The 113,295-nt window shown below is 67.2% G+C and carries 105 protein-coding genes, 2 tRNA genes and 1 pseudogene (1 of these 108 only partly in view); 60 read left to right on the top strand and 48 right to left on the bottom strand.

All coding sequences use genetic code 11. The features are described 5' to 3' along the window. Positions 1-652 carry the 3' portion of an NUDIX hydrolase gene (locus D3226_RS14965; RefSeq protein ID WP_337248854.1) on the top strand. It extends 47 nt beyond the left edge of the window, so the window shows 652 of its 699 coding nt (coding positions 48-699); the start codon falls outside the window, past its left edge; the stop codon is at positions 650-652. A 79-nt stretch (positions 653-731) separates the two neighbouring features. Here the strand turns inward: D3226_RS14965 and D3226_RS00530 are convergent, their stop codons facing one another. Next, positions 732-1,244: a DNA/RNA helicase gene (locus D3226_RS00530; protein ID WP_202380500.1), complete on the bottom strand. Its 513-nt coding sequence runs from the start codon at positions 1,242-1,244 to the stop codon at positions 732-734. Positions 1,245-1,421: 177 nt separating this feature from the next. On the opposite strand from D3226_RS00530, the gene D3226_RS00525 reads away from it, so the two are divergent. After that, positions 1,422-1,931, top strand: a complete 510-nt coding sequence (locus D3226_RS00525; protein WP_202380499.1) for a peptidylprolyl isomerase — start codon at positions 1,422-1,424, stop codon at positions 1,929-1,931. A gap of 8 nt (positions 1,932-1,939) precedes the next feature. After that, entirely contained in the window at positions 1,940-2,881 is a 942-nt protein-coding gene (locus tag D3226_RS00520; protein WP_202380498.1) for a rhomboid family intramembrane serine protease, read from the top strand. A 178-nt stretch (positions 2,882-3,059) separates the two neighbouring features. Here D3226_RS00520 and D3226_RS00515 read toward each other — a convergent pair whose 3' ends face one another. Next, positions 3,060-3,335: a cell division protein CrgA gene (locus D3226_RS00515; RefSeq protein WP_202380497.1), complete on the bottom strand. Its 276-nt coding sequence runs from the start codon at positions 3,333-3,335 to the stop codon at positions 3,060-3,062. A 59-nt stretch (positions 3,336-3,394) separates the two neighbouring features. Between D3226_RS00515 and D3226_RS00510 the strand changes: the two genes are divergently transcribed. The 3 genes from D3226_RS00510 to D3226_RS00500 are packed head-to-tail and all read left to right on the top strand — an operon-like array spanning position 3,395 to position 4,940. After that, complete coding sequence (locus D3226_RS00510; RefSeq protein ID WP_202380496.1) at positions 3,395-4,153, top strand: class E sortase; 759 nt, start codon at positions 3,395-3,397, stop codon at positions 4,151-4,153. Then, positions 4,153-4,311: a hypothetical protein gene (locus tag D3226_RS00505; protein WP_202380495.1), complete on the top strand. Its 159-nt coding sequence runs from the start codon at positions 4,153-4,155 to the stop codon at positions 4,309-4,311. The genes D3226_RS00510 and D3226_RS00505 overlap by 1 nt, the downstream gene beginning before the upstream one ends. Beyond that, the gene (locus D3226_RS00500) at positions 4,308-4,940 is read left to right on the top strand and encodes an anthranilate synthase component II (protein WP_202380494.1); all 633 of its coding nucleotides are present in this window, start codon (positions 4,308-4,310) and stop codon (positions 4,938-4,940) included. The genes D3226_RS00505 and D3226_RS00500 overlap by 4 nt, the downstream gene beginning before the upstream one ends. 113 nt (positions 4,941-5,053) lie before the next feature. On the opposite strand, the gene pknB is transcribed toward D3226_RS00500, so the two are convergent. From pknB to D3226_RS00465, 7 genes are read right to left on the bottom strand one after another with little or no spacing between them, the layout of a single operon-like run. Then, entirely contained in the window at positions 5,054-6,769 is a 1,716-nt protein-coding gene (gene pknB, locus D3226_RS00495; protein ID WP_202380493.1) for a Stk1 family PASTA domain-containing Ser/Thr kinase, read from the bottom strand. 57 nt (positions 6,770-6,826) lie between these two features. Beyond that, positions 6,827-8,626, bottom strand: coding sequence for a serine/threonine-protein kinase (locus tag D3226_RS00490; protein WP_202380492.1), 1,800 nt, complete (start codon positions 8,624-8,626; stop codon positions 6,827-6,829). Next, positions 8,623-10,110 carry a peptidoglycan D,D-transpeptidase FtsI family protein gene (locus tag D3226_RS00485; RefSeq protein ID WP_202380491.1) on the bottom strand — a complete coding sequence of 496 codons (1,488 nt, stop codon included), beginning with the start codon at positions 10,108-10,110 and terminating at the stop codon, positions 8,623-8,625. Before D3226_RS00485 ends, D3226_RS00490 begins: the two co-directional genes overlap by 4 nt. Further along, a complete protein-coding gene (locus tag D3226_RS00480) occupies positions 10,107-11,519 on the bottom strand; it encodes an FtsW/RodA/SpoVE family cell cycle protein (protein ID WP_202380490.1) in 1,413 nt (470 codons plus the stop codon). The genes D3226_RS00485 and D3226_RS00480 overlap by 4 nt, the downstream gene beginning before the upstream one ends. Beyond that, positions 11,512-12,780: a Stp1/IreP family PP2C-type Ser/Thr phosphatase gene (locus D3226_RS00475; RefSeq protein WP_202380489.1), complete on the bottom strand. Its 1,269-nt coding sequence runs from the start codon at positions 12,778-12,780 to the stop codon at positions 11,512-11,514. Before D3226_RS00475 ends, D3226_RS00480 begins: the two co-directional genes overlap by 8 nt. A gap of 2 nt (positions 12,781-12,782) precedes the next feature. Next, positions 12,783-13,397, bottom strand: coding sequence for an FHA domain-containing protein FhaB/FipA (locus tag D3226_RS00470; protein WP_202380488.1), 615 nt, complete (start codon positions 13,395-13,397; stop codon positions 12,783-12,785). Next, positions 13,394-14,314 (bottom strand): FhaA domain-containing protein, encoded by a 921-nt coding sequence (locus tag D3226_RS00465; RefSeq protein WP_202380487.1) that lies wholly within the window; start codon positions 14,312-14,314, stop codon positions 13,394-13,396. The genes D3226_RS00470 and D3226_RS00465 overlap by 4 nt, the downstream gene beginning before the upstream one ends. Before the next feature lie 138 nt (positions 14,315-14,452). Here D3226_RS00465 and D3226_RS00460 point away from each other — a divergent pair. Continuing rightward, positions 14,453-14,536: transfer RNA gene (locus tag D3226_RS00460), tRNA-Leu, on the top strand. A 61-nt stretch (positions 14,537-14,597) separates the two neighbouring features. Here D3226_RS00460 and D3226_RS00455 read toward each other — a convergent pair. Further along, a complete protein-coding gene (locus D3226_RS00455; protein WP_202380486.1) occupies positions 14,598-15,653 on the bottom strand; it encodes an NAD(P)-dependent alcohol dehydrogenase in 1,056 nt (351 codons plus the stop codon). Between the two features lie 167 nt (positions 15,654-15,820). Between D3226_RS00455 and D3226_RS00450 the strand changes: the two genes are divergently transcribed. Continuing rightward, a complete protein-coding gene (locus tag D3226_RS00450; RefSeq protein ID WP_202380485.1) occupies positions 15,821-16,105 on the top strand; it encodes a ribbon-helix-helix domain-containing protein in 285 nt (94 codons plus the stop codon). A gap of 73 nt (positions 16,106-16,178) precedes the next feature. On the opposite strand, the gene D3226_RS00445 is transcribed toward D3226_RS00450, so the two are convergent. Genes D3226_RS00445 through D3226_RS00435 form a run of 3 tightly spaced genes read right to left on the bottom strand, consistent with a single transcriptional unit; the run spans position 16,179 to position 18,044 of the window. Beyond that, positions 16,179-16,613: an ankyrin repeat domain-containing protein gene (locus D3226_RS00445; RefSeq protein WP_202380484.1), complete on the bottom strand. Its 435-nt coding sequence runs from the start codon at positions 16,611-16,613 to the stop codon at positions 16,179-16,181. 4 nt (positions 16,614-16,617) lie between these two features. Continuing rightward, positions 16,618-17,451, bottom strand: a complete 834-nt coding sequence (locus D3226_RS00440; protein WP_202380483.1) for an SDR family NAD(P)-dependent oxidoreductase — start codon at positions 17,449-17,451, stop codon at positions 16,618-16,620. After that, on the bottom strand, positions 17,448-18,044 hold the full coding sequence (locus D3226_RS00435; RefSeq protein WP_202380482.1) for a GNAT family N-acetyltransferase: 597 nt from the start codon (positions 18,042-18,044) through the stop codon (positions 17,448-17,450). Before D3226_RS00435 ends, D3226_RS00440 begins: the two co-directional genes overlap by 4 nt. Before the next feature lie 36 nt (positions 18,045-18,080). Here D3226_RS00435 and D3226_RS00430 point away from each other — a divergent pair, with 36 nt between their 5' ends. From D3226_RS00430 to D3226_RS00420, 3 genes are all read left to right on the top strand, one after another. Then, complete coding sequence (locus tag D3226_RS00430; protein ID WP_337248853.1) at positions 18,081-18,704, top strand: TetR/AcrR family transcriptional regulator; 624 nt, start codon at positions 18,081-18,083, stop codon at positions 18,702-18,704. 305 nt (positions 18,705-19,009) lie between these two features. Continuing rightward, on the top strand, positions 19,010-20,020 hold the full coding sequence (locus D3226_RS14960; RefSeq protein WP_202380481.1) for a GNAT family N-acetyltransferase: 1,011 nt from the start codon (positions 19,010-19,012) through the stop codon (positions 20,018-20,020). A gap of 81 nt (positions 20,021-20,101) precedes the next feature. Continuing rightward, positions 20,102-21,607 (top strand): aminotransferase class I/II-fold pyridoxal phosphate-dependent enzyme, encoded by a 1,506-nt coding sequence (locus tag D3226_RS00420; RefSeq protein ID WP_337248852.1) that lies wholly within the window; start codon positions 20,102-20,104, stop codon positions 21,605-21,607. Positions 21,608-21,613: 6 nt separating this feature from the next. Here D3226_RS00420 and D3226_RS00415 read toward each other — a convergent pair whose 3' ends face one another. From D3226_RS00415 to nrdI, 9 genes are all read right to left on the bottom strand, one after another. Beyond that, entirely contained in the window at positions 21,614-22,492 is an 879-nt protein-coding gene (locus D3226_RS00415; RefSeq protein WP_202380480.1) for a MurR/RpiR family transcriptional regulator, read from the bottom strand. Then, on the bottom strand, positions 22,489-23,358 hold the full coding sequence (phnE, locus tag D3226_RS00410; RefSeq protein WP_202380479.1) for a phosphonate ABC transporter, permease protein PhnE: 870 nt from the start codon (positions 23,356-23,358) through the stop codon (positions 22,489-22,491). The genes D3226_RS00415 and phnE (D3226_RS00410) overlap by 4 nt, the downstream gene beginning before the upstream one ends. Continuing rightward, positions 23,355-24,182, bottom strand: a complete 828-nt coding sequence (gene phnE / locus D3226_RS00405; protein ID WP_202380478.1) for a phosphonate ABC transporter, permease protein PhnE — start codon at positions 24,180-24,182, stop codon at positions 23,355-23,357. The genes phnE (D3226_RS00410) and phnE (D3226_RS00405) overlap by 4 nt, the downstream gene beginning before the upstream one ends. Further along, a complete protein-coding gene (phnC, locus tag D3226_RS00400) occupies positions 24,179-25,015 on the bottom strand; it encodes a phosphonate ABC transporter ATP-binding protein (RefSeq protein WP_202380477.1) in 837 nt (278 codons plus the stop codon). The genes phnE (D3226_RS00405) and phnC overlap by 4 nt, the downstream gene beginning before the upstream one ends. Positions 25,016-25,029: 14 nt before the next feature. Beyond that, positions 25,030-26,046 (bottom strand): phosphate/phosphite/phosphonate ABC transporter substrate-binding protein, encoded by a 1,017-nt coding sequence (gene phnD, locus D3226_RS00395; RefSeq protein ID WP_202380476.1) that lies wholly within the window; start codon positions 26,044-26,046, stop codon positions 25,030-25,032. An 8-nt stretch (positions 26,047-26,054) separates the two neighbouring features. Beyond that, positions 26,055-26,756 carry an HAD family hydrolase gene (locus tag D3226_RS00390; protein ID WP_202380475.1) on the bottom strand — a complete coding sequence of 234 codons (702 nt, stop codon included), beginning with the start codon at positions 26,754-26,756 and terminating at the stop codon, positions 26,055-26,057. An 83-nt stretch (positions 26,757-26,839) separates the two neighbouring features. Continuing rightward, positions 26,840-27,502: an amino acid deaminase gene (locus D3226_RS00385; protein ID WP_202380474.1), complete on the bottom strand. Its 663-nt coding sequence runs from the start codon at positions 27,500-27,502 to the stop codon at positions 26,840-26,842. A 38-nt stretch (positions 27,503-27,540) separates the two neighbouring features. Beyond that, entirely contained in the window at positions 27,541-28,557 is a 1,017-nt protein-coding gene (gene nrdF / locus D3226_RS00380; protein ID WP_237462160.1) for a class 1b ribonucleoside-diphosphate reductase subunit beta, read from the bottom strand. Next, complete coding sequence (gene nrdI / locus D3226_RS00375; protein WP_202380472.1) at positions 28,554-29,090, bottom strand: class Ib ribonucleoside-diphosphate reductase assembly flavoprotein NrdI; 537 nt, start codon at positions 29,088-29,090, stop codon at positions 28,554-28,556. The genes nrdF and nrdI overlap by 4 nt, the downstream gene beginning before the upstream one ends. 258 nt (positions 29,091-29,348) lie before the next feature. Here nrdI and D3226_RS00370 point away from each other — a divergent pair, with 258 nt between their 5' ends. Beyond that, entirely contained in the window at positions 29,349-31,208 is a 1,860-nt protein-coding gene (locus tag D3226_RS00370) for a phosphoenolpyruvate carboxykinase (GTP) (RefSeq protein ID WP_202380471.1), read from the top strand. A 103-nt stretch (positions 31,209-31,311) separates the two neighbouring features. Here D3226_RS00370 and D3226_RS00365 read toward each other — a convergent pair whose 3' ends face one another. After that, a complete protein-coding gene (locus D3226_RS00365) occupies positions 31,312-32,181 on the bottom strand; it encodes an SDR family oxidoreductase (RefSeq protein WP_202380470.1) in 870 nt (289 codons plus the stop codon). A 63-nt stretch (positions 32,182-32,244) separates the two neighbouring features. Between D3226_RS00365 and D3226_RS00360 the strand changes: the two genes are divergently transcribed. Both D3226_RS00360 and D3226_RS00355 read left to right on the top strand, forming a co-directional pair. Continuing rightward, positions 32,245-32,589: a winged helix-turn-helix transcriptional regulator gene (locus tag D3226_RS00360; RefSeq protein ID WP_202380469.1), complete on the top strand. Its 345-nt coding sequence runs from the start codon at positions 32,245-32,247 to the stop codon at positions 32,587-32,589. 188 nt (positions 32,590-32,777) lie between these two features. Continuing rightward, a complete protein-coding gene (locus tag D3226_RS00355; RefSeq protein WP_337248851.1) occupies positions 32,778-33,767 on the top strand; it encodes a cytochrome c oxidase assembly protein in 990 nt (329 codons plus the stop codon). Here D3226_RS00355 and D3226_RS00350 read toward each other — a convergent pair. Together D3226_RS00350 and D3226_RS15125 are read right to left on the bottom strand one after the other, a co-directional pair. Continuing rightward, positions 33,710-36,985, bottom strand: a complete 3,276-nt coding sequence (locus tag D3226_RS00350; RefSeq protein WP_237462159.1) for an FtsK/SpoIIIE domain-containing protein — start codon at positions 36,983-36,985, stop codon at positions 33,710-33,712. The genes D3226_RS00355 and D3226_RS00350 overlap by 58 nt on opposite strands. Before the next feature lie 699 nt (positions 36,986-37,684). Then, a pseudogene (locus tag D3226_RS15125) lies at positions 37,685-37,921 on the bottom strand (FHA domain-containing protein); the annotation flags it as partial. 680 nt (positions 37,922-38,601) lie between these two features. On the opposite strand from D3226_RS15125, the gene D3226_RS00345 reads away from it, so the two are divergent. From D3226_RS00345 to D3226_RS00275, 15 genes are all read left to right on the top strand, one after another. Next, positions 38,602-38,898, top strand: coding sequence for a WXG100 family type VII secretion target (locus D3226_RS00345; RefSeq protein ID WP_202380467.1), 297 nt, complete (start codon positions 38,602-38,604; stop codon positions 38,896-38,898). Positions 38,899-38,970: 72 nt separating this feature from the next. Next, positions 38,971-39,246 (top strand): hypothetical protein, encoded by a 276-nt coding sequence (locus tag D3226_RS00340; RefSeq protein ID WP_202380466.1) that lies wholly within the window; start codon positions 38,971-38,973, stop codon positions 39,244-39,246. After that, positions 39,246-41,015: an alpha/beta hydrolase gene (locus tag D3226_RS00335; protein ID WP_237462267.1), complete on the top strand. Its 1,770-nt coding sequence runs from the start codon at positions 39,246-39,248 to the stop codon at positions 41,013-41,015. Before D3226_RS00340 ends, D3226_RS00335 begins: the two co-directional genes overlap by 1 nt. 131 nt (positions 41,016-41,146) lie before the next feature. Next, on the top strand, positions 41,147-41,560 hold the full coding sequence (locus D3226_RS00330) for a hypothetical protein (protein ID WP_202380464.1): 414 nt from the start codon (positions 41,147-41,149) through the stop codon (positions 41,558-41,560). 288 nt (positions 41,561-41,848) lie between these two features. Beyond that, the gene (locus D3226_RS00325; RefSeq protein WP_202380463.1) at positions 41,849-46,159 is read left to right on the top strand and encodes an SdrD B-like domain-containing protein; all 4,311 of its coding nucleotides are present in this window, start codon (positions 41,849-41,851) and stop codon (positions 46,157-46,159) included. Positions 46,160-46,359: 200 nt separating this feature from the next. Further along, on the top strand, positions 46,360-46,542 hold the full coding sequence (locus tag D3226_RS00320; protein WP_202380462.1) for a hypothetical protein: 183 nt from the start codon (positions 46,360-46,362) through the stop codon (positions 46,540-46,542). Beyond that, on the top strand, positions 46,539-46,628 hold the full coding sequence (locus D3226_RS00315) for a potassium-transporting ATPase subunit F (protein WP_036058129.1): 90 nt from the start codon (positions 46,539-46,541) through the stop codon (positions 46,626-46,628). The genes D3226_RS00320 and D3226_RS00315 overlap by 4 nt, the downstream gene beginning before the upstream one ends. Next, positions 46,628-48,301, top strand: coding sequence for a potassium-transporting ATPase subunit KdpA (gene kdpA / locus D3226_RS00310; protein ID WP_202380461.1), 1,674 nt, complete (start codon positions 46,628-46,630; stop codon positions 48,299-48,301). The genes D3226_RS00315 and kdpA overlap by 1 nt, the downstream gene beginning before the upstream one ends. A 3-nt stretch (positions 48,302-48,304) precedes the next feature. Continuing rightward, on the top strand, positions 48,305-50,482 hold the full coding sequence (kdpB, locus tag D3226_RS00305; RefSeq protein WP_202380460.1) for a potassium-transporting ATPase subunit KdpB: 2,178 nt from the start codon (positions 48,305-48,307) through the stop codon (positions 50,480-50,482). Positions 50,483-50,509: 27 nt separating this feature from the next. After that, a complete protein-coding gene (kdpC, locus tag D3226_RS00300; protein ID WP_202380459.1) occupies positions 50,510-51,142 on the top strand; it encodes a potassium-transporting ATPase subunit KdpC in 633 nt (210 codons plus the stop codon). Next, positions 51,139-53,631, top strand: a complete 2,493-nt coding sequence (locus tag D3226_RS00295) for a sensor histidine kinase (RefSeq protein ID WP_202380458.1) — start codon at positions 51,139-51,141, stop codon at positions 53,629-53,631. Before kdpC ends, D3226_RS00295 begins: the two co-directional genes overlap by 4 nt. Beyond that, positions 53,628-54,332: a response regulator gene (locus D3226_RS00290; protein ID WP_202380457.1), complete on the top strand. Its 705-nt coding sequence runs from the start codon at positions 53,628-53,630 to the stop codon at positions 54,330-54,332. Before D3226_RS00295 ends, D3226_RS00290 begins: the two co-directional genes overlap by 4 nt. A gap of 227 nt (positions 54,333-54,559) precedes the next feature. Next, entirely contained in the window at positions 54,560-55,444 is an 885-nt protein-coding gene (locus D3226_RS00285; RefSeq protein WP_202380456.1) for an ABC transporter substrate-binding protein, read from the top strand. 51 nt (positions 55,445-55,495) lie between these two features. Next, positions 55,496-56,527 (top strand): amino acid ABC transporter permease, encoded by a 1,032-nt coding sequence (locus tag D3226_RS00280; RefSeq protein WP_202380455.1) that lies wholly within the window; start codon positions 55,496-55,498, stop codon positions 56,525-56,527. Beyond that, positions 56,524-57,303 carry an amino acid ABC transporter ATP-binding protein gene (locus D3226_RS00275; protein WP_272928849.1) on the top strand — a complete coding sequence of 260 codons (780 nt, stop codon included), beginning with the start codon at positions 56,524-56,526 and terminating at the stop codon, positions 57,301-57,303. Before D3226_RS00280 ends, D3226_RS00275 begins: the two co-directional genes overlap by 4 nt. Positions 57,304-57,386: 83 nt before the next feature. Here D3226_RS00275 and tagD read toward each other — a convergent pair whose 3' ends face one another. Next, complete coding sequence (gene tagD, locus D3226_RS00270; RefSeq protein ID WP_202380454.1) at positions 57,387-57,785, bottom strand: glycerol-3-phosphate cytidylyltransferase; 399 nt, start codon at positions 57,783-57,785, stop codon at positions 57,387-57,389. Between the two features lie 155 nt (positions 57,786-57,940). Here tagD and D3226_RS00265 point away from each other — a divergent pair, with 155 nt between their 5' ends. Further along, positions 57,941-58,123: a hypothetical protein gene (locus D3226_RS00265; protein WP_202380453.1), complete on the top strand. Its 183-nt coding sequence runs from the start codon at positions 57,941-57,943 to the stop codon at positions 58,121-58,123. A gap of 69 nt (positions 58,124-58,192) precedes the next feature. Here the strand turns inward: D3226_RS00265 and D3226_RS00260 are convergent, their stop codons facing one another. From D3226_RS00260 to D3226_RS14955, 3 genes are read right to left on the bottom strand one after another with little or no spacing between them, the layout of a single operon-like run. After that, entirely contained in the window at positions 58,193-58,411 is a 219-nt protein-coding gene (locus tag D3226_RS00260) for an SCO4848 family membrane protein (RefSeq protein WP_025134649.1), read from the bottom strand. A 9-nt stretch (positions 58,412-58,420) separates the two neighbouring features. Continuing rightward, positions 58,421-59,626, bottom strand: a complete 1,206-nt coding sequence (locus tag D3226_RS00255) for an MFS transporter (RefSeq protein ID WP_202380452.1) — start codon at positions 59,624-59,626, stop codon at positions 58,421-58,423. Further along, positions 59,613-60,296 (bottom strand): FCD domain-containing protein, encoded by a 684-nt coding sequence (locus D3226_RS14955; RefSeq protein WP_202380451.1) that lies wholly within the window; start codon positions 60,294-60,296, stop codon positions 59,613-59,615. The genes D3226_RS00255 and D3226_RS14955 overlap by 14 nt, the downstream gene beginning before the upstream one ends. Positions 60,297-60,409: 113 nt before the next feature. Here D3226_RS14955 and D3226_RS00245 point away from each other — a divergent pair, with 113 nt between their 5' ends. The 7 genes from D3226_RS00245 (at position 60,410) to D3226_RS00215 (ending at position 68,281) form a co-directional block, all read left to right on the top strand. Beyond that, the gene (locus D3226_RS00245; RefSeq protein ID WP_202380450.1) at positions 60,410-61,471 is read left to right on the top strand and encodes an amidohydrolase family protein; all 1,062 of its coding nucleotides are present in this window, start codon (positions 60,410-60,412) and stop codon (positions 61,469-61,471) included. A gap of 72 nt (positions 61,472-61,543) precedes the next feature. Further along, entirely contained in the window at positions 61,544-63,196 is a 1,653-nt protein-coding gene (locus D3226_RS00240; protein WP_202380449.1) for an ABC transporter substrate-binding protein, read from the top strand. Positions 63,197-63,200: 4 nt separating this feature from the next. Next, positions 63,201-64,151 carry an ABC transporter permease gene (locus tag D3226_RS00235; RefSeq protein WP_337248850.1) on the top strand — a complete coding sequence of 317 codons (951 nt, stop codon included), beginning with the start codon at positions 63,201-63,203 and terminating at the stop codon, positions 64,149-64,151. Beyond that, positions 64,148-65,032: an ABC transporter permease gene (locus D3226_RS00230; RefSeq protein WP_202380448.1), complete on the top strand. Its 885-nt coding sequence runs from the start codon at positions 64,148-64,150 to the stop codon at positions 65,030-65,032. Before D3226_RS00235 ends, D3226_RS00230 begins: the two co-directional genes overlap by 4 nt. Continuing rightward, the gene (locus tag D3226_RS00225; RefSeq protein WP_202380447.1) at positions 65,029-65,886 is read left to right on the top strand and encodes an ABC transporter ATP-binding protein; all 858 of its coding nucleotides are present in this window, start codon (positions 65,029-65,031) and stop codon (positions 65,884-65,886) included. Before D3226_RS00230 ends, D3226_RS00225 begins: the two co-directional genes overlap by 4 nt. After that, a complete protein-coding gene (locus D3226_RS00220; protein WP_202380446.1) occupies positions 65,883-66,740 on the top strand; it encodes an ATP-binding cassette domain-containing protein in 858 nt (285 codons plus the stop codon). The genes D3226_RS00225 and D3226_RS00220 overlap by 4 nt, the downstream gene beginning before the upstream one ends. Further along, complete coding sequence (locus D3226_RS00215; protein WP_202380445.1) at positions 66,737-68,281, top strand: chlorohydrolase family protein; 1,545 nt, start codon at positions 66,737-66,739, stop codon at positions 68,279-68,281. The genes D3226_RS00220 and D3226_RS00215 overlap by 4 nt, the downstream gene beginning before the upstream one ends. An 84-nt stretch (positions 68,282-68,365) precedes the next feature. On the opposite strand, the gene D3226_RS00210 is transcribed toward D3226_RS00215, so the two are convergent. Beyond that, positions 68,366-69,751 (bottom strand): APC family permease, encoded by a 1,386-nt coding sequence (locus D3226_RS00210; RefSeq protein ID WP_202380444.1) that lies wholly within the window; start codon positions 69,749-69,751, stop codon positions 68,366-68,368. A 254-nt stretch (positions 69,752-70,005) separates the two neighbouring features. Between D3226_RS00210 and D3226_RS00205 the strand changes: the two genes are divergently transcribed. Next, positions 70,006-70,668 carry a GntR family transcriptional regulator gene (locus tag D3226_RS00205; protein ID WP_202380443.1) on the top strand — a complete coding sequence of 221 codons (663 nt, stop codon included), beginning with the start codon at positions 70,006-70,008 and terminating at the stop codon, positions 70,666-70,668. A gap of 64 nt (positions 70,669-70,732) precedes the next feature. After that, positions 70,733-71,137: an acyl-CoA thioesterase gene (locus tag D3226_RS00200; protein WP_202380442.1), complete on the top strand. Its 405-nt coding sequence runs from the start codon at positions 70,733-70,735 to the stop codon at positions 71,135-71,137. A 42-nt stretch (positions 71,138-71,179) separates the two neighbouring features. On the opposite strand, the gene D3226_RS00195 is transcribed toward D3226_RS00200, so the two are convergent. The 3 genes from D3226_RS00195 to D3226_RS00185 form a co-directional block, all read right to left on the bottom strand. Continuing rightward, positions 71,180-71,632, bottom strand: coding sequence for a GNAT family N-acetyltransferase (locus D3226_RS00195; RefSeq protein ID WP_202380441.1), 453 nt, complete (start codon positions 71,630-71,632; stop codon positions 71,180-71,182). Further along, entirely contained in the window at positions 71,629-71,919 is a 291-nt protein-coding gene (locus tag D3226_RS00190; protein WP_202380440.1) for a cupin domain-containing protein, read from the bottom strand. The genes D3226_RS00195 and D3226_RS00190 overlap by 4 nt, the downstream gene beginning before the upstream one ends. Positions 71,920-71,980: 61 nt before the next feature. Next, positions 71,981-73,228, bottom strand: a complete 1,248-nt coding sequence (locus D3226_RS00185) for a PucR family transcriptional regulator (RefSeq protein WP_202380439.1) — start codon at positions 73,226-73,228, stop codon at positions 71,981-71,983. 175 nt (positions 73,229-73,403) lie between these two features. On the opposite strand from D3226_RS00185, the gene D3226_RS00180 reads away from it, so the two are divergent. The 4 genes from D3226_RS00180 (at position 73,404) to D3226_RS00165 (ending at position 79,923) form a co-directional block, all read left to right on the top strand. Further along, positions 73,404-75,446, top strand: coding sequence for a hydantoinase/oxoprolinase family protein (locus tag D3226_RS00180; RefSeq protein WP_202380438.1), 2,043 nt, complete (start codon positions 73,404-73,406; stop codon positions 75,444-75,446). Next, positions 75,443-77,446, top strand: a complete 2,004-nt coding sequence (locus D3226_RS00175) for a hydantoinase B/oxoprolinase family protein (protein WP_202380437.1) — start codon at positions 75,443-75,445, stop codon at positions 77,444-77,446. Before D3226_RS00180 ends, D3226_RS00175 begins: the two co-directional genes overlap by 4 nt. Before the next feature lie 332 nt (positions 77,447-77,778). Next, positions 77,779-79,194, top strand: coding sequence for a purine-cytosine permease family protein (locus D3226_RS00170; RefSeq protein WP_202380436.1), 1,416 nt, complete (start codon positions 77,779-77,781; stop codon positions 79,192-79,194). Between the two features lie 147 nt (positions 79,195-79,341). After that, entirely contained in the window at positions 79,342-79,923 is a 582-nt protein-coding gene (locus D3226_RS00165; protein WP_202380435.1) for an HdeD family acid-resistance protein, read from the top strand. Positions 79,924-80,010: 87 nt separating this feature from the next. Here the strand turns inward: D3226_RS00165 and D3226_RS00160 are convergent, their stop codons facing one another. The 4 genes from D3226_RS00160 to D3226_RS00145 are packed head-to-tail and all read right to left on the bottom strand — an operon-like array spanning position 80,011 to position 82,545. Next, positions 80,011-80,469 (bottom strand): SseB family protein, encoded by a 459-nt coding sequence (locus tag D3226_RS00160; protein WP_202380434.1) that lies wholly within the window; start codon positions 80,467-80,469, stop codon positions 80,011-80,013. 10 nt (positions 80,470-80,479) lie between these two features. Continuing rightward, complete coding sequence (locus D3226_RS00155; protein ID WP_202380433.1) at positions 80,480-81,115, bottom strand: CbiQ family ECF transporter T component; 636 nt, start codon at positions 81,113-81,115, stop codon at positions 80,480-80,482. Continuing rightward, a complete protein-coding gene (locus D3226_RS00150; RefSeq protein ID WP_202380432.1) occupies positions 81,112-81,837 on the bottom strand; it encodes an ATP-binding cassette domain-containing protein in 726 nt (241 codons plus the stop codon). Before D3226_RS00150 ends, D3226_RS00155 begins: the two co-directional genes overlap by 4 nt. Positions 81,838-81,846: 9 nt before the next feature. Then, positions 81,847-82,545, bottom strand: a complete 699-nt coding sequence (locus tag D3226_RS00145) for a biotin transporter BioY (protein WP_202380431.1) — start codon at positions 82,543-82,545, stop codon at positions 81,847-81,849. A gap of 89 nt (positions 82,546-82,634) precedes the next feature. Here D3226_RS00145 and D3226_RS00140 point away from each other — a divergent pair, with 89 nt between their 5' ends. Then, entirely contained in the window at positions 82,635-83,264 is a 630-nt protein-coding gene (locus D3226_RS00140; RefSeq protein ID WP_202380430.1) for a TetR/AcrR family transcriptional regulator, read from the top strand. Between the two features lie 32 nt (positions 83,265-83,296). On the opposite strand, the gene D3226_RS00135 is transcribed toward D3226_RS00140, so the two are convergent. Next, a complete protein-coding gene (locus tag D3226_RS00135; protein ID WP_202380429.1) occupies positions 83,297-84,826 on the bottom strand; it encodes an SDR family NAD(P)-dependent oxidoreductase in 1,530 nt (509 codons plus the stop codon). Positions 84,827-84,997: 171 nt separating this feature from the next. On the opposite strand from D3226_RS00135, the gene D3226_RS00130 reads away from it, so the two are divergent. Further along, the gene (locus D3226_RS00130; RefSeq protein WP_202380428.1) at positions 84,998-85,195 is read left to right on the top strand and encodes a hypothetical protein; all 198 of its coding nucleotides are present in this window, start codon (positions 84,998-85,000) and stop codon (positions 85,193-85,195) included. 151 nt (positions 85,196-85,346) lie between these two features. Here D3226_RS00130 and nucS read toward each other — a convergent pair whose 3' ends face one another. The 3 genes from nucS to D3226_RS00115 form a co-directional block, all read right to left on the bottom strand. Then, entirely contained in the window at positions 85,347-86,039 is a 693-nt protein-coding gene (nucS, locus tag D3226_RS00125; RefSeq protein WP_202380427.1) for an endonuclease NucS, read from the bottom strand. Positions 86,040-86,114: 75 nt separating this feature from the next. Then, positions 86,115-87,425 (bottom strand): MFS transporter, encoded by a 1,311-nt coding sequence (locus tag D3226_RS00120; RefSeq protein WP_202380426.1) that lies wholly within the window; start codon positions 87,423-87,425, stop codon positions 86,115-86,117. 77 nt (positions 87,426-87,502) lie between these two features. Then, positions 87,503-88,867 carry an MATE family efflux transporter gene (locus D3226_RS00115; RefSeq protein ID WP_202380425.1) on the bottom strand — a complete coding sequence of 455 codons (1,365 nt, stop codon included), beginning with the start codon at positions 88,865-88,867 and terminating at the stop codon, positions 87,503-87,505. Positions 88,868-88,971: 104 nt separating this feature from the next. Here D3226_RS00115 and D3226_RS00110 point away from each other — a divergent pair, with 104 nt between their 5' ends. Together D3226_RS00110 and D3226_RS00105 are read left to right on the top strand one after the other, a co-directional pair. After that, positions 88,972-90,948, top strand: a complete 1,977-nt coding sequence (locus D3226_RS00110; RefSeq protein WP_202380424.1) for a M13 family metallopeptidase — start codon at positions 88,972-88,974, stop codon at positions 90,946-90,948. 94 nt (positions 90,949-91,042) lie between these two features. After that, complete coding sequence (locus D3226_RS00105) at positions 91,043-92,431, top strand: CoA transferase (RefSeq protein ID WP_202380423.1); 1,389 nt, start codon at positions 91,043-91,045, stop codon at positions 92,429-92,431. A 24-nt stretch (positions 92,432-92,455) separates the two neighbouring features. On the opposite strand, the gene D3226_RS00100 is transcribed toward D3226_RS00105, so the two are convergent. Together D3226_RS00100 and D3226_RS00095 are read right to left on the bottom strand one after the other, a co-directional pair. After that, positions 92,456-93,451 carry a hypothetical protein gene (locus tag D3226_RS00100; RefSeq protein ID WP_202380422.1) on the bottom strand — a complete coding sequence of 332 codons (996 nt, stop codon included), beginning with the start codon at positions 93,449-93,451 and terminating at the stop codon, positions 92,456-92,458. Further along, complete coding sequence (locus D3226_RS00095; protein WP_202380421.1) at positions 93,448-94,101, bottom strand: NAD(P)H-dependent oxidoreductase; 654 nt, start codon at positions 94,099-94,101, stop codon at positions 93,448-93,450. Before D3226_RS00095 ends, D3226_RS00100 begins: the two co-directional genes overlap by 4 nt. A 65-nt stretch (positions 94,102-94,166) precedes the next feature. On the opposite strand from D3226_RS00095, the gene D3226_RS00090 reads away from it, so the two are divergent. Continuing rightward, on the top strand, positions 94,167-94,736 hold the full coding sequence (locus D3226_RS00090) for a TetR/AcrR family transcriptional regulator (RefSeq protein ID WP_202380420.1): 570 nt from the start codon (positions 94,167-94,169) through the stop codon (positions 94,734-94,736). A 208-nt stretch (positions 94,737-94,944) separates the two neighbouring features. Here D3226_RS00090 and D3226_RS00085 read toward each other — a convergent pair whose 3' ends face one another. Further along, positions 94,945-95,883 carry a tRNA uridine(34) hydroxylase gene (locus D3226_RS00085; RefSeq protein ID WP_337248849.1) on the bottom strand — a complete coding sequence of 313 codons (939 nt, stop codon included), beginning with the start codon at positions 95,881-95,883 and terminating at the stop codon, positions 94,945-94,947. Between the two features lie 134 nt (positions 95,884-96,017). Here D3226_RS00085 and D3226_RS00080 point away from each other — a divergent pair, with 134 nt between their 5' ends. Continuing rightward, complete coding sequence (locus D3226_RS00080; RefSeq protein WP_202380419.1) at positions 96,018-96,854, top strand: MerR family transcriptional regulator; 837 nt, start codon at positions 96,018-96,020, stop codon at positions 96,852-96,854. Positions 96,855-96,923: 69 nt separating this feature from the next. Here the strand turns inward: D3226_RS00080 and D3226_RS00075 are convergent, their stop codons facing one another. Then, a complete protein-coding gene (locus D3226_RS00075) occupies positions 96,924-97,706 on the bottom strand; it encodes a FadR/GntR family transcriptional regulator (RefSeq protein ID WP_202381455.1) in 783 nt (260 codons plus the stop codon). 172 nt (positions 97,707-97,878) lie between these two features. Between D3226_RS00075 and D3226_RS00070 the strand changes: the two genes are divergently transcribed. Further along, the gene (locus D3226_RS00070; protein WP_202380418.1) at positions 97,879-98,436 is read left to right on the top strand and encodes a YbhB/YbcL family Raf kinase inhibitor-like protein; all 558 of its coding nucleotides are present in this window, start codon (positions 97,879-97,881) and stop codon (positions 98,434-98,436) included. A gap of 45 nt (positions 98,437-98,481) precedes the next feature. Here the strand turns inward: D3226_RS00070 and D3226_RS00065 are convergent, their stop codons facing one another. Further along, positions 98,482-98,958, bottom strand: coding sequence for an Lrp/AsnC family transcriptional regulator (locus D3226_RS00065; RefSeq protein ID WP_202380417.1), 477 nt, complete (start codon positions 98,956-98,958; stop codon positions 98,482-98,484). 171 nt (positions 98,959-99,129) lie between these two features. Between D3226_RS00065 and hisC the strand changes: the two genes are divergently transcribed. The 8 genes from hisC to D3226_RS00025 all read left to right on the top strand — a co-directional run bounded on the left by hisC (position 99,130) and on the right by D3226_RS00025 (position 110,277). Next, a complete protein-coding gene (gene hisC / locus D3226_RS00060; protein ID WP_202380416.1) occupies positions 99,130-100,221 on the top strand; it encodes a histidinol-phosphate transaminase in 1,092 nt (363 codons plus the stop codon). 286 nt (positions 100,222-100,507) lie between these two features. Further along, positions 100,508-101,518: an ABC transporter substrate-binding protein gene (locus tag D3226_RS00055; RefSeq protein ID WP_202380415.1), complete on the top strand. Its 1,011-nt coding sequence runs from the start codon at positions 100,508-100,510 to the stop codon at positions 101,516-101,518. A 2-nt stretch (positions 101,519-101,520) separates the two neighbouring features. Then, positions 101,521-102,471 (top strand): ABC transporter permease, encoded by a 951-nt coding sequence (locus D3226_RS00050; protein WP_202380414.1) that lies wholly within the window; start codon positions 101,521-101,523, stop codon positions 102,469-102,471. 7 nt (positions 102,472-102,478) lie between these two features. Next, entirely contained in the window at positions 102,479-103,270 is a 792-nt protein-coding gene (locus D3226_RS00045) for an ABC transporter ATP-binding protein (protein WP_202380413.1), read from the top strand. A gap of 266 nt (positions 103,271-103,536) precedes the next feature. Next, complete coding sequence (locus D3226_RS00040; protein ID WP_202380412.1) at positions 103,537-104,562, top strand: ABC transporter substrate-binding protein; 1,026 nt, start codon at positions 103,537-103,539, stop codon at positions 104,560-104,562. 117 nt (positions 104,563-104,679) lie between these two features. Next, positions 104,680-105,654 (top strand): ABC transporter permease, encoded by a 975-nt coding sequence (locus tag D3226_RS00035; RefSeq protein WP_202380411.1) that lies wholly within the window; start codon positions 104,680-104,682, stop codon positions 105,652-105,654. A 4-nt stretch (positions 105,655-105,658) separates the two neighbouring features. Further along, positions 105,659-106,450, top strand: coding sequence for an ABC transporter ATP-binding protein (locus D3226_RS00030; RefSeq protein ID WP_202380410.1), 792 nt, complete (start codon positions 105,659-105,661; stop codon positions 106,448-106,450). Between the two features lie 107 nt (positions 106,451-106,557). Next, entirely contained in the window at positions 106,558-110,277 is a 3,720-nt protein-coding gene (locus D3226_RS00025; protein ID WP_237462155.1) for a proline dehydrogenase family protein, read from the top strand. On the opposite strand, the gene D3226_RS00020 is transcribed toward D3226_RS00025, so the two are convergent. Further along, positions 110,274-110,786 (bottom strand): GNAT family N-acetyltransferase, encoded by a 513-nt coding sequence (locus D3226_RS00020; RefSeq protein WP_202380409.1) that lies wholly within the window; start codon positions 110,784-110,786, stop codon positions 110,274-110,276. The genes D3226_RS00025 and D3226_RS00020 overlap by 4 nt on opposite strands. Positions 110,787-110,919: 133 nt before the next feature. On the opposite strand from D3226_RS00020, the gene D3226_RS00015 reads away from it, so the two are divergent. Both D3226_RS00015 and D3226_RS00010 read left to right on the top strand, forming a co-directional pair. After that, positions 110,920-111,001: transfer RNA gene (locus D3226_RS00015), tRNA-Tyr, on the top strand. Between the two features lie 339 nt (positions 111,002-111,340). Continuing rightward, positions 111,341-112,453 carry a fatty acid desaturase family protein gene (locus D3226_RS00010; protein ID WP_202380408.1) on the top strand — a complete coding sequence of 371 codons (1,113 nt, stop codon included), beginning with the start codon at positions 111,341-111,343 and terminating at the stop codon, positions 112,451-112,453. A gap of 177 nt (positions 112,454-112,630) precedes the next feature. Here the strand turns inward: D3226_RS00010 and D3226_RS00005 are convergent, their stop codons facing one another. Then, on the bottom strand, positions 112,631-112,837 hold the full coding sequence (locus tag D3226_RS00005) for a hypothetical protein (protein WP_202380407.1): 207 nt from the start codon (positions 112,835-112,837) through the stop codon (positions 112,631-112,633). Positions 112,838-113,295: the final 458 nt, after the last annotated feature.

The raw sequence follows: 113,295 nt of genomic DNA, 5'->3' as shown, positions 1-113,295 counted from the left end.
GATTCTGCTCACCCACTGGCGACGTGGCCATCTCCACGGGTGGACGCTGCCGGGCGGCGGGTTGGAAGCCGGCGAGGATCCGCGCGACGCGGTGGTGCGTGAGGTGCTCGAGGAGACCGGGCTTGAAGCGAAGGTCGGGAAGCTGCTCGGTGTGGACTCGCGCGTGATGGTGCGTGAAGAGGTGCCCGAGGGGACCGATCCCGAATTGCACACCATTCGCATCGTCTACCGAGCGACGGTGAAAGACGGGCCGCTGCAGCACGAGGTGGATGGATCCTCCGACGAGGCGCGGTGGGTGCCCATCCGTGAACTCGGGAAGCTGCGCACGCTCTCGCTCGTGCAGACAGCGCTGCGGATGGCCGGAATCGGGCGACGACCCACGAACGGGTCAGGGAAAGGCCAGGCGAAGTCCGGGGCCAAGCAGGCGAAGGCTGCGCCGGCGAAGACTGGGCAAGCCCGTTCCGGGCAGGGGAAGGCCGCTGCAGGGAAGACGAGTCCGAGCAAAGCGGGTCAGAGCCGCTCGGCCCCGAGCAAGTCTGGTCAGCGCAAGTCTGGCGGGAAGCCGCCGCAGAATCGCGGGGGCCGCGGTCGCGGAGGGCAGAGCGGTCAGCAGAGCCCGGCCGATACTGCCCCCAGCGCACCGGCTGAATAGCGACCGCAAACGCGAAAGGTGCCGGATCGGCGAACCGATCGCGACACCTCTCATCGTGCGCTCCGTGTGGAACGTGGGCTCAGCGAGCTGAATCGTGCTCGGGAGCCACCCACAGCTCATCGTCCGTGCGGAACGCCTGCCACAGTGCGTACCCCACGCCGGCCGCGGCGGCAACGCCCAGGCCGAGTGCGACGAAGCCGCCCACGCGGCGCTTCTTCTTCTGCGGCGCGAGGTAACCAGCGCGCTCGCCGAAGCCGCGCACCTGGGCAGCAGCCTCGCCGCTGTCGAGCTCGTCGAGCGTGCGAATGGTGCGCGCAAGAGCATTCGCCACGAGCGGGGTCGTGACGCGGCGCACGCTGTCGGCTGCGCGGCGGGCCGAAGCAACACCGCGGTCAACCGTCGGGCGGGCGGCGTCGATCGCGCCTTCGATCCGCGGTGCGAGGTGCTCGTCACTGAGCAGCTTGGCCTGCTGGCCGGCCTGGGAGAGTACATCTCCGGCGTGGCTCAGTACGACGCGCTGCTGATCGAGCAGCTCCTGCGCGTCACCCCGCAGGCTGCGCAGTTCGCGGCGGCGCTTGCGTGAGAGTTTCATTACGGTCCTCCTAGCTTGGCGAGGCGGGAAGCAAGGGTGCTCGCTGTCTCCACGCTACACCGATCTTCCCGTCAAACGCGGCCCCGGCGCAGGAGTGCCTGGGATTCTCAGCTGTGCCTCACAGGAACCCCGGTGCGCGCTCAGTTCCTGGCGGGAGGCCCGCCTACACTAGTGCTTATGACCATTCACACTGCGGTAGCGACCATTCACACGAACCACGGCGACATCGTCGTCAACCTCTTTGGCGATCACGCCCCGAAGACGGTGAAGAACTTCGTCGACCTGTCGGAGAAGGGCTTCTACGACGGCGTCATCTTCCACCGCATCATCCGCGACTTCATGATTCAGGGCGGCGACCCCACGGGCACCGGCACCGGCGGCCCCGGCTACAACTTCGACGACGAGATCCACCCCGAGCTCGTGTTCGACCGGAAGTACCAGCTTGCAATGGCGAACGCCGGCAAGCGCCCCGACATGACCGGCCGCCTCTCGGGCACCAACGGCTCGCAGTTCTTCATCACCACCACGGCACCCGAGTGGCTGACCGGAAAGCACACCATCTTCGGTGAGGTTGCGGACGAGGCGTCGCAGGCCGTGGTCGAGGCGATCTCGGGTGTACAGACCGGCGCAATGGATCGCCCCGTCGAGGACGTCGTGATCTCCGGCGTCGACATCGTCGCGGCCTAAGGCACGAAGTGGCGAGCAACGGATCGGGGCCCGCGTACGGCGAGCGCGTCCAATACGGGCCTGAAGACGTCTGCTATCGCCACCCGCGCGTGCACAGCTTCACGCTGTGCCAGCGCTGCGGCCGCACCATCTGCCCGGACTGTCAGGTGGTGTCGGCCGTGGGCGTGCTGTGCCCGGAATGCGTGAAGCAGACTCAGCCGAGCACCGCGAAGCGGGCGGCGCGCGCGTCACGCGTCACGGGACGGCGGATTTTGGGGTCTGACACCCCGGTGACCTACGGCATCATGATCGCGTGCGCCGTGGTGTTCGTGCTGCAGCTCATCAGCCACTACTTCGGTGCTGACGAGGTGACGCGTACCCTCTGGTACGCGCCCCTGTACTCGCTGCCCGACGCGGTGCTGCCGACGGGAATGGGCTTTGAGCCCTGGCGCATGTTCACGGCGATGTTTACGCACTCGACCGGGTTCCTGTTCCACATCCTGTTCAACATGTATGCGCTCTGGTTGTTCGGCCGAAACCTCGAGCAGACCATTGGGCGCGGGGCGTACCTGACGCTCTACCTGTTCGCGGGGGTCGGTGGCTCGCTGGGCGTGATGTTCTGGGCGTACCTGTCGCCCGAGACCATCAACATCCCTACGGTGGGAGCGTCCGGCGCGATTTTTGGCGTGCTCTCGGCGACGCTCGTCGCGTTCCGCGCGGCACGCGTCAACGTGACCTCGCTCGCCGTTCTGCTCGCGATCAACTTCGGCATCGGGCTCATCCCCGGCGCTGCGATCTCGTGGCAGGCCCATCTCGGCGGCATGATTGTCGGCGCGGCCACGATGGGTGTCCTGCTCGCAACGCGCGGCCCGCGCCGCCGTCAGGCTCGGATCTGGGGCCTGGTGGGCCTCGGCGTCGTGCTCGCGGCACTGTCGTGCGCCTACCTCGTGGTGATGCCCGCAATCTTCTAAAGCGTCGAACGCGGAGAAGAGACACTTCAGGCCCGGATCCCCAGCGAGGGATTCGGGCCTGAAGTGTTTCAGTCAGTGCATCGAAGGGAAGTTATCCACAGATTCCTCCCCAGTTGGGGACGAATTACACCGGTGTGATTAATGACAAGAAATGTGTCATTCGATCAGTGGGATCGGGTTACTTCCACCACGGCGTCATGAGGAAGCCGACGAGCACGAGCCCGAAGCCGACGAAGATGTTTCCCTGTCCGAGCGCGGGGATGGGCAGCTGCAGGCTGCCGCTCGTGATGTAGAACAGCACGATCCACACGAGCCCGAGCAGCATGAAGCCGAACATCACGGGCTTGAACCACACCGGGTTCGGAGCGTCCTTGCGTGCGGAAGCGCGCTCCGCACGTTCGCGGTCGAGCTCGCCCGACGCGCGCTTGCTTACATTTTTGCCAGCTGCTGCCATACGTCCGATTCTATCCCGATCCCGTGTGTGTCTCAGGTGTGCAATCTAGAATGTTCTTCATGACGGAGACCCGACGCGTGCGCGGCCGACGCCGCAGGGCACGGCTCAGCCCCCTCACGGTGATCGGCGAGTTGTTGCTGGTTGCCGGCCTGGGCGTGCTCGGGTACATCGTGTGGCAGCCGTGGCACACGGGCGTGACGGTCACCGCGAAGCAAGAGCAGCTCTCCGCCGCCGACTCTGAGAAGTGGCGCACCGAGGCGAGGCCGCTGCAAACGGAGGGCGTGCCCGTCCCGGCAAAACCCGAGGCGGCGGAAGTGTTCGCCGTGCTGCACGCACCGGCATTCGGTACCAGCTACGCGAACCGAATTGGTGAGACCACCGATTGGTGGACCGTGCTGAACCTCGATGAAAAGGGAATCGGGCACTACGAGACCACGCAGCTGCCAGGCGAACCGGGCAACTTTGCGCTCGCCGGCCATCGCTCGGGGCCGCTCATCAACTCCTTCCGCGAGGTGATGAACCTGCGCGTGGGTGATCCGCTCTTCATCGAGACCGCCGACGGCTGGTACACCTACCGCTTCCGCGACATCGAGTACGTGCTGCCGAACGAGACTGACGTGCTGCGTCCTTTCCCGCGTCTCGAGGGTGTGCCCGGAACCGACCAGATCATGACACTGACGACCTGCCACCCGAAGTGGGCGGGCAGCGACGAGCGCGCGATCGCCTACTCCGTGTTTGAGGGCTTCCAGGCGCACGCTGACGGCCCACCGGCCGAGCTCCTCGAACTCAACCCCGCACTGAAGGGAGCCGCGAGCTGATGTTCTCCATTCTGTGGCGATTCTTCCCGGGCCCCGCGTGGCTGCGCGTCATCGTGCTGCTGCTCGCGCTTGCGGCCCTGGTCTACGCGCTCATCACCTATGTGTACCCCTGGGTAGCTTTGCAGCTCCCCGAACAGGAAGTGACGGTTGGCACATGACGAACATCCTGGTGATCGACAACTACGACAGCTTCGTATACACGCTGAACGGCTACCTGCAACAACTGGGTGCCACCACTCGCGTGGTGCGGAACGACGATCTGACGCCGGGCGAGCTCGAGCAGCTCGTTACCGAGTACGACGGCGTGCTGATCTCCCCGGGGCCAGGGACACCGGCTGAGGCGGGTGTCTCGATCGCGATGGTGGGCATCGCGCTGCGGACGGGCATTCCCCTCCTCGGCGTCTGCCTCGGCCACCAGGCGATCGCTGAGGCGCTGGGCGCCACCGTCACACACGCTGAGGAGCTCATGCACGGCAAGGTGTCGCGCGTGCGACACAGCGATGATCACTTCTTCGCAGGGGTGCCGGAAGAGTTCGACGCGACGCGGTACCACTCGCTCGCTGTGGTGCGCGACACGATGCCCGAGGCGTTGACCATCACCGCGGAGACGGCCGGCGGCGTGATCATGGCGCTCCGCCACCGCGAGCTGCCGATCTACGGGGTCCAGTACCACCCGGAGTCGGTGCTCACCGAGGGGGGCTACCAGCAGCTCGGCAACTGGCTCGCGGTAGCCGGACTGAGCAACGCCGCGGAGATCGCGCGCTCGCTGTCCCCGCTCATGCGCTGACGACAGCCTTCACGCGCAGCGCCCCGGGCCTGCTGCGCGAGAACGCCCGAGAATACAGCTGAGGCCGGACACCACTGGAGTGGTGTCCGGCCTCAGCTGTATTTGGTGCGTGGCTAGCCCGTGCAGTACTTCAGCTCAAGCGCCGAGCCCTGCGGCTGCTGCCCCGCGAGCGACTGCTCGAAGATCGGATAGCCGGGCTGCGTGGGGCAGCTGTTGATGGGCGTCTGCGTGACGCTCAGGCCCAAGCCGTCGATCTGCGAATTCGCAACATCGAGCGGCTGGCCCTGGACCTCGGGTACGAGGACTTTTCCGCTTGCCACCTTGAGATCGACGCTCTTGCCTGACTCGATCTTCGAGCCGGGCTCAGGTGAGACGCCGAGCACACGATTCTCAGCCTCGACCGGATCATCGACCGAGGTGACGACGCCCACCGTGAGACCGAGGTCCGTGATGGCCTTCTTATACTCGTCCAGGGACATGCGCGAGAACTCGGGCACCTCCGCGTCCTCGGGGCCGGTCGAGATGTGCAGCGTGACGGTCTCGCCCTTGGCGACCATAGTGCCGGGCTCGGGATCGCTTGAGATGACGTTGCCCGCAGCGATCTCATCGTCCGTCTGCTCGACGGTCGAGGCGATGAGATCCTCGCTCTCGAGCAGCTTGATCGCCTCGCCGCGCTCCATGTCGACGAGCGCCGGAATCTCACGTGACGCATCGGGCAGGAACTGCTTCGGAGCGAGCGTGACAAGCCAGAACACCACCGCGACAATGACGGCGCCCACCGTGAGGATCGCGGCCCACGTCCACATGACGGGAGGCCGGCTCTGGGTGCGGGCGGAACCCCCGCCCTCGGCGAGCTGGCGGAGCGCAAGATCGGACTCCGAGACTTCCTCGCCGCCAGAGAAGAGCACCGCATCCTGCTGCTGGAGATCGAGCTTCGGCATCGTCCCGTCGGCCGCGAGGCGGAGCGCCTCGCGGAACTCGGACGCCGACTGGAAGCGCTTGGCGCGATCCTTCGCGAGCCCAAAGAGCACCACGCGGTCGAGCGCGGGCGTGATCTCGGGGTCCTGCTCACTCGGGGGCTTCGGCCGCTCGCTGACGTGCTGGTACGCGACCGCCACGGCGCTGTCGCCGCGGAACGGTACGTCGCCCGTGAGAAGTTCGTAGAGCAGCACCGCGGTGGAGTACAGGTCGGTGCGGGCATCAATGGCCTCGCCCTTCGCCTGCTCTGGTGAGAAGTATGCCGCCGTGCCGAGGATCGCGGTCGTCTGCTGCAGCGTCGACGAGGTCTCCGACACCGCGCGCGCGATACCGAAGTCCATCACCTTCACCTGACCACTCTTCGTGATCATGATGTTGGCGGGCTTGATGTCGCGGTGCACAATGCCGGCGCGGTGCGAGTACTCAAGTGCGGTGAGCACGGAGTCGACGATGCGGCACGCCTCTGCCTGCGAGAGCTTGTGCTCGGCCGCGAGCTGGCGTAGGTTCGTGCCCTCGACGTACTCCATCACGATGAAGGGCAGGCGCTTCGCGCCGTCAGCTGTTTGAATCAGGTCGTCGCCCGCATCAAACACACGCACCACGGTGGGGTGTGCCATGCGTGAGGCGGACTGGGCCTCCTGGCGGAAACGGGCGCGAAACTGGTCGTCGCTCGACAGCTCGGCCTTCATCACTTTGATGGCAACCTGGCGGCCCAGCTTCGTGTCGGTCCCTCGGTACACCGTGGCCATGCCACCCTGTCCGACGAACTCCCCGATTGCGTAGCGCCCGGCGAGGATGCGCTGCTCGCCGTTCTCTGCCGTATCGGGCATGGTCACCTCTTCCGTGCTCATGGGAATGCCTCCAAGTTTATCGGGAAGCGGGCCCCGTTCCCGGAGCCCGCGCGCGGGTTACTCGCCCGAATCCCCGCCATCGGGATCAGGGCTCGTGGTCGGCGGCGTGGTTGGCGGCGTCGTCGGCTTCGGCGGGGCCTTCACCGTGATGGTCACCGGGTCCGACTTCGCCGACTCGCGCGTCACCGACGAACCGTCGCCGCAGGTCACTGAGTACGTCACCGAGATCTGGCCATCGTTCGCGCCCGCTTCGGGCGTGTTCGCCGTGATCGTGACGTTCGTCGACTGTGTCGAGCCCGGACCCGAGCCGTCACCGGAGATTTGCACGTTGTACGCCTGGAGGGTAAGGCCGGTGGGGCAGCTTGCTACCCCCCAGCTCACGTTGCTCACTGCGCCGGCGTCGACGGTCGCGGGGCTCGCGGTGGGAGCGCTCGGGGCGTTCACCTCACCGAAGGCGACGTTGAACGTCAGCGTGATCGCCTGATCGAACGGCACCTTGTCACCAACGGGGTTCACGTCGGTCACATTGTTCACCTGATTGTCGGGTGCCTGGTTGCCGGGTGCCGTGCGCACGTTCGTGAAGCCCTGGCCCTCGAGGAAGGCCTTCGCCTCGTCCACCTTCATACCGAGGAGCTGGCCCTCATCGACCACACCGGTGGTCTCGGGCGCCGGCGTCGTGGGCTTTTTCGAGGTAGTGGTCTTCGACGTGCTGGGCGACGTCGGCTTCTTCTCGGCACTGTTGCCGCTGATCAGCGCGTAAACGGTACCGCCACCGATCAGGAGCAGCAGCGCGAGCAGGGTGATGAGTGGCCACGTCCAGGGGCTCTTCTTCTTTTTCTTCAGGTCGCCTTCCGCGGCCTCCAGCTCTTCGCCGTCGGCGCCGAGGGCGGCGGTCGTGGCAGTCTGGCCGGGCAGCGCGGTGGTGCGCGGCAGCGCCGTGGTCGCCGCATCCATCACCGTGGTCTGTCCTTCGAGCACGGTCGTTGCGGGCGCGGTCTCGCCGAGCACCTGCGGCACGTAGCTCGCCGCCAGGCGCACATCACCGCGGTGCAGCGCGGTCGCGGCCTGAGCGAGCTTCGCAGCGGTCTCCGGGCGTCCGGCTGCATCCTTTGCGAGGCACGCATACACAAGGTTGCGCACGGGCTCCGGCACATCCGCGGGAAGATCCGGCGGGGTGTCGTTGATCTGCGCCATCGCGATGGCCACCTGCGACTCGCCCGTGAAGGGGCGCTTGCCCGCCAAGCACTCGTAGGCAACAACGCCCAGCGAGTAGATGTCGGTCGCTGGGGTCGCGGTGTGGCCACTGGCCTGTTCGGGCGCGAGGTACTGCACCGTGCCCATCACCTGACCGGTCGCCGTGAGCGGCACCTGGTCGGCAATGCGCGCGATCCCGAAGTCGGTGATCTTGACGCGTCCCTCGGGCGTGATCAGCAGGTTGCCGGGCTTGATGTCGCGGTGCACGAGGCCGGCGTCGTGTGCGGCCTGCAGCGACGTCGCGGTCTGCGCGACAATGCCGAGCACGCGGTTGGCCGGCAGGCGACCCTCGCGGTCGATGATCGCGGAGAGCGGTTCGCCGGGCACGAGCTCCATGACAATGTACGCGGAGCCCTGCTCCTCGCCATAGTCAAAGACGTTCGCGATGCCCTCATGGTTCACGAGGGCAGCGTGACGCGCCTCGGCGCGGAACCGCTCGAGGAACCCGGGGTCCCCCATGTACTCGTCCTTGAGGATCTTGATCGCCACGGTGCGCCCGATGATGCTGTCGGTGGCGTTCCAGACCTCGCCCATGCCGCCGACGGCGATCCGCGAGCTCAGCTCGTAGCGTCCGCCGAATGTGATCCCTGCAGCTGGTCTCATTCGCTCAACACCGCTTCCATTACTCGTTTTCCGACGGCTGTCGGGAGGTCGTACGAGCCCCCCTCGTAACCGTATGCTTCTCCGCCGCCGTCCTCCACCACGACTGCGACGGCAACCTTTGGATCGTCCACCGGAGCGAATCCCGTGTACCACAGCGTAAAGGGAAGTGCATTCCCCTCGGCGGTGGTGCCGTTCTCCGCGGTGCCCGTCTTGCCGGCCACGCGCACTCCAGGGATTCCTGACTGGCGCGCAAGCCCCTCCTGTGCGGAGACGCCCTTCTCCATCATCCCAGCAACCGCGCTCGCCGTCTTCTCCGAAATCGGCTTGGCGAATTCTTCGGGCGTAACCTGGGTCGACACACGCAGATCAGGGGTGATGACCTGATCAACGAGGGTCGGCTTCATGACCGTGCCGCCGTTGGCGATGCCGGCCGACACCATGGCCATCTGCAGCGGCGTGGCGCGCACGTCGAGCTGCCCGATCGAGGAGAGCGCGGTCTGCGCCTTGTCCTCGGGCGTCGGCGAAACGCTCGGCGTAACTGTGAGCGGCACACTGAGTTCCTGCTCGAAGCCAAAGGCGCGCGCCATCTCGGGCACAGTGTCCGGGTCCATCTTCATCGCGAGCTCGGCGATGGGAATGTTGCACGACATCACGATCGCCTGCTCGAGCGTGGCCTTGTCGCCTGTGCCGCACGTGGTGCGCGACGCATTCTGCATCACGTTGCTTGTCTGCGGCAGCGGCAGCTCGGCCGGGTTCGCAAACTGCGAGCTCGGCGTCGCCTCACCATTCTCAATCGCGGCGGCCGCGACGAGCAGCTTGTACACGGACCCGGGATGGTAGAGATCGCCCGCAATGGCGCGGTTCTGCAGCGGCTGGCCCGGATCCTTATCGAGCTGCGAATAGTTCGCAATAATCTCGGCATCGCTGTTTGACGACAGCAGATTGGGATCGAAACTCGGCGTCGAGACGAGCGCCAGAATTCGGCCGGTCTTCGGTTCGATGGCCACGACGGCGCCCTCGAAGCCCTGCTCGGTCATGGCAGCGGCAGCCGAGGCCTGCACCTTCGGGTCAATCGTGGTCTGCACGGAGCTGCCCTGCGGCGCGACGCCGTTGATCGTGTTCATGATGCGCGTGAAGAAGAGCGAGTCGCCGCTGCCCGAGAGCTCCTGATTCATCGCCGACTCGAGGCCGGTGATGCCTTGCGAGTGCGAGAAGTAGCCCGTGATCGGCGAGTAGAGCGCGCCGTCGGAGTACTGCCGCAGGAAGCGGTAGGTGTCGCTCGTCGGCGTCGAGTACGCGATCGGATCGCCATCGACCAGGATCGAGCCGCGCTCGATCTTGTACCCGTTCTTCACGGTGCGCATGTTCAGCTCGTTGGCGCGCAGCTCATCGGCGTTCACGAACTGAATCATCGTGACCGAGAAGAACAGCGCCAGGAACATGATGAACACGGTGCGCGTGAGGAACTTCAGCTGTTTGTTCATGCGCGGATCACCAACTTCGGGCGGTTTCGGACAGAGTTCGAGAGCAGGATCAGCAACGCGATGATGATCCAGTTCGACACCAGGGAGGAGCCGCCCGCCGCGAGGAACGGGGCGGTGAGGCCGGTGAGCGGGATCAGGCGGGTCACGCCGCCGACCACGATGAAGACCTGCAGCGCGAGCGTGAACGCAAGCCCGGAGGCGAGCAGCTTGCCGAAGTCATCCTGGCCGGCGAAGCCGATCCGCAGGCCACGGCCCACAAGCAACAGGTACGCGGCGAGAATGACAAACAGCCCGATGAGGCCGAGTTCTTCGCCGAGGCTCGGGATGATGTAGTCGCTCTGCGCGAGCGGGGTGTCGGTGGGGTAACCCTGGCCGAGGCCCGTGCCCGTCATGCCGCCGTTGGCCATGCCGAAGAGGCCCTGCACCATCTGGTGGCTCGCGTTGAACGGGTCGGCGAAGGGGTCGAGCCAGTTCACGAAGCGACGGTTGACGTACTCGAGCGTTTGGCTCGCGGTGATGCCACCCACGAGGAAGAGCCCCACCCCGAGAATGATCCACCCGATTCTGCCGGTCGCGATGTAGAGCATCGAGAGGAACAGGCCGAAGTAGAGCAGCGAGGTGCCGAGGTCGCGCTGGAACACGAGCACGCTCATCGCGGCGAGCCAGAACACGAGCAGCGGGCCGAGGTCGCGCCCGCGGGGGAAGCGAATGCCCAGCACCTTCTTGCCCACCATCGCGAGCGAATCGCGATTGCGCACGAGGTACCCCGCGAAGAAGATCGCGAGCAAGATCTTGGCGATCTCACCGGGCTGGAAGGAGAAGTTCTCGCCGATGCGAATCCAGACACGCGCGCCGTTGATGGTTGCGCCGATGCCCGGGAGCATGGGGAGCAGCAGCAGAATCACCGCGCCGAGGCCCATGAGATACGTGTAGCGGAACAGCACCATGTGGTTGCGAATCACCGCGAGCACGACGATGGCGGCAACAACTGCCACGGTCGACCACACGAGCTGGCGCATGGCGTCGGAGCTCCAGCCGGAGAGATCCTTCGCGAGGTCTAGGCGGTAGATCATCGCGACACCCACGAAGTTCAGCATGGCCGCGATGGGCATGATGAGCGGGTCGGCGTCTGGCGCGATCTTGCGGATCGTGAAGTGCAGCGCGAAGAGTGACGCCACGAAGAGCGCGCCAGCGGGCAGCAGCGTCGTGGTGACCTCGCCCTGCACCGTGAGATCGATGATGATCACGGCGGCGACGCCGATCGCGATCGCGAAGATCAGCAGCGAGAGCTCCAGCCCGAGCAGCAGGCGGGGGGCGCGTAGCGCGGTGATGCGCTGCAGCACGGTCTCGCTGGTGCGGGTCTTCTCGAACGTGCGAGGCTCGCCGGCAGGCGATGCGGAATCACTCATCGTGCACCCCCAAACGAAGCACGATCTCACGTGCCTCCTCGATGGAGCCCGCGGGAAGTGTGCGTTCCACCTGGCGCTGCTCCAGCCCATCCAGCTTTGACACCGGGATCTCGGTGTCCTCGGCGACGGAGTGGAGCGAGATCGAACCGATGTTCTGCTGCACACCCTGGTAGATGATTACGGTCTGGCCGTCGGTGCCCACGAAGTAGCGCGTTTGCGTCCACTGGTAGCCGACGGTCAGCACGCCAGCGATCCCGAGCAGAATGCAGAGCCCGCCGAGCGCCCACAGCAGGCGGCGGCGGCGATTGCGCCGCTTCGTCTCGGCGATGAGCTCAGCAAGGTACTCGTCGACGCGGGGCTCGAAGTGGCTCTCGGCGATGACGGGTGGGCGGCGAACGGGGCGCCGGCTGAGGATGCGGGTGCGCGCGGTCGAGGTCGTGCCGTCGCGCGGTGCGGGCGCCGTCGCGGCGGATCCCGCAAAGCGGCGGTTCGACTTCGGGAACTCGAGCGTGTCCGAGGGGTCGCGATCCGGCTCCTCGACGGTCTCCACGAGCACCACGGTCACGTTGTCGGGTGCGCCGTGCGAGAGGCTCTTGTCAATGAGTCCGTCGACCGCGCCCTGCAGTGAACTGCGGCGGCGGAGGATCTTCTCGATGTCGACGTCCTCGACGTAGCCGCAGAGACCGTCGGAGCAGAGCAGCCAGACATCACCCGGCAGCGTGTCGAGCACCTGGGTATCCACCTGCGGTGACGAGTCAACGTCACCGAGCACGCGCATCAGCACTGAGCGCCGCGGGTGGGTCTTCGCCTCCTCCTCGGTGATCTTGCCGCTGTCGACGAGTCGCTGCACGAAGGTGTGATCCTTCGTGATCTGACGAAGCTCGTTGTTTCGCAGGAGGTAGAGGCGCGAGTCGCCGATGTGGGCGAGTGCGAGCTGCGAGCCGACGGTGAGGAACCCCGTAAAGGTGGTACCCATGCCCGCGAGCTCGGGGCGATCCTGCACCGTTGCGCGGAGCTTCGCGTTGGTCTCGAGCACCGCGGTGCGCAGGGTGTTCGTCGACGCTTCGGGGCTGCCGAGCGGCGGCTGATCGAACTCCGACATCTCTTTCGCGGCAATTGCCGAGGCAACGTCGCCGCCCGCGTGGCCGCCCATGCCATCGGCTACCAGGAACAGGTGGTCGCCCGCGAACGCGGAGTCCTGGTTGTTTGACCGCACCATCCCCACATGGGAGCCGATGGCGCTTTCGTAAGCGATCGTCACGCTCAGGGCCTCAACTCGAACGTGGTGGTGCCGATCGTGACGGGCGTGTACGGGGGCACCTGCACGGGCTTCGTGACGCGCACGCCGTCGAGCTTCGTGCCGTTCGTTGAGTCGAGGTCAGTGAGAATCCACTGTTCGCCCGAGCGGACGAGACGTGCGTGGTATGTGGACGTGTACTCGTCGACGATGACCAGCGTGGAGTCGCCGCTGCGACCGATCGTCACGGTGTCTTCGTCGAGCGTGATTGTCGTTCCAGTGGCGACACCGGACGTGATGGCGAGCGTGCCTGGCGCGCCCGCGGGGGTGAAGCTGGGTGCCGACTGCGCTCCGCCGGCGGTGGGCAGTGCGCCGCCCGAAGGAGTGATCGCGGGGCCGGAGTGCGGCGCGGGTGCAGGTGCCGCTGGTGCGGGCGCTGCCGGGGCTGCGGCTACTGGGGCCGCCGCGGCGATAACGGGAGAGCCGCCGGCGTTGTTCCCGCTCGCGGCCGCGTCACCGCGCATGCGGCGCACCGGGGCGCCGAACAAATCGCTGCGCAGCGCGTACACGATCGCGAAGATGAATAGCCACAGCAGCAGCAGGAAACCGATCCGCAGGATCAGGAGCGTGAGCTCACTCATAGGCCTCTCCAGAAGTCCTCATCGACACCGGGCGCCTCGCCGTCCACTGCGCGCTTGGCGCGTGGCGCTTGTGGCGGGCTGCCCTGCCGCGTTCGCGGCGGAAAATTCCCGGGATCGGCCGCGGGGGGCACCTGTGCCGCGGGCGGCGTCGCCGACGGGCGCGGTGCTGCCGGTGCGGGCTGGGCCGGATCCGGAGCTGAGAACGGCACGGTCGGGCTGGCGGCCGGGGGCGTCTGCCGCTGAGCGGCAGGATCGTGCGCGGGCACCAGTTGGAAGGTGAGCGCCGTCTGCCCGATCGTGAAGGTGATGCCGGGCTGCAGTGCCGCCTCGCGGAAGCGCTGGCCGTTAATCTTCGAGCCATTGGTCGAGCCAAGGTCGCGCGCGATGCCCGCGGAGCCATCCCAGATGATCTCAAGGTGTTTGCGTGAGGCTGCAGTGTCGGTAATGCGAATGCCGCAGTCCGAACCGCGACCCACTGTGGTGGTGCCGCGCGGCAATTCGTGGCGCTGCCCATCGACGTCGATGGCGGCGACCCAGTTCACGGAGCCCTCCACCTGCGTCGCGGTGATCTCAAGCACACCGGTGGTGAGTGACTCATCTGCCTGCAGCTCGATGTACGGATCGCTCATCAACTGGTAATTCTGGCGGCGCGCGTGCTTCAGCACGACGCCGACGAGCTCCTGTTGCAGGGACGAGCCCATGCCGATCAGTCGATCGGCGTCCTTCGGTGCGAGGCGCACAATAAAGCGGTTGGGGGCCAGAATGCGGTCGCGATCCACGACCACAGCTCCGATATCCAGCTCGCGTTTGAGCGCCGAAGCGATCTCAACCGGCTGCACACCTGAGCGGAAGGTGCGGGCGAATGCGCCGTTGACGGCACGTTCGAGCCCACGCTCTACGCTGTCGAGAATGCCCACGTGTTGGTATCGCCCTTTCGCTTGGCACCGCCGGTCGACGGTGTCGTCTTTCCCCAGTTTAGCCCGCTTTGGTGTGAAGGGGCTTGAGCTGCTAAGGTAGTGGAGTTGCCTGAGCAGAAACGCTCAGAACAACAACTCGCGCGAGTGGCGGAATTGGCAGACGCGCTGGCTTCAGGTGCCAGTGCCCGCAAGGGCGTGGGGGTTCAAGTCCCCCCTCGCGCACGAGTAACGGCGGGATCCTTTCGGATCCCGCCGTTTTTGTGTTTCCGGTGAGGCGCCCGAACTACAGCAGGATCACCGCGCGGCCGCGAAGGCGTCCGGCGTGGAGGTCCTCGTAAGCCTCCGCGACACGCTCGAACGGGTAGGTGTCGACGTCGTTGCGGATCGCACCGCTCTCGGCGAGGGAAATGACGTCGTGGGTGTCCGCAATTGTGCCGCCTTGGAACGCGAACACCTCGCCGTCGCGCGGGAGCGCACCAAACCACTGGGCGTCGAGCTTGCCGCCGCCGGCGCCAACGAGACCGTACGAGCCGCCGGGGCGTGTCGCGGCGAGCCCAGCGGCGATTGTTGCGTCAAAACCGGCGAAGTCGAGGATTGCGTTCGCGCCGATGCTGCCGGTGAGCGCCTGGATTTCGCTGACTGTGGTGTCGCTCACGCCAGTGAGGGTGTGGTGCGCGCCGAGCTCCAGCGCGATCTCGAGGCGCTGCGGATTGGTGTCGACCGCAATCACGGTGGCGCCCGAGAGCGCCCGAATGATTTGGATCGCGAAGGCGCCGAGGCCGCCCGCACCGATGACGACCGCGCTCGATCCCGCGCCGAGTTTTGGAAGCACGCGCTTCACTGCGTGCATCGCGGTGTTCCCCGCGTCAGTGAGCGGGCCAACCGTTGCCGGGTCGAGTGTGTCGAGGGGGATGAGCGCCCGCTCGGAATCAACGAGCACGTAGGGCGCGAGGCCACCGTCGCGCCCGTACCCGCGGCCGCTCGCGCCGAAGGGGCAGTTGTTGTCGTGCCCGGTGAGGCAGAACTCGCAGGCGCCGCACGAGGAAGGCGAGACGAGTGCAACGGCCTGGCCAACCTCGACCTTTGTGACGCCCGAACCGATCGCTGCGACGGTGCCACCGGTTTCGTGCCCGAGAGTAAAGGGCATCTGCCAGCCGAGGGCAGCGCCGTACTCGGCGGGCATCTGCTGCATGCCGAAGTCCGAGTGGCAGAGCCCGGCCCCCGCAACCTGCACAAGAACCTCCCCGGCTCCCGGCGTCGGCACCTCCACCTCCATGAAACGGGCGGGTTCTCCCCAGGCCGGAATTCGGTACGCCTGCATCGTCGACGGAATGGTCATGCGGTGCCTCCTTGCTCAGCAGCAGCCCGGTCGGGATCCCGCCGGGCATCTTGGTTTCCCGCCGACCCACTCGTGAGGAGGCGGGTTCCCTCACCCTATGCGGAGCTCCTGGGCAAGGTGAGAGAAGCCAAGTAGGATTAAGTCCTACTTCGTAGACAGGAATCGCGATGCGCACGACCAAACAGCTCAGCATTACCCTTCCCACAGCCATGGCTGAAGCGTTGAAAGAGCGTGTCTCGTCCGGCGCTTACGCGAGTGAGAGCGAAGTTGTACGCGATGGTCTGCGGGCATTGTTCGCCCGTGATGAGGCCGTCGAGTCCTGGCTGCAGACCGAGGTCGCGACGGCCTACGATGAGTTGCTCGCTGAGCCGTCGCAGGTGATCAGTGCGGAGGACATGCGTGCGCAGCTCGCGGGCGCCCATGCAAGACGGACCGCCGCGAACAGCGCATGACTCGCCGGGTCGGCTACTCACCCCACGTGCGGGAGCAGCTGACCGGGCCCCGTTGCTGGGGTTGCGCTGCGGGCTAGCGCGTCGAAGTGGGGCCGGCGGGTGTGTCTGGTGCAGCAGCGCCATCGAAGGGGAGCTCGACCTCAAACATGGCGGCAGTGGCGCGCGCCGTCGGGGTGCCCGCATCTGGGTCAGCGCCGCGCGACATGAGCGCCTCGATCACCGCGGTGTCGCGCTTGAACACGGCGCCCGCAAGCGGGGTCTGCCCGCGATCGTTGGCGCGGTCGAGGTCGGCGCCGCGTTCTGCCAGCGCGACGACGAGCGCCGCGTGCCCGTGATAGGCGGCAAGCATGAGGAGCGTGTTGCCCTTCGGGTCGGTGAGATCGACTGGCACACCCTGCTCGATCGCGGCGATCAGTTGCGCCGTATCGCCCGCGCGTGCGAGGTCGAAGAGCGCGTGCGCGAACTGCAGCACGTCATCGGGGAGCGCGTCGGCCGTCGAATCAGTCATGCGTCTATTCTCCGTGATCGTCGTGTGCGGGGCGGCCCGATGCCTGCGCGCTGGTCGTGGTCATGCGCTCGAGCAGCCGGTCGGGGAGCAGGCGCGTGAGCGGTGCTGTGAGCCGGTAGCGCCAGTCGGAAACTCGCACGGAGCGCCCGGCGTGCAGGGCGCGAAGACCCTCGCGGGCCACGCGCCGGGTGTCGGCCCACGCGATGCGGGGCAGCTGCGGCAGGTGTTCCTCGCCCATGCGCTCGTGGAACTCGGTAGCGAGGAGGCCGGGGCAGAGCGCGGTGACGCGCACTCCGCGGCGACGGTACCGCGCATTCAGCGAGCGGGAGAGCGACACCACGGCGGCCTTCGCGGCGCCGTAGGTGCCGGTGGGTGTGAACGCGGCCACGCTCGCAACGTTGAGAATCCACCCTTCGCCACGGGCCAGCATGCCCGGTAGCGCGGCGTGCGCGAGACGCAGCGGGGCCCACGATAGGAGCTCGTGCATGCGGCGCTCGTCGGCGATGTCACTCGTCTCGAAGCTCGCATAGACGCCGAAGCCGGCGTTGTTGATGAGGATGTTGACTGGCCGCGAAGCATCTGCGAGCCGTGCGGCGACGCGCTCGAGCCCCACCTCGGTGGTGAGATCGGCGGCAAGGACCTCGGCTGTGGGTGCCTGAGGAGTGTCTCGATTGGGATCGCCAGTTGTGCGCTTCGCATCGAGCTCGTGGGCGAGCTGCGTGAGACGCTGCTCGTCGCGCGCCACAAGAATCACGTGGACGCCGAGCGCGGTGAGCTGCCTGGCGAACTCGGCGCCAAGCCCTGCGGAGGCGCCGGTGATGAGCGCAGAGTAGGTCATGCCTTCAGTGTGGCAGTCGGGTGTTGCTCGCGAAAGGCATCAGCCTCTGGTGTTTCGTCAGGGCACAGTTCGAGGCCGTACTGTACGAGTTCGATTTCTGCGCCGGCGGGAGTGCGGCCTGTTGTTGTGGCGGCGCGCACAAACCCCGCGTTTTCGAGTGTGCGCTGCGATGCGGCATTGTCGCGCGCGGTCTGTGCGGTGAGGGTGTGGAGACCGCTCGCTGTGGCGAACTGTCGCGCGGCAGTGAGCGCGCGCTGGGCGTGACCTTGGCCACGGTGACGAGGGTGCAACCAGAACCCCACTTCTGCGGACTCTGCAGACACATCGAACAGTACGAGACTCCCTGCGAAAGCGTCACTCGTTGCGTCAGCGATCGTGAGGACGGCAAGATCTCCGCGGATAAGTGCTGGCATGACGGTCGCGGCGATCATGGCGCGGACTGACGCGGAGGTGTACTCGGGTTCTGGGAGGTGAGCGAACTGCCGCACGGTTGGGTCGGCAGTCCCTTCGGCGTAGGTGGCAGCATCTGAAGCGTCGAGTGGGCGGAGCCGGGTGGTACCGGCCTCAACGGGAAGGAATCGAGAATTCAGCATTCGCTTAAACTAACAGTGTTTAGATAAGCTCGTGCTGTGAGTTACTGGACACAACCCAAGCCCGTGCAGCGTGAGCGTGCCGTGGCAATCGAGCAGATCTCGGAGGCAGCTCTTGCCTTGCTCAACGAGGGAGGCAATGCGGCACTCACCATGCGTGCGGTGGCAGCCAGCGTCGGCGTGACCGCGCCAAGCCTGTATTCACGTGTTCGGTCGGTCGATGACCTCGCTGATCTTGCGTTGGATCGCGCGCTGGGTGCAGATCCAACGCTGCATGCGCTGTGCGAATCGACAGATAGTGCCCCGGAACAGGTGCTGCACGCACTCTTTCAGCACTTACGACATCACCCCTGGGCGTGCCGAATCATTGCAGAGCGTACGCCGCGCGGCCCTCACTACCTCCGCCTCTCTGAACGGCTCATCGTTGGGCTCAAGCGCGCAGGGGTTGAAGAGCCGCTCGCAGCGTCGTACGCGCTCTCCAATTTTGTGATTGGGAGCGCCCTCACCGCGGGCGTCGCGGAGCACGAAGCCTCGACGTCAGTCGACCCGGAAGCTGCGCCAAGCTACGCGCTCGCCCACGCCGCGGGAGGGGATCCCATTCGGGGGCCGGAGACCGTATTCGCGCGAGGGCTTGCGGTGCTGCTGGACGGATTCCGGGCCTGAAGCCGTGAGATCTATGTGAATGCCCAGCGCAGACCTCGTTACTCTAAGAATCCGACGCGCCCGGGAAGTTCCGGCGCCGCACAGGCTGGAGGCCACCCATGACGAATACTCCCGATCGCGACACGGTTCGCGACGCATCGCAGAGTACGGATGCGGCGCACGCCACTGGCGATGTGCGGCGTGAGATGTTCGCTGGACCGCACGGGTCGGAATCTCGCACCCAGGGGGTAGACACCGCGCAGGTCACCGCCATTGCGGGTCAACCCGAACGAAACGGGTAAGAGCTCCCGCCGCTCTCGCAGCGGGTGACCGCGCCCACGGAGGTCGTGATTCCTGCGGTGGGAGCGGGGCTCGAGTGGCGCCCGCTGCGCCGCACCGACTTGCCCGCACTGCTTGAGCTGCAGCGCGCGGCAAACGCGGTCGACAACCCGCGTTTCGTGCCACGGCTTGACGGGCTGGAGGAAGACTTCGACAGCGCTGGGTTCGATCCCGATCGAGATAGTGTCATCGCGTTCGACGCGCAGGGGAGAGCGGTCGCGTACGGCGAGGCCTACCAAGACGAGGAAGCCGAGACCGTGGTGACCGTGCACGTGAACGGCGTCGTGCACCCAGAGCGGCGGCGCGAGGGCATCGGCAGCGCCATCCTTGCGTGGCAGGAGGCGCGCGGACTGCAGCAGCTCGCGGCCTCCGAACTGCGGCTGCCCGGGTGGTTGAGCGCGGGTGCTGAGGAGGACGCCGCCGCACCGCGCGCGCTGCTCGAGGGGGCCGGATACGCTCGCGTGCGCTGGTGGATGACCATGGATCGGGATCTTGCCGCGCCGATTGCCGAGGTGCCGCTCGGGCCGGAGCTGCGGTTCGAGCCGTACGGCCCGGCCTGGTCGGAGCCTTCGCGGTTGGTGATCAACGCGGCGTTCCGTGATCACTGGGGCAGTCAGCCCACGTCGCGCGAGGACTGGCAGGCGTCCGAGCGACTTGCCGCGTTCCGGCCAGACCTGGGTACGGTCGTGGTGGCCACGCTGCCCGACGGGAGCGAGGAGGTTGCCGGCGTGCTCACCGTTGAGGTGAATGAGGAGGAGTGGGAGCCGAACGGCTTCACCTTCGGATACATCGAGGTGCTGGGAGTCGCGCGTACCTGGCGGGGTCGTGGAATCGCGCAGGCGCTCCTGGCCCGCACCTTCGCAGCGCTCCGCGCGGAGGGCTTCGAGCGCGCCGTGCTCGACGTCGACAGCGAGAGCCCCACGGGAGCGGACGGGCTGTACGCGCGCGCCGGTTTCCGCGAGCTTGCGCGCTCGGTGAGCCTGGTGAAGGTGTTTTGAAACGACGGGGTCAACTAGCGTGGGGTGGGTGAGCCGACCGGGCGCAGAAGACCGGCGGGCACCCACCCGGAAGGATGCGCAGTGACACAGCCCGCAGAGTACCCCTTCGCTGGGGATCGCACCCCGTACGCGTCAGCGCTTGAGCGGCACATGCAGCGGCAGCCGACCATGCTGATGGTGCCCGGGCACGGTGCGACGGCGGCGGGGCCGAGTCGGCGACTTGCCGAGTTCGCGGGGGAGCGCGCGGTCGCGATGGACATTCCGCGACTCATCGAGGGCATTGACGTGGGCCCGCGATCGCCGCTCGCGCGGGCGCAGGAGCTCGCGGCCGAAGCATGGAGTGCGCGAAGCACCTGGTTCCTCACGAACGGCGCGTCACAGGCGAACCGGATGGCCGCGATTGCGGTCGGTAGCCGCGGGCGAGGATCCGCGGTGCTCATGCAGCGCTCCGCCCACTCCAGCTTCACCGATGGTGTGCTCGTGGCAGACCTGTTCCCCTTCTTCATGATGCCGAGCGTGGACACTGCGCGCGGTATCCACCACGGCGTCACCGCTGCGCAGGTTGAGGAGCACCTCGCCGAGGCGCGGGCCGCAGGCGAGGACGTGGGAGCCGTGTACATCGTGAGCCCCAGCTACTTTGGCGCGGTGGCCGATGTGGCCGCGATCTCGCGCGTCACCCGTGCCGCAGGGGTGCCACTGATCGTCGATGGCGCGTGGGGCGCGCACTTCGGATTCCACGAGTCCTTCCCCGAGTCACCCACTCGACTGGGCGCCGACATCGTGATTTCGAGTACGCACAAGCTGGGCGGTAGCTTCACGCAGTCGGCCATGATCCACCTGGGCGAAGGGCCGTTCGCGGATGAGTTCGCGCCGCTGCTCGAGCGCGCTTTCATGCTGACGCAGAGCACGAGCGAGAGCGCGCTGTTGCTCGGCTCGCTCGACATTGCACGCGCCACGCTCGAGGACGGCGAGGGGTTCGCCGAGTCGGTCGCGGCGGTCGCGGCGTTCCGCGAGCGGCTGCGACAGGACGGCCGCTTCCCGATCGTGTCCGACAGCTTCGGCGAGTTCAGCGACATTGTTGCCGACGACCCGATGCGCGTCTCCATCGACGTGACGAGCACCGGGCTCACGGGGCACGCGGTGCGCAGCCTGCTCGGGGAGCGCTTCGCCGTGTACCTCGAGATCGCTACAGTGAGCGCGGTGGTCGCGTTTGTGGGCCCCGGGAAGCTCCCCGATTTGGATCGCCTGTTCGCTGCGCTCGACACCCTGCACGCGGAGCACGGCGGTGGAGGGCTCATGGGGCTTGACGCGATCCCGCCGCTGCCCCGCCCCGGCGCGCTCCGAGTGCGGCCCCGCGAGGCGTACTTCGGTACGCACCGTACCGTTGACGCGCAGGATGCGATCGGACGGGTCAGCGTTGACGCGCTTTCCGCGTACCCGCCCGGGATCCCGAACGTGCTGCCGGGCGAGGAGATCACACGTGAGACGGTCGAGTTTCTGCGCGCGGTCGCGGCTGCGCCCATCGGGTACGTGCGTGGTGCGCTCGATCCGGCGGTGGCCCAGCTGCGCGTGCTCGCCGCCGAGTAGGGCGAGCTACTCGGCGATTGCTCCGGCGAGAACGGTGAGGGCGGCGGCGCGTGCGGCACGTCCGCGCTCGCCGCTGCGCTCCACGAACAGGTCGACCAGCTCTTCCGTGAGGAGCATGAGGGCCGCGCGCGAGGTGTGGATCAACTCGTCGTGGAAGCTGTCGTTGATGGGCGGCACGACGAGCGCCGTGTCGGCCTGCGCGACGATTGCGGAGCGTGCGAACGAGGTGATCGCGATGACCTGCGCACCGCCCTCGCGGGCCGCGGCCATTGCCTCGAGGGTGGGGCGGTTCGCGCCGGAGCCGGAAAACACGATGCACGCGGACCCGGCGCCGAGCTGCCGCGCCGCGATCTGCTGCGCAATCGGGTCCGCGAAGTGCTCCACCGAGCGGCCGGCCGCGTTGAGACGCATCACGAGCGCGAGCCCGAGCGGCCCGGACAGCCCGTTGGCAACCACCAGCACGCGGTCAGAGTGCTCGAGCGCGTCGAGAAACCCATCGACGGCTTCGGGGGTGAGCGCGGCGAGCGTGTCTCCGAGCCGGGCGCCCACTTGCGCGATGCGGCTGCGCAGCGCCCCGAGCGCGCTCCCGTCGGCGGCGGGCACGGTGGCGTCGCTGCGCTGCGCGGCAGACTCCAACGCCAGCTCCTGCACGAGCGCGACGCGCAGCTGCGGGTAGCCCTCGTAGCCGAGGGACTGCGCCGCACGAATGACGGTGGTGCGCCCCACGCCCACCCACTCGGCGAGCTCCTGCGCGGTGAGTTCGACCGCGCGCCCGCGATCCTGCGCGATTGCCTCTGCGACTTTGCGTTCGGTTTTCTGCAGGCCCGTCGCGAGGGCGGCAATCCGCACGCTCGGTCGCGCCTCGGGGGATCCGGTCCAGGTCATGCCCGTCCTCCGCTCATGAGCCGGCGGCGGATCGCCCCGGAGATGGTGTCCATAATCATGGTGGCCACGATCACGACGATCAGCAGCATGCCGACGGTGTCCCACTGTCGGTAGTTCGTGTAGTTCGAGAGCATACTGCCGATGCCGCCGGCCCCCACGAGGCCGAGCACGGCCGAGGTGCGGATGTTGATCTCGAATCGATAGAGCGCAAACGAGAGGAGCGCGGGGGCCACGGCGGGCCAGAGCGCCCACCGGGTGACCTCGGCCGTCGTGCCGCCCGCCGCGCGCACCGCCTCCGGGGCGCCATCGCGCACCGACTCGACGGTCTCGTACACCCACTTGCCCTGCGTGCCGATGCCCGCGATCCCGAGCGCGAGCGCGCCGGTGAGCGGGGTGAGCCCAGTGACGGTCAGCAGTACGAGCGCAATGATGACCTCGGGCACGGCCCGGATCACGGCGAAGAGGCCGCGCAGGATCCCGCGCAGCCAGAGCGGGCCCACTCCGGTCGCGGCGAGCATGCCGAGTGGGATCGAGATGACGACGCACAGGAGCGCGCCGAGCCACGCCATCGAGATAGAGCGCCACGTCTCAAAGAGCGCGCGGGGGAGCTTCTCCCAGTTCGGCGACTCAAACATGAGCCACAGGTAGTTCGCGATGCGGCCCGGCAGTTCGGGAAGGTCAGCCCAGGAGATCTGTAGCCCGCCAGCGGCGATGAGGATGACGAGCGCGGCGAGAATCGACCACAGCGTCGCGGCGAGACGCGAGGGTCGCTCGGGCAGCTGGAGTTCAGCGCCGCGGTGCCGGGAACTGCTTGGCGCGGAGGTGCCTCGGGTGGCGGGCGGTGGGGTGAGGGCGGTCTGGGTCATACAAGCCTCCTGCGCAGCAGGTTCGAGAGGATCTCGATCGCGATGACGACGACCAGGATCTCGAGGATGATCACGGAGACATCGGAGTAGGCGTAAAAGCCGCGTCGCTCGTCGAGCAGGCGCCCGATGCCGCCGGCGCCCACGATGCCGAGGATGGCGGAGATGCGCACATTCAGTTCGAGCGCGTAGAGCCACTGGTTCGTGAAGAGCGGCCACACCTGCGGCAGCGCCGTGGCTCGGTTGATCTGGAACTGTGTGCCGCCGGCCGCCCGGCCCGCCTCCATGTAGCTGTGGTCGGATGCGTCGATGGCCTCGGAGACGAGTTTCACCACCACGCCGAGGTTGAAGAGCACGAGGGTGACCACGCCGGGGAGCGCGCCCACCCCGAGCATCGCGACAAGTACGGTGGCGTACACCAGGTCGGGCACCGCGCGGATGATGTTGACCGCGGTGCGCACGATGCCGCGCGTGATCCCGTTCGGGTTCGTGGGGGACGCGGCCCACAGCGTGAGCGGCACGGAGAGGATCGCGGCGAGCACGGCGCCCACGAGCGCCATCTGCAGCGTCTCGAGCATGGGCGCCCAGGTGCGGGGGAGGAACGCGAGGTTCGGCTGCAGGAGCTGCGCGATCTTCTCCGCGCCGTTGCGCCAGTTCTTCGCGATGGCGGCGAGATCGAGTTCGATCCCACCGATCGCGGGGAGGCAGGTTGCCGCGGTGAACGCGGCCACCGCGGCGACGATCAGGACGATGCGCAGCCAATTGCGCGGCCGCGGGGGCAGCGCGAGGGCTTCGGGGGAGGCTGCGTTCGGCGCGAACACGGTCATGCGCGCGTCCCGAGCCGGTCGCGAGGTTGGATCGGGCGGCCGTAGATCTCCTCGAAGTCGGCATCGCGCGCCTCGGCCGCGGGGCCGTCGTAGACCACCGCTCCATCGCGCAGCCCGATCATGCGGGTGGTGTACTGGCGTGCGAGGTCCATGAGGTGGATGTTGATCAGCACGGTGAGGCCGCGCTCCGCGTTGATGCGAGCGAGATCCGCCATCACGGAGTGCGCGGTGGGCGGGTCGAGGCTCGCCACGGGCTCGTCGGCGAGCATGACGCTCGGCTCCTGGGACAGGGCGCGGGCGATCGCCACGCGCTGCTTCTGTCCGCCCGAGAGCGAACCGGCGCGAGTCCACACTTTGTCGAGGATGCCCACGGAGTCGAGGGCGCGCAGCGCGATCTCGCGGTCCTGCGCGCTCGGGATCCCAAGCAGGGTGCGGTACGCGGGCGAGTGCGCGAAGCGGCCCACGAGCGTATTGCGGTAGACGCTCGCGCGCTCGGCAAGGTTGAAGGCCTGGAAGATCATGCCGATGTGGCCGCGCGCCTCCCGCAGGGGGCGACCGCGCAGCTCGGAGATCCGGTGCGGGCCGACGGTGACGGCGCCCGAAGTGACGGGCACGAGTCCGTTGATCGTGCGGATGAGCGTGGACTTGCCAGATCCGGAGAGCCCCACGATCGATACCATCTCGCCGGGCTCAATGGTGAGGGAGACATCGCGCAGTGCGCGAGTGCCGTTGGGGTAGGTGACGGAGGCGTGGTCGAGGGCGATGCGCCACGAGGCGGCGTCCGGCGTGTGCCGGACCTCCGCCTCGCGGCGCGCATCGGGTGTGTGTGACATGGAGCGAGCAGAACCTAGTTCGTGAACTGGCTGAGGATCTCGCCGTAGCGCGTGATCTCGTCCTCAGCAGTCTCGTTCGTCCAGTCGGAGAGCCCCACGAGGTCGAACATCACGGTCTTCGCGTCCTCGGAGGAGTCGGCGTAGTCGTCCATGAGCTTCGTGAGCTTGGTCACCAAGTCAGCGGGGAGGGCCGAGGAGACCGCAACGCCGCCGTTCGGGATCATCTCAGAGTACGAGAACGCGACGACCTTGTCGGCCACCTCGGGTGCCTCCGCGGTGACGGTGGTGCGCGCGTCCCAGTAGCCAAAGCTCACCTCAGCATCGCCGTTGGCGACGGCCAGCACCGCGTTGTTGTTGCCCTCGACCGGCACCTGTGTGATGTCCGCGTCGGTGTCGATGCCCGCATCACGCATGGCGACCACGGGGTACTGGTAGCCGGCGGGCGACGTGGCCGCCTGAAGCGCAACCTTCGTGCCCTTCGAGATCTTCTTCAGTGCGTCGATCCCCGCGGGGCCCTGGCCGGTCGCGTCGGCGCCCGCCTGCTCGATTCCGTTGCAGTAGAGCAGCTCGATGTCGCTCGCCGCGTAGCGCGCCTTCACCGGCGCCTCGGCGCAGTACTTGTCGGGGTTGTTCGTGAAGCCGACGGCCGCGTACGACGTTGCGCCGAAGCGCACGTCGCGCAGCACCAGTTCGGCGTCGTACTGCTTCGTCGCGTTGTAGAGCGAGCCGGCGTCGGCGATGATCACCTGAGCCTGGTCTGCGCCGAGCGCTTCGACGGTCGCGGCGTAGTCGCTTGCCACGACCCCTTCCACCTCGATGCCGAGCCCCTCGGAGAGGTAGGTGGTGAGCGGGTCGAGCGCCTCGGCGAGGTCTTCGCCTTCAACCGAGGGGACGAGGGAGAGAGTGATCGACTCGGGCCAGGCCTGCGCCTCTTCGGTCGGCGCGGAATCGCCCGCCCCGCCGGTGCTGCAGCCTGCGAGACCGAGTGCTGCGACCGTGAGGGCGCCAGCTGCAATGAGTGACTTGCGCATGAGGGGAGTTACCTTTCAATGCCGGTTGCCGAGCCGAGCGGCTCGTGTGTGCTGGACGCCGCGGTCGCGGCCCAGGTTTCGATGTCGGTGCGCAGCGCGGCGAGCGAGGGCCCGCGCAGCGTCACCGAAGCAGGGGAAAGCGCCGCCGTGGCACCCACGAGCGCCGTGTCGGCGCCGAGGGCGCGCGCCGGCGCAAGATCAAATTCGGCGATGTCGCCGATGCTGAGCACGGGGCCGCGCGCGCGGAGCGCGGTGATGAGGCGGGTGAGGCCCGCGGGCTTGCCGATCGCGAAGTGGAGCTCGGCGAAGCGATCCCGCACCCCCCAGGCTGCGAGCACGCGATCGATGCCCTGCTCAGGGGCGTTCGTGGCGAGCACGAGGCGGGCCGAGCGCCCGAGCGTCTCGAGGAACGCGTCGAGCTCGGGAATGGTGTCGACGGGAGCGAGGTCGGTGCCGAGCTGTGCGCGGCTTGCCATGTAGGCGGCCTGCAGGGTCTCGTCGTCGACGCCCGCTGAGCGGGCGAGCGATCCCACCACGTCGTAGCCATCGCGGAACACTGCCTCACCCGCGTCGAAGCGGGCGAGCTCGGCCTCGACGCGCTCTGCGAACCCTGGCCCGGCTGCCGGCGCGATCTGCTGCGCGTAGGCACGGACGGGCCCGTGGCCGATGGCTAGCGTGCCATCAAAGTCGAAGACGATACTCGGCGCCATGCGCACTCCCTTTCGGTTTGGACGATGAATCCAAACTTAGGGACGCAAATGGACGAAATGTCTATGGGGCGGTGAACGCTCGGTTACCAGTCGGCAACAGCATTCCAACGCGATCCCGGATCGCGCTCAAAATCGGCAAGAAGCAGCTCGGGATCGCCCGAAACGGGAAACGCAGTGATGAGCCGCAGAGGCGACCCCGCGTGCGTGCCAGCGTCGCTGATGCCGTAGACGAGAGCGGTTGGCCCGCCCGATTCGGCCGCGTGCAGCACTACGCGTGCGCGGTGCAGCCCCACCGGGGAGGAGAACTCAGCGTCGGCCACCCGCGCGCCGGCCGGCGGGGTGAGCAGGACAGGCAGCGCTGCGCTCGTCACTCGCGCGAGCGTGGTGGCCGTCGCGTCCGTGCGGAGCAGAAATTCGTCTGTCGGTCGTCCGAGTGCGCGGGCCAGCTCGCCCGTGACCCAGCGATCGCGCTTGTACCCAAAGGGGGTGGGCACCTGCGAGAACCAGTAGCCGTAGACGTGCAGGAGGCCCGCGTTGCCCACCGGGAAGTCGGCGTGAAGGTCTGCGGCCACGTGAAGCTCGTCGAAAAGCTCACGAGAGATCGATGGGACCCCGGTGAACTCGTCGATGAGTGTTGACCCGCCCCAGGCTAAGAACTGGCCCGCCGTCGCGTCCGTGCGGATCTGTGCGAGCACGGCTTCGAGGTCGGGCAGCGCGGGTGGGGCCGAGAGTGGTGAGCTGTTCACCCCGCCACTATTGCACGGCGGGGTGAACAGCTCGCGGACTAAAAGTCCCAGTCGGCGTCGCTTGTCTCCTCGGCGCGGCCGATCACGTACGACGACCCCGATCCCGAGAAGAAATCGTGGTTTTCGTCAGCCCCGGGAGCGAGCGCAGCAAGGATTTCCGGGCTCACCGCGGTCTCCGCTGCCGCGAAGCGGGCGGGGTATCCCAGGTTCATCAGCGACTTGTTGGCGTTGTAGCGCACGAATGCCGCCACATCCGGCATGAGGCCGAGCGGTTCATAGAGTTCGCCCGAGTACGCGAGCTCAAGCTCGTAGAGCTCCTCGAGCAGCGAGAAGGTGAACTTGCGCATCTCTTCCTGCCGCTCGGGGCTCTTCGTCTCCAGGCCGCGCTGGTACTTGTAGCCGGAGTAGTAGCCGTGCACGGCCTTGTCACGCAGGATGAGCCGAATCATGTCTGCGGTGTTGGTGAGCGTCGCGCGCACAGAGAAGTGGAGGGGGAGGTAGAACCCCGCGTAGAGCAGGAGTGACGAGAGCAGGGTGGACGACACCTTTCTTTTGAGCGGATCGTCGCCGTAGTAGTGCACGAGAACCTTCTTGCATCGCTCCTGCAGGAGGTCGTTTGCGACGGCCCATTGGTACGCGTCGTCGATCTCGGGCGTGCTTGTCAGGGTGGAGAACACCGAGGAGTAGGAGCGCGCGTGCACCGCCTGCATGAACGCGATGTTCGTGTACACCGCCTCTTCGTGCTCCGTGCGCGCATCTTGGATCTGCGCGATCTCGCCGACTGTCGCCTGCACGGTGTCGAGCATGGTGAGCCCGGTGAACACGCGCATGGTGAGCGTGCGCGCCTCCGCGGTGAGCTGGCCCTGCCAGGCGGGCAAATCATTTGAGAGGGGCACCTTCTCGGGAAGCCAGAAGTTTGCGGTGAGGCGATTCCACACTTCGAGATCCTTCTCGTCGCTCACCCGGTTCCAATTGATCGGCCGGATGCGGGCAGTGGGGTCGTGGCGGAACCCGGGCGGCGTGACCGATGGGAGAGGGGGGAAATCGGGCATCATGCGGACCTTTCAGGTGACGGATGGGTGGATGCTGTGGTGGCTTGATTGGGATCGCGCTCTGCCCGTCGCCAGAACTCGGCGAGGCCCGCGGTGACGCGTTCGACATCGAGCGGTGTGCCGAGCAACTCGAAGCGATACAGCTCGGGCACTCCGCACTTCGTTGCGATGATCGGACCTGCAAGGCAGTAGTGCTCACCGAAGTTCGTGTTGCCCGCGGTGATCACGCCGCGGAGCATGCCGCGATTTGCGGGGTCGTTGAGGAAGGCGATGACTTGCTTGGGCACTGCGCCATTGAGTGCGCCGCCGCCGTAGGTAGGGAGCACCAGCGTGAATGGCCGGCTCACTCGGATCCCGCCCTCGATCCGCGGCCGGAGTGGGATGCGCGCGGCGGGGCGGTCGAGCTGTTCCACGAAGCGACGAGTGTTCTCCGAGACGCTTGAGAAGTACACGAGATCGGGCGACTCTGCGGGTGCGAATTCCTGCAGCGGCGGTGGTGCTGTGCCGCCAAAACGGGGTGGGCTCGGAGGGCGCATCGAGTTTCCTCTCGCTTGAATTTGGACTATATCTAGTGCTTGCTCGCGTCAATTGCCACTAGATCTAGTCCTAACACGACTTCGCGGCGAATTTCTACGACACGCCCAATTTGAAAGTTAGACGCGTCGAACAATAGGGTGGACGCAGGGCCGAGGCACAGTGGGCGGACGCCGTGACGCGCACGGAAGCCACTCGTGCAAATGCCGCGGCCCTGCGAGACTGGGGTCATCGAGTCGATCCCGAGAAAGGCGTCTGCCATGAGCGATTCCGAGCTGCCCGTCATCCCGGCAGGGGTGCAGAACGAACACGTCCGCGCCTTCATTGCCGAGTGGGCCGCAATCACTGAGCCGGAACGGATCGAGGTTGTGGGCACGGAGGACGACGAGAGGCTCATCGCCGAGTCGCTCGCCGCCGGCACGCTCTTCCCTGCGGGCCGCGGACGCTACTTCTCTCGGTCGCACGAGAAGGACACCGCTCGTTCCGAAGAGCGCACCGTCGTGGCCACGTCGGACCCCGAAGACAAGGGTGCATACAACAACTGGCGTCACTCCGGCGAGGTGAAGCCGGTGCTCATCGAGCGCATGCGCGGCGCCTCCCGCGGGAAGACGATGTACGTCGTCCCGTACTTGATGGCGCCCCCGGGCACACCGCTCGAGGCGTTCGCCGCTGGCGTCGAGCTCACCGACGATCGGAACGTCGTGCTGCAGATGATCCGCATGGCGCGGGTCGGCATGGCCCACATTGACGGCCTCGCCGATCCCGCATTCTTCGTTCGCGGTGTGCACGTGACCGGTGATCTTGACGCGCTCGGGCAGGGTACCGCGGAGGATCAGCGACTGTTCGCGACGATCGCCGACGAGCGCACCATTCTCCACTTCGGCTCTGCGTACGGCGGCAATGCGCTGTTGGGCAAGATTGCGCACGGCCTACGGCTCGCCTCCTACGATGGCAAGGTGTCCGGGAAGTTCCTCGCGGAACAGTTCCTGCTGCTCGGAATCGTGGACCTGGAGACCGGCGCCAAGCGGCACATCTGCGGTGGCTTCCCGAGCGCGTCAGGCAAGACCAACCTGGCGATGACGCTGCCCCCCGAGGCGCTCACCGATCGCTACCGCGTTGAGTTCTACGGCGACGATATTGCGTGGCTGTGGGTCGACGACGAAGGGCGCGTGCGTGGCATCAACCCTGAGAACGGTGCGTTCGGCGTCGCGAAAGACACGAATGAGGAGACGAACCCGACCGCGATGGCGGCGATTGCAGAGGGTTCGGGCACGATCTTCACGAACGTGGCCTACAACGAGCGCACGCAGGAAGTGTGGTGGGAGGGGCGTACGCCCGAGCCTCCCACCGAGCTCGATGGGTGGCTCGACTGGCGCGGCGAGCCCATCGCGGCTCGCAGGCCGGACCAGGTGAATGAGCCGTGGGCGCACCCGAACAGCCGCTTCACGATTCCCCTCGACAGGATCCCCAACATTGCGGGTGACGTCAACGCGCCTGAGGGTGTCGTGATTGATGCCGTCATTTTCGGCGGGCGAACGCGCGACCGCGAGCCGCTCGTTCGCGCCATCGACGATTTGGCGGAGGGTGTGTACGACGGGCTCACCCTGGGCGCTGAGGCAACTTTTGCCGCGGAGGGCGTCGCCGGGCAGCTCCGCTACGACCCGATGTCGATGCGGCCATTCATGTCGTACGGCGAGGGCGACTATGCGCAGCACTGGCTCAACGTCTTGGGCGGAGCGTCGCACGCGCCCGCCTTCGCGCACGTGAACTGGTTCCAGCGCGATCCCGAGACGGGCGCCTACCTCTGGCCGGGATACCGAGAGAACCTGCGTGCGCTGCTCTGGTTGCTGCAGCACCACGATGGGACTGCGGTCGGCACCCCGACGCCCGTCGGCACGGTGCCACGACTCGAAGAGCTGGATCTCAGTGGACTCGACATCGACTCCGAGATCCTCGCGCAGCTGCTCGCGGTCGACGTGCCGCGCTGGCAGCAGGAGATGAGCTTCCGGGCCGAGCACCTTGCTCAGTTTGAACGAGTGCCCGAGGAGATTTGGATCGCTCATCGTCGCGTCGAGGTCGCTCTGAACGCAGCCGCAGGTGAGTCTTCGTCTGAAGTCTAGAAGCTCTTCCGCGCCGGCAAAGCGGCCCTGCGACCCGACATTGTCGAGTCGCAGGGCCGCTCCCGTCCCCAGGGGCGCGGGCGATGCGCCGGCAGGGCCTTTCTCAGGCGAGAATGCCGCGGAGCCAGTCTGCGACGGGGCGCGGTGTCAGTGAGAGCTCCTGCTGCGCACTGTTCTCGGGGGAGATTTCGTAACCGGTCTGCGCGTTCAGTGCTTCGTAGAGTCCCACTACGGCTGCGGCACCCGGGCCGAACAGCGGAGTGATGAGTTCACCGAACGCTGTGGGAGTGATCCCCTCAAAGCGCACGGTGTGTCCGAGTGCCGCGGAGAACTCTGCAGCGAGCTCATCTCCGGTCAGGCCGGGGAGATGTCCGATCGAGATCACACCTTCGGTGCGGGAGCCGGCATCCTCGGTGAGCAGTCGCACGACAACCTCCGCGACATCCAAGTGTGAGCTCCAGGACACCGAATAGTCAGCGGGCAGCGGGTACCGGAGCACACCGTCTTCCTGCGCGGGCCCCGCGATAACGGGCAGCAGGAGGTTCTCAAGGTAGAGGCGAGGGGAGACGACGGCGGTCGACACCCCGCTCTCGACAACGCGCCGGATGAGCGTGCGAAGGGGGCCGCTCTCGGTGGCCTGGAGCGGCGACTCGGGCTGGTCGACGATCAGTCCGCTCGTTGAGATCACGACGCGTGCGGGGCGTGCGGCTGCAATCGCCGTGGCGACAGCGTCAGCCTGCGCCGAGTCAACGCCGGGCGCACCCATGGGCAGGTGCACGAAAACGCCATCGGCGCCCGTGTAGAGCGCGGTCAGCGCGGCGGCGTCGGTGAGGTCGACCGCGGCGGGAGTGGCCCCTGCGGGAATGCTGTCCGGGTTGCGAACGGCGGCGGTTGCCGCATGGCCAGCAGCGAGAAGGGACGCGAGAACTGGGGATCCTTGGGCGCCGGTTGCGCCGTGCACGATGTATGTCATGCTTCTATTAGTGCACACACTGCACGGGTTACATCAAGTGCACTAATGGAAGGCTGTGAAGATATGCAGGAGAACGATCTCCCGGAGTGCGGAGTAGCCCGGTTTCTGCTGCTGTTCGACGGCCCGTGGGCCACGCTCATCATTCGAGAGCTGATGCGCGGACCGCAGCGTTTCGGTGAGCTGCGCGATGCGCTCCCCGGAATCAGCGCGCACACGCTGACCAACCGACTTCGCCTGTTCGCGGCGCGCGGCATTGTGACGCGCACGGCCTACCCGGAGATCCCGCCGCGTGTGGTGTACGAGCTGACCCCGTTGGGGTGGCAGCTTCAACCCGTGCTCGATGCGATGAATGTGTGGGGGCAGGCAGCTCCGGTTGGAGCGTTTGTCGCCGAAGACACGCCAGCTTGACGGCAGTTCCAGTCCGGAGGTCCTGCGGCGCTGACGCCGTGACTCTCCGGTGGTGCGCAGCCCACGGCTGTTAGCGTAGGGAGAACGGAGCCCGGAGTATCGGCGCGTGTGCGAAGACCCGGGGGAGGGCTGCGTGTGCGCAGCTCACCCGGCGCTGCGTGACATCTCGACTGCTCTGGAGTGCCGCTGTGCTGACACCTCTTTCACTCGTTTCTGTTCTTCATGCCCAGTCCGGCGAGCTTGGTATCTCGGACCTTGTCGCGTTTTCGCCGGCGGAGGCGTCGCCGCTCGCCTGGTTGGCGGTGCCAACGCTGCTGGCGTATTGGGCTGGTGCGATCAGGCTGTGGCAGGTGGGACGCGGGTGGAGTCTGGGACGAACGCTGCTCTTCACCCTCGGATGTGTGCTCTGGTTTCTCGTGTGTGGCCTCTCGCTGAACGCGCACGCCAACGTGCTCGTGTCTGCGCTGCTGTTTCAGCAGATCACGCTCATGGTGGTGGTCCCACCCTTCCTGCTGATGGGCAGCCCGGGGCGCCTCCTGCTCAGCTCGGTTCCGCACGGTGGTCCTGGCCGCTGGATTTTACGCGCCGCATTGGGTGGCTACCGCTCGCGTGCGGCGCAGCTGCTCCTCCACCCGGCTGCGGCGATTGTCATCGCGCTGCTTGCGTTCCCTGGCTTCTACTTCAGCGATGGGGTGAGCGTGGTGATGGCTACTCCTGGGGGGCACACCCTCGCGCTCCTCGTGTTTCTGCTGGCCGGTGTCATCGCGGGTGCGCCCCTGTGGGCACTGGATCCGCTTCCGCGTACGCCGTCGTACGTGGTTCGGTTGGTTGATGTGGTCCTGGAGATTCAGATCCACGCGATTTTTGGGCTGATCTTGCTCCTCAGCACTCGGTCGCTCTTTGCCTGGTATGCGGAGGATCCGCCCGGTTGGGGCATGACTCGGGCGCTCGATCAGGCGATCGCGGGTGGGCTGATCTGGTCGTACGGAGAACTCCCGCTCTTGATTGTGTTGATCGTGACGCTGTCGAAGTGGCGCACTTCGGATGAGCGACGCGCTCGCCGCAGGCGGGCGGAGGAAGACGCGGAGCTCGACGAGTACAACGCTTATCTCGCGGCGCGCTACGGTACTCGGACGGAAAACGTTGAGACTGACGATTCGTCTGCTTCGCGGCTGTGAGCCGGAGCGGCGCGGGCAGGCGAAGCCAGGTCCGGCAATCCCACCTGTACGCCATGAGTGTCCGCGCCCCGCACGAGCACGCCGCGTCCTGGCGGAGTGTCCGCGCGGGTCATCCGGAGAAACGGGGCTGAAAATACGGAGGGCGTATCGTGTTCGTCCGGTCGAAGCGCGAGTGCCCAGCGCAGGCCGCGGAGTGGTGTGGCGAGTTCCCACACCGAACTCAGTGTTGCGTTCTCGCCCTCAACAATGGTGAGCAGTTCGCTGTGGCGGAGTCGCTGCAGCAGTGCACCGAGTTCGCGTTCAATCCCAGAGCCTGCGAACGCGCCGATGTCTTCGATCACGAGTACTCCTCGCTCCCCAGCGCCCGGCCACGACGCTGGGGAGGACAAATGCCGGTCTACTGGAAGGCCGTCGGGCCCCGGAGTGGAGAGCGCGGGTGCACGAGAGACCGGGACGCCCATCTCGGCATCCACCGCAGCGGTGAGCCGGGCGAGCAGGGTGCGTTGCGCTGCGGGCGTCAGCGCGGCGGTGTGCCAGGGGTGGGTTGTTGCGAGACCGCTGTTCCGATGCGGGGAGAGCAGCGCCGTGACGCCGTCGCTTCTGGCCTCCGACCTGGTCGCCGTCAATGCCTCGAGCAACGCGTGGATCGCTGTTGTGCGGCCGGACCCGGCCGGGCCACTCACGAGGGCAAGCCCCGCGTCCGGCGCGGAGATGCCACGGAACGTTGCGGTGTTCAGTGCGAAGGGAGCACCCTCGCCAGGGGCGGGCGGGAGTGCTGCCCGCTGCACTGTCCGGGGAATCTCCGGCACCAAGAACGCACTCGGGGCTTCTGTGGGCCGGACTCGGGCAGCGCGAGTGAAGCCTTCGACGGCGTTTTCGCTGCGCAGCCCAGGGAGCGCAAACTGGATCTCGGTGCCGTCCGTCACCCGAATGGCCCTGCCGGGTGGCGCGGAGTGCAGCGCGCCACGCGAGAGCCCCATCAGGTGCAGGTCGTCGGGGAGCGCGGGGCGCAGCGCAAGGCGCTCGGGGAAGCTGGCCTCTAGATCTGGGGGCAGGCCGCCAGCGCGTTCGGCGCTCAGGAGAAGATGCACTCCGGAGCTTCGTGCAGTTCGTGCGATGTTCATGAGGAGTGACAGCACGGTGCCCGGTGTGCGGGCGCGATCGTCGGCCTCGCGAAGGCGGGCGAAGCCATCGATGAGCAGGAGTACGGGGCCGGAGGTGGCGGCCTCTCGATGCCGTCGTTCGTCGCTCAGCGCGGCGAGCTTTTCGCAGAGTCTGGTGACTTGTTCGTGCGCGTCTGCCCGGGCAATGCTTCCCACCCCCGGGAGCCCGGCGATCGCGGTGAGTGTGCCATCCCCGCCATCAATGCCGTAGACAGTGGTGCCGGGGCGCGCCCGTATGGTCGCCGCGGCAATGGTGAGAAGCGCAGTCGTCTTCCCGCTCCCGGGCCCACCAAACACGGCCACGTTTCCAGACTCGGGAAGCCGGATCGAGAAAGCCGCGTGACGCTGCTGGTCCGGCTCATCGCGCACACCGACGACGAGCCGGGGCCAGGCAAGACTGGCGGTGAGCTGCGCTGCTTCATCGAGCGAGTAGCTCGGCGCGAGTGGTTCCACCCAGGGGCGCCGCGGGGCCGCGCACTGTTCAAGGTGGGCCGCGCGCGTGATCGTCGCGATGAGGCGGGTGGAGTCACGCGGCCCACTCTGGGGTGGGGCTGGGGCGTCTGCGCTCGGCGAGCTGGGCGACGACTCGGGCCACAGCGGCGCGATCACAACCCGCCCCCGCGTGCCGGCGGCCGGTGGAACGCCGGTGGTCGCGGACTGGAACGGGTGGACCGATCCCGCACCGAGCACCCACGCCGCTCGACCGGGAAGCCTGGGCGAAAACGTTGCGGCCGAACTATCACCCAGGAGGTCGCGGCTGTCCGCGTCGTCTGCGGTGCGGAGTGAGACGCGGAGGTTTGCGTTGGCTCGGAGGTCGTCCGAGATCGCGCCAGCCGGGCGTTGGGTTGCCAGGATGAGATGGATCCCGAGCGAGCGTCCTCGCTGAGCGAGGTCTGTAACACCGGCGAGAAACTCCGGGGCGTCCTGGCGGAGCGCTGCGAACTCGTCGATCACGACGAGCAGGCGGGGCGGTGCTTTGGGGTTGGAGTTACGTTCCATCGTGTCGAGGTCGGGCGCTCCGGCGTTCGCGAGTGCGCGTTCTCGTGAACGAATCTCTGCGCGGAGTGAAATAAGAACTCGCTCAGCGAGGTGTGGGTCGAGGTCCGTGGCAAGGCCAACGCTGTGCGGCAGCGACGCGCAATCGAGGAACGATGCTCCGCCTTTGTAATCAATAAAGAGGAACGTCAGTCGATCCGGTGCCACGTGTGCTGCAAGAGACAGGATCCAGCTCACGAGGAACTCGGACTTCCCTGACCCTGTGGTGCCGCCGATCAGCGCGTGGGGGCCGTCCCCGACCAGGTCGAGCGAGACCGGTCCTGCCACGTCGCGTCCGACAGGCACCGTGAGTGAGGTAGAGGAGCGTGTCGACCCACGTTGCCAGGTGCGGCTCACGCTGTCGCGGAGACGCCAGTTCGCAGCAACCGAGTGGGCGCTTTCCAAGAGATCCGGGGGGAGGAGACTCGCGAGAGACACCCGGCTCGGAAGAGCGTGCTCGGAGCCCATCGGGTGGGCGCCAGCGTCGACGACGGAAGCGAGTGACCGCGCAAACCGCTCGGCGTCGTGTGCGGCGAGTGATTCCACCGAATCGAGGTTGACGGAGTTCTCGTCCGAGATGCGGTGCAGTGAGCTCTTGACCGCGCCAAGCTCGAGCACGGTTGAGCAGTTCGCGGGAACCTCGGTGAGCGCAGCGGCGCACCACACCACGTGCACACCGACAGCCGAGCCCGAATCAGCAAGCGCGACCAGGCGGCGTCGGTCCACCAGACCCGTGTGGGCGACGATGACCAAGACTGCAGGGCGCTTGGCTGCGGTGGTGGTGCGTGAGTCTGCGGTGTGCCACAGCTGCGTGAGGTCTTCAAGCGCGGTGATCAGGGCCGCCGCGCTCGCCGCAGTGGCGCTGAGATGCGACACGGTGAGTGGACTCTGCGGTGAGTCGACGTGAGGGAGCCACGCGACCCAGCCAGAAGCGTCTTGGCGCTCGGGTGAGAAGAACCCTGCGACGATCAGATTGGCGGGGGAATACTGCGTGCAGAGCTGTGCGAGCGCAGAGTTCAATACTGCAGCCCTGAGTGGAAGCGACCCCACGATCGCGAATGCGCCGGCGCATTTCAGCTCGGCAGAGACTGGGGCATTGTGGAGCTCCTCCGCGCGGTGCTGGAGAGCGACAAGTGCGTTCTGCCCAGCCGCATCGGGCTGGTCAGCACTGCGGTGTGCCGTTGTGCGGACCGCGCTGGGAGAGGTCCCGCGGCCAATCCTGAAAGTCAGAGGATGGGCCGCCTCCGCGTTGCCGCCCCACAGACGTGGTCCTCGACGCATCGCGTCGTCGAGTAACTGCGCTGTCGCCGGGTGTTGCTCCTCCCGCGCACGTCGTTCTCGCTGGTGCGCCTCCGCCACCATCTGCTCCGCTTTTGCAACCTCGGCTTCGAATTCTCGGTGTGCGCGCCGGTGTGCGCGCTGCGCGACGAGGACGGCGCCGAGCCATGCCGCGAGTGCAACAGCGGGCGATGCTCCCAGCATCATCAGGCTGAGGGGCGAACGCGCAGAAAGGAACCACACCGTGGCCATGAGCAAGGGCGCAGCGACGGCGAGCGCGGGGAATCGCGTCGTGGCTCGCTGAGGCGGGAGTCGGGGGAGGCGAATTGTGGACGGGGTGAAATGCGGAACGACGCGGACAGGCGGGAGGTGCGCATACGTATTTGTGAGGCGGGGAGCTTGCTCGGGCGGAGCTGAGGCGACCACGCGGACCGGGAGCGCCCCGAGTCGCACCACGCCTGGCAAGGGAAGCCGCAGCGCATCGGCGCTGTCGGCCGTGCTCGTGTCTGTCACGCGGAGATCAGAAAGGAACATCTCGCCGCGCCGCACGCGCAGGAGGCCGTGTCGGCGGGACACGCTGGGATGCGTCAGCTGAATGTCACAGCTCGGATCGCGCCCTATGACATGCTCGCCCAGTCGGAGCGAGAAAACGTGACCCCGCTGTGGCCCAGCAAGCACGATGAGCTGCCCGGCAGGTGGAGGCAGAACGTTGCGCCGAGGGTGTGGGGTGACCACCTCGAGACATGCGCCTGACTGAATACCTGACTCGTCGAGCCGTGACTCGGGCGCGCAGACCCGGGGTGCGCGGCCGGGAAGTGTGACGCGAAGACTCAGCGGGTCTCGAGGGCTGCGAGCGTCGTCACGTGCGCTAGGGCTCAGCACGGACCGGTCATCGAGTCTGCCTGACAGCTGGCGAGTTGGTGACGGGCTGGAGACGTGATGGGCAAGCGCCAACGCGAGATCGCATACGGGGGTCGCCGGATCAGCGGTCACTCTGAGATCGCGGGTGGCTGTGCGCTCTCCTGCGTGAGGCACCCGCAGCCGGACGCGGAGTTCCAAGGAGCCCGCCTTTCGTTCGGTAGCTCTGTGGTCGGAGCGTGCGGATGCTCGACCATAGCTGCGCAGCGCACTGACGGCGCAAGAGCTCCGTCGCAACTGTGGGGGCCGACGGTCGCGCGGGCGATGTGAGCGACTCGTCACCTATTGCCAACGTCCAAGGGAGCGCTTGGACACCTGGGACGTGAGTTATCCACAGAAACCATGCGACGGTCCTGTGTCGCGTCGCGGCTGCGTACAGTTGCCGCACGGCTCGCCCTCGGCACCCGCCTCAGGGGCCCAACGCACGTGAGGAGACACGCATGGCAAACATCACGGTCAGCTATGAGGAGATGAACCAGGCCGCAGCTGAATTGCGTGCCGGGCATGCGGAAATTGCACGACTGCTGGCGCACATGAAAGCGCGGATTGATCAACTGCTCAGCGCTGGGTTTGTGACGGACCAGGCGTCAGGAAAGTTTCACGAAGCCTATCTGCGCTTCACTTCGGCGGCGAACGTCATCAACGACGAACTACAGGAGATGGGGTTCTTCCTATCTGCAACCGCGCAGGTTCTTCATGACGCCGACGCTCAAATTGCTGCTCGTATCCAGTATTGAAGTTCGTCGGCGGGAACTGACAGGGCTGTGTCCTGCATCCCGCAATCGTGAAGGAACAGACGGAGGACTCGTATGGAGGTCGACTACGGTGCACTGAACGGGCTGGCGCGCGGGCTGCGCGCCGCGGCAAGCATCATCGTTGCGGAGGGCGGGGTGGTCCCGGCGTTCGAATCGGGGAGCTTGCGGGTCGAGAGGGAGGCCCACGATGCGACTGCGGAACGTGCTCGTGTGGTCACTCACCTCGCACAGCTGGCTCGGGACCAGGCTCAGCTCTGCGAGGAGATGGTGCAGAGCTTTCAACTACTCGATGCGCAGGTCGCGTGGGTGACCAAGAGGTTCGAGCCGTGATGAGCAACGAGCTCGCCTTGAGCGGCCGCCCGGGCGCTACGCATGGCGTAGGCGCGAGACTGCAGGGGCGGGCAGTCGGAGGCGAGGTTGCGCGCTGCCTCAGCGGGGTAGCTCTCGGGCTGACACGGCGAGCCGGTGCGGCGGTGTCTGTCCGTCGTTTGCAGCAGGTGGTGCAAGCGACTGCGGGTATCGCGCTTGCCGTCCAGCAGGTTGATGGTGAGTGGGGCGCAGCGGTCCGTATTTATGGGTGCCGAATCGATGAAATACGCGAGGCAGCGGTACGGCAGCTCGAGGCGCGTCGCCCGTTCACCGCGGTGGGCCCGGCCTCTCCGGCGCGAATGGCGCTGGACCAGCTCAACCATGAGCGCTCGGCCATGGACGAAGGAGCGGTGGCAGATGCGGACGCTGCATGCAGTCAGTATGCGGCTGTGGGTGGGAAGCTCCCCCGGGTACAACTCAGCGGCCCGACCGCCACGACGTGGAGTAGGCCGGCGAGGCCTGCCTCCGGTTCACTCGCGCTCAAGACTCAGGCCGAGCAACTCGCGGCTGCCCGAGACCCCAAGGTGATTGCGCGCAGGTGGCGCGAGCTCTCAGGCCATCAACGCGGGCGGTTGATCGAACAACAGCCGTTGTTGATCGGCAACTTAGAAGGAATCCCCCTGCGCGACCGCGACCGGGCAAACCGTGTGCGCATGCGCGAACACCGAGCAGAACTCGCCCAGCATCTGGAAATGCTCCAGTGGCTGTCTCGAGGTGAGCCAGGTGCTGGGGTAGGCGAGCGTGAACAGAAGCAATTGATCGCTGAGATTCACGGCATGAACGTGATTCTCGGCGAGGTCGTCCCAAGCGCCGAGACCGCGAGAAATCGACGTATAACGCTGGTGGCATTTGATCCGGTGCGGGACAGCATCGTCACCTACCACGGCGCGCTTGATCCGGTGTCGGGCGACATCGCGTCGTCGGTGCGCCGGATCGGGGTAGTGATTCCGGGAACGAATGCCACGCTTGGGAACTACACCAACGAACTACGACGTGTGCGAGATCTTGCGGAGGGTTCGAGCCGAGGAGCGGCATACTTTGTCTGGCGGGGATCGCCGATGCCGGAATTCACTTCCCATGGATCTCTTGTCGAGCCAGCGTCGCGGGGTTTTGCGGAAGTTGGGAGCCCTCGACTTGCCACGTTTGTGAATGCCCTGCCGCTTCCCCCGGGCGCCGAGCTCACTCCAATCGCTCATAGCTATGGGGCTGTGGTGTTGGGCGGGGCAGAACAGCGGGGGCTTCGGGCAGACCGCGTGGTCTACGTTGCGCCAGCGGGTCTCGGCCGGGGCGTGCGTGGGCTCGGTGACTTCCCCGCGACGGGACAGCGGCCACACTTCGTGCTGCAGACGCGAAACGACGGCATCGTCGGCTGGAACCAGGGGAACCCAGTCGCGGCAGGCCTCGGCCTTGGCCACGGCCGCCTCCACCCCTTGCGTACAGCGGGGATCACTCGGTTGGAGACGGGCTACCTTGTGGACGGTGATCCCAGTTCAGGCCTGCTTGAAACTCAAGGACCAGTGGCCGCGCACTCGAATCCATTCACTGCCGGGAGCACCGCGATGCGTAATCTGGTCGCGGTAGTCGAGGGGCGGGAAGTGAACCGCTTCGAGGAAGTTGATCCCGGGTGGGAACGGGCGATGGATCGCGCTCCTGGGGGCCAGCGGTGGGCCCGAGTGCCGGTGTTGTCCGGGGAACTCGTGTCATCGCGTAGCGGGGGAGTAACACCGTGACGCTCGTCCGTGCCTGGCGGCGGGCAATGCTGTGCGGGCTATTAGTGGGGGCGTTCGTTGGGGCGCCAGCCTGTGCGGGAATAGAAGACCGTCGGGCCGAGCGCGCTCGTGAACAAGCTGAGGAGCTCAGCGTGCTTGCCCGGCAAGCCGAACAGTGGGGTGAGGACCTGTTGAGTCAGGTCCCGGGGGAACCAATCGCCGATGAATTGGATCCCGCGAGTGGGCCCCGTCTGAGCAACGACCTGGGTGGGCCGTCCACCGAGTACTACGTCTGGACGCGGCATCTCGATCTTGCCGCCGACAGCGAGCTGCTCGCGAGAGATTTGGCCGAGCAACTCGCGCCGTGGCTTGAACAGGAGGGCTGGGAACAAATTCGCCAGGGGGTGTACCCCGTGGAGCCGGACCGCGTGAGGCGAGACTACGCACGCGAGAAGTATCACCTCGTGGTTGAAGCGCGGAGCGAGCCGGGGCCCGTGCGCGAGATCCTCGCGCTGCTCATCGTGACACCCGCCACGGTGGGGCTGCGGGAAGATCCGCTCTGGTAGAACCAACGAGGCGAGAAGCCAGGGCAAGTTATATCCGACCGTATGAAATGGGGCGCATAGGTTGTCCGGGCGAGTTGCGTACGTTCCGCAGTGTGGAAGTCAGACAACTTTGGGGTCTCGCGTGCTAGGCTCGCGTGGGGCAATTGGGCCCGTGTGGCAGTAAATGGAAGTGCGATGGGGATCGCGCGGACACAGCTCGGGGGATCGAGCTGCACTTCACACACATCACAGGGGTATTCGGTGCGCCTGCCCATTTTGGTGCGCCGAAACACAATTTTTGGGGGATATATGCCGACGGCATATCCGGGCGCTATTGACGCGCCCAAACGAGGCTGGCGAGGGCTGTCAGCCCTGCTCGCAGGCCTCCTGACCGCGTTGCTCGTGGTCACAGGCGTGAATGCGGCGCCCGCGATGGCCGCACCATCTGGAACGGTGGACGTGCAGTTCCCGACCGGTTCCGGCAACTGGAACGGGACGCCCGTCTTCGAAGAAGGCCAGTCCTACCTGATGCGCGTAAAGTACGACAACTCGAAGGTGCCCGGTGGGCACGAGGCTGTCATCGTGGTGCCCAAGGGCTTCTCGATCGGCAGCATCCCCGCTGAGAACAAGGCGGTCGAGTCGTTCACGCTGGAGAACGGCGAACTGCGTATCAAGTTCAAGGACCCCATTACGATCACGCAGGGCGTGATCGACGTGAACTTCACCGTGGACACGCTCACCGAGTCCACCGAGAAGGAGATCAGCTGGGGTGTCAAAGGCCAGGAGCAGACGACGACGATCGTCGTCAAGCAAGGCGGCGACAACTTCACGAACGTAACCCCGGCCACTTCGAAGAGCGCAACCGGGTCCACGCTGCCGCAGGTGCAGATCGTCGACGGCCAGGTCGTGCTCGGTGACGAGTTCCTGGACGCGACCATCAGCTACCGGATCACTGTCGACAGCGGCGCCGCGCGCACCGTCTCGATCGCGGATCAGCTTGGCGAGAACCTCACCTTCGTTCCTGGATCCTTCGGGCTCCAGAAGACGGTATGGGATGCGAAGGGCATGAACGAGACCGGCCCTACCGCCGAGACCGTCGGGCAGTTCACGGGCACCGGCTTCTCCTTCGACCTCGACGCAGACGCGAACTCGAAGTACGTGCTCACCTACCAGGCGAAGATCGCGGATGCGCAGGCGCTCGCAAAGCTCCGCACGAAGCTGCAGGCCGAGTACGAGGCCGTGCAGGCCAAGGAGGGCGCCTTCTATGGCATTACCCTCGGCAACTCAGCGACTGTCGCAGGCGAGACCCACGCCACGACCACCTGGCTCGGCGGCTACACCCCGGTCGACCCGAAGCCGAACGTGGGCTCCGCCTTCACCAAGAAGAGCACGCTGGGCTCGACCCGTGTCGAACTCGAGACTGACGGCGTGACGCTCGTCGAGCCGAAGGATGTGACCTACACGCTGAAGGCCGACCTCCGCGAGTTCAACGCCTTCGCGGGTGGCAAGTACGCCCTCACCAGCAACGTCGTCATCACGGATATCCTCCCGGCGCAGCTGCGCTGGCTCGGGTCCGAGGCGGACTTCCTGAGCCCGGCGTTCGAGCAGGTCACCGGGGTGAGCGCAGCTGACTTCGGCGGCGACGCGTACGTCGGCAAGTACCAGCTCGATGGCCAGACCCTGCGGATCAACGTCGGCAAGGACACCACGCAGAAGTCCGAGATCAAGGTACGCGCGCAGCTCGTCTCCGTCGCGGGTCTCACGAAGGTCGCCAACTCGTCGAACCAGTACGCGGAGATCGAGTTCTCGAAGATCACGAACCGCGCCACCTTCGCCTACGGCGATGGCCTCACGAAGGACGCGGAGACGAGCCACACCCCCTTCACTCCGAAGGATCCGGGCAGCGTCATCGACGACGGCAACCGCTTCGACAAGCGGGCCGAGCGCAACGTGATCGAGCTTGAGAAGGGCAAGGACGTCGCGCAGGTGCCCTTCACGTTCACCGTGGGCAAGGGTCTCGGCGACGCGGCGAAGTCGCGAGTGGTCGACGTGATCGATCACACGGCGCTCAACGTCACCGAGGACACGCTCGCGGACATCGCGCAGACCCTCACCGGGCGGAGCGACAGCGGCGTGAAGCTCGACGGCACGATGTTCGATCTGTCGCTGAACGCCGACGAGCACCTCGTGTTCCAGCCGAATGCGGCCTTCCCGGCTGAGATCGGCAAGGACGGCTACCACTTTACGGTGACGATCCCGACGCACAAGATCACGGGCAACACCGCGCTCGTGGTGAAGAATTCGGCCTCCTACTCGGGCGACGACATCGAGTACGAGTACACCTCGACCACGCAGTCGAAGGCCGGCGTCGCGGGCAGCGAGATCCAGATCACGAAGACCGTCTACGACCCCAAGCGCGACGGCTATACGACGAACCTCCGCGCGGAGGTAGACGAGGACACCAAGGAGCTCATCCAGGACGAGTTCGTCTACCGGGTGCAGCTGCTCCCCACGATGAGCTTCACCGAGCTCCTCTACGACGTGCGCGATCAGCTTGACTCGAAGCTCGAGTTCCTCGGCTTCGTCGAGAAGTCCGACATCCAGAACGGTACGGCGACGCCGGCCGACAGCTACACGATTCCAGGCACGCAGATCGTCGTGACTTACAACGCCGCGGGGAACACGCTCAACATCGTCTCAGGCCAGCCGGTTCCCGGCGGCGAGAAGATCGAGCTCTTCTTCAAGGTGAAGGTCAAGGACTACACCTACGGCGAGGGCGTCGAGAACGTTATCGGCTCCTCCAAGGTGACGATCACGCCGACGAACGAGTTCCCGCTCGACATCTCAAAGCTCGACGCGATCGTTCCCGAGGGCCCCGCGATCACCGATCGCGACGCGCGCTTCGAGCTGCGCAACGCCGCGGGCGACGTGGTGCTCAGCGACCTCTACGTCGTGGGCGGCAAGCTCCGACTGGCGGGCCCGAACGGCGCGGACCTCGTGCCGACCGTGAAGGCTGCCGGGACCTACACGATCCACGAGCTGCGCGCCCCCGCCGGGTACGTGCGTAACAACGAGCCCGTGGAGCTTGTCGTCGACAGCGAGGGCAACTCGCCGGAGACGAAGTTCTTCAACACCCCGATGAGTGCGGTCAAGAAGGTGTCGGTGGGCGACTACGTCTGGCTCGACGTCGACCGCGACGGCATCCAGGGGTCCAGCTCGGACGAGCGGCCGATTGAGGGAGTGAAGCTCGTGCTCAATGGTCCCGACGGGAAGCCCGTCACGGACATTAACGGTGATCCTGTCGCTCCGGTGTGGACCGACGCGAAGGGCTTCTATGAGTTCACCCTGCTTCCTGCGCTCAGCGCCGGGCAGACGTACACCGTGAAGATTGATCGCGACGACGAGCGTACGAAGGAGGCTCTGAAGGGTCTCACACCGACGGAAGAGCACGCGGGCACCGACCGCGAGCAGGATTCTTCCTCGTGGACCGCCGTGTCGCGTGATGACCTCGTCAACGACGGCGACCGAGATCCCTCGCTTGACTTCGGCTTCTTTGCGAAGCAGGTGTCGGTAGGTGACTACGTGTGGCTCGACGTTGATCGCGATGGCATTCAGGGCACCAGCCCAGACGAGAAGCCGATTGAGGGCGTGAAGCTCGTGTTGGTTGGGCCCGACGGGAACCCCGTTGTGGACATCGACGGCAACGAGGTTGCTCCGGTGTGGACCGACGATAAGGGCTTCTACGAGTTCACGAACCTTCCCGCGCTTGAGGCTGGCGAGAAGTACACCGTGAAGATCGACCGCGAGGACGATCGCACCAAGGAAGCGCTGAAGGGCCTCACGCCCACGAAGCCCGGCCAGGGTGACGACCGTCTGAAGGATTCCTCTTCGTGGGAGGCCGAGTCCGGTGACCTCGTCAATGATGGTGACCACGATCCCTCGCTCGACTTCGGCTTCCAGGTGAAGTCGTACGCAGTCGGCGATGTGGTCTGGATCGACACGAACAAGGATGGCCTCCAGGACGACACCGAGTACACGCTCGCTGGCGTGAAGGTCCGCCTGTTCGAAGAGGTCGTCAACGAGAATGGCGAGATCGAGGCAGTGCTGGTCGGCGAGACCACCACGAACAAGCAGGGACTCTACGTCTTCGACGAGCTTCCCGCGGGCAAGTACCGCGTGCAGTTCGAGCTGACCCCGGCTCAGGCCAAGATCTACAAGTTCACGAAGTACGCAGCGGGCAAGACGGCGCTTGACTCGAACGCCGGTGAGAACGGTTTCAGCGAGTGGTTCATCCTGGATGACACCAATGCAGACCTGACCACTGACTACGAGTACAGCGACTACGTTGGCGGTATCAAGGCCACGCAGGGCATCGACCCGACGTGGGATGCTGGCGTCATCGTGCTGAACACGCCGACCCCGGGCCCCGGCCCGGAGCCCGTGGACCCGACGGAGCCCGGAACCCCTGAGCACCCGAAGGGCGGCACCACCATCGGTGGTCTGGCCAACACGGGTGGCATGGAACTCTGGGGCTACTTCGCCGGTGGTGCTGCGCTGCTGCTCCTCGGAGCTGGCGCACTGCTGCTGAGCGGCCGTCGCCGCGAGGCACGCCACAGCTAGTTCTGTGAGCATCGAACATACGCTGTTCGAGCTGTGCTGAACGAGGGGCTCGTACCGAAAGGTGCGGGCCCCTCGTTCGTATTACGAACGCTGCGGAGCATCCGCGCTCTGCGGGGAGTCTCAGGGCCTTGAGTGTGAGGAAAGCGTAAGGATTTGGGCCTGAATCGTGCCCCGCCGTACGGATCCCGTGAGGGTCCGATGTGCGCGCTGCCGCCCCGTGGTGCACTGGCTGCGGCGCCCCGTTCGGGGGCCCTGCAGGGCGCACTCGCCCCGCGGTAGTTCTTCGATCGGAGCTCCTCGTGCTCGACGTCGTCTACATTCTCGGCGCGCTCGTCCTCTTCGCGATCGTCGCGGTGGTCGGGAAGGCGGTGGCGAAGCTGTGATCGTGTTCGAAGCTCTTGCCGCGGCCCTCGGCCTTGCGGCAATCGTGTTCCTTGTCATCGCCCTCGTGAAGCCGGAGCGCTTCTGATGGCGTGGCTCGCATTCCTTGCCGCTCTCGCGGCCGTTGTCCTCGTGCTCGTCGTCACACACCGTCCACTGGGCGACTACATGGCGCACGTCTACACCACTCGGAAAGACTGGGCGGTAGAGCGCGGCATCTTCCGCGTGATCGGCGTTGACCCGCGCGCCGGACAGTCGTGGCAGGCCTACCTGCGCGCGGTGCTCGCCTTCTCGCTGCTGGGCGTGCTGTTCCTCTACCTCTTGCAGCGCACCCAGCAGGTGCTGCCCTACTCGCTCGGGCTTCCGCCCGTGCCCGAGGGAATCGCATTCAACACCGCAATCTCCTTCGTGGCAAACACCAACTGGCAAGCCTACTCGCCGGAAGTGACGGTGGGCTACACGGTGCAGCTTGCGGGCCTGGCGGTGCAGAACTTCGTTTCCGCCGCGACCGGCATGGCCGTGGCGATTGCCCTTGTGCGGGGATTCGCAGCCCGTCGCTCGGGCACGATCGGCAACTTCTGGGTGGACCTCATTCGCGGCACTCTCCGGATCCTGCTCCCCATCTCGCTGCTGGGAGCCGTGGTGCTCATGGCGGGCGGGGTGATCCAGAACTTCGCGGGTTTCACCGAGGTGACAACGCTCTCGGGTGCGACGCAGCAGATCCCGGGCGGCCCGGTCGCATCTCAGGAGGTGATCAAGCTGCTCGGCACGAACGGCGGCGGCTTCTTCAACGCGAACTCCTCGCACCCGTTTGAGAACCCGACGGCGTGGACGAACGTGGTGCAGGTGATCCTGATCCTGCTCATCCCGTTCGCGCTGCCACGCACCCTCGGCACGATGGTGGGGGATCGTCGCCAGGGTCGAGCGGTCGCCGCGGTCATGGCGCTGCTCGCGCTCATCTCCACGACCGCGCTCACGGCGCTCGAGCTCGCCGGCCGCGGCGCAGCACCTCTGCTCGCGGGCGGCGCACTCGAGGGCAAAGAACTGCGGTTCGGGATCGTGGGGTCGACGCTCTTCGGCTCGGCCTCAACGCTCACCTCGACTGGTGCGGTCAACTCGATGCACGACTCGTTCACGGCGCTCGGCGGCATGGTGCCGATGCTCAACATGATGCTCGGCGAGATCGCTCCGGGCGGCGTCGGGTCTGGCCTCTACGGCATGCTCGTGATCGCGATCATCGCGGTGTTCCTCGCCGGCCTGCTGGTGGGACGCACTCCCGAATACCTCGGCAAGAAGATCGGCCCGCGCGAGATGAAGCTTGCCAGCCTCACGATCCTGGTCATGCCGCTCCTCGTGCTCACGGGGGTGGCGCTCAGCTTCGCGCTTCCCGGGGTGCGCGAGAGCGTGATCGGCGAGTCGATCGCGAACCCCGGCGTGCACGGTCTGTCCGAGGTGATCTACGCCTTCACCTCCGGTGCGAACAACAACGGTTCGGCATTCGCGGGCCTCACCGCGAGCACGCCGTGGTTCACCGCCGCGATTGGCGTGGCGATGCTGCTCGGTCGCTTCCTGCCGATCGCGCTCGTGCTGGCGCTCGCCGGTGCGCTTGCGGCGCAGGATCCGGTTCCCGAGACCGCGGGCACGCTGCAGACTCACCGCCCGCTCTTCATCGGGCTCATGGCCGGCACTGCGGTGCTCGTCACGGCCCTCGTGTTCTTCCCAATTCTCACGCTGGGTCCCCTAGCGGAAGGGCTGATGTAAGCCATGTCCACCCTCACTCACACTCCCGCGGAGGCCGCCGCGCAGGCGGCCGAGCACGCGGCGGCGACGAAGGCTGCGCGCGCCACGAAGACGCTCACTTGGGCGCAGGTGCGCCATGCGCTCCCCGGGGCCGTGCGCAAGCTGCACCCGCGAGCGCAGTGGCGTAACCCTGTGATGCTCATCGTCTGGGTGGGCGCCGTGCTCACCACGGCGCTCGCGCTTGCTGAGCCGTTCCTCGGCGGGCCGCAGGACTCGGGCGGCGCGACCGTGCCCGTGTCGTTCACCGCGATCATCGCTGGCTGGCTGTGGCTCACGGTGCTCTTCGCGAACCTCGCCGAGTCGATCGCGGAGGGCCGCGGCAAAGCGCAGGCCGACTCGCTGCGGCAGACCCGCACGAGCACGCTCGCGCACCGCGTCGCGCACTACGACGCCGCGGGAGACCCCGCGGCCGAGCGCGCGGAGCTCGTCGACATCTCCTCGGCGGAGCTCACGCTCGGCGACGTCGTGGTGGTCTCGGCGGGCGAAGCGATCCCGGGCGATGGCGACATCGTGTGGGGCATCGCCTCGGTCGACGAATCGGCCATCACGGGCGAGTCCGCGCCGGTGGTGCGCGAGTCGGGCGGTGACCGCTCGGCGGTGACGGGCGGCACGCGCGTGCTCTCCGACCGCATCGTGGTGCGCATCACCTCCCGGCCCGGCGAGACCTTTGTTGATCGAATGATCGCGCTTGTGGAGGGCGCTGCCCGGCAGCGCACCCCCAACGAGGTTGCGCTGAACATCCTGCTCGCGGCACTGTCGATCGTGTTCGTGACGGTCGCACTGACCCTCGGCCCCATCGCCTCCTACGCGGCGGCTCCGGTCAGCATCACGGTGCTCGTGGCACTGCTCGTGTGCCTCATTCCCACGACGATTGGCGCGCTGCTCTCCGCGATCGGCATTGCGGGCATGGATCGCCTGGTGCAGCGCAACGTGCTCGCGATGTCGGGTCGTGCGGTCGAAGCGGCGGGCGACGTGACGACGCTGCTGCTCGACAAGACCGGTACGATCACCTATGGCAATCGGCGCGCGAGCGCGTTCGTGCGCATGGGTGGTGTCACCGAACAGGAGTTCGTGCGGGCGGCGGCGAGCTCCTCGCTCGCGGATCCCACTCCTGAGGGCACCTCGATCGTTGATCTCGCGCGGCTGCAGGGAGTCGAAGCAGTGCAGGATCCGGCCGCGCAGATCGTGCCGTTCACCGCGCAGACGCGCATGTCGGGGCTCGACCTGCCCGATGGTTCGCAGCTGCGCAAGGGCGCGGGCTCGGCGGTGATCGCCTGGCTCGAGGCCGACGGTGCGGCGCTCCACGCGGGAGTGGGTGCGGAGATGCGCGCGGTGGTCGAGCGCATCTCGGAGTCGGGCGGCACGCCGCTCGTCGTCGCGGAGAAGTCGGCAACGGGAGTGCCGCGCATCCTCGGCGTGATCCACCTGAAGGACGTGGTGAAGGAGGGGCTCACCGAGCGCTTCCGCGAGCTGCGGGCGATGGGCATTCGCACGGTCATGGTGACGGGCGACAACCCGCTCACCGCCGCCGCGATCGCGAAGGAGGCCGGGGTCGACGACTTCCTCGCCGAGGCAACCCCGGAGGACAAGCTCGAGTACATTCGCCGCGAGCAGGAGGGCGGCAGGCTCGTCGCGATGACGGGCGACGGCACGAACGATGCGCCCGCACTCGCGCAGGCCGATGTCGGCGTCGCGATGAACACGGGCACCTCCGCCGCGAAGGAGGCCGGCAACATGGTCGACCTCGACTCGGATCCCACGAAGCTCATCGACATTGTGGCGATCGGCAAGCAACTGCTCATCACGCGCGGCGCCCTCACCACGTTCTCGATCGCCAACGACATCGCGAAGTACTTCGCGATCATCCCTGCACTCTTCATGGGGGTGTTCCCCGGGCTGTCGGTGCTGAACATCATGGGCCTGCACTCACCGGCGTCTGCCGTGCTGTCCGCCGTGATCTTCAACGCCGTGGTGATCGTGTTCCTCGTGCCGCTTGCCCTGCGCGGCGTGCGCTACCGGCCGGCGAGCGCGGCGCAACTCCTCGCTCGCAACCTCGCCATCTACGGGCTGGGCGGCATCGTGACGCCGTTCATCGGCATCTGGCTCATCGACCTTGCCGTCCGGCTGATCCCGGGCTTCTAACCCTCACACAAGAGAAAGAACAGCATCATGACTGCAGGATCCCGCACCACGGGACAGACGCTCTGGGTCGCGGCGCGCACCCTCCTGGTGTGCACGCTCGCGCTCGGGGTGGGGTACACCGCCCTTGTCACGGGCATCGGGCAGCTCGCGCTCCCGGCGCAGGCGAACGGCTCGCTGCTCGCGGGCCCAGGCGGGGCGGGCGCCGAGGCGCCGGTCGGCTCGGCGTTGATCGGCCAGTCGTTCGTCGACGCGGAGGGGGAGCCGCTGCCGCAGTACTTCCAGCCGCGACCGTCTGCCGCGGGCGACGGCTACGACGGCGCGGCGTCGGGCGCAAGCAACCTCGGGCCGGAGAACCCGGATCTCGTGGCGGCGGTGGCCGAGCGGCGGGCCGCGATTGCCGCGCGCGACGGGGTGCCCGAGGACGCGATCCCGGTCGATGCGCTCACCGCATCGAGCTCAGGCCTCGACCCGCACATCAGCCCGGAGTATGCGGCGCTGCAAGCGGAGCGCGTCGCCGCGGCGCGTGCGATCCCGCTCGAAGAAGTACGCGCCCTCGTCGCGCAGTTCACGGAGGCGCCAGATCTTGGTGTCCTCGGTTCCCCGCGCGTCAATGTGTTGCGGATTAATCTGGAGCTCGACGAACGAGAGGCTGCGGCATGACGACACGGGGGCGACTGCGGGTGCTGCTCGGGGCCGCCCCCGGCGTGGGCAAGACCTACGCGATGCTCGAGGAGGGCCGGCACCTGCAGAGCGCGGGCACCGATGTGGTGATTGGGATCGTGGAGACCCACGGCCGTGCCGCGACCGCCGCGATGACGGCGGGCCTGCCCGCGGTGCCACGCCGCGCTGTGGCGCACCGGGGAGTGGCGCTCGAGGAAATGGACCTCGATGCAGTGCTGTCGCGCCGACCGCAGCTCGCGCTGGTTGACGAGCTCGCGCACACGAACGCGCCGGGGTCGCGCAACGAGAAGCGGTGGCAGGACGTTGCCGAGCTGCTCGAAGCCGGCATCGATGTGCTCTCCACCCTCAACATTCAGCACATCGCTTCACTGAACGATGTGGTGGAGCAGATCACCGGGGTGCCGCAGCGTGAGACGGTGCCGGATCGCTTCCTCCGCGACGCGGATCAGATCGAGGTAATCGATCTCGCCCCGCAGGCGCTGCGCGATCGGCTCGCCGGCGGGGTGGTGTACCCGGCTGAGCGCATCGACGCCGCGCTCTCCAACTACTTCCGGCTGGGCAATCTCACGGCGCTTCGCGAGCTTGCGCTGCTGTGGCTCGCCGACGAGGTGGACCAGGCGCTCACCAGCTATCGCAGCGCGCACGGCATCGACCGCACCTGGGAGGCGCGCGAGCGTGTGGTGGTCGCGCTCACGGGCGGACCCGAGGGCGAGACCCTGTTGCGCCGCGGCGCGCGCATCGCGGCGCGGGCCTCCGGCGGCGCGCTCGTCGCCGTGCACGCGACGAGCCCAGACGGTTTGCGCGCGGGTAACCCTGCCGCTCTCGCCCAGCAGCGCGCGCTGACCGAACAGCTCGGTGGCTCGTACCATCAGGTGCTCGGCTCGGACGTGCCAACCGCGCTCGTCGAGTTCGCCCGCTCGCAGAACGCGACGCAGCTCGTGCTCGGAGCGAGTCGGCGCGGCCGCCTCGCGACGGCGCTCACGGGGCCCGGGATCGGCGCGACGGTGATCCGCGAGTCTGGCGACATTGATGTGCACATCGTCAACCACGCAGGAGCCGGTGGCACGCGCGCGCTGCCCCGCCTGGGCGGTGGGCTCACGGTGCGGCGGCGGCTCGCCGGCTTCCTGCTCGCGCTCATCGCGGGTCCGCTGCTCACGTGGCTGCTCTTCACCATGCGCAGCCCCGAGTCGATCACGGGAGATGTGCTGAGCTATCAGCTGCTCGTGGTCATCGTTGCGCTCGTGGGTGGCCTGTGGCCGGCGCTCTTTGCGGCCGTGCTCTCGGGGATCACGCTCGACTTTCTCTTCATCGCGCCGCTGTACACGGTGACGATCACGGATCCGATGCACGTGATTGCCTTGCTGTTGTACACGACCATTGCGGCGCTCGTGAGCTTCGTGGTGGATCGCGCGGCCCGCGCCGCCCGGGTGGCGCGACGCGCTGCGGCTGAGTCCGAGCTGATCCAAACCGTGGCCGGGAGCGTGCTCCGCGGCGACAGCGCGGTCGAGGCACTCGTGGACCGTGCGCGCGAGGCGTTTGCGCTGCGCGGGGTGCGGCTCGTGGAGGACGGCGAGACGGTTGCCGAGTCGGGCGTGCACGACGGGGAGGTGACGAGCCGGCTGCCCGTGGGCGAGCGCGGCGAGCTGCTGCTCTTCGGCGGAGACCTGCCCGCGTCTGAGCAGCGGCTGCTCGCGGTGATCACCGCCCAGCTCGCCGCCGCGCTCGAGCATCAGCATCTCGCGGACACGGCGAGCGAGATCGCGCCCATCGCGGCGTCGGACCGGGTGCGCGGCGCACTGCTGTCCGCCCTCAGCCATGACCTGCGGCGCCCGCTCGCCGCAGCGACCGCGGCGGTTGGGGGCTTGCGTACCACCGGACCTTCCCTCGGCGCGGACGATCGCCGCGCACTCCTCGACACGGCGGACGAGAGCCTCACCGCACTGACCGCGCTCGTGACCGATCTGCTCGACGTGAGCCGCCTGCAAGCCGACGCGCTCACCATCGACACTGCGCCGCTCGACCCCGCGGATGTCGTGGGCCCCGCGCTCGACGAGCTGGGCCTCGGCCCCGCAGAGGTGGAGCTCGCGCTTGAACATGGCGAGCAGCAGGCGAGCGCGGATCCCGTGCTGCTGCAGCGAGTGCTCGCCAACCTCCTCGCGAACGCCACGCGCTTCGCGCCGCCCGGCAGCCCCGTCCGTATCGCGACGAGCACGTTCGCAGATCGCGTCGAGGTGCGCGTGATCGACCACGGGCCCGGGATCCCGGCCGCCCGCCGCGACGAGGTGTTCGTGCCCTTCCAGCGGCTGGGAGATACCGACAACGGCACCGGCCTCGGCCTGGGCCTCGCGCTCTCCAAGGGCTTCGTCGAGGCGATGGGTGGCACACTGGAGCCCGAGGATACCCCGGGCGGGGGCCTCACGATGGTCGTCTCGCTCGCGGCGGCCTCCGGGACGAAGGGACGGCCGTGAAGATTCTCATCGCCGACGATGATCCGCAGCTGCTCCGAGCGCTGCGCATCACGCTCACGGCGCAGGGCTACGAGATTCTCACCGCGGTCGACGGCGCGTCGGCGATCAGTACCGCGATCGCTGAGCGCCCCGAGCTGCTCATCCTCGATCTCGGGATGCCGAACCTCGATGGGGTCGAGGTGATCCACGCGGTGCGCGGTTGGTCACAGGCTCCGATCCTCGTGGTGTCCGGGCGCGCGGGCACCGCGGACAAGGTGGACGCCCTTGACGCGGGCGCCGACGACTACCTCACGAAGCCGTTTTCGGTGGAGGAGCTGCTGGCTCGCGTGCGCGCGCTCACGCGCCGCCTGCCGCAACAGGAGGAGACGGCGCCTCCCGCGCTCGTGGTGACGCTCGGCGAGATCACGGTGGACCTTGCCGCGCGCAGCGTCGTGGACGCGACGGGAGGCGGGCGACGGCAGATCCGTCTCACGCCCACCGAGTGGCAGGTGCTCGAACTGCTCCTGCGCAACCCGGGGAAGCTCGTCACGCGGCAGACGCTCCTCACCCACATCTGGGGGAGCGAACACGTGACCGACACCGGGTACCTGCGGCTCTACATTTCGCAGCTGCGGAAGAAGCTTGAGCGGGATGCGAGCGTCCCGCGTTTCCTCATCACGGAGCCCGGCATGGGGTACCGGCTGGAGCTCGACGCGCGCTAAGCCGAGGGCGTCATCAGAATGTTATCCGCCCGCGCGTACCCGAGCGGGCCGGAGATTCGCGCCATTCCGGTCAATCTTGCCCCGGATCAAGCCCCAGTATGGAGCCGGGTAGAGACTCTGTAGTTGAGTGGCGTCCCACGCGCAGTACACTCGGAGCGACATGACGCAACGAAGCGACGTCCACTCCCGGCACCGGGATTGCGCGATGCTTCACATTGGAGAGATCAATGAAGATTCGATACGCGCTCCCCGCGCTCGCCGCAGCCGCGCTGCTCACCCTCACCGGGTGCGTGACGAACGAGGAGGGCCCGAAGCACGAGTCCACCGACACCTCGAAGATCAGTGTCGATGAGAAGGCCGCGGCGCTCGTCCCCGCCGACATCAAGGACACCGGCAAGCTCGTACTCGGCACCGACGGATCGTACCCGCCCAACGAGTACAAGAACTCCTCCGGCGAGATCGTCGGCTGGGGCGTCGACCTTGCCAACGCAGTCTCCGCCCGCCTGGGCCTCGAGCCCGTGTGGGAGGAAGCAAGCTTCGACACGATCATCCCGAGCATTCAGGGCGGCAAGATGAACATGGGCTCGTCGTCCTTCACGGACAACGCCGAGCGCCAGAAGACCGTCGACTTCGTCAACTTCTACGAGGCCGGCGTGCTGTGGGCCGCACCCATCGGCTCCGACATCGACCCGAACAACGCATGCGGGCTGAAGGTCGCCGTGCAGTCGGGCACCTTCGAGCACACCGACGAGCTCCCGGCGAAGTCGGCCGAGTGCGAGGCCGCGGGCAAGCCCAAGATTGACATCATGCCCTTCGAAGGCCAGGCTGAGGCAACGAACGCCGTCGTGCTGGGCCAGGCTGAGGCGTTCAGCGCTGATTCGCCCGTGACCCTCGACGCGATCGCAGCGCAGAGCGACAAGATTGCGGCGGCCGGCGAGACGTTCGACGTCGCACCTTACGGCTACGCGCTTCCCAAGGACACCGACCTCACGAAGGCCGTCCAGCTTGCGCTCCAGTCGCTTATGGACGACGGCACGTACCTCGAGATCCTCACGAAGGCGGGCGTTGAAGACGGGGCAATCGAGAAGGCAACGATCAACGCCGGCTCCTGATCCCGATCAACAGTCGTATCCGAACCCACAGTGAAGTAGGAACACTCCGCTATGTCTGAGAACACGGGCGGGGCTTCGGGGACCACCCCGAAGCCCCAGCCCTTCTACGAATCCGAGCCCATCGAGGCGATCAAGCTCAAGCATCCCGGCCGCATCGCGCTTGCCGTCGTGCTGGCAGTGCTCGCCGTTCTGTTTGTGATTGATGCCGCGAACCGCGAGGCCTTTGACTGGCCTGAGGTGGGCAAGTATCTCTTCGATACGCGCATCGTCTCGGCCGTTGGCTACACCCTGCAGCTCACCGTCTACTCGATGATCATCGCCATCGTGCTCGGGATCCTGCTCGCGGTGATGCGTCTGTCGCCGAACCCGGTGGTGAAGTCCATCGCCTGGGTGTACCTCTGGATCTTCCGTGGTACCCCGGTCTACGTGCAGCTCACCTTCTGGGGACTCTTTGCGGTGATCTACCCGAAGATCGGCTTCGGAATCCCGTTCATGGAACCGTTCTTCGAGTTCGAGACGAACACGATCATGACGGCGTTCACGCTCGCGATCATCGGCCTCGCGCTGAACGAGGCCGCCTACATGGCCGAGATCGTGCGCGCGGGCCTGCTGTCGGTTGACAAGGGTCAGGACGAGGCCGCTGTGGCGCTCGGACTGGGCTGGTGGCACACGATGACCCGGGTCATCCTGCCGCAGGCGATGCGCGTCATCATCCCGCCGACGGGCAACGAGGTCATCTCGATGCTGAAGACCACCTCGCTCGTCAACGCGGTGCCATTCACGCTCGAGCTCTTCATGAAGACGAAGGACATCTCGGCAGTCACCTACAAGCCGGTGCCGATGCTCATCGTTGCCTCGATCTGGTACCTCGCCGTCACCTCGGTGCTCATGGTGGGCCAGTACTACCTGGAGCGGCACTTCGCGCGGGGCGTCGCACAGCGCCCCGACGTGATGACGCCCACGGTAGAGACCGCCGCCATCGGTGTGGTGGGAACCGACGGGACGTACCCGACGTATGAGGAAAAGGACGGCCGCACCGGGATTGTGCCGCCGCGCCAGCGCCCCGGGGGAGGCATGGTATGAGCCAGCAAGCAACCGACATTCCAATGGTGAAGGCCGAGGGTGTCTCGAAGGCCTACGGGTCCAACCTGGTGCTGAAGTCCATCTCGCTCGAGGTGCAGCGTGGTGAGGTGCTGTGCCTCGTTGGCCCCTCGGGCTCGGGCAAGTCGACCTTCCTGCGCTGCATCAATCACCTGGAGACGGTGAATGCGGGCCGACTGTCCGTCGACGGCGAGATCGTCGGCTACCGGCAGCAGGGCGACAAGCTCTACGAGATGCACCCGCACGAGGCGGCGAAGCAGCGGCGCGACATCGGCATGGTGTTCCAGCGCTTTAACCTCTTTCCGCACATGACCGCGCTCGAGAACGTGATGCTCGCGCCCACCCTGCTCAAGAAGGGCAATAAGGCCGCACTCAAGGCGCGGGCGATGGAACTGCTTGCTCGTGTGGGCCTCGCGGACCGGCACGACTACTACCCCGCGCACCTCTCGGGTGGGCAGCAGCAGCGCGTGGCCATTGCGCGTGCGCTCGCGATGGAGCCGAAGCTCATGCTGTTCGATGAGCCGACCTCCGCCCTCGATCCCGAGCTGGTGGGTGAAGTGCTCGACGTCATGAAGGGCCTCGCCGAGAGCGGCATGACCATGATCGTGGTGACGCACGAGATGGGCTTCGCCCGTGAGGTGGCAGACAAGCTGGTCTTCATGGACGGCGGCGTGGTAGTCGAGGAGGGTGACCCGGCCGAGGTGCTGTCGAACCCGCAGCGCGAACGCACGAAGGCCTTCCTCTCCAAGGTCCTCTAGCGCGAGCACTGCTCGGTACACGCACAGTGGCCCCGGTTTCCCGTGAGGGAACCGGGGCCACTGTGCATTGCGGCAGCTCGGCGCTAGGCGTTGACGCCGAGATCTCGCTTGATCTTGGTGGTGGAGACGCCCTCGGTGCGGTCGAGGTAGATGACCTCGCAGTAGTCGCGCAGCACCTCGAAGCGGGGATCGCCCTCCCAGTCGCCGCCCATCACCACGGCGTCGATCTCGTACTTCTGCACGTCGCGGATCTTCTGATCCCACGCCTCTTCGGGGATCACGAGGTCGACGTAGCGCACCGCCTCGAGCATGTTCTTGCGCGTCTCGAAGTCGTGGTAGGTCTTCTTCCCCTTGCCCGCATTGAACTCCTCCGTGGAGGCGGCGACCACGAGGTAGTCGCCGAGCGCACGTGCGCGACGCAGCAGGCGGATGTGACCCCAGTGCAGGAGGTCAAAGGTGCCGTAGGTGAGGATCCGCTTCATCCCTCCAGTCTAAGCGCTGAGCCGATTCCAGGCTGGGAAGCCAGCCCGCCCGCGTGCGCGACGAATTCCCTGGTGCCGTGGAGCTCGCGGCGGCGTAAGCTGGGAGGGAGGTATCCGCGCGGCGGGTCCGCGCATCGACGGAGATGGAGGGCACGATGTCAGAGCACCCAGATCAGAGAGTTCCGGATCACGACTCCGATCCTGCACGCACTCCCGGCGATGGCTGGGTGGGCGAGGGCGGAGCGTCACACCTGGGGCCCGCGACGCACGTGCGTGCCGGTCATCCCGACGACGCAGACGACGAGGATGATGTCGAGTCGGACGACGAAGAAGAGTAGTCGCGACACCGTAGGGAGGCCCGCCCACGCAGAAGCGTGGGCGGGCCTCCCTCGTTCCGTTTTCGGCGGCTACGCCTGCACGAGCGCGATCACGCCCGCAACGGCGGACGCCGCGGCGATGAGCAGCGCGATCCCGATCAGCACTGCGTGCACCGTGAGGAAGCGAGTGGGGCGACCCTGCTCGTCACGGGCGCGCGGATCCTTCGCGACGCGCGTCCAGAAGCGCGGCCACACCACGATGTTGTAGACAGCGTTTACGAGCAGCAGGATTCCGGCGAGCGTCAGCATGCCTCCAGCTTACGTGGACGGAGGTGGCTCAGTACCGCGGCGCAGAGACGCACGAGACCCTGCGATGCCGAAGCCGAGCTCGATGACGGCGACCGCGAAAAGCACCAGGAGGGCGGCGGACCATGGAATCCCTGCCTGGGAGAGGAAGCCCAGCAGGAGCGGCCCGGTTGCCGCGAACGCGTAGCCCACGCCCTGGCTCACGGCGGAGAAGCTCGCGGTCGCCGTGGCGCTTGGTGCGGTAAACACGATCAGCGCAATTGCGAGCCCAAACGCGCCGCTCTGTGCGATGCCGAGCGCCGCGACGACGAGCGGGGCGAGTGAGATGGGTCCGTAGGCGAGTCCCAGCAGGCTGACGGCAGAGAGCGCGGCGACACCAACGATGAGCGGGGTGCGCAGCCGCGGGCGTGAGGCGAGCGTGGGTGCGATGAGTGACGCGGGAAGGCCAGCGATGCTGAGCCAGGCGAGCAGCATGCCTGATTCGCTCGGGCTCATGCCGCGGTCGATGGCAATCGTCGGGAGCCATGCGGTCAACGCGAAGTAAATGAGCGCTTGGCATCCGAAGAATCCGGTGACCGCCCAGATTCCTGGCGTACGGAGCAGGCCTCGGAACGATTGGGCGGGGTGTTGCTGGCCGCTGCTCGCGCTCGAGCCGAGGGCGGAACCGAGCCCGAGTGAGAGCCCGAGTGCGATCAGCAGGGGAATCCCCCACGCGGCGAGCGCGGGCGCAACGCGGTCGTCGAGGAGGTGGAACAGGGGTACCGTGAGCCCGGCACCCGCTGCGGCGCTGACGCCGAACGACGTGGTGTAGACCCCTGTCCAGAATCCGCCGCGTCGAGAAAGCGCCTGCCGGATCACCTGGGGTGCCAAGACTCCGAGCAGGGCGATGGTCATCCCGCCGAGGATGACGCCGGTGAAGAGGAGGGGCGCCGACACCGGGCGGAGCAGGGTCGCGGTCGCGAGCAGTGCGAGCAGCACCGTGATCGCTCGGGCCAGGCCAAGCCGCCGTACCAGGAGGGGAGCGAACGGGGAGGCGACGCCGAACATGAGCACGGGGAGCGAACTCAAGATCGCGAGACCGCCGGCGCTCAGCCCATAGCGTGCGCCGATCTCTGGGAGAAGCGGTGAGACCGAAGTGATGGGAAATCGGACGCTCAAGCCAATTGCGAGGATGAGGATCCCTGCAGCTGCGGCCTGACGTCGTTCAGTTCGACTCATCGAGCAGACGCTCCTGCTGCTCGAGCACTCCCAGTGCTGCCGCTGCTGCTGCGTCCGCGGCTTGCGCGACGATGGCCTGGAACAGCGCGTCGTGCATGTCGGCGCGGTCAGGGTCGTGGCGCTGGGTGAGGCACGACGCGTCTGCAACAGACTCCCGGAGGGAGGTATCGAAGCTCGCGTACAGATCGGTGAGGAGCTGGTTTCCTGAGGCCTCGGCGATGCCGAGGTGGAACGCGACGTCGGCATCTGCGAATCCCTCCGCGTCACCCGCGGCGATTGCTGCAGCCCGGTCGCGCAAGTGCGTCTCGAGCTCAGCGAGGTTGGCCGCGGTGCGGAACTGCGCAGCCTCGCGCGCAGCAAGTGCATCGAGCGCGCGGCGCACGCGGATGACTTCGCGGCCATCCGCGGAGTGGATCGCCCGGCGCAAAGCTACTTGCGTGGCGTCAGTGGCGATGAGGTAGGTGCCGTCTCCCTGTCGCGTCTCGAGGAGACCGAGCTGGACAAGGGAACGAACCGCCTCGCGCACGGAGGGTCGGCTCACGCCGAGGGTGGTGGTGAGCTCCGCCTCGGAGGGGAGGCGGTCGCCGAGTGCCCAGCGGCCGGCACTGATTTCGCGCTTCAGCTCGTCGACAACGGTGTCGACGAGCGATCGTCGTTGAATAGGTCGCACGGTATCTATCCTTGCAGCTTCGGTTGGTTATATGGTTATCATATGTCTGACAAGTGGTTCGGCGCCAGGCTGGCGCCGGATTTCCCTGCAGAATCACCGAGAAAGGTCTTCCAATGACGGCGACCCCAGCTGCACCGCACCCCGCGATGCTTGCCACCCCGGGCCTCGTTGACGGTCACATTCACCCGGATAAGACCTCATGGGGAAGTGCGTGGATGTCGCGCCGCCCGGCGCGAGACCTCGCGGAGCTGATCGAAAACGATCGTGCGACCCAGTTCGACTTTGCCGAGAGCGTGGAGGAGCGGGCCTATGCGCTGCTCGCGAATGCCCGCCGCAACGGCACCCTTGCGATGCGCGCGCACGTGGATGTGGCAAGCGAACTCGGCATTCGCAACGTTGAGGGCGTGCGTGCCGCGGCAGAGCGGCTTCCCGGACTCACAGTGCAGATCGTCGCGTTCCCGCAGTTCGGCCTCCTGCGCAACCCCGGCACGCTCGAGGTGATGGCGGCCTCACTGGACGCGGGCGCCGATCTTGTGGGCGGCATCGACCCGGGCGGGATCGAGGGCGACTTGCATGGCCATCTCGACGCGGTGTTCGGCCTCGCGGAGCGGAAGAGCCGCGACATCGATATTCACCTCCACGACGGTGGCGAGGATGGACTCGCGCAGATCCGAGAGATCGCGCGGCGCACTGTTGCCACTGGCCGCCAGGGGCGCGTGACGATTGGCCACGCGTTCGCGCTCTGCGACGAGTCGCTGCCCAGCTTGCCGGAGACCCTTGACCGGGTGGCAGAGGCGGGTATTTGGATCGCGACCTGCGCGTTGGGGCCGGACCCCGTGCCCAACATCGATCGTTTCGAGCAGCACGGCGTGCGACTCGTCGCCGGATCAGACGGCGTACGCGACTCCTGGAGCCCATTCGGAACCGGCAGTATGGTCGACCGCGCTCACCTCCTCGCCTACCGCACGGGAGCGATCACGGACATGGAGCTTGAGCGTGCGTTCCGCATCGCTTCGGTCGCCGGCGGCGAGATGCTCGGAATCCCCGAGATCGCGGAGTGGAGCGGGGCAGCCGCAGCGACCCGCCTCGAGTTTGCCGCGCACAGCATCGCTCAGCTGGTGGTCGATCGCCCAGCACCCACGCGCGTGGTGCGCGATGGTGTCGTGCTCAGCTAACGCGTTCTCTCAGCCCCTCTTTCCCACCACCTGAACACCCGCAGTACCCATCACCGGAACAAAGGAGTCCCCGTGTCCATTCGACGTCTCACGCTGCTCGGAGCAGCCACTGTGGCAGCGCTCACGCTGACCGCATGCGCTGGTGGCGGTGGCGGCGCCCCCTCGGGCACCGCCGCTGGCCAAGCCAAGTTCGACCTTGACCCAGCGAAGCTCGCAACCACCACGCCCGCGGGCACAGCGGCGGTTCCCGAGGTCACCTGGAACCTTCCCTATGAGCCGATGTCAATTGACCCGATGCTCTCGTTCAACTACGCGGAGAACACGGTGGACTCGAACATGTGCGAGGGGCTCACGCGCATCACCCCCGATCTTGAGATTGAGAACGCGCTCGCCGAGCAGGTGGAGTCGCCGAACGATACGACGTACGTGTACACACTGCGCGATGGCGTGCAGTTCTGGGACGGCTCGCCGCTCACCGCCGCAGACGTTGTGTACTCGCTCGAACGACAGGTGGGGGCCGATGCGCCCACGTACTGGACGGACTACTTCACGAACGTGGAGTCCGTGACGCAGACAGGCGACGCCGAGGTGACCGTCACGCTCAGCACACCGGATGCGCTGTTTGCGCAGGGCATGTCGAGCGCTGCTGGCGCGATTGTGCAGAAGGCTGCGGCTGAAGCCGCTGGCGAGCAGTTCGGCACCCCGAAGGGCGGCATGATGTGCACTGGCCCGTTCCAGCTCGACTCATGGGAGCCGGGGAAAGCAATCACTCTCGTGAAGAACGAGAACTACTGGGATGACGCGCTGATCCCGAAGGTGGAGAAGCTGTCGTTCAGTTTCATTGCCGATGAATCGACCGCGATCAACGCGCTTCGCTCGGGTGACGTTGACGGACAGTTCTTTTACCTCCCGCCGGCCGGCCTGAGCCAGTTGGAGGGTAGCGACGCGAGCATCACCTTCGGCAAGTCCTACATTTTCTGGTCGCTGCGCGCGATTCAGGAGACGGGCACGTTCTCGAACCCGAAGGTGCGCGAGGCGCTGCTCGCCGCGATTGACAGCCAGGCTATTGCTGACGTCGTGTTCCAGGGCGCGGCGATCCCCTCACCGGTGCTGACCGGACCCGCGTACTACGGTGACGATGAGGCGGGGAAGCTCTTCCAGGCGGCCTACGACGGGTACGAACTGAAGCCAGACATTGAGCGCGCGAAGGCGCTGCTCGCTGAGGCTGGCGACGTTTCCGCTCCCATTGTGCTTGGTGTGCAGGGTTCGTCCGCAGTGCACGAGCAGACAGCCAACCTGATTCAGGCCGCCGGGCAGGCAATCGGACTCACGATCGAGACGAAGGTGATTCCGGTCGAGCAGTTCGGCAACCTCTACTTCGACCCGAAGGCGCGAGAAGGCCTCGACGGCTTCTTCACGACCTACTACGGAAACGTGACTGATCCGCTCGACGTGTACACGACGTTCATGCCGGACAGCACGAACAACTTCATCAAGTACGATGGCGCCGCCGCCGAGCTCACAGAAGCACGCGCCACGCTCGACCCCGTGAAGCGTGCCGAGCTGACCATTGCCGCCCAGGAGAAGATCACGCGCGATCTGCCCTGGTTCCCCATGGGAGACCTGCCGGTGATCCTCGTGCAGAACAACGAGATCTCGGGTGCGACGGCTTCCTCCGCGTACCTCGGCTACCCGTGGGCGGCCACCATCGGAGGCGTGGAGTAGTCCCGTGTCCATCCCCGCATTCCTGCTGCGCCGGACGGGCAGCCTCCTGCTCGTCCTGCTTGTCACGTCATTCGTGGTTTTCGGCATGCTCTATCTCGCCCCGGGGAGTCCGCTGAGCTTTGTGCTCGGCCCCCGGGGCGGGACGCCGGAGCAAATCGCACGGGTGACCGCCCAGTACCACCTCGATGATCCGTTCCTCGTCAGGTACTTCGCGTGGATCGGTGATCTGTTCACGGGAGACCTCGGCGACTCGGTCGTCTACCGTCAGCCCGTCGCCGACCTCATCGGCGGCCGGGTGGGCACCACCGTAGCCCTCATCGCGCTTGCGACGCTCATCATCGCCGTGCTCGGCGTGGGGCTTGGCCTGCTCGGCTCGCTGCGCGGTGGTTGGGCGGATCAGGTGGTCACCACGCTCGCGACGCTCGGCCTCGCCACTCCGGCATTCGTGATCGGCGTCGCGCTGATCAGTGTCTTTGCGGTGGGGCTCGGCTGGTTCCCCACGAATGGGAGCGGGAGCGGGGGACTCGACACCCTGTTCCACCTCATCCTTCCGGCAGCGGCGCTTGCCGTTGCGAGCACGGCGTATCAGGCACGCATCACGCGCGCCTCGGTGCTGGAGGAGGCCGGCAGGGAACACGTCCAGACCGCCGTGGCCCGTGGTCTGCGCACGAACCTCATTGTGCGGCGGCATATTCTTCGCAATGCCCTGATCCCGATCACCACTGTGCTCGGTCTGACGGTCGCGACACTCATTGCGGGGGCTGTGGTCATCGAGAATGTGTTCGCGCTCGACGGCCTCGGATCGCTGCTCGTCCGCGCGATCCTGCAGCGCGACTTCGCCGTCGTGCAGGCCGTAATTCTCGTTCTTGTCATCGCGTTCGTGGTGATCAACGCGATCGTGGATTTCCTGTACACGATCATTGATCCGCGCATCCAGCTGGGGAGTAAGCAATGACCGCACCGAGCACCACTCAGATCGCCCTCCGCAAGGTGGCTGCGAACGACCCCGGTCGCCTCACCCTGCTCGGCCGGAAGCTCGGCCCCACCGGCATCATCGCCGCGTGCGTGCTGACGGTGTTCGTGCTTGCGGCACTCCTTGCGCCATGGCTCGCACCGTATGATCCCGACTTCCCCGATCTGCTCGCGGCGCTCTCGGGCCCCAGCGCGCAGCACCTGCTGGGAGCGGATGCCCTCGGCCGCGACCTCCTCTCTCGGCTGATGTACGGTGCCCGCATTACGCTGCTCGGGCCGACGCTGGTCATTCTCATTGCGACCGTCGTCGGCACCACGCTCGCACTCATCGCCGCGTGGAACCGTGGGCGAGTTGACACGGTGATCTCTTGGATCCTTGACGTGCTGTTCTCGGTTCCGGGTATCGTGTTTGCGCTGATTGCGGTGGCGATCTTTGGGCCCAACCTGCCCACCGTGGTGGTTGGCCTGTCGATTGGTTACATCCCCTACGTTGCACGCGTCGTGCGCGGCGCTGCGCTGCGCGAGCGTGGCATGCCCTATGTGCAGGCGGCCTGGCTGCAGGGACAGTCGGGCATCGGCATCAGCCTCACGCAGATCCTGCCGAACGTGCAGCCCATTGTGGTTGCGCAGGCCGTCTCGTCACTCGGCTTCGCCGTGATCGATCTCGCGGCCGTCTCCTTCCTCGGGCTCGGTGTGCAGCCGCCAACGGCTGATCTCGGACTCATGGTGAAGAGCGGCTTCGACTCGCTGTTGCGCGGGCAGGCGCTCGAGGCGATCACCGCGGGCCTCGCGATTGTGCTCATCGTGTGGAGCATCACCGTGATCGGCGACCGGCTCGCCTCAAACACCAGGAGCATCCGATGAACGCACCACTCCTTGAAATCGAAAACCTGCACGCGAGTCTGGTCACGAAGTACCGACACCTCGACCTGCTGAACGGGGTCAGTCTGACCCTCGACCGGGGCGAAGCATTGGGGCTCGTCGGCGAATCCGGTTCCGGGAAGTCGCTCACCACGCGCGCAGTAATGCGGATGCTCGCCGAAGGGTTCCGCACCACCGGTGAGGTTCGCTTCGCGGGTGAGTCCGTGCAGGGCATGAACCGAGAGCGCCTGCGGAAGTATCGGGCGAGCGAGGTTGGCATGATCTTCCAAGATCCGCGAGCGCATGTGAACCCCGTGCACACGGTCGGCGACTTCCTGACGGAGGCACTTGTTCGCGATCGCGGCCTGCCCCGCGCGGACGTCGAGCGGCGCGCGATCCAAATCCTCGATGAAGTGGGGGTGAGGCACCCGGAGCGGCGGCTCCGGCAGTACCCGCACGAACTCTCCGGAGGCCTCCTACAGCGCGTCATGATCGCCAGCGTGTTGCTCGCCGAGCCACAGCTCATCCTTGCGGATGAGCCGACCACGGCGCTCGACGTCACGGCGCAGTCGGATGTGATGGCAATCATCGACGAGCAGCGCCGGGCGCGCGGGCTCGCGCTGCTCTTCATTACGCACGACCTCGAGCTCGCGAACGCCTGTTGTGACCGGCTCGCGGTGATGTACGCGGGGGAGATCGTCGAGCAGGGCGCACACGTCTACGACGCACCCACCCACCCCTACACGGTTGAGCTCATGGGCGCGCGCCCGAGTATCGAGGAACGACTCGACCGCCTTCCCGTGCTCGAGTATTCGCTCGAGCTGCACCAGGAGTTGAAAGCGAGGACCACGCAGTGAACAACGCAGCCCCTCAGGCCACACCGCAGGGCGAACCGCTTATCCGAGTGAACGACCTGCGCAAGGTGTTTCCCGCTCCTCGCGGAACCCGCGGCGAAGATGTCGTCGCCGTTGACGACGTTTCGTTCGAGCTCATGCCCGACGAGTGCCTCGCGATCGTCGGCGAATCCGGCTCGGGGAAGACGACGGTGGCACGAATGATCGTGGGACTTGAAACGGTCACCGCCGGCGCGATTGAGATCGGTGGCCGCGATCGCACGGGTGCGCCTCGCTCGTTGCGTGAGCGTCGAATCCGAGCCCGCGAGGTGCAGTACGTGTTTCAGGACCCCTACTCCTCGCTCAACGGGCGGCAGCGTATTGGTGAGGTCATCGCAGCAAACCTTCGCCTGCACGCGGCCCCCGGCGCCGCGCGAGGGGGCGTGCGCGCTCGCGCACAGGAGATCCTTGACGCCGTCGGCCTGCCGCAGCGCTTCTTCGATCGCTTTCCGCGGGAGCTCTCTGGAGGACAGCGGCAGCGGGTGGCGATTGCGCGCGCGCTCGCCGCAGACCCGGGCGTGATCGTGCTCGACGAGGCAGTAGCCGCGCTCGATGTTTCGATTCAGGCGCAGATTCTCAATCTGCTCGCCGACATCAAGGCGGAGCGGCAGATCAGCTATCTCTTCATCTCGCACGATCTTGCGGTGGTCAACCAGATCTCGGATCGAATGATTGTCATGGAGAACGGGCAGGTGGTGGATCGCGGGAATACGGCCGAACTACTCGCGCACCCCACCCACCCGTACACGCGCGCGCTTCGCGCCGCCGTGCCCGGTCCCGGCTGGAAGCCGACGCGGCGAGAGCAGCTGGCCTCATGAGCATCCGTGCGCTGCGCAGTTCGCACGCAATTGTGGGAGCGCCAGCGGGTGTCACGCCGGATCCGAGCGTTCCCACGACCGCGCCGAGCTTCGCGGAGTTGCGCGACGCGGTGGTGCTCGTCGAGGGGGATCGAGTGATCGCGGTCGCTGGTGGCGTGGCGGGCGACGCGCTCGTTGCGCAGGCAGACGAGGTGATTGAGCTCGGCGAGAGCGTGCTGCTCCCGGGCCTGATTGACCTCGAAGGCCTGGTGGACATTGACCACCTACTGCTCGATTCCTGGTGGGGCCCCGCGCATGAGGCGCGCCTGGAGTGGTCTGAGGAGTACGCGCGAGCGCCTCGCGAGGTGCTCACGCCGGCGGAGCGCTCAACGCTTCGCCGGTATGGGCTCGTCCAGTTGATTCTGCACGGCATCACTTCTGCGATGCCGATCTCCTCGGAGGTGCACGGCGCCTGGGCGGAGACTCACGACGACCTGCTTGATACGGCACGCACGGCGAGCGAGCTGGGCATTCGAGTGTTTCTCGGCCCCTCATACCGATCCGGGGTGCACGTCACGCGTGCTGATGGCACCCCAGACATTTACTGGGACGAGGCGAAGGGGCGGGCAGCGTTCGCCGACGCCGAGCGCTTCCTTGACACAGTTGAAGCCCTCGCTGATCCCCTGGTCACGGGGGTGCTTGTGCCGTGCCGGGTGGAGACGGTCACGGATGAGCTCCTGCAGCGCACTGCGCGCCTCTCCGCAGAGCGCGGGGTGCGGGTGCGGGTGCATGCGACGCAGGGGCTCGACTCTGAGATCGGATTCCTCGCGCGGGATCGGGGCACGACTCCCCTGGGTTTGCTCGAGCGGACGGGCCTCCTCTCAGACCGTTTGATCCTCGCGCACGGGGTCTACATTGATGTGCACCCCGAGGTGCACGGCGAGGACCGGGGCGACCTTGCCACGCTCGCCGAAGCTGGGGTGTCGATTGTGCACTGCCCCGTGACCAACGCGCGCTACGCGTTTCACCTCGAGCGGCTCTCGCAATACCTCACGGCGGGGATCAACGTCGCACTCGGCACTGACTCGTTTCCACCGGACCTCATCCGGGCGATCGACACGGGTGTGCAGATCTCAAAGGCGCAGCACAGGGACCTCGGAAAGGGGCTCCTCGCCGAGTATGTGGAGGCGGCCACCCTGGGCGGCGCGTCCGCGCTCGGCCGCAGCGACCTCGGTCGCATTGCCGTGGGTGCACAGGCCGACATCGTTGCATTTTCACTCGCGGATTTCCGCACTGGGGCGATTGATGACCCGCTTCGCACGCTCACCCTCGCGGGAACTGGCCGCGATGCGCACTTTAGTATGGTGGCCGGCCGCGTCGTGATGCGAGACGGAGAGATCCCTGGGCTGAACACCACGCAGCTCCGGGCCGAAGGGCAGCGGATCTTTGAGAAGCTGCGCGCGGCGTATGCGGAGCGGGATGCGCTTGCCCCGACACACGGCAGCGATCCCGATCAGCTGTTTCCGCCCGTGTTCCCGCGGGCCGAGTGTGGGGGCCTCTGAGGTTCCTCCACCGTGTCTGACACGCCGCTGCGGCGGGGATCCCCGAGAGGATCCCCGCCGCAGCGGCGTTCATGCGTGGCGCGTCTACTCGCGGTAGGGGAGCGTGGGCATCGCCTCGGTGGCGGCGCCGTCAATTTGCAAGGCGAGTGCGCCGCCGTGCTTCTTCCTGCGCAGGAGGAACACCACCACGCCGATGGCCAGCCAGGTGCCGCCGAGCACGAATGTGAATGGTGCGAGTGAGGTCCAGAGCCACGCAATCGAGACGAAGCCGATGAGCGGCATGATCAGGTGTCGAACGACGCCCCAGCCGCTGCGGAGCCCCAGGTCGAAGAACAGCACCTTAATCGTCGCAAGGTTGACCATGGCAAACGCGACGAGCGCGCCGAAGTTGATCATGTAGACCGCCTGATCAAGGGTGATGAACAGTGCGACGAGAGCGACCGCGGACACGAGCAGCGCGGCAACATAGGGCGTGCGGAAGCGGCGGTGGAGTCGGGCGAGGGGCGCGGGAAGGATCCCGTCGCGGCCCATGGCGAAGAGCACGCGGCTGACGCTCATCTGCGCTGCGGTGCCGCACAGCACGATGCCAATCACGTTGACGACCACGAAGATCACCATGAGGGTGTCGCCGCCGGCCTGCTGCATGAGCTCGGTGCCCGCGGCGTCGAGATTCTCGAGCGTGCGCCAGTCGGGAACGATGAGGCTGCCCGCAATCGAGAACGCGAGGTACCCGAGGCCAGCAAACAGTGTCGCGAGCACGATTCCCTTGGGGATCTTGCGGCGCGGGTCGCGCGTCTCCTCCGCGAGGGTTGAGACGCCGTCGAAGCCGAGGAACGCGAAGGCCACGATCGCTGCCGCGGCGAGGATGGGGGCGAGGCCGCCTGAACCGAGGGACAGCGGGGTCATGACCGCTTCCATGCTGAGGTTCGGGGCGTTCAGGATCGCGAGCGTGAGGAACGCGACGATGACGAGCACGGAGGCCACGATGACGACGCTGTTCATTCGTTTGATCCAGGTCACCCCGATCACACTGAGCACCGCAACAATTGCGATGCAGATGAGGGTGCCCACCCATGCGGGAACCGCCGTAAACAGGCTATTGAAGTACAGCCCGAAGAGGAGGAAGTTGACCATCGGGAGGAAGAGGTAGTCGAGGAGCATCACCCAGCCGGTGAGGAAGCCGGGGCCAATGCCGAACGCTCGCGTGACGTAGGCGTATGCGCCTCCGGTGATTGGCACGTGTGCCGCCATGCGACCGTAGCTGTGCGCGGTGAACAGCATGATGATGATCGCGGCGACATAGGCGGCAGGAAGATGGCCATCGCTCAGCGCGGTGGCAGGGCCGTACACCGAGACGACGGAGAGCACCCCCATTGAGGTGAGGCCGTAGGCGATCAGTGCCGGGAGGCCGAGCTCGCGCTTCAGGGTGCGCGGGCGCGTGGCCTCGGAGGGTGGGGCGGTGGTGGTCATGCACAGACTCCTTTGCTCTGGTGGACGACCCAGCGGGCCCGCTGCACGCGAACCACGGATGGATTGTATGCCAAATACTGAGAGATAGGGAAATCGCAGCATCTTTCGGGTTGGAATGCGTCGTTTGGAATGCCAAAATGGGAGAAGTTGGTGGTGCTCGAGTCGACGGGCATCATGGGAGACGCCGCTCGCATGCGAGGGTGGTGCGGACGGGAGCGGCGGAGATGCTCAGGAATGACACAGAGGACGCGGTGATGCTTGACGAGCCCCTATCGCGCGGAGAGGCCGTGTACGAGTGGGTGCGCGACCGCATCATTGACGGACGCCTCCCCACGGGAAGTCGGATCCGGGAGCGTGATCTCGCAGAAGAGATCAACGTCTCGCGCGTGCCGATTCGTGAGGCGTTTCCGCGCCTTGAGGCGGAGGGGTACATCCGAACGTTGCCCCGGCGGGGCGCTGTCGTTGCGCCCATGGCGCTCGCCGATGTCAGTGAGCTGTTTGACGTGCGCGCCTCGCTCGAGGTACTCGCCGCGCGGCTCGCTGCCGAGCGCTGTGCGTTGGGCGCCGATGGGTCGGCGCTCATCGCGGCGCTGCGTCACGCAGAGGAAGCCACCGGGCGAACGGATGCCCGTGCAATCGTGGGGGCCACCACCGACTTTCATGCCGCGGTTGTTGAGCTCGCAGGAAACCGCCTGCTGCAGGGCCTCATGGTGCCGATCCAGGGGCGTGTGAAACGGCTGTTCAACATCGCGAACGAGCGCGATGACGTCGACTTGCATCGCGAGCACGAAGATCTGTGTGATGCGATCGTGCATGGTCAGGTGGAGCGCGCGGCCGCGCTCGCGCTCGCGCACGTGGAGCATAGCCGCGCGGACACGATCCCGATCATCGAGCGCCTCATCGCCGAGACGGAGTAGGCTCCGCGGTTCAGCTCGAGTCGCGTATATCGGCGGGTGTGATCCCGCGCAGTAGGCTGGCGCCATGAGCGACTACCGGCACATTGTGCGCAAGTGGGTCAAGCCCGAGGATCTCAACCAGCACGGCGCACTGTTTGGGGGTCGGCTGCTGCAGTGGGTGGACGAGGAAGCGGCGATCATGGCGATCACGCAGCTCGGCACCATCGACGTGGTGACCCGCCACGTCTCCGCCATCGACTTCATCTCGCGCGCTGACCGTGGTGACCTGCTCGAGCTCGAGTACTCGGTGGTGAAGTTTGGTCGCACCTCGATCACGCTGAGTTGCCGGGTCACGAATGCCGTGACTGACGAGGAAATCCTCACGCTGAACGAGATTGTTTTTGTAGCGGTCGACGGCGACGGCAAGGCGATTGTGCACGGGCAGACGGAGGCGACTCCCGGCCTCGAGCGCGTGCGCGCGGTGTCGTAGCCCGCGGGCACGCGCTCGAAGTCCCCCTGTGGCGGCGGGCGTTTACTCGGCTGGCGCGAGGTCGTACGTGACCCAGGGGGTCTGCGTTGCGACGCGGTCGTACAGGCTGCGCGCGGTTTCGTTGCTCTCCGCGGTGATCCAGCGCACGAGGGTGGCGCCCTCATCGCGCGCGATTTCGGCGAGGCGCTGCAGGATCGCACTGCCGGCACCCGTGCCGCGCGCCTCCGCTGAGGTGAACAGGTCATCGAGGTACAGGCCATGACCGCCATCGATCGGGCGCGCGAAGCGACGGAAGTGGCCCATTCCCACCGCAACGCCATCGCGCTCAGCGATGAGACCGCGCGTCTCATGCGTGGGATCCTGGAGCCAGCCCCACACCGTGTCGAACACGGCGGGGTCGTGTGGCTTGGCGTAGAAGTCCCGGTAGCCGCGGTAGAGCGTCTCCCAGGCCGCGCGATCGGAGTCGGCAATGGGCCGCACGGTCACCGTGCTCATGCGAGCTTCTCCACCTCAACGAACACGACATCGCTTGCGGAGCTGCGGTTCTCGACCTGGTGCTCGGAGCCTGCGGGGCGCGTGTAGCTCTGGCCGGTGGTGAGCTCGGCAACGATCTCGCTGCCATCCGCGTTCGTGACGTGCATCGTGTCCGTGACGAGCGGAATCACCACGTACTCGTACTCGTGGCGGTGCATCGGGATGACGCCACCGGGCTCGATCGTCCACTTGGTGACGCGAAAGTGCTCGTTTTCCAGCTGAACTTCGCCGTGTGAACCGGTGCTCATGATCCTCCTTGATGCGTGAGGCCCGGGCTGCGCCGGGCATCGCCGTTGCGATTCCCTCAGCCTAGGGGATCGGTGTGGCGGTGCGCTGCCCCTCGGGATCCGAGCGCAGCTCCGACCACCGCCCGATGAGTTCCGGGTAGAGCGCGAGGATGAGGTTTGATGCGGCGAATGCCGAGGAGATGGGCTGACCCATCGCTTCCTCAATGCGGGCGAGGCGATACCGGATCGTGTTCGGGTGCACGAAGAGCGCCTCTGCGGTGCGGGTGATGTTCTGCTCGGCGGCGAAGAATGCGACGAGGGTCTCGTGCAGCTGCGGGGCCGCGAGCGGTGCAAGCGTGCGGGCGATGCGATCCTCGAGCTGGCGCTGATCGACGTGTGAGAGCAACCACGTGGCGAGGTCGATGCGGTCGATCAGCACCGCCCCGAGCCGCTCGGGAGCGGGCGCGGCGGCCGCCCACTGCCGGGCGATACCGAGCGCGGTCTCGGCCTCGCGCACGCATTCGGAGACGCGGGACAGGGTGGAGAACGGGGCAGAGGCGCCGAGCAAGAACTGCTCAGAGGCCGCCGCGATCCACGCGTCCGCCGCGGGGGAGTCGGGCACGATCGCGGCGATGGTGGCGGGCGAGTCCATGTCGGCGCGCCGCAGCATGACGAGAAGCGGCACGTCCTCGGAGCGCGCACGGCCGATGAGGAGAGTGAGCTGTGCCTCAGTGGCGGAGGCTCCATCGAGCGGGGCGAGTTCGAGCGCGCGCACGGGGGCGTAGGCGGGGAAACGAAACTGCGTCAGCCGACTCCAGAATCGATGTTCGCGCGCGGGCACCACGCCGTCGTGCAGTGCTGCGATGAGCTGTTCGTTGTCGCGTCGGTCGCGCTGTGTAGCGCCGTACTGGATCCCGTGCACGGCTCCGAGGAGCCGCTCCGAGGTGTCGAGGAGCTGATCGCCGATCTCGGTGATGGTCTCCGAGCCGCGGCTCGCGATCGCGATGACGTGCACGCCGTCGCGCAGTGACACCCGCCGCGTGCGCACGCGCCAGCGCCCGATTTGCAGATCGAGCTCGCGCTGGTGGGTGGCGGCAACCTCGTTCCAGATGAGTTGTGTGGGCGCCTCACCGGTGCTCGCCACCAGGGAGCCCTCAAAGTCGTAGATGACGGCGGTGCCGTGGCACAGGGTCGCAATGCGAGCGGTGAGAGCGTGCACTGGATCGGTCGACGCAACCGCTGAGAGCAGCGTGTTCGTGAGCTCGAGGGTCACTTGAACGCGCGCGAGTTCGGCCTGCGTTTCGGCAGGGTCCAGCATCGGATTTGCCATGCCACACCTTCGTGGATTGTATGAACGGGAGGTTTTTGACCCCGCATTTCGAGGATTTTTGGAGATTCTACAGTCCAGACTCGACAAAGCTTCGAATTCTCCAGTGACCGCGCTCCTGCGGAGCACAAAGGTTAGATGCATCCGGAACTCAACGACGAACTTCAGGAGGAGCCCCATGAGCAGTGTCCGTGTCGCGGTCGACGTCGGAGGGACGTTCACCGACGTCTGCATCTTCGACGATGACACCCAGCAGATGCGCGTGACGAAGGTGCCATCGACACCGAGCGACCCGATGGTGGCGGTGATGAATGGCGTCGAGCGCGGCGAGATCGATCTCAACGAGGTGTCGCTCTTCTCGCACGGCACGACGGTTGCCACCAACGCGCTCATTACCCGCAACTTCCCCGCGGCCGCGCTCGTTACCACCCGCGGCTTCCGCGACGTGCTCGAGATTCGCGACGGCACGAAGGATGACCTTTGGGACGCGTACAACGACGTTTCGGAGCCGTACATCCGGCGCCGCGACCGCTTCGAAGTGACCGAGCGCATCGACTACAACGGCAACACCGTCACGCAACTTGACGAGGCCGAGGCACGTCAGCTCGCCGAGCTGCTGCGCCGCCGCGGCGTGAAGACCATCGCGGTGTGCTTCCTCAACTCGTACGCGAACCCGGCACACGAGACCCGCATGCGCGAGATCCTCGAAGAGATCATCCCCGATGCGACGGTGTCGACCTCCGCGGAGGTGCTGCCCGAGATCTTCGAGTACCCGCGCTTCAACACCGCAGTGGCAAACGCGGTGCTCGCCCCGCTTGTCTCGGGGTACGTGAACCGGCTGGCCACCCGCCTTCGCGACGGCGGCTACCGTGGCGATCTCCTCCTGCTTCACTCGGGCGGCGGATCGATGACCCCGCGCCTGGTCGAGAAGTTCCCCGTGCGGCTCGCGGCCTCCGGCATCGCCGCAGGCGCGATCTCGGCGAAGCACATTGCGCAGCAGTGCGGCTACGACAACGCGGTGAGCCTTGACATGGGCGGCACATCGACCGACATCGCGCTTGTTGCCGACGGTGAACTACGCGTCTCGCAGGAGTGGCAGGTCGAGTACGGCCACCCCATCATTTTCCCCTCGATTGAGGTGCTGACGATCGGCGCGGGCGGCGGCTCGCTCGCGCACATCGACATCGCGGGGTCGCTGCGGAACGGCCCCCAGTCGGCCGGCGCAGACCCCGGGCCCGCGTGCTACAACACGGGCGGCGATCAGCCCACCAACACCGACGCCAACGTGGTGCTGGGGCGGCTCGGATCCTCGCTCGCCGGCGGCGTCAAAGAACTCGACCGCACGCTCTCTGAGGAAGCGATCGGCCGCGTCATCGCGGAGCCGCTCGGCATGGGGCTCGAGGAGGCCGCACAGGCGATCGTCTCGGTCGCCAACGCGAACATGGCCGACGCGGTGCGACTCGTTTCGATTCGACGCGGCTACGATCCCCGCGACTTTGCGCTCCTCGCCTTTGGCGGCGCGGGCGCGCTGCACGGCGCCGACGTGGCGCGCGAGCTCGGCATCCCTACGGTGGTGGTGCCACCGAGCCCCGGGGTGACCTCGGCGATGGGCTGCCTGCTCGTCGACATTCAGCACGATTTCGCGCAGATGTACACGGGGCTCGCCTCGGGCGCCGACGAGGAGGGGATCGAGCAGGCATTCGTTGAGCTCGAAACCGAAGCCTCCGCGCGGCTGCGCCACGAGGGCGTCTCCGAGGAGAACGCGATCCTGCAGCGCAAGATCTCGATGCGCTACCAGGGCCAGTGGCGCTCGCTCCAGGTGCCGATGGGTTCGGGCCCGGGCGCACTGGCGCAGGCCGTGCGCACGTTCCACGAGCAGTACGAGCGCGAGTTCGCGTTCCGCCAGGACGACGCCCCGGTCGAGGTGTACCAGCTGCACCTTGGCGCGGTGGGCAAGATCCCCAAGCCTTCCTTCCGCCCCGCTGAACCCATTCCGCAGGCGCCCGGCACCCCGGCTGATCGCCGCCCCGTGTACTTCGGCGGCGACGGCTGGCTCGACACCCCGGTGTACGACCGCGACGCCCTCCCCGCGGGCACGGCCTTCGCCGGCCCCGCCATCATCAACCAGCTGGATTCCACCACGGTCGTCCCACCGCACACGCGCGCCGAGATCGACGAGTGGCTGAACATCCGCATCCACCTCGAGGAGGTCACCCGATGAACACCCCTACCGGTACCCTCGCCGCCCCGGCCCCCGTGGCCCACCGCGACACCGCCCTCGACCCCGTCACCTTCGAAGTGCTGAAGAACGCCTTCGCGACGAGCGTCGACCTCATGAGCGAGCAGATTCTGCGCACCTGCTACTCCTTTGTGATCTACTCGCGCGACTTCTCCTCAGCGCTCTGCGACGCGAACGGCAACACCGTGATGCAGGGGTCTGGTGACATCGCCGTGCACGTCGGCACCCTGCACTTCCAGGCGAAGGCCGTAATCGAGCAGTTCGGCGAGGACATCAACCCCGGCGACGTGTTCGCGATCAACGACCCGTACCGTGGCGGAACGCACTTCAACGATGTGTCGTTCGTGCGCCCTATCTTTTCCGAGGGCCGCATCATCGCCTTCGCGCAGAACAAGGGCCACTGGGCTGACATTGGCGGCAAGGTACCCGGCTCTTTCGATGTCTCGGCCTCCGAGCACTTCGGCGAGGGCCTGCGCATCACCCCGATCCGAGTCTGGTCGAAGGGCACCTTCCTGCACGACGTTGCGCAGCTGCTCGTCGCCAACACCCGAGCTCCCGAACAGGCGCTCGGCGATCTGCACGCGCAGTCGGAGGCCACCGCGGTCTGCGAGCGCGAGGTGCTTCGCCTGGTGGAGCGCTACGGCACTGAGACCGTTGAGCTCGCGATGCAGGAGACACAGGACTACGTCGAGCGCACCGTGCGCCGGCGCCTCGCGGAGCTGCCGCAGGGCCGCTGGGAGACGGTTGACTATCTCGATTTGGATCCGGGCAAGCCCGAAGCACTCGTGCCCATCAAGATTGTGATGACGCTCGACGGTGAGGGCATTCACTACAACCTCGAGGGCAGCGCGGACGTCGTGGACACGTTCCTGAACTCGGGCTACGGCACGACCTTCTCCGCCATCTACGCGGGCACGAAGACGTTCTTCCCGGACGTGCCGCTGAATTCCGGGTTCTACGCGGCGGTGACTGCGGACATCGGCCCCGAGGGCACCGTGGTGAACGCCGGCTGGCCCTACGCCGTGACCGGCTTCTGCTCGGGGCCGTACGAAAAGCTCATGAATGGCATCTTCGAGATCTGGTCGCAGATCATGCCTGAGCGCGCCATGGCGTGCGCGTTCAACCTCGAGTACCTCCTCGTCGGTGGGCGCGATGCGCGCAGCGAAGAGAACCCGTACTTCATGTGGTACGACTGGATGGCTGGCGGCTGGGGCGGTCGCTCCTCGAAGGACGGCTCGAGCGCCACCGCCCCCGTGTTCGGCGTCGGCCTCGCGGTGCAGGCGTGCGAGGGGCAGGAGCGCCTGACGCCCGTACTCACCACGATGCACCAGATCGGCACCGACTCCGGCGGCCCCGGTCGCTTCCGCGGCGGGTGCGGGGTCGAAAAGGGTGGCACACTCACTGACGCGGATGCCTCGGTGATGAGCTACTGCTGTGACCGCGCCCGCTCGATCACCTGGGGCATTGAAGGCGGCCTGCCCTCGATTCCGCACGGGGTGTGGCTCAACCGCGACACGGATGGCGAGCGCTTCCTCGGCTCGATCTTCTCATCTGTTCCCGTGCAGCCGGGCGACACGTTCTACCGACCGTCAGCGGGCGGCGGTGGCTTCGGCGATCCGCTTGAGCGCACGCCGGAGGAGGTGCTCGAGGACGTGATCGACGAGTACGTGTCAGTCGGGCGCGCTGCGGCGGACTACGGCGTGGTGATCGAGGCCATCGATCCCGAGCTCGATCAGTACCGCATTGACCGCGAGGCCACCGCGGTGTTGCGCGCCGAAATCCGCGCGAACCGCGCCGGCTGGCTCGAGGAAGACCCGAAGAGCGTGGCCGAGCGCTACCGCTCCGGCGAGCTCGACCTGCTCGATGTGATCCGCCGCCACGGCGTGATTCTCGATTGGGGCACGGGCGAGCTCTTCGAGGAGACCACCCGTCAGCACCGCGCACAGATGCAGCGCCGCTCCGCCGCAGGCTGGGCACGCTAAGCTCCGCGGGCCTGAGGCGCACCCCGCCTCGGGCCCGCAGCGGGTCGACCCGATCCGCGCCTCCCGCACCACCCATGTGCACCGCACCACCGTAAGACGCAGTACCCGCTCCACCGGATTGACTCCTCGCAGGCTCGCCGCCTGCGATGCTCTACTCTCCGGCTCCCGCTTCTCCCGCGCAGCGTCGCGCGGGCCGCGCGGAGCCGCTCTCGCCGCGGTACACACCCGGCGTTCCTGAGCCGTGCCCGCGCGCAGCAGCGCCGCTGCGTGGCTGACGCGCCAAGGCAGCTGCCCTGCGCCCGCGGCCGGCACCCCACCTGGAGGACACCCTCATGCTCAATCTCACCGGATCCAACACCGACGTGGAGGCGACCGATGCGCTCGCCCGCGAAGGTGACGACGCTGACCAGATGTCGCGCGGCTCGCTCGCCATGGCCTGGTACGGCGTCGCGAGCGCCTTCTTCTTCGTCTACATCGGCGCCGCGATGGCAATGGCGTACGGCGTTGTCGACGCGCTCATCGGCGTCGCGCTCTCCATAGTCGTCTACGGACTCATCAACGCGGTGCTCTCGCGCTATGCGCTGAACAACCGCACCACGGTCGCCGCGTTCTCGCGCACCATTCTCGGCAACGCGGGATCCGCGATCGCGATGGTCATCTTCGCGTTGATCGCGATCTACTACGCCGTCTTCGAGGGCTCGCTCGTCGCGTACGCGCTCATGACGGCCTTCGGCGGTGAGATGTGGCTGTGGAGCCTCATTGTGGTTGCCGCGACCACGCCGCTCATCATTGGCGGCGTGCGCCGCTTCCTCGACAAGATCAATGGCATCCTGCTGCCGATCTATTTCTTCGGCCTCATCGCCGCGGTGATCTGGGCCGGGGTGCAGTACGGCTTCGGCGGTGGGGCCGAGGCCCCCATGTCGGTCGACCTGCCGCTCGCCGCGGGCGGCCCGGGATGGCTTGCGACCTTCTCCGGGTACATGGGCGTGTGGATCCTCATGATGTACACGATGGATTACGCAGCGCTCGGCAAGCGCCGCGACACCAAGTTCCACCAGGCCTTCACCTTTGGCATGCCGTTCTACCTCGTGGCATTCGGCTTCTCCGCTGTGGTCGGGATTACGCTCGCGGTCACGATCCCGGGCGTCGAGGCGTCTGAAACCGGAATCGTGGGCGGCGTCGTGAGCATGATGGGTGGCTTCGGGCTGCTCGTGGTGATCGCCACGCAGACGCGCATCAACACGGCGAACTACTACCTCGGCGCCGCGAACCTCCGCGCCTTCGGCGAGAAGGTGTTCCGCATCTCGGTGCCCAACATCGTGTGGGTGCTCATCTCCTCGACGATCATCTACCTGCTCATGCTGCTCCCCGTGGTGCAGTACATCCTCGTTGCGCTTGCGTGGCAGGGCGTGCTCGTCACCGCGTGGGTGGCGATCGCGCTCACGCATGTGCTGCTCGCCCGCGGAAAGCACCAGGAGCACTCGGCAATCGCAGACCAGCACTACCGCGCGTTCAACACGAACGGGCTCGTGTCTTGGACGATCGCGACGCTGATCGGCCTCGGGATGCTGCAACTGGGTGGCCTGGATCCCGCGCTCGCCGGTGTGGGGGCCACCTGGGGGCCGATCCTCACCGCCGTTGCGGCGGCCGTGAGCTACGCGATCCTGTGGCGGGCGCACCCCACGAGCCGCACCGGCCTGATCCCGGTGCTCGGGGTCGCCGCGGAGCGCGAGACCCACGCCGCGTAGCCCGGCTGCACGGAGAGTTTCCGGCCCCGCACCGTGTCACAGCCTCTGGCTTTCGCGGCGCGGGGCCTGGCGCTCGGTACTCAGATGCGGTACAGATGAATCACAGCCACTTCCTGGAATGGGTGGCCCCAGCGTGAGGAGCGTCCAATGACTGACACCACCACTCCGACCGAGCCAACGCTCGAGGCCCGCTTCACCGACGGTGTGCGCACCGCCTTCGGTGTGGGCGGTCTCATCGCACTGGTGCTCGGCCTGCTCATCATCTTCAACCCGGCGAAGTCGGGCGCGGTCGCCATGCAGGTGCTCGCGGTCATCATGGCCGCCTACGCCCTCGTGGTCGGCGTCGTCTACCTCGGCTCGTCGATCTTCAGCCGCACGCTCGGCGGCTGGGCACGCGTGGGGCACATCCTGCTCGGCCTGCTGTACATCGCCGGCGGCATCATCATGATGCTGAACATCGGTAGCGCCGCAGTGGTGCTCGCGCTGTTCCTCTCGATCACGGTCGGCATTCTCTGGCTCTTTGAAGGCGTCATGGCGTTCACCGTCGCGAGCAAGAGCGACAGCAAGATCTGGACCATCATCTACGGCGTCATCAGCGTGATCGCCGGCATCACCCTCATGGTCTCGCCCATGCTCGGCGCGGTCACCCTGTGGCTGCTGCTCGGCATCTCGATGATCGTCATGGGCATCGTCCAGGTGATCCGCGCGTTCACGGTCAAGTCGGTCTAAGCTCCGCAGCACGACACACGGCGGCCCGCTCCCTCTCGGAGCGGGCCGCCGTGTGTGTTCGTACGGGGCGCGGGATCCGCGCGGAGACTACCGCATCGCCTCCAGCGACTCCGCGGTGATGGGCTCCTCGCCCGCGGCGAGCGACACATACTTGCGCAGCATCACGAGCGCGGCCGAAGCCTTATCGAACTCGGCCGCAGCGAAGCGGTCCGACGAGATCAGGGCGAGTGCCTCGCGGGCCGGAATCACCGCGCCCTGCAGCTCCTCCCGCCGGCTCGCCGGCACAACCGCGCGCAGCTCCTCCATCGACGTGAAGAGCGGCAGCACGAGCTGGCCCGTGGTTGAGCGGATGGTGCGCAGGCGCGGCCCGCGCTTCTTCGTCTGCGTGCCCGAGACATCCACCACGAGGTAGCCCTCGCGGAGCGCGTTCAAGAAGGCGGCGAGGTGTACATAGTCGGGTGTCGCCTGCAGCGACTGCAGGGCAGCCCGCGCCTCCTCGTTCACGTAGTCCGCGTGCACGTCCTCAGGGATTTCCGCCTCAGCCATGCGAACTAGCCTACGCGCTGCGGGGGTCCGAATCGTCGTCGCCGATCCCACGCGCGATGAGCGCATCGCCCGTGAGCTGCGCGTGCGCGACCGAGCGCAGCACGAACGGCACGAGCCGCGCTCGGGGGCTCCGCTCGAGGCCGCGCGCGCGGGCGGCGGCCCGGGTCTCGCCCGCAAGCTCGATGATGCTCGGAATTGCGCGGATCACGAGCGAGAAGGCGAAGGCCACGCGTTCCGGGTGCACGCCGAGGGGGCGCAGGGGCTGCAGCGCCCAGGTCAGGGTGTCGAGCATGTCGTCGATTGCCGTGCTCGCAGTCACCGCGCTCGCCGCAAGAATCATCGCGAAGAGATCGCCGACCACTTCGATGCCGCGCTCCCAACCCTGCTGCCAGGCCTGGAATGCAAAGAGTGGGATCGCGATGAGTGCGAAGCCACGCGCCACCCGCCAGAAGTCGCGACCGCGCAGCCCGGCGAGCACAGCAAGGAGCACCGCGGCGCCCAGCAGGATCGCGGTGCTCGGCGCGCCCTGAAGCACGACGACGAGCGTGGCGAAGACGAACAGGCCGAGCAGCTTCGCGCCCGGGCGGAGCCGATGAAGCGGGCCCGTGCCGGGCTTGTATGCGCCGAGCGGGTTGACGGTGCTCACGCGGTGGGCTCCGCGGGCGAGGTTGCCGCCAGCGCGCGGTAGTGCGCGATGGCGCTCGCGGGGGCGCCGTCGAAGACCACACGTCCGTCCGCCACGACGAGGGTGCGATCGGCACGCGCCGCGAGCTCAAGATCGTGGGTCACCACGACGAGCTGCTGCGGCAGGCCCACGAGGAGGTCACCGATCCGAGTCGCGTTGCGCAGGTCGAGCAGCGTGGTGGGCTCATCGGCGACAACGATTGCGGGCTCGGTGGCAAGTACCGCGGCGATGGCGAGCAATTGCTTCTGCCCGCCCGAAAGCGTGTGCACGCTGCGGTCGGCGAGGGCGGTCAGGCCGAAGCGGTCGAGCACAGCCAGGGCGGCCTCGCGCCGCTCTGCCTTGGCGCGAATCCTGCGCCGCAGCGACAGCGCAACGTCTTCAATCACGGTGGGCATGATGAGCTGCGCGGCCGGGTCCGTGAAGACGAAGCCGACGGCGCGGCGCACCGCTGCGCCGTTCGCGCGGGTGTCGAGTGGTTCGCTGTCTGCGACGGTGAGGCGCACCGCGCCCGCGCTCGGCTCCACGAGGCCGTTGATGAGCCGCGCGAGGGTGGACTTGCCCGAGCCGTTCGCGCCGATGATCGAGACGCGCGGCTCGGTGAGCGTCAGCGAAGTGGGGTGCAGCACCGTCGTTTCGCCCTCGGGGGTGGGGACGACGACGGCTGCTGCTTGAAACTCGATCACCCGGCGATCCTACGCGCTGCGCTCGGCTGCCGTCGCTGGATCCGCCGCGGGCTCAATAGGGGCCGCGGTCACGGCGGTGGACCGTGCGCGCCGCGCGCGCTGGGGAAGCAGCGTGGGGAATGCGCGGTGCACGGCGGTGGCGACGATGCCCATGAGGATGTTCTTCACGAGGTCGCCGGGCCAGAACGGCAGGTCGGCAAGGAACGCCTGGCCGAGCGTAAGATCCGCGCGCCAGGCCATCCCAAGGATGCCGAGCGGGTGGATGAAGATGAAGCTCGCCGCGAGACCGGAGAGCACGATGAGCGGGATGCTCGCGGCGATGCGACGGCGGGGCAGTCGCTCAACGAAGAAGCCGGTGGCGAACGCCGCGAACGGGAACGCCACGAGGTAGCCCACCGTGGGGCCTGCGAACGGGGCGAGCCCTGCTGAGCCGCCCGCGTATACCGGCAGGCCGATGGCGCCGACCGCGAGGTACAGCAGGGTCGCAAGGAACCCGCGGCGCGCACCGAGCACGGCGCCCGAGAGCATCACACCGAAGGTCTGCAGGGTGATCGGCACGGCGCCGCCGATGTTGATCGCGGGGAGCAGCGCGCACGCGGCGATGAGCGCGGCGAACGTTGCGATGAGCGCGAGGTCGGTCGCGGGATTGCGGCGTCGCGCGCCGGCGTTTGCGGCTGCGCGTGAGGATTCCGGGGGCGTGGTGGTCATGCGTTTCCTTCTGCTTCCGGCGGCCCGCGTGCGGCCCACCTGAACACTGTTCTGGTGAATGGTGTTCAGGTTAGCGTTAGGCTGAGCAAATGCGCAACTCACTCGCCGACGTCGTCGCCGCGGCGCTGCGGGTGCTCGACGCGCAGGGCCTCGAAAACTGCTCCATGCGTCGGGTCGCGGCGGAGCTCGAGGTGCAGCCGAGCGCGCTGTACCACCACGTGCCGAACAAGCAGAGCCTGCTCGCGCTCATGGCCGACGAGATCGTGCGTGGGGTCGGTGTCGCACAGGCGCGCGCCGGAGCCACGACGCCCGAAGCCGCAGCCGCGGCCGCGCGTCAGCTCTGCGTGGAACTGCGCGCCGCCATGCTTGCCGTCCGCGACGGCGCCGACGTGGTCGCAACGGCCGCCGCGTTTCGACTCGGCCGCTCGCGCGTCGAGGAGCGGCTCGCGGGTCTCGTGGGCGGCGACGGGGCGCGTACGCTGCTGCTCTTCACCTTCGGCCACGCACAGTCCACGCAGACACACCGCCAGGCGGCCGCGCTCGGCGCGCTCGTGGATCCTGATCTCGCGGATCCCGAGCTGGGGAATGAAGAGCTGAGCGATGCCGAGCGGTCAGTGCCCGGCACCGAGGCCGGTCTTGATCTCGACGCGTCGTTCGGTCGCGGCCTCGACCTCATTCTTGCCGGCCTCGCACAGCTGCCGGATCCGCGCGCGCACTAGCGCACGAGCTCCCGCAGTCGCGAGCTGGCCCGTTACCAGGGGCTTGGCTCGTAGTCCTTCAAGAAGCACCCGAAGAGGTCCTCGCCTGCCTCGCCGCGCACGATGGGGTCGTACACACGCGCCGCCCCATCCACGAGATCGAGCGGGGCGTGGAAACCCTCCTCGGCGAGCCGCACCTTGGTGAAGTGCGGGCGCTCGTCGGTGATCCAGCCCGTGTCGACCGCGGTCATGAGGATGCCATCGGTCTCGAGCATCTCGCCTGCGCTCGTGCGCGTGAGCATGTTGAGCGCGGCCTTCGCCATGTTCGTGTGCGGGTGGCCGGGGCCCTTGTAGCGGCGCGAGAACTGTCCCTCCATCGCCGACACATTCACTACGTAGGTGCGGCGCGCGGGCGACGACGCCATCGCGGCGCGGAGGCGACTGATCAGGATAAACGGTGCGGTTGCGTTGCACAGCTGCACCTCAAGCATCTCGAGCGGATCGACGTCCTGCACGTTCTGCACCCAGCTGTTCACGCGCGTCACGTCGGGCACGAGGCCCCCGGCGTCGATCGCGGTCCCGTCTGCGTGCTTCTCGAGCGACGACGACCCCGGGGCCATCGCGAGCTCGGTCAGCTCGCTCGCGGAGCGGTGCTGGGCGAGGCCCGCCGCGATCGTGCCTGTGAGGGCGGAGGGGAGTGCCGTGTTGATCGACAGCGCGCCGGCAGCGTCTACGGTCGACTGGATCGCCTTCGGGTGCAGCTCGGTCGGGTGCCCGAACACCTCCATCTCCGGCAGGGCGCCCGCGGGCAGGGGCTGCGCTTCCGCGTCGGCGAGCAGCGAGTATGATCCCGGCGAGCGGCGCACGGTCTGCGCGGCGTTGTTGATGAGGATGTCGAGCGGGCCGCGGGCGGCAACCGAATCGGCGAGCGCGATCACCTGCGAGGGATCCCGGAGGTCAATTCCCACGATGTGGAGTCGGTCGATCCACTCTGCGGAGTCGGGCAGGGATGCGAAGCGCCGCGCGGCATCCTTCGGGAAGCGCGTGGTGATCGTCGTGTGCGCGCCGTCGCGGAGGAGGCGCAGTGCGATGTGCATGCCGATCTTTGCGCGGCCGCCCGTGAGGAGGGCGCGCTTTCCGGTGAGATCGGTGCGGGCATCGCGCTTGCCGTGGCTGAACGAAGCGCACTCCGGGCACAGCTGGTGGTAAAAAGCGTCGACCCGCGTGTACGGCTGCTTGCAGATGTAGCAGTTGCGGGGCTTGATGAGCTCGCCTGCCGAGGCCGCGGTGGTGCTCGAGGAGAGCGGCAGGCCGCGCGTCTCGTCGTCAATGCGGTCGGAGGCACCGGTCGCGGTTGCGGCGATTACGGCGCGATCTGCCGCGGCCACGGTCTCGCGCTTGGTGCGGCGGCGCTCGCGCTTCTGCGCCTTGAACATCGACGAGGTCGCCTGGCGCAGTGCCGCGTGGTCGGGGTGGTCCGGGTCGAGCGTGTGTGCCTGGGCGAGCACGCGGAGCGCGATCTCGAGTTCGGCCGGATCAACGGAGCCGCCGGGCAGCGCCGGGCCAGTCGGTGTATCGGTCATTGGGTCGATTTTACGCGACGAATCTGGGCGGGATCGCACGGCCCCTGCGCGCGGGCCCCCGCGTCAAAATACACGGGCGACCTCCACGCGCGTTCAGCGGATGTTGCAGTTTTTTTCAGTTCGGCTCGCAAGACTGGAGCTCCACCAACCGGCAACGAATGGGGGCACACCATGGGATTCCTTGATGACGCAAAGGCCAACGCTGAGGCGGCGGCCCAGAAGGTCGGCAAGGTCGTCGAAGACGGCATTGACAAGGCCAAGGACAAGATCGACGAGTTTCAGGCCGAGGCCGAGGTGAAAAAGGCCGAGGCTGAGCGCGACGCAGTGAAGGCGCGCAACGAGGCGAAGGACGAGATGCGGGATCACTAGCCCCGCACGCGGCCCTCGCCGCACACACCCCTCACCCCACCACTCCCCACGGAGAGATCACGTTTCGTGAAGGAACCGTCAGGTTCCCCACCGAGATCGCTGACTTCTCCGTGGGGAGTGTCCTGTTTCCCGGGGAAAAGTGGGGGTTCGCCTAGAAGAGGGTGTTCTTGTCTTCCATGCCGCGCATCGCGTCGTAGTCGAGCAGCAGGCAGCGAATGCCGCGGTCCTCGGCGAGCGTGCGCGCCTGCGGCTTGATCTCCTGCGCGGCGAAGATGCCCTGCACCGGGGCGAGCTTCGGGTCGCGGTTCATGAGCTCAAGGTAGCGGGTCAGCTGCTCGACGCCGTCAATGCCACCACGGCGCTTGATCTCAATCGCCACGGAGCCGCCTTCGGCATCCTTCGCGAGGATGTCGACCGGGCCGATGGCGGTCATGTACTCGCGACGAACGAGCGTGTGGCCCTCGCCAGCGAGCTCGATTTGCTCGGCCAAGAGCTCCTGCAGGTGGGCCTCCACGCCGTCCTTGATAAGACCGGGATCAACCCCGAGGTCGTACGCCGAGTCGTGAATGATCTCGAACAGCGAGACGATGAGCTTGTCAGCGGTCTTCTTGTGCGTGACCTGCCACTGCTCGACGATTCCCGTCTCGCGGTGGTCGTCCTCGAGCTCGAGGGTTTCGAGCGAGCACGGCGGGCTCATCCAGTTCAGGGGCTTGTAGGAGCCGCCATCTGAATGAACGAGGATGCTGCCATCGTTTTTCAGCATGAGGACACGCTTCGCCCGGGGGAGGTGGGCCGAGAGGCGGCCGGCATAGTCGACAGAGCAGTCAGCAACAACGATTCGCACCCGCCGTAGTTTACCCGGTGCGGCCTTTGTCTGACGTGCGTCCCGATCCCGTCGACGTTTCGCCCGCGGAACGCGCTACGCGGGGGCGCCGGGGGCTGCGCCAGGCGCAGGCTTCGCGGCGGGCTCCGGTTCGCGCGCGGTGCCGGCGAACACGAGCGCAAACACGGCGAACGCGACGAGCGGCCAGAACGCCTGCAACAGCCCGAAGTGCTCGCCGAGGAAGCCGATCAGCATCGGGCCGAGCAGATACGCGGTGTAGGCGATCGCCGAGACCGCGGCCACGTCGCGCACCGCCGTGCGGGGGTTGTCGGCCGCAGCAGAGATCCCCACAGGGAAGCCGAAGGCGCAGCCGATGCCCCAGAGCACGGCGCCCACCACGCTGGCCCAGCTCGCAGGCACGAGGATCGTGACGATAACGCCCACGATCACGAAGAGCGCGCCGCCGCGCAGCACCAGCACGCGCCCGAATCGGCCGAGCAACCAGGAACCGGCAACGCGCGTGAGCGTCATCGACACGAAGAACGCGCCGAGCGTGAGCGCCGCCGTCTCGTTCGCGAAGCCGCGTCCGTCAGTGAGCGCGAGCGGCAACCAATCGCTCGCGGTGCCCTCTGCGAGGCTCATGCTCATTGCAATGCCACCAATGATCAGGATCCGGGGGTCACGCCACGGGCTGTACGGCCGCTTCTGTGCGGCGCGTGCGGCCTGCGCGGCTGCGGCAGCGGCCTGATCGGCGGCCGTGACCGTGGGGATCGGGCCGGTGTGCACGCTCGCGTGGGGCTCCACGTCGGAGGCCTGCGCGGTGTTCGGCACGACGCGCAGCGCGAGCAGCACCCCGAGCACGAGCAGCGCGAAGAGTGTCGTGAGATGCACGGGCACCGGGATTCGCAGCGACTCCGCGAGTGCGCCTAAACCCATCGAGCTCACGCTGCCGAGGCTGTACGCGGCGTGGAAGAGGGGCATGCGGGGCTTGCCGAGTTCACGTTCGGCCGCGGCGCCACTCACGTTCATCGCGACGTCGGAGGTGGCAAACATGATGCCGAAGAGCGCGAGGCAGGCCGCGGCCGGCACCGGCGCGCCGACCCAGAACAGCGCGGCGGCCGCGGGCATGGCGATCGCCTGGCCGACGATCCCGACCGCGAGTGTGCGCTGGGGCCCGAGCCAGGTGACGGTGCGCCCGGAGAAGATCAACCCGGTGAGGGATCCGAGTGCGAGCGTCAGCCCGAACACGCTCATTTCGAGCGTGGATGCCCCCAGATGGTCTCGCACGGCCGGGAGCCGGCTCAGCCAGCTGCCGAACCCCATTCCGAGCAGGGCAAACACGACGAGGACACCAACCGTCCAGCGGTGGGCTGCGCGGGCGCGAAGCGCGGCGTTCGGTGAGGTCATCAGAAGATTCTAGGGCCCCGATGTGTCCGGGAGAAGACACTGGGTATTCGGGAGAGGGCACTGGGTATGCGGGGCAGCTAGACCCCGAGGCGCACCCACGAATCGCTGCGTGCACGGATCCCGAGCGTGACTGCGCGGGCCAGCATGAAGACGACCGTAAACCCGGCCGTGAGCGCCACGAGCGCGGGGGTGCCGCTCGGCACCGCGCGCGTGAGGGCCCACAGGATCGGCAGGTACACCGCGAGGTTCACGAGGCTCGTCCAGGCGAGATAGCGGGCATCGCCGGCACCCATCAGAATGCCGTCGAGAACAAAGACGAGACCCCCGAGGGGGAGCGAGATGCCCAGCACGAAGAGGGCGGGCGGCAGGATGCCGAGCACGGCCTCGTCACTCGTGAAGACGCGGCCGAGCAGCGGACTCGAGAGCGCGAGCACGAGCCCGATCGCGGCGCCGCTCGCCACGCCCCAAAACACCGTACGGCGGGTGATGAGCCGTGCGCGCGCCGCATCCCGCGCACCGAGCGCGTCGCCGACCAGCGCCTGCGCGGCGATGGCGAGTGCGTCGAGGGCAAACGCCGCGGTTGAGAAGATCGTGAAGACGATCTGGTAGCCAGCGGTCGCCGCTGTGCCGTGACTCGTTGCGGCGAACACTGTGGCGAGGAGCGCGGCGCGGAGGCCGAGCGTGCGGATGAACAGCCACCCGCCGGTGCGGCCGGCGTGACCGAGCCCATCGCGTCGCGGCAGGAAACCGGCGCCGGCGCGCACCGCGTGCCGCACGATGACCGCGAGGTACACGAGCACCATGCCCCACTGCGCGAGCACCGTGCCCCAGGCGCTGCCGGCAATGCCCCACCCGAGCCCGTAGATAAACCACCAGTTCAGCAGCGCATTCACGGCGAAGCCGATGGTCGCGACCGCGAGCGGTGTGCGCGTGTCCTGCAGCCCGCGCAGCAGCCCGCTCGCCGCGAAGACCACGAGCATCGCGGGGATGCCGAGACACGACACCGAGAGGAAGATGCGGGCTTGCTCGGCGGTCTCCGCGTCGACGCCGAACAGCCCGACGAGCTGCCCACTGATCAGCCACATGAGCGTTCCCACGATGGCGCCGATCGCGAGCGCGAGCCAGAGCCCGTCGATGCCCGCCTGCACCGCGCCTCGGAGATCGCCCGCCCCGCGCCGCCGCGCGACGAGCGGCGTGGTCGAGTACGCGAGGAACACCATGAGCCCCACCGCGGTCTGCAGGATTGCGCTCGCCACCGCGAGTCCCGCCAGCGCGGACATGCCGAGGTGCCCTACGAGCGCGGAGTCCACGAGTAGGAAGAGCGGCTCTGCAACGAGCGCACCGAGCGCCGGGATCGCGAGGCCCGCGATGCGGCGGTCAATCTGGCGCCGAGCCGTACGAGCGGGCAGGGCGAGATCGGGCGCAGCGGAATCGGAGGGCATGAGAGTACGGTACCCGCCGCGGGCGGCCGTGTGTTCGCTGACAGCCGCGATCCCGATCCGATCTTCGAGGGACGTGGCACTGGGGGCGCGGCTAGGCTGGGCGCATGAGCAACGTAGCGCCTGTCTCCGGCATCGACCTCGCTGAACTCGACCCTGCGATCCGCCCGCAGGACGACCTCTTCCGTCACGTGAATGGCAAGTGGATCGCCCGCACCGAGATCCCCTCCGACAAGGCGCGCTACGGTTCGTTCGCCGTGCTCGCGGAGAACGCCGAGGAGGCCGTTCGCGACATCATTACGGGCACGCCAGCACCCGCGCCCGGTGCGCCCGCCTCGGGCGAGAGCGACCAGGTGGCCGCGCTCTACGCGAGCTTCATGGACACCGACCGCGCCGATGAACTGGGCGCGCAGCCCATCCAGGAGGACCTGGCGCGCACGCTCGCTGTCGCCTCGATTGACGAGTTGATCACGCTGCAGGCCCGCTTCGAGCGCCAGGGGCTCGGCGGCTTCTTCGGCATGTTCGTGGACAACGATCCGGGCGACCCGGCGCGCTACGTGGTGTTCGTCATGCAGAGCGGGATCGGCCTGCCCGACGAGTCGTACTACCGCGAGGAGCAGTTCGCCGAGATTCGCGAGCAGTACCGCGCCCACATCGCGCGCATGCTGGGCCTCGCAGGGGTCGAGGATGCTGAGCGGCTTGCCGAGCTCGCCTACGATCTCGAGCGTCGCATCGCGGCGACCCACTGGGACAAGGTCGCGAGCCGCGACATTCAGAAGCTCTACAACCTCCGCACCTTCGCCGAGCTCGGGGAGATCACCCCGCAGCTGGACTGGTCGCGCTACCTCGCAGAGATGGGCGCCCCCGAGGCCGCATTTGCGGAGGTCGTGGCGGCTCAGCCCGACGCGCTCGCCGGCATGGCCGCACTGCTCGTCGAGGGCGAGCTGGAGGCGTGGAAGGCTTGGAGCGTCTGGAACATCGTGCGGGCCTCCGCGGCCCTCCTCTCACAGGAGATCTCGCGCGCCAACTTCGATTTCTACGGCACCGCGCTCACCGGCGCCCCCGAGCAGCGGGATCGCTGGCGGCGCGGCGTCTCCTTCGTGGAGGGTGCGATGGGTGAGGCCGTGGGCCGCATCTACGTCGAGCGACACTTCGATGAAGACGCGAAGGCCCAGATGGATAGCCTCGTCGCGCACCTCATCGAGGCCTACCGCGACTCGATCGAGAACCTGTCGTGGATGGGTGCGGACACGCGTGCGCGCGCCATCGACAAGCTCAACAGCTTCACGCCGAAGATCGGCTACCCCGTGAAGTGGCGTGACTACTCGGCGCTCGTCGTCGACGCCGGCGATCTCGTGGGCAACTCGCGCCGCGTGTCCGAGGCGGAGTTTGTGCGCGAGCTCGGCAAGGTGGGCAAGCCGATCGACCGCGATGAGTGGTTCATGACCCCGCAGACGGTCAACGCGTACTACAACCCCGGATTCAACGAGATTGTGTTCCCCGCGGCGATCCTGCAGCCCCCGTTCTTCGACAAGCAGGCGGAGGCTGCGGCCAACTTCGGCGCGATTGGCGCCGTGATCGGGCACGAGATCGGCCACGGCTTCGATGACCAGGGATCGCGCTACGACGGCGACGGTCGCCTCACCGACTGGTGGACCGAGGAGGATCGCGCGGCGTTCGAGCAGCTCACGGGCGCACTGATCGGACAGTACAACGAGCTGTCGCCCGAGGGCGCTGACGGCCAGAAGGTCAACGGTGAGCTGACCATTGGTGAGAACATTGGCGACCTCTCGGGGCTGGAGATCGCGTGGAAGGCGTACCTCCGCTCACTCGAGGGTGCTGAGCCGCCCGTGATCGACGGGCTGAGCGGCGCGGAGCGCTTCTTCCTCTCATGGGCCCAGGCCTGGCAGCAGAAGTCGCGCCCCGAGGAGACCGTGCGCCTCCTGACGATCGACCCGCACTCGCCCAACGAGTTCCGCTGCAACCAGATTCTGCGGAACCTCGCCGCCTTCCACGAGGCATACGGCACGCAGCCCGGCGATGCGCTCTGGCTTGATCCCGCCGAGCGCGTGAGCATCTGGTAGTTCGGCGACGCCAGTGGGGCGGTTCCGTGCGGGGTGGCTTTCCCAGATCGGGATCGGGGGCGAGCGCCCCGAGCCCGAATCGGGTGCGCCATCCGTGGCCGTCCCACTGCATGCCCGGCTGCCGGTCGGGGAGCTTGCTGCCGACGCGGTAGCCGTGCTCGCGGCGGCGATGGACTCTGCCCGTGCCGCCCGGCTGGGCAGGCCCAGCGCGGCCACATCCAGTGCGGCCACACCCGGAGCCGCCATTCGCTTGGACCCGCAGCGCATCGCGGACTCGTTTCGGAGTGATCAGCTGGGCAGGCTCGACGGGAAGCCGTTTCCGGCCTGGGCTCCGCTCAGCGGGTTCTTTGCCGCGGGCGACGGCTGGGTGCGCACGCACGCGAATTACCCGTGGCACGCGGCAGCGCTCGCAGGAGTCCTCGGGATCAATGCTGAGGGGCCGAACGCGGCTGCGCGGGCGGGCGAAGCGATCCGCGAGCGTTCGGCGCACGAGCTTGAGCGAGCGGTGTTCGCGGCCGGTGGGCTTGCTGTCGCGGTGCGCGAGGCGGACACCTGGGCGGCCGAGCGGGCGGCGGATCAGCGCGGCACCGTTCTGGAGGCGGGGCGCTCGGTGGCCGGATTCCGAGTGACGCCCAACGAACAGCCGGGCGTGCGCTGGCCCGCGCCACAGCAGCCGGCGGACGTTCTCCCTCTGGCGGGTGTGCGGGTGCTCGACCTGACGCGGGTGATCGCCGGGCCAACGGGTACCCGGGCGCTCGCGAGCCTCGGTGCCGACGTGCTGCGCGTCGACGCGCCGGGTCGGGCCGAGCCCTTTTGGCAGTGGCTCGACACCGGGCGTGGGAAGCGTTCGACGCTGCTCGACCTGCGCGCGCGGGCCGATGCCCGCACGTTGCGTGAGCTCGCGAGCACGGCTGATGTTTTGGTGTGCGGTGCCCGCCCGGGGGCACTCGCGCACGCGGGTCTTGATCCTGATCAGCTTGTTGCCGAGTACCCGGGTGCGGTGATTGCGAGCGTGGCGGCCTGGGAGCCGGGCGGTACGTGGGGGTCTCGGCGCGGCTTTGACAGCCTGGTGCAGGCCGCGAGCGGAATCGCGCTCGTCGAGTCTGATGGTTCCGGGACCCCGGGCAAGCTCCCGGCGCAGGCGCTGGATCATTCCGCGGGGGCGCTCATCGCCTCGGGCGTGCTCGGTCTGCTCGCGCGGGGGACGGGCGGCCGGGTGGAGACGGTGCTTGAAGGGATTGCGCTCGCGCTGCTGCATGCGGGGCGTGCGCCTGTCGATCCAAGTTCCCTCCGTGGTTCCGAACCAGGTTCCGTCACTGACGTCCAGCCCGTGGCGTCGAGCGGGCCGAATCGGCCGTCCGCGCCGACAGCGTGGGGAGAGCTGTTGCTCGCCGGGCCGCCGTACCAGCCGGCGTGGCAGCCGGAGCCGGGGCCCTGGGGTGGGCGTGCGTGGGGCGCGGATCAGCCGGTCTGGTTGGACTGAGCTTCCCCGCGATCTCGTGGCGCGCTACTCCGCGGCCTCCGAGCCGCCCTTCTTCAATGCCCGGCGCACGCGACGCTCGGCCGAGCGCTCCGCACCACGCTGGCGCAGCGACGGTTTCGCGGCGGTCGCGGCACGCAGCTCGGCGAGTTCGAGCGGCAGCGCGTGCGGGGCCGGGCCGAACGCCGTGCGCGAGCGCGCCACCACGCGGCGCGCCATCACGTAGTTGCCAGAGCCGCCGAGCACGGCGCCCACCCCGAAGGGGATCGCCTTGCTCACAACCGAGGCGCCGCCCGTCTTCGCCGCCTTGCGGATGAACATGTCTTTCAGCTGCCCAGCGAGCGGGCCCACGAGCTGACGGGGGAGCGAGGATGAGACGAGCTCGCCCCAGAACGAGGAGCGCGAGGCCCCGCCGCCCGCTTGCTGCGAGATCTGACGCAGCAGGGTGATGCCCTCGTCGCCGAGCAGCAGCGTGAGCACGAGTGCGCGGGCCCGATCGGGATCCCGCAGCGTGACGCCGTGCAGCTCCGCAAGGGAGTGCGCGTAGAGCGCGGTCGCCTCGAGGAAGCCAACGGTCTCCGCGCTCGCGATGCCGAGTGCGGCGAGCGTGCCCACGCCGGGGATCGCGGCTGCCGCACCAACACCGCCGCCGCCCGCTGTCACCGCGGCGACGTAGCGGCGCTCGAGCGCGCGGGTGAGCATCGCGGGGGTCATCCCGGGGTTCTTGACGCCGAGCCGGCGCAGATGCGCGAGCACGAGCGGCCGCTGGATCGCGAGCACGCGGTCGACGGCCCGGTCAATGAGCGTCAGGGTTGCCGCCGACTGATCCTCAACCGGGGGTGCGTACTGGTAGGCCGTGGCCTGGTAGCCGGGAACGTCGATGACGGTGCCGGGCTGCTCGGCACCTGCCGCGCCGCGGTCGCCGGCCGCACCCGCGGGCGGCCACGGCTCGGGCGGCAGCCAGCGCGGGGCGGGCGCAGCGTCTGGTGCGTGCTCCGCTCGGCGTTCGTGTTCAGTGCTCACACGTGCAGAATAGGCGACGCCGCTGAGTCCGGGGGCATGTGATCGCTCAGGGCGTCCCGCCGCCCCGCCCCCTCTCCGCGGCGGTCCGTGCGCCCATCGCGTGCGCCCATGCGCTCAGCCCGATCGAGCCACTGCGCGATCCTCCGCTCGCTCGCCGTGCCCACGCCGAGGAGGCGGTGCACGCGGAACGGGCGCACCCCAACAAACCGCATGGTGTGCCGCGCGACCTGCCCCGCGGCGGCATTTCCGGTGAAGGGCAGCGCGAACGCGGGGGTGTCGGCGAGCATCAGGAACCGCCCGGGGCGGCCACGCAGCATGCCGATGGGCAGCCCGAGCTTGGACATGCGGTACTCCTCGCCCGGCAGGAGTGCCCGGTCGAAGAACCCCTTGAGCAGCGCGGGCACACCGCCCCACCACATGGGAGAGACGATCACGATGCGCGAGGCGCCGTGCAGAGCGTCGCGTGCCTCCTGCAGTTCGGCCTCGACGGGGATCCGGCCTCGGTACCCGAGCCGCAGATTGGGATCGTAGTTCAGCTCGCGAAGCGCCAGCACCCGAGCGTTGCCGTGACCTGTGGCGTAGCGCTGTGCCAGAGCCGCGGTGAGGGAGTCGGGGTTCGGGTGGCCGTCGATGACGAGCGCAGGGGGCATGCGGAATCCTATCTTGACAGTGTCAACCAATGTGGACAACGCCAAGATAGGAGACAATGTTGCGCATGTCAAGTTCACGCGGGACGTACCACCACGGCAACCTGGCCGAGGTGCTTGAGGACGCAGCGATGCAGCTGCTCGAGCGCATGCCGGCCGCTGAGATCAGCCTCCGCGAGGTCGCGCGCGCGGCTGATGTGAGCCACAATGCGCCCTACCACCACTTTCGGGATCGCTTGGGGCTGCTGAAGGCACTCGCCGAGCGCGGCATGGTCGAGCTCACGCGCGCGGTAGAGCAGGCAATCTCCGCCGAGTCGGCAACGGACGCGCGACTTCGGGCGGGCGGGGCCGCGTACATTCGATTCGCGGTGGAGCGCCCGCACGCCTTCGCGGTCGTTTACGATCCGCAGGTGTGCGTACCCGGGCAGCCGACTGAGACGATGGCGCCGCTGATTGACCACCTGGAGGCTGTGCTCGCGGAGACGTCAGCGGTGGCGGGGCTCGCGTCCGCCGCGGAGATCCGTGCGGTGTGGGGCCTCGTGCACGGCCTGGGCACCCTCTGCGCGGCCGGCCACTTCACGGAGCCTGAGGCGCTCGCCGCAGCGGAGGCGGCGCTCGCGCGCATGCTCACCCCGTAGCGCGACAGCTTGTCGGGCAGCCCGAGCTCATTCTCGAAAACTCCTCTCGGCACAACGATCTTCCTGAGCGCGCACCCCACCCCCCCCCGTGAATCGGGGTCACTTCGGCAGGGTGTCGCGCACACGCCGACCGCGACACCCTGCCGAACTGACCCCGATCCGTGAGGCGGGGAGGTGGGGTGCGGAGTGGGTGGGGTGGGGCTGGCGGCTAGGCCGGGGCCACCTCGTGGGCCGGGCAGAGCGGCGCCTCGTGCGACGCGCACGCGACGAAGCGCGCGCGGCACTCCTCGTCGGCGCAGTTCGGAATGTTGGTCGTGTGCTCGCCGCACACCGTGCAGCGGCCGAGCTGTGCAGCACCCGGCGCGAAGTCCATCGCCTCGCGACCATCAAACACCGCGAGCGAGCCCTCCCACAGGCCATCGTTGCCGAACGCCTCGCCATAGCGGACGATGCCGCCATCGATTTGGTACACCTCGGAGAACCCGCGCTCAATCATCGCCGCCGACAGGATCTCGCAGCGGATACCACCCGTGCAGTAGGTGACGACGGGGCGCCCCTTCAGCTCGTCGAACGCGCCGCTCTCGATCTGCGTGATGAAGTCGTGCGTGGTGCGGGTATCGGGCACCACCGCGTCGCGGAAGCGGCCAATCTCGGCCTCCCACGCGTTGCGTCCGTCGAAGAACACGACATCGTCGCCGCGCTCGGCCACGAGTTCGTTCACTGCTGCGGGGGAGAGGTGGGTGCCGCCGCCAACGACCCCGTTCTCGTCGACAACGGTCTCGTCCGGGATCCCGAACGCCACGAGCTCGTCGCGCACCTTGACGCTCAGCTTCGGGAAATCGAGCGAGCGCTTCCAAGGCGCACTGCGGTCGACCCCGTGCAGCAGCTCCGGCGTGCTCGGCTCGAACCCGGTGCCCTCGCTCCACTTCATTTCGAGGCCGGCGAACGGGCCGTACTCGCGCGTGCGGCGCGCGTACTGCTTGCACGCGTCGAGTTCGCCGCCCACCGTGCCGTTGATGCCGTGCTTCGAGATGATGATGCGCCCGCGCAGGCCGAGCGATTCGCACAGCTCGCGCTGCCACAGGCGAACTGCCTCCGGGTCCGAAATAGGAGCGAAGGCGTAGTAGAGCAGGATCTTGGCGGTCACCCGACCATGGTACGCGCCTGCGCCGCGGTCAGGCTGCGTGCGCCGTGCTTGACCTTGACGTAACGTCAACTCCTACGGTGAGTGTGACGGCGCCGCAGTGGCGCCGGGACTGACACTGCGAGGAAGGGCAGAGCATGGAACGCTCGATTCAGGAGGTGGCGCGCGCCGCGGGCACGACCTCGCGCACGCTGCGGCACTACGACCGGATCGGGCTGCTCCCGCCGAGCAGGATCGGCGCCAACCGCTACCGCTTCTACGACGACCGTGCGCTCGTGCGGCTGCAGCGCGTACTGCTGCTACGCGGCCTCGGGCTGGGGCTCGACGCCATCGCGGAGGTGCTCGCGGCGCAGGACGCGCAGGCGGCGCACCGTACCGCTCGCGGCGAGTCGCCGGCGGCTGCCGAGGCGCGGATTCTCGGCGCCCACCTGGAGCTGTTGCGCTCCGAGCGGGATCGCATTGACGCGCAGATCGGGGCTGTCGAGCGCACGGTCGCGGCGCTCACCCGCACGCCCGTCACCACACCACACACCGAAGGAGACCTGATGTCTGAAGATATGTTTGCCGGATTCGACCACGCGCAGCACCGTGACGAAGTGGCCGCCCGCTGGGGCGAGCCCGCTGCCGAAGGGAGCGAGCGCTGGTGGAACGGCCTCGGGAAGGCAGGGCAAGGCGAGTGGATGCAGCGCGTTGCCGCGCTGAACGCAGCGTGGATCGCTGCGGTCGAGGCCGGCGAAGAGCCGGGCGGAGCGGTCGGGCAGGAGCTCGCGGCACGCCACGTTGCCTGGCTGCGCAGCGTGCCGGGCACCCCCGCGGCGACGCCAGGCGGCGACCTCGCGGGCTATGTGCGCGGCCTCGGCGCGATGTACGTCGCGGATGAGCGCTTCGCCGCGAACTACGGCGGGATCGCGGGCGCCACCTTTGTGCGCGACGCACTTGACGCCTACATCGCGCGCGAGCGCGACCCCCGCTAACGCAGAACGAGCCGCCCGGAATGCCGGACGGCTCGTTCTGCTGGTGCGGCGCACCCCACGGTGGGTGGGCTAGACCTGCGCCTTCTCTTCTGCGGCCTCGCGCGCGCTGTCGATGCGCTGCTGCTGCTCGGGGGTGCGCGTGAGCGGCGGCACCACCTCGTGCTGATCGTTCACGATGACGACGTCGTGGTCGACGTGATCCACCATCGCGTGGACCGCGTCGATGAAGTCGCGGCGACGAATCGCGTCGAGCACACGGGCGTGATCCCGCTCCATCTCGGCGCCCGTCGCAACGTTGGCCAGGCGACCGCGGTGCTCAGGCGTGCGGAGGCGGTCGTTGATGCCGGCGTAGAGCGCCGCGAGCAGCCGGTTCTTTGCCGAGTCAAACACGAGGCGATGGAACTTGCTGTCGAAGGCTGAATCGCCGCCGTCGGCGAAGCCGAGCACGGGGCAGCGGGTGCAGCCCACTTCCTCGGCCGCGGCTTGCTCAAGCGCCGCAACATCGTCTTCCGTGCGGTGGATCGCGGCCTGCTGGGCCGCCTCGATCTCAAGCGCACGGCGGTAGCTGAGGATCTCCTCGAGCGTGAAGTCGGTAAGGAACTCGTTCAGCAGCGTGCTCGTCGGCGCTGCCGAACGCACGAAGGTGCCGCGCCCCGGGAGCGTCTCGATCATGCCGATGCTCGCCAGCGAGCGCACAGCCTCACGCACGGTAGAGCGGCCAACGCCAGTCTGCTCGGCGAGTTCGGGCTCGATCGGGATCCGGCTGCCCACGGGCCACTCGCCGGTCGTGATCTTTCGGCGCAGGTAGGCGAGGGTCGCGCGTGCGCGCTCGGAACCTGTCGTCACTGCCATGGTCACCCCCGGAATTCTTCGGCGAAGGCACGCCGATCCTGCCCCAAGTATAGCGGGCGCGGCTCCTGGCCTTCTGGGGCGGCGGGCCCGTATGCTGAGCGCAACGACACTCGCGCCGGAAGCGGATCCTGCCCCGGGGTCGCGCGCGGCGCCACACACGAGGGGCATGAACATGACGCATGCACAGCAGGGGCGCGGCGCGCTCAACCCGTACGCAGGGATGCGCCAGGTCCCGAGTTTCACGCTGACCAGCACAGACATCCAGGATGGCGAGCCGCTGCCCGCAGAGCTCTACGCCGCGTATGCAGGTGGGTCGAACCGCTCGCCGCAGCTCAGCTGGTCGGGGTTCCCCGAGGGGACGAAGAGCTTTGCGATGACGTGCTTCGACCCCGATGCGCCCACCGGCTCCGGCTTCTGGCACTGGTCGGTCGCGAACATCCCGCTCTCCGTGACGGAGCTCGCGGCCGGCGCGGGTGCCCCGGGAAGCGAGCTGCTGCCCGAGGGTGCGCTGACGATGCCCAACGAGATGCGCGAACCCGCCTTCACGGGCGCGGCGCCACCCGAGCACACGGGCGTGCACCACTACTGGTTTGTCGTGCACGCACTCGATGTCGAGCGCATCGAGGTCGACCCGCAGGCCACGCCCGCGGTGATGGGATTCACCATGCGCGACGCCGTGCTCGCGCGCGCCATCATTGTCGCCACGGGAGAGTTCGGCCAGGCCGCCTAAGCCTGCCGCCTCGAGCTCGGCCCGCGAGACACCGCTCTGGGCGCGCTACGCGACGTCTGGCGCCGTGCTACGCACGAGCGGCAGCGTGCGGTTCTTGAAGTGGCTCTCGAGTGCCAGCCGCGTGGAGGCGCGCGCCACGCCCTCGGTGTGCGACATCAGGTCGAGCACGCGCTGCAGATCGTGCGTTGAGCGCGACACGATGGTCGCCATCATGTCGTAGTCGCCCGTGATGGTGTGCAGCTCGAGCAGCTCCGGGATCTTCGCGAGCCCCTCGGCCACGCGCTGGTGGCCGACCGACTGGTGGATTTGGATCGTGCAGAAGGTGCGGAGCGGGTAGCCGAGCGCCGCGGGGTCGATGTGCGGCGCCTCGGACGCGATCACCCCCGTGCGGCGGAGCCGATCGAGCCGACCCTGCGCGGTGGCGCGGGCGACACCAAGCCGCCGAGCGCACTCGACAACAGAAATGCCCGCATTCTCGCTGATCAGCGTGATTAGACGGACGTCCAGCTGGTCGATGCTCATGATCCTCCTTGATGCGGCATTCTGTACCGACTTTCCGTGATCAGGCTATACGAACTGAGCATATTGTCGAGGAAAACTTGTACCGTTTGACCTGCCCACCTCGGGCTCCCTAGAGTGGCTCGGTCAGGAGGGTTGCCGCGCGCAGCCCGCGATGCAATCGAAGGAGTGAGCATGTCGAAGGTGACGCAGTTCCGTCCGGGCCTGGAGAAGGTCGCGGCGTACCGCGCGGGAAAGCCCGCGCCCGTGGGGCCCGATGGGCGGAGTGTGAAGCTCTCGTCGAACGAGAACCCGTACGCCCCGCTGCCCTCTGTGGTGCGTCGTCTGGCGGAGGCGCTTCCCGAATCGATTAGCCGATACCCGAGCATCGCCGCAGAGCCGCTCACCGCTGCACTCGCCACGCGCTTCGGGGTCGCTGCCGACAACCTGGCGCTGGGCTCTGGCTCGGTCGAGGTCGCCGCGCAGCTCATCCACGCGCTCGCCGGCCCTGGCGACGAGGTGATGTTCGCGTGGCGCTCGTTCGAGGCCTACCCGATCCTCGTGCGCGTCGCCGGAGCCGTGCCCGTCGAGGTGCCGCTCGACGCCGACGCACGCCATGATCTCTCCGCAATGGCCGATGCGATCACCGACCGCACCCGGCTCATCTTCGTGTGCAACCCGAACAACCCGACGGGCACCGTGGTCACGGAGGCCGAGCTCGAGGCGTTCATGGCCCGCGTGCCGAGCGACGTGCTCGTGGTGGTTGACGAGGCGTACGTCCACTTTGACGTTGCCGCGGATTCGCCGAGCGGCATCGACTTCTTCCGCCGCTACGACAATGTCGCAGTACTCCACACCTTCTCGAAGGCGTATGGCCTCGCCGGCCTGCGGGTCGGCTACGCGATCGCTCCCGACGCCGTCGCTGAGGCGCTGCGCAAGGTAGCGATTCCGTTCGCGGTGACCCGCCTTGCGCAGGAGGCGGCTGTCGCCTCGCTCGAAGCGGAGGGCGAGCTGCAGGTGCGCATCGACGAGATGGTGCTCGAGCGGGATCGCCTCACGGCCGCGCTCCGCGAAGCCGGGGTCACCGTGGTGCCGTCGCAGGCGAACTTTGTCTGGCTGCCGCTCGGTGAGGACACGATGGCTGCGGCTGAGGGGCTTGAGCGCCACGGCATCTCGGCCCGCGCATTTGCGGGTGAGGGCGTGCGGATCTCGATCGGCGACCCGGCGGAAAATGACCTGGTGATCGCCGCGGTGCGCGCTGAGGGCATCGGCTCGGCTGCGAAGTAGCGGTCCGCTCGCGGGGCGCGCGCACGCAGCTGTGCGCACGCCCCGCGAAAACTGCCCGCTCGGGGGCACGCTGAACGAGATGCGGAAAACCGAGCAACTTGACTAGCAATATCTCGATTGAGCTGTCCGAATTGTCATATCTGTCTACCGTTTAGGTGTCAGGTTTACTCACAAACGGAAGCTCACTACGATCGAGCAACGGACATCGATGTCACTACGGCGTCGAGCAGCAACCCCTCGGCGCGGGATCGCCTCGAGGATCATCACACTGGAGTGAGGAACACCCATGGCACGCACACGCTTTCAGACCCGGGCGCTCGGTGTCGCCGGACTCGCAGCCGCGGCTGCGCTCGTACTGAGCGGCTGCACCTCCGGCTCGGGCGACCAGGGCGGCGGGGATGCCGACTCGGTCACCATCGGCATCAGCCAGTTCGTGCAGCACCCCGCGCTCGACGCCGCGGCCGAGGGCTTCAAGCAGGCATTCATCGATGCGGGCTACGTTGAGGGCGAGACGGTCACGTTCGACGTGAAGAACGCGAACGCTGAGGTCGCCACGGCCACCACGATCGCCCAGACCTTCGCGAGCGACGGCGTGGACCTCGCTCTCGCCATCGCAACGCCCTCCGCGCAGGCCGCTGCACAGAACCTCACCGATATCCCCGTGCTCTTCACCGCGGTGACCGACGCGGTCGCGGCAGATCTCGTCGAGTCGAACGAAAAGCCGGGCGGCAACGTCACCGGGACGAGCGACCTCAGCCCCGTCGCTGACCAGATCGACCTCATCACCGAGATTAAGCCCGACACGAAGAAGATCGGCATGGTCTACGGTTCTGGCGAGGTCAACTCGCAGGTGCAGGTCGAGCTGGCGCGCGAGGCTGCGAAGAAGCACGGGATCGAGGTCGTCGAGGCCACCGTCACGAACGCTTCCGAGCTGATGCAGGCCACCGAGTCGCTGGGCGACGTCGATGCGATCTACACGCCGAGTGACAACCTGGTCGCCTCCGGCATCGGTGCGATCGTGGGCGTTGCCGAGGACAAGGGCATTCTCGTGGTTGGCTCCGATTCGACCCACGTCGAGGGCGGCGCCGCGGCAACCGTGGGTATCGACTACACGAAGCTCGGCAAGCAGACCGGCGAAATGGCGATCCGCATCCTGAAGGACGGCGCTGACCCCGCGACGATGCCGGTCGAGACGTCGAAGGATCTTGAGCTGACCATCAACCCCGACGCGGCGAAGCGCCTCGGCGTGACGCTGCCGGACGCGCTCGTCGAGCGCGCCGCGAACGTGGTGAAGTAACCATGATCGGCGCAATTGAGCTGGGCCTCATCTATGGCGTGATGGCGCTCGGGGTGTATCTCACCTTCCGCGTGCTGAACTTCCCCGACCTCACCGTCGACGGCAGCTTCACCACGGGTGCCGCGGTCGCGGCCTCCCTCATTACCGCGGGCCAGAACCCGGTGCTCGCCACCCTCGCGGGCGGCGCAGCCGGTCTCGTCGCTGGCGCAATTACCGGTCTGCTGCACACGAAGGGCCGCATTGACGGCCTGCTCGCGGGTATTCTCACGATGATCGCGCTGTGGTCGATCAACCTGCGCATCATGGGCAAGGCGAATTTGCCGCTCTTGCGCGCGGAGACGATTTTCACGCCGCTGAAGGACGCCGGCGTGCTCGGCACGTGGGCGGGCATTGGGGTCATCTTCGTAGCCGTGATCCTGCTCAAGATCGTGATCGACTGGTTCCTGTCGACCGACCTGGGTCTGTCGATTCAGGCAACCGGCAATAATGAGCAGATGATCCGCAGCTTCGGTGTGAACACCGATGGTACGAAGATTCTCACCCTTTCGCTGTCGAACGGTCTCGTTGCCCTCTGCGGTGCACTCGTGGCGCAGTACCAGGGCTTTGCGGATATCAGCATGGGCATCGGTCTGATCCTCATCGGTCTGGCCTCGGTGATCTTGGGCCAGGCGATCTTCGGTCAGCGCTTCATCTGGCTCGCGAGCCTCGCGGTGGTGCTCGGCGCGATCATCTATCGACTGATCATCTTCTTTGCACTGCAGGCTGGTCTGAACCCGAACGACATGAAGCTGGTGACGGCGGTGCTCGTGGTCGCGGCGCTGCTGCTGCCGCGCTGGGGCTTCCTGAAGAAGCTGCCATCCCTGCGGGATCGCGGGAACAAGCGCGGGGGAGACCCCGCACCCGACCCCGTGGCATCGGCAACGACGGGCGTGACCGTCCCGGTGGAGAGGTAAGAACACCATGCTGAACATTGACCGGATTTCCAAGACCTTCTTTGCCGGCACGATCAATGAGCGGAAGGCGCTCGTTGATCTCAGCCTGAAGCTTGATGAGGGTGACTTCGTTACCGTCATCGGCTCGAACGGCGCGGGCAAGTCGACGCTGCTCAACGCGATTGCGGGCCGCTACACGGTCGACACGGGCGAGCTGACCATTGACGGAAACCCCGTTTCGAAGCTCAAGGAGTACCAGCGCGCTCGCTACGTCGGCCGGGTGTTCCAGGACCCGATGGCGGGCACTGCTCCCGACCTGACCATTGAGCAGAACCTCGCGCTCGCGCTCCAGCGTGGCAAGCCGCGCGGGCTGGGTCTCGGCCTGACAAAGGCGCGCCGCGAGCTGTTCATCGAGGAGCTGAAGTCGTTGGAGTTGGGGCTTGAGAAGCGCCTTCCGGCGAAGGTGGGGCTGCTCTCGGGTGGGCAGCGGCAGGCACTGTCGCTGTTGATGGCTGGGTTCACGCAGCCGCGTATTCTGTTGCTTGATGAGCACACGGCGGCGTTGGATCCGCAGCGTGCGGCGCTTGTCACGGATTTGACCGAGCGCATTGTTGCCCAGGGTGGGTTGACCACGTTGATGGTCACGCACAACATGGAGCAGGCGCTGAAGTTGGGCAACCGTCTCATCATGATGCACGAGGGGCGGATTGTGTTCCAGGCAACGGCTGAAGAGAAGACGCACTTGACGGTGCCGCAGTTGCTTGCTGAGTTCGCGAAGATCAAGGGTGCGACGTTCGACGATCGCGCACTCCTCGCATAGCCGTAACTTTCATCTCGTCCAGGGGCGAGCGCTGTGCTGCAGGATCCGGAACGGATTGGCAGCCGGGCGCTCGCCCCTGTGCGCGTTTTGGCGCAGAAACCCGCTCAGGCACTGGGATCGCAACGTCCGCATCACAATGTGTCAGAAGTTGCCGTTGCGCCCGCTCCGCGGTCTACGATGGCGACGTCGGGGCTTTTGCCTCGGACCACACAGTGCGCCCTGGCTCTGGTCAGGGCGGATCCATATTTGCTAAGGACCTGATACACATGCGACAGATTTCATCTCGCCGCCGCATGCTCGCACTCGCGAGCCTCGGCGCGGCCGCCGCACTCACGCTCAGCGCCTGCTCCTCCGCACCCTCGGATAGCTCTGGCGGCGACGATGCCGCGAAGCCCGAGACGGTGAGCATTGGCATCAGCCAGCTCGTGCAGCACCCGGCGCTCGACGCAGCGACCGAGGGCTTCAAGCAGGCGTTCATCGATGCGGGCTATGTCGACGGCGACACAGTGAAGTTCGATGTGCAGAACGCGAACGGCGAGCAGGCCACCGCGGTGACCATCGCGCAGACGTTCGCGACCTCGGACGTTGACCTCGTGCTCGCGGTCGCGACCCCCGCCGCGCAGGCCGCTGCGCAGGCGATCACCGACAAGCCCGTGCTCTTCACCGCAGTGACCGACGCGGTGTCGGCGGAGCTCGTCAAGTCGATGGACGCACCGGGCGCCAACGTCACCGGCACGGTTGACGCCGTGCCCGATGACGCGCTGAAGACGCAGTTCGAGATCATCACCGAGCTGAAGCCCGACGCGAAGAAGGTCGGCATCGTCTACGCATCGGGCGAGGTCAACTCGCAGGTGCAGGTCGAGGCGGCTGAGAAGGTTGCCAAGGAGCTCGGACTCGAGATCGTCACGAAGACCGTGACCACCGCGAACGACATCGCGCAGGCCACCGAGGCCCTCGGCGACGTCGACGCGATCTACGTGCCCACCGACAACATGGTGGTCTCGGGCATCGCATCGCTCGTGCAGGTCGCGGAGAAGGCGAAGATCCCCGTGATCGGCGCTGAGCCCGGCACCGTCGAGGGTGGCGCGGTTGCTACCTACGGCATCGACTACACGAAGCTTGGCAAGCAGACCGGCGAGATGGCCATCAAGATCCTTGAGGGCGCCGATCCCGCGAAGACCCCGGTTGAGACGCCGGCTGAGCTCAGCTATGTGGTGAACCCCGCGGCTGCGGAGCGCATGGGCGTTGAGATCCCGAAGTCGATCCTCGACGACGCGACCGTCGTAGAGTAGATCCGTACGCAGTACCCCTGAAGCAGTGGCTGTCGCGCGCACGCGCGGCAGCCACTCTTCCCATTCACGGACGGGAATCCGCCGGATTCCGTGTCCCGAACGCAAGGAATAAACCGGATGATCGGCGCGCTCGAACTGGGTCTCATATACGGAGTGATGGCGCTCGGGGTGTATCTCACCTTCCGAGTGCTGAACTTCCCCGACCTCACCGTGGACGGCAGCTTTACCACGGGCGCTGCGGTCGCGGCGTCGCTGATCACGCTCGAGCAGAACCCCATCCTCGCGACGCTGGCCGGAGCCACGGCGGGCCTGGTCGCCGGTGCAATCACCGGTCTGCTGCACACGAAGGGCCGGATCGACGGTCTGCTCGCGGGTATTCTCACGATGATCGCGCTGTGGTCGATCAACCTGCGCATCATGGGCAAGGCAAACGTGCCGCTCTTGCGCGCTGAAACCGTCTTCACCCCGCTGAAGGATGCCGGCGTGCTGGGCACCTGGGCGGGCATCGGCATCATCTTTGTGGCCGTGATCCTGCTCAAGATCGTGATCGACTGGTTCCTGTCGACCGACCTGGGTCTGTCGATTCAGGCGACGGGAAATAACGAGCAGATGATCCGCAGCTTCGGTGTGAACACCGATGGCACGAAGATCCTCACGCTTTCACTCTCGAACGGTCTGGTGGCACTGTGCGGTGCGCTGGTGGCGCAGTACCAGGGCTTCGCGGACATCAGCATGGGCATCGGCCTGATTCTGATCGGTCTCGCCTCGGTGATCTTGGGGCAGGCGATCTTCGGTCAGCGCTTCATCTGGCTGGCGAGCCTCGCGGTGGTGCTTGGCGCCGTGATTTACCGCCTCATTATCTTCTTTGCGCTGCAGGCTGGTCTGAACCCGAACGACATGAAGCTGGTGACGGCGGTGCTCGTGGTCGCGGCGCTGCTGCTGCCGCGCTGGGGCTTCCTGAAGAAGCTCCCGTCGCTGCGCAACCGGGGCGGCAAGATTGAACCGCGTGAATCGGACCCCACGGGGACACCGCAGACCGCAGCCCCGAGCGCCGCACCCGCCGGCGCATCGACCGAGACCGCGGGGAGGTAACCGCATGCTGACGATCGATCAGATCTCTAAGACCTTCTTCCCGGGCACCGTCAATGAGCGGAAGGCGCTCGTTGACCTCGGCCTCAAGCTTAATGAGGGTGACTTCGTTACCGTCATCGGCTCGAACGGCGCGGGCAAGTCGACGCTGCTGAACGCGATTGCGGGCCGGTACACGGTTGACACCGGCACAATCGAAATTGACGGCAAGCGCGTCAACAAGCTGAAGGAACACCAGCGCGCACAGTACGTGGGCCGGGTATTCCAGGATCCGATGGCGGGCACCGCGCCCGACCTGACGATCGAACAGAACCTCGCGCTCGCGGTACGCCGTGGGCGGAGCCGTGGGCTGAAGCTGGCGCTCACTCGTTCGCTGCGCGAGCGCTTTGTCGAAGAGCTGAAGTCGTTGGAGTTGGGGCTTGAGAAGCGCCTTCCGGCGAAGGTGGGGCTGCTCTCGGGTGGGCAGCGGCAGGCACTGTCGCTGTTGATGGCTGGGTTCACGCAGCCGCGTATTCTGTTGCTTGATGAGCACACGGCGGCGCTCGATCCGCAGCGTGCGGCGCTTGTGACGGATTTGACCGAGCGCATTGTTGCCCAGGGTGGGTTGACCACGTTGATGGTCACGCACAACATGGAGCAGGCGCTGAAGTTGGGCAACCGTCTCATCATGATGCATGAGGGGCGGATTGTGTTCCAGGCAACGGCTGAAGAGAAGACGCACTTGACGGTGCCGCAGTTGCTTGCTGAGTTCGCGAAGATCAAGGGTGCGACGTTCGACGATCGCGCACTCCTCGCATAGCCTGACGCGTCGCGAACGCTCCCGGTCTCCCTGAATGGGGGCCGGGAGCGTGTGCGTTTCGGCGTGCGCCTCCAGGAAAAGCGGGGCGCGAACCCTAGAGTGAAGTCATGGCAGCCACCTCGTCTCCCCAGGGAACGGCATGGGCCGTTTCCGCCGCTTCGGCCGAGGCACGTGCGGCCGCTTGGCTAGAGGCGCTGCGCGGTCGTGACGACGAGGCCGCCCGCGCCCCGCTCGGCGGGATGCACCGTGACCCCGAGAGCTTCGACTTCACCCGTCGGCTGCTCGACCTTGTCGCAGGGACCGACGATGCTTTCGCCTCCGCGGTGGGGCTCCGCGAGATGGCGCATGAGGTGCCCGAATCGATGGGCATTCGAGACCGCCTTGCGGTGCGCGCGGGCGGAGCCGCCTCGCTCGGGCTCCCCTGGGCCGTCATGCCGGTCGCGCGCCGCTGGCTGCGCACCCGCCTGTCGAGCCTCGTGCTTGCCGCGAAGCTGCCCTCGCCGGGCCTGCCCGACGCGGGCGAACAGATCGACCCCGGCAAGATCACTGCGCTTGCTGAAGCGCTGCGGCGGCATCGAGATGCGGGCCTCGTGCCCGTGGTGGCGCCCCTCGGTCTGGCGGTGCACGGGCCAGAGCAGGCTGCGGCAGAGGCACGGCGACTCACGGCGCTCGCTGCGCACCCCACGATCGGCCACATGCGCGTCGATCCCGAACGGCTCGTGCCCGGCGGCACCGAGTGGTCCGCGGATGCGGACGTCGCCGCGGCGGCCTGCGCGCTGCAGCCCATCCTTGCGGCAGCCGCGGAACACGGCACCACATTGCACATCGAACCGCAGAGCGTGCGGTGGGCCCGGCTCATTCCGGACCTGTTGGACCGCGCACTCGCCGACCCCGCGTTTGATCGGGCGCGTGTGGGCACGCGGCTCCTTGCCGAGTTGCCCGAGTCGCGTGAGCTGTACAGCCGCCTGAGCCGGTGGGCGCAGCGGCGTGTGGCAGAGGGCGGGGCACCCGCTGAGGTGGTGATCGGCGTCGGCGGTGTCGCAGGCGCGGAGCGGATTGCCGCAATCACCAGCGGTCTGCCCGTCCCCGTGCTCGAGGAACGCGACGCGGTGGCCGCGCAGCTCCTCCGACTTGCTGAGCTCGCACTGCATCCTGGCCGTGCCGCGGTGCTGCGCCCCGTGATTGCAAGCGAGGATCCCATCGTGCTTGCAGCAGTGGTGAGTTGTGCCGCGGAGCTTGGCGCCACCGGGCTCGCCTCGCTGCAGCTGCGCGGGGGAGTGGTGCCCGGTCTCGCCGAGGCGATCGTGGCCGATGGTGGCGAGGACATCGAGGTGCGGATCGAGCAGCACGTCGTCGCGCCGAGCGAGTTCGCGGGCGCGGTCGAGTTGCTCGTCGGTCTTGCCGGCGAGGCGGCCGATCCCGAGTCAGCGCCCTCGCGCGTCGACGCGCTCGTTTCCGGTGACGAGAACACGTTCGCCGCAGAGTGGGAGGCGCATGAACGGGCCTTCGCGCTCGCGACCGAGGCCGCACCGGAGTCGCACCGAACGCAGTTGCGCGCCCGCGAGTGGGATCCGAGCGAGCGCGACAGCGCCCTGTTCTACCGCTCACCCGATGAGCCCGCTCGATTCGACACCGGCGGCCTGACCGCAGCGGTGCTCGGGCTCAGCCGTGGCGCCACCGGCGCGTTCCAACTCGAGGAGTTCGCCCCGCCGCGTGCGATCCCCGCAGTCTCCGACTCCGGCTTCGCCAACGAGCCTGGCACCGATGCGAGCCTCCCAGCGAACCGAGAGTGGATGCGCGAGCAGCTGCGACTCGCGAACGCGCGGGTGGGCCAAGAGGACGAGGCGAACGCGACGGTCGCGCTGTCGCCTGCCGACCTGGATCCCGAGCGAGTCGCGCTGGCGGCCCGAGAGTCGGGGGAACGCTGGTCGACTCATGGACCTGCTGCGCGTGGAGTGAGACTGCGGCGCTCAGCGCTCGCGCTTGTCGCAGCGCGCGACCGCCTCCTCACAGTCCTTGCCGCCGACACGGGTGCGCCCGTCGCCGAGCTCGACGCCGAGGTGAACGACATTGTCGACGCCGCCCGATACGCGGGGCAGCTTGCCGCCGGGCTCGGAGCGGTGCGCGGGGCAAGTTTTGTGTCTGACGGATTGATTCTCGTGCACGGAGATGCGGGCACGCCGCTCTCGCACCAGGCCGAGGCAGTCTTTTCCGCGCTCGGTGCGGGCGCCGGGGTGCTGTGGGCGGTGCCCCATCGCTTCCTCGGTTCCGCGACCGCGCTCGTTGAGGAGTGCGAGGCGGGTGGCTTGACCCCGGGCGCCGTGCGCATCGAAGCCGTGGCGGTCGACGCGACTGTGGCTGAGCTTGCCGCGCACCACGAGGTCGACCGGGCGATCGTGTTGGGCGCGCGTGAAGTGGGACAGGAGCTCGCCCGCCGCCGCCCCGACCTGCGCATCGAGGGACAGTTCCGCGCGCGCGGCACCATCCTCGTCGCCCCCTCGGCCGATCTTGACCACGCCATCGCTGATGTGGTGGCCTCAGCCTTCCGCGCGGGCGGCGGGGATCCCCGCGGTGCACACGCCGTGATCCTGATGGGCAGTGTGGCTCGCTCCCGGCGCTTCCGGGAGGGGCTTGCCGACGCGGTCCGCGCCCTCCGTCCGGGCGACACCGCTCGCCCCGGCGACGCTGACCCGCTGGCATTCGGACTGGGACCGCTCGCGGAGCCGGCCTCCGGCGCCGCGCTGCGCGCGCTCACCGAGCTCGGCCGCGGCGAAGAGTGGCTTGTGCAGCCCGAGCAGCTCGACACCGAGGGGCGGCTGTGGAGCCCCGGGGTGAAGATTGGCGTCACCGAGCAGTCCGAGTGCTGGAGCGGGGCGGTCGCCGTGCCCGTACTCACGATTGCGCATGCGCACTCGCTCTCCGACGCGCTGCGCATGCAGAACGCGCCGGGCGGGGGTGGCGTCGCCGGCCTGCAGTCAAACGACGGCGAAGAGATTGTTGCCTGGGTCGAGCAAGTCAGCGCGGCGGCGCTCGCGATCAACCGACCCACCTCCGGCGCACGTATCGAGCGGCAGCCGGGCGGCGGTTGGGGCGACGCCGTGATGGGTCTGCCGACCCTCGCCGGTGGGCCGAACCGCTTGCTCGCGCTCGGCTCGTGGGAGCCGCGGCCGGGTACGCGTAGCGACACGCTGCACCTGCGTGGGCTCGACCCCGAGGTGCGCCTCCTCATTGAAGCGGCGCAGCCCACCCTCGCGTACGAAGAGTTCGACGCGGTGCGGCGTGCCGCGCTCGCCGATGCGCTCGTGTGGCGCACCTCGCTCGGTGTCGACCGCGACACGATTGGTCTCGGCATCGAGCGCAATGCCGTGCGTACCCGCTCGGTGGTGACGCAGGTGCGGCTCGCGGAGGATGGCCCGCTCGCCGCGCTCGTGCGGGTGCTCGCGGCCGCGCTTCTGGTCCGCGCTCCGATCTCGCTCTCCACGGGGCAGGTGCTTCCGGCGCCGGTTGCCGACCTGCTCGCGGGGCAGGGGATCGAGGTGTCGTTGGAGCGCGACGACGATTGGATGGAGCGCCTTGCGGTGTCTGGGCCGCTCGGCCCGGGGGAGCTTCCGGCCGCGCGCGTGCGCCTGATCGGGGGCGATCCGGTGCGTGCCGCGGAGTGGATGGGCGGACTCGATCGCGCCGCGCTCTGGGCAGACACCGTCACGATGGCTGGCCCAGTGGAGCTGTTGACGCTGCTGCGGGAGCAGGCGATCTCTGCGCGCGCCCACCGGCACGGCCTTGCGATTCCGGTGCCCGGTCTCGACGAGATGCTCGAGGCGCCCTAGTCGTTCGCGGCGGCGTCCCCGCTTGTTGGAGTGCGCAGCATCGGAGTGTGCGGAATGCCATCCTCGAGGAATTCGGGGCCGTTCGTGACGAAGCCGAACCCGGCGTACCACTCGGTCAGGTACGACTGAGCGTGAATCTGGATGGGGGTCTCCCCGCATTCGGTAATCGCCGCGCGCAGCAACGATCCCGCAATGCCGCGTCCACGCCAATCGGGCGCGGTGACGACTCGGCCGATGCTGAAGCGGGGCGCCACAGCATCGGTCTCGCTCAGGATCCGAAGGCCCGCCGCGATGTCTCCCGCCGCGTCTTCCGCCCACACCTGCACCGTGCCCGGCTCGAGGTCGCGGCCGTCGAGGTCGAGGTACGGGCAATCCTGCTCCACGACGAAGACCTCCTGCCGGAGACGCGCGATGCGGTGGAACGTCTCGAGGTCGAGCGCCGCGGGGCCGCGTGCGACGCGGAGGCGGAGCTCGTCGGGCATGGGCCGCGTGATGGGAGTCTCGCTCATACCCCGATCCTCCCACGGCGTTGCGCCGTGCAACAGAGGCCGTGACCTGGTGGACAAGCCCGGCACGCCGGGTCGATTTCCGTTCGCGGCACCGAGCGGGTAAAGTTGGCTCGTCCACGTTCGCGCGGACAACGGCGGGTTACCCGAGCGGCCAAAGGGGGCTGACTGTAAATCAGCTGGCACTGCCTACGGGGGTTCGAATCCCTCACCCGCCACAGCAAGAAAATAGGCCCTGACCAGGAGCGAAAGCTCCAAGGTCAGGGCCTTTTTCGTGCCTCAGAGTTGCACTGTTGCATGCCCCTCCTCCCAGAGGGCGGCGAGTCGCCCTCTGGCAGCACTGGTATGGCCCGGGCCAGAGCGTGCAAGTCAGCAAATGTGGCGCTGAGGATCAAATCGCAGGCGGCGAGGAATGTAGCCTGTGTGCTGACTGCCAGTAACGCATATCTCAGCCCGCTGCATGGTTGGCTGGGTAGCGTGAGGGGAGCGAACGGCAGCTGCCTTTGGCTCAACATGAATCGCTTGACTCGCGGTTCTCCACGAAACCGGTGCCGCGCATGACAACTACATACTCTCCCCAAGTTTCGGGCACGGGTCCGTTCATCCCAACGCGCGCCAGAACTGGCGACTTCCCTCCTGTCGCGAAGGCGTATCGGGAGGTTTCGCAGATCGTGCGCGAGTCGGGCCTCTTGCGCCGGGCCCCGGGCTTCTACGCAATGGTGGGCGCTGGCATTGCGGTTTCGCTGGGGGCAGTGATCACAGGTTTCATTCTCCTGGGTGACAGCTGGTTCCAGCTCCTCATTGCCGCTGCGTTGGCGATCGTCCTCACCCAGATCGGTTTTGTCGGCCACGAAGCCGCGCACCGCGTTATTCTCAAGACCGGCCCAGCGAACGATCGGCTTGCTCTCGCACTTCTCGGGATCATCGGGATGAGCTACAACTGGTGGGACTCGAAGCATTCCCGTCATCACCAAAACCCAAACCGGATTGGCAGAGATCCAGATATCCAGGCTGACACGATCTCCTTTATTGAGGAGGACGCCGGCCAGTCGCGCGGTTTGATTCGAGCGCTCACAAAGCGTCAGGGCTGGCTCTTCTTTCCGTTGCTCACGCTCGAAGGATTGAACCTGCATCTGCAGGGAATCGTTCACCTGTGCCAGCGCGGGCCCGTGAAGGGGCGTTGGATTGAGCTCTCGCTGATCGTGTCCCGCTTCGCCATACTGATCACTCCCATCTTTGTCTTCCTCCCAGTTGGCAAGGCCTTCGCGTTCCTGGGAGTGATGTTCGCGCTCTTTGGCGTGTACATGGGCGCATCATTCGCCCCGAACCACAAGGGAATGCCAGTGATCGCGCATGATGCTCGCTTTGATTTCTTCACGAAACAGGTGCGAACGTCTCGAAACATCCGTGGCGGCTGGTGGGCCACCTGGCTGATGGGTGGGCTGAACTACCAGATCGAACATCACCTCTTCCCGAGTATGCCGCGGCCGCACTTGTCGAAGGCGAGCCAGATCGTGCAAGAGCACTGTCGCACGCTGAATGTTCCATATACAGAGACATCGCTCATGCAGTCCTACGGGATTGTGATCAAATACCTCAATAGAGTCGGCCTCGCAGCTAGAGACCCCTTCGACTGCCCCATCGCAGCTCAGTACGGCCGTTCTCAGTAGCTCTCACCGACGTGTACCCAAGGAACCGATTCCGTAGAGAACGAGGGTGCGTCTGACTTGAAGCGCTCACGTCCGCTGGGGAGCCTCATCCACTGGAGCTGACCTCGCGATGCATCGGTGCTCCGGACTGCGCCCAAGTGGCCGAGTTCGCTTCAGTACGCAGAGCGCTTGGCCCGCTTACTGCGCGCTGTGTTCACCACCGTCGGGTATCTCGACAGCTGTGGCGGACCCTTCCGAGCGACCCGTGGCCTCCTCGGCTTTCTGGTCCCGAAGAATCTCGGCATCACGCCGAAGCTGTGTTTCGGCGGACGGCGTGTACCCACCCGCGTTGAGCACTTCACGTTCCCATTCGGTCATTTCCGGGGGCTTATCTTTTGCGTTCATGGGCTCAGCGTAGTCGCGCGCAATGTACGGCTCACAGCTTGGGGTTGAGCCGCACGCCCGCGAGATTGTTGTGGTGCCTACGCGCGTGCTGGTGGCGTAATTTCTCGCGCCTTCTGGGGCCCTCGTGCTTCATGCCGGAGCAACTCCGCTGGCGCGACACTCTTGGGGTGCTCGCGAAAGTGCACCATTGAAGTGGGCGCCAGACAACGCTGCGGTTCCGTGTGGGTTTGCCATGTCAGTTGGTCGCGACCTTGGCGCAGTCATGAGCGGGCAAAGGTCTTGACTGAGCCTGCAGTCAAGAACGGCGGATTCATGCGGGAACACTCCCGGGAACGGGGTGTGGTTTGCGGTGTGCCCGGATTCTGCGTAATGTATTCCTTTGTCAGCGCAACGCAGCCGGGCAGCTAAGCAGAAGCCAAGCGGTCCGGTCTATATGAATGCGCAGCGAATGCCCGGTT

Origin of the sequence: Leucobacter chromiireducens subsp. chromiireducens (assembly GCF_016758255.1) — a bacterium.
In the GTDB taxonomy this organism is placed as follows: domain Bacteria; phylum Actinomycetota; class Actinomycetes; order Actinomycetales; family Microbacteriaceae; genus Leucobacter; species Leucobacter chromiireducens.
This window is presented reverse-complemented; position numbering and strand designations above follow the sequence as displayed.

Excerpts from the sequence above, each read along its gene's own strand:
- D3226_RS00530 (WP_202380500.1), bottom strand. The coding sequence starts at position 1,244 with ATGAAACTCTCACGCAAGCGCCGCCGCGAACTGCGCAGCCTGCGGGGT.
- D3226_RS00525 (WP_202380499.1), top strand. The coding sequence starts at position 1,422 with ATGACCATTCACACTGCGGTAGCGACCATTCACACGAACCACGGCGAC.
- D3226_RS00515 (WP_202380497.1), bottom strand. The coding sequence starts at position 3,335 with ATGGCAGCAGCTGGCAAAAATGTAAGCAAGCGCGCGTCGGGCGAGCTC.
- D3226_RS00510 (WP_202380496.1), top strand. The coding sequence starts at position 3,395 with ATGACGGAGACCCGACGCGTGCGCGGCCGACGCCGCAGGGCACGGCTC.
- D3226_RS00505 (WP_202380495.1), top strand. The coding sequence starts at position 4,153 with ATGTTCTCCATTCTGTGGCGATTCTTCCCGGGCCCCGCGTGGCTGCGC.
- D3226_RS00500 (WP_202380494.1), top strand. The coding sequence starts at position 4,308 with ATGACGAACATCCTGGTGATCGACAACTACGACAGCTTCGTATACACG.
- pknB (WP_202380493.1), bottom strand. The coding sequence starts at position 6,769 with ATGAGCACGGAAGAGGTGACCATGCCCGATACGGCAGAGAACGGCGAG.
- D3226_RS00490 (WP_202380492.1), bottom strand. The coding sequence starts at position 8,626 with ATGAGACCAGCTGCAGGGATCACATTCGGCGGACGCTACGAGCTGAGC.
- D3226_RS00485 (WP_202380491.1), bottom strand. The coding sequence starts at position 10,110 with ATGAACAAACAGCTGAAGTTCCTCACGCGCACCGTGTTCATCATGTTC.
- D3226_RS00480 (WP_202380490.1), bottom strand. The coding sequence starts at position 11,519 with ATGAGTGATTCCGCATCGCCTGCCGGCGAGCCTCGCACGTTCGAGAAG.
- D3226_RS00470 (WP_202380488.1), bottom strand. The coding sequence starts at position 13,397 with ATGAGTGAGCTCACGCTCCTGATCCTGCGGATCGGTTTCCTGCTGCTG.
- D3226_RS00455 (WP_202380486.1), bottom strand. The coding sequence starts at position 15,653 with ATGACCATTCCGTCGACGATGCAGGCGTACCGAATTCCGGCCTGGGGA.
- D3226_RS00450 (WP_202380485.1), top strand. The coding sequence starts at position 15,821 with ATGCGCACGACCAAACAGCTCAGCATTACCCTTCCCACAGCCATGGCT.
- D3226_RS00445 (WP_202380484.1), bottom strand. The coding sequence starts at position 16,613 with ATGACTGATTCGACGGCCGACGCGCTCCCCGATGACGTGCTGCAGTTC.
- D3226_RS00440 (WP_202380483.1), bottom strand. The coding sequence starts at position 17,451 with ATGACCTACTCTGCGCTCATCACCGGCGCCTCCGCAGGGCTTGGCGCC.
- D3226_RS00435 (WP_202380482.1), bottom strand. The coding sequence starts at position 18,044 with ATGCTGAATTCTCGATTCCTTCCCGTTGAGGCCGGTACCACCCGGCTC.
- D3226_RS00415 (WP_202380480.1), bottom strand. The coding sequence starts at position 22,492 with ATGACCTGGACCGGATCCCCCGAGGCGCGACCGAGCGTGCGGATTGCC.
- phnE (WP_202380479.1), bottom strand. The coding sequence starts at position 23,358 with ATGACCCAGACCGCCCTCACCCCACCGCCCGCCACCCGAGGCACCTCC.
- phnE (WP_202380478.1), bottom strand. The coding sequence starts at position 24,182 with ATGACCGTGTTCGCGCCGAACGCAGCCTCCCCCGAAGCCCTCGCGCTG.
- phnC (WP_202380477.1), bottom strand. The coding sequence starts at position 25,015 with ATGTCACACACACCCGATGCGCGCCGCGAGGCGGAGGTCCGGCACACG.
- phnD (WP_202380476.1), bottom strand. The coding sequence starts at position 26,046 with ATGCGCAAGTCACTCATTGCAGCTGGCGCCCTCACGGTCGCAGCACTC.
- D3226_RS00390 (WP_202380475.1), bottom strand. The coding sequence starts at position 26,756 with ATGGCGCCGAGTATCGTCTTCGACTTTGATGGCACGCTAGCCATCGGC.
- nrdF (WP_237462160.1), bottom strand. The coding sequence starts at position 28,557 with ATGATGCCCGATTTCCCCCCTCTCCCATCGGTCACGCCGCCCGGGTTC.
- nrdI (WP_202380472.1), bottom strand. The coding sequence starts at position 29,090 with ATGCGCCCTCCGAGCCCACCCCGTTTTGGCGGCACAGCACCACCGCCG.
- D3226_RS00370 (WP_202380471.1), top strand. The coding sequence starts at position 29,349 with ATGAGCGATTCCGAGCTGCCCGTCATCCCGGCAGGGGTGCAGAACGAA.
- D3226_RS00365 (WP_202380470.1), bottom strand. The coding sequence starts at position 32,181 with ATGACATACATCGTGCACGGCGCAACCGGCGCCCAAGGATCCCCAGTT.
- D3226_RS00360 (WP_202380469.1), top strand. The coding sequence starts at position 32,245 with ATGCAGGAGAACGATCTCCCGGAGTGCGGAGTAGCCCGGTTTCTGCTG.
- D3226_RS00345 (WP_202380467.1), top strand. The coding sequence starts at position 38,602 with ATGGCAAACATCACGGTCAGCTATGAGGAGATGAACCAGGCCGCAGCT.
- D3226_RS00340 (WP_202380466.1), top strand. The coding sequence starts at position 38,971 with ATGGAGGTCGACTACGGTGCACTGAACGGGCTGGCGCGCGGGCTGCGC.
- D3226_RS00335 (WP_237462267.1), top strand. The coding sequence starts at position 39,246 with ATGAGCAACGAGCTCGCCTTGAGCGGCCGCCCGGGCGCTACGCATGGC.
- D3226_RS00325 (WP_202380463.1), top strand. The coding sequence starts at position 41,849 with ATGCCGACGGCATATCCGGGCGCTATTGACGCGCCCAAACGAGGCTGG.
- kdpA (WP_202380461.1), top strand. The coding sequence starts at position 46,628 with ATGGCGTGGCTCGCATTCCTTGCCGCTCTCGCGGCCGTTGTCCTCGTG.
- kdpB (WP_202380460.1), top strand. The coding sequence starts at position 48,305 with ATGTCCACCCTCACTCACACTCCCGCGGAGGCCGCCGCGCAGGCGGCC.
- kdpC (WP_202380459.1), top strand. The coding sequence starts at position 50,510 with ATGACTGCAGGATCCCGCACCACGGGACAGACGCTCTGGGTCGCGGCG.
- D3226_RS00295 (WP_202380458.1), top strand. The coding sequence starts at position 51,139 with ATGACGACACGGGGGCGACTGCGGGTGCTGCTCGGGGCCGCCCCCGGC.
- D3226_RS00285 (WP_202380456.1), top strand. The coding sequence starts at position 54,560 with ATGAAGATTCGATACGCGCTCCCCGCGCTCGCCGCAGCCGCGCTGCTC.
- D3226_RS00280 (WP_202380455.1), top strand. The coding sequence starts at position 55,496 with ATGTCTGAGAACACGGGCGGGGCTTCGGGGACCACCCCGAAGCCCCAG.
- D3226_RS00275 (WP_272928849.1), top strand. The coding sequence starts at position 56,524 with ATGAGCCAGCAAGCAACCGACATTCCAATGGTGAAGGCCGAGGGTGTC.
- tagD (WP_202380454.1), bottom strand. The coding sequence starts at position 57,785 with ATGAAGCGGATCCTCACCTACGGCACCTTTGACCTCCTGCACTGGGGT.
- D3226_RS00265 (WP_202380453.1), top strand. The coding sequence starts at position 57,941 with ATGTCAGAGCACCCAGATCAGAGAGTTCCGGATCACGACTCCGATCCT.
- D3226_RS00260 (WP_025134649.1), bottom strand. The coding sequence starts at position 58,411 with ATGCTGACGCTCGCCGGAATCCTGCTGCTCGTAAACGCTGTCTACAAC.
- D3226_RS00255 (WP_202380452.1), bottom strand. The coding sequence starts at position 59,626 with ATGAGTCGAACTGAACGACGTCAGGCCGCAGCTGCAGGGATCCTCATC.
- D3226_RS00245 (WP_202380450.1), top strand. The coding sequence starts at position 60,410 with ATGACGGCGACCCCAGCTGCACCGCACCCCGCGATGCTTGCCACCCCG.
- D3226_RS00230 (WP_202380448.1), top strand. The coding sequence starts at position 64,148 with ATGACCGCACCGAGCACCACTCAGATCGCCCTCCGCAAGGTGGCTGCG.
- D3226_RS00225 (WP_202380447.1), top strand. The coding sequence starts at position 65,029 with ATGAACGCACCACTCCTTGAAATCGAAAACCTGCACGCGAGTCTGGTC.
- D3226_RS00215 (WP_202380445.1), top strand. The coding sequence starts at position 66,737 with ATGAGCATCCGTGCGCTGCGCAGTTCGCACGCAATTGTGGGAGCGCCA.
- D3226_RS00210 (WP_202380444.1), bottom strand. The coding sequence starts at position 69,751 with ATGACCACCACCGCCCCACCCTCCGAGGCCACGCGCCCGCGCACCCTG.
- D3226_RS00205 (WP_202380443.1), top strand. The coding sequence starts at position 70,006 with ATGCTTGACGAGCCCCTATCGCGCGGAGAGGCCGTGTACGAGTGGGTG.
- D3226_RS00200 (WP_202380442.1), top strand. The coding sequence starts at position 70,733 with ATGAGCGACTACCGGCACATTGTGCGCAAGTGGGTCAAGCCCGAGGAT.
- D3226_RS00195 (WP_202380441.1), bottom strand. The coding sequence starts at position 71,632 with ATGAGCACGGTGACCGTGCGGCCCATTGCCGACTCCGATCGCGCGGCC.
- D3226_RS00190 (WP_202380440.1), bottom strand. The coding sequence starts at position 71,919 with ATGAGCACCGGTTCACACGGCGAAGTTCAGCTGGAAAACGAGCACTTT.
- D3226_RS00185 (WP_202380439.1), bottom strand. The coding sequence starts at position 73,228 with ATGGCAAATCCGATGCTGGACCCTGCCGAAACGCAGGCCGAACTCGCG.
- D3226_RS00180 (WP_202380438.1), top strand. The coding sequence starts at position 73,404 with ATGAGCAGTGTCCGTGTCGCGGTCGACGTCGGAGGGACGTTCACCGAC.
- D3226_RS00175 (WP_202380437.1), top strand. The coding sequence starts at position 75,443 with ATGAACACCCCTACCGGTACCCTCGCCGCCCCGGCCCCCGTGGCCCAC.
- D3226_RS00170 (WP_202380436.1), top strand. The coding sequence starts at position 77,779 with ATGCTCAATCTCACCGGATCCAACACCGACGTGGAGGCGACCGATGCG.
- D3226_RS00165 (WP_202380435.1), top strand. The coding sequence starts at position 79,342 with ATGACTGACACCACCACTCCGACCGAGCCAACGCTCGAGGCCCGCTTC.
- D3226_RS00160 (WP_202380434.1), bottom strand. The coding sequence starts at position 80,469 with ATGGCTGAGGCGGAAATCCCTGAGGACGTGCACGCGGACTACGTGAAC.
- D3226_RS00145 (WP_202380431.1), bottom strand. The coding sequence starts at position 82,545 with ATGACCACCACGCCCCCGGAATCCTCACGCGCAGCCGCAAACGCCGGC.
- D3226_RS00140 (WP_202380430.1), top strand. The coding sequence starts at position 82,635 with ATGCGCAACTCACTCGCCGACGTCGTCGCCGCGGCGCTGCGGGTGCTC.
- D3226_RS00135 (WP_202380429.1), bottom strand. The coding sequence starts at position 84,826 with ATGACCGATACACCGACTGGCCCGGCGCTGCCCGGCGGCTCCGTTGAT.
- D3226_RS00130 (WP_202380428.1), top strand. The coding sequence starts at position 84,998 with ATGGGATTCCTTGATGACGCAAAGGCCAACGCTGAGGCGGCGGCCCAG.
- D3226_RS00120 (WP_202380426.1), bottom strand. The coding sequence starts at position 87,425 with ATGACCTCACCGAACGCCGCGCTTCGCGCCCGCGCAGCCCACCGCTGG.
- D3226_RS00115 (WP_202380425.1), bottom strand. The coding sequence starts at position 88,867 with ATGCCCTCCGATTCCGCTGCGCCCGATCTCGCCCTGCCCGCTCGTACG.
- D3226_RS00110 (WP_202380424.1), top strand. The coding sequence starts at position 88,972 with ATGAGCAACGTAGCGCCTGTCTCCGGCATCGACCTCGCTGAACTCGAC.
- D3226_RS00095 (WP_202380421.1), bottom strand. The coding sequence starts at position 94,101 with ATGCCCCCTGCGCTCGTCATCGACGGCCACCCGAACCCCGACTCCCTC.
- D3226_RS00090 (WP_202380420.1), top strand. The coding sequence starts at position 94,167 with ATGTCAAGTTCACGCGGGACGTACCACCACGGCAACCTGGCCGAGGTG.
- D3226_RS00080 (WP_202380419.1), top strand. The coding sequence starts at position 96,018 with ATGGAACGCTCGATTCAGGAGGTGGCGCGCGCCGCGGGCACGACCTCG.
- D3226_RS00075 (WP_202381455.1), bottom strand. The coding sequence starts at position 97,706 with ATGGCAGTGACGACAGGTTCCGAGCGCGCACGCGCGACCCTCGCCTAC.
- D3226_RS00070 (WP_202380418.1), top strand. The coding sequence starts at position 97,879 with ATGACGCATGCACAGCAGGGGCGCGGCGCGCTCAACCCGTACGCAGGG.
- D3226_RS00065 (WP_202380417.1), bottom strand. The coding sequence starts at position 98,958 with ATGAGCATCGACCAGCTGGACGTCCGTCTAATCACGCTGATCAGCGAG.
- hisC (WP_202380416.1), top strand. The coding sequence starts at position 99,130 with ATGTCGAAGGTGACGCAGTTCCGTCCGGGCCTGGAGAAGGTCGCGGCG.
- D3226_RS00055 (WP_202380415.1), top strand. The coding sequence starts at position 100,508 with ATGGCACGCACACGCTTTCAGACCCGGGCGCTCGGTGTCGCCGGACTC.
- D3226_RS00050 (WP_202380414.1), top strand. The coding sequence starts at position 101,521 with ATGATCGGCGCAATTGAGCTGGGCCTCATCTATGGCGTGATGGCGCTC.
- D3226_RS00045 (WP_202380413.1), top strand. The coding sequence starts at position 102,479 with ATGCTGAACATTGACCGGATTTCCAAGACCTTCTTTGCCGGCACGATC.
- D3226_RS00040 (WP_202380412.1), top strand. The coding sequence starts at position 103,537 with ATGCGACAGATTTCATCTCGCCGCCGCATGCTCGCACTCGCGAGCCTC.
- D3226_RS00035 (WP_202380411.1), top strand. The coding sequence starts at position 104,680 with ATGATCGGCGCGCTCGAACTGGGTCTCATATACGGAGTGATGGCGCTC.
- D3226_RS00030 (WP_202380410.1), top strand. The coding sequence starts at position 105,659 with ATGCTGACGATCGATCAGATCTCTAAGACCTTCTTCCCGGGCACCGTC.
- D3226_RS00025 (WP_237462155.1), top strand. The coding sequence starts at position 106,558 with ATGGCAGCCACCTCGTCTCCCCAGGGAACGGCATGGGCCGTTTCCGCC.
- D3226_RS00020 (WP_202380409.1), bottom strand. The coding sequence starts at position 110,786 with ATGAGCGAGACTCCCATCACGCGGCCCATGCCCGACGAGCTCCGCCTC.
- D3226_RS00010 (WP_202380408.1), top strand. The coding sequence starts at position 111,341 with ATGACAACTACATACTCTCCCCAAGTTTCGGGCACGGGTCCGTTCATC.
- D3226_RS00005 (WP_202380407.1), bottom strand. The coding sequence starts at position 112,837 with ATGAACGCAAAAGATAAGCCCCCGGAAATGACCGAATGGGAACGTGAA.